This window comes from Bacillus sp. FSL R5-0709 (assembly GCF_038004785.1).
GTDB lineage: Bacteria > Bacillota > Bacilli > Bacillales > Bacillaceae_G > Bacillus_A > Bacillus_A mycoides.
This window is the reverse complement of the sequence record NZ_JBBORT010000001.1, coordinates 2,731,301-2,846,643: the sequence shown is the minus strand read 5'-3', so window position 1 is coordinate 2,846,643 and position 115,343 is coordinate 2,731,301. Positions and strand designations below refer to the sequence as shown.

The window sequence follows — 115,343 nt, the reverse complement described above, 5'->3', positions numbered from 1 at the left end:
GCTACGAGTTAACACCATTTGGTAGAGAAGTGTTAGAGCTAGAGTATAACAGACTGCAGAGATCTGTAAGGAATGGAAACAGTATATTAGGGGAGTGAATGGAAGATGGAGACAAAGAAGATATTCAAACCTTTCGCGGTATGGAGCGTAGAAAAAGAAGAAGCTTTTTTACGGAATATGCACCAACAAGGCTGGGCATTACAAAAATATAATATAATGTATACATTTAAGAAAACTAAGCCGAAAGATGTAGTATATAAAGCGGATTTCAGATTGGATTATAAAGATTCAAAAGAAAAACAAAAAGAATATATTGATATATATGAAATGTGTGGGTGGAAACATGTAACGAGTTTTGCAAAATGGAATTATTTTTGTAAAGAGGTAGAAGAGGAAAATGAGTTACCTGACATATATTCAGAGAAGGACACGAAGGTGCAAAAAATGAAGGAGTTATTACAATTTTTTGCATTTATTTCAATAGCTATGTTACCGTTAATGTTTAACACATTTTTAAATTCAACAGAATCAATAGTGCCAATGTGGGCGAAAGTTATGATGGGGCTTGTTAGTTGTATGTATGTTTATTTCTTTATAAGGATCTCTTGGAAAATTAAGAAATTGAAAAGTGAAATATTATAATAAAGAGTGGATTTTAAAAGAAGATGATTTCGTAGATATTATACGGGAATCATCTTCTTTCATTTCTATGTAATTTTATTTTGTTCACTCTTTTTTACATAATAAAAGACTGTATATTTAAGGCATAGAACTAACAGTTATAAAGATAGTACTAGTAATAATACCTGAAAAAATCATAAATGATGAAGAAACGATTAATAATAATGAACTACTGATTAATACTATTTTATTAGAGTTTTGATGTTTAAAGTGGTAATAAAGTAAAAAGCCGCAAACAGTAGAAACAATCCATATAGCTAGACCGTAAGGAGTTGTTATCTTCTTCCAATCGAAAATCCAAAAGTAAAAAATACCTATGTGACAAGTTAATAGTAGAAATGTAGATGGAATCATTAACTTTTTATTTAAAATCATTTATTTCACCTCTCTTATGTAAATATTACCAGAAGAGTATGGAGTTTAAAATATAATATGGAAGTGAATAAGGTTTTCACTTAAAGAAACTACGAGATGAGTAAGAGATATTTCTAAATCAATTTCCATTTGCATGGGAATTTAATTGGAAAAAGAACCATATAAAATTATGAAGGGAGGAGAGTCATAAAATGCAGAGAATGAACAATTATTTTCGTGCTCGTGCGAGTATGGTATACATGATGACTAATAATGAAGTAATGAATCACATTGTTGCTTTTCATATGGATACGAATGGAATGCTCACCTTTGTGGGTTCTTACCGAACTTACGGAAGAGGTACTGGTATAAAGGAAGTTTCTACAGAAACGGCAAACGATGGTATAGATCCTCTAGCATCACAAGGTTCTCTGACTTTGTCCCGTGATGGTCGTTTCCTATTTGCAGTTAACGCAGGCAGTCATAGTATCAGTAGTTTTATCATAGCAGATAACGGGGTGCCGACTTTCGTGGATGTAAAGCCATCAGGAGGTGCTCAGCCCAATAGCATTGGTGTGTATGATAATCTTCTCTATGTCTCCAATGTAGGTAATGCTGCAAACAATTTTGCATCAAATATTACTGGATTTCACATAGATGATAAGGGAAACCTTACACCTATTCCACGATCCACTCATGCTCTCAGTACCTTTAATGCTCAGCCCGCACAAGTTCTCTTCACCCCGGATGGTAGTAAAATTGTTGTCTCCGAGCTTACATCAAACCATCTCAGTGTCTTCCATGTAAATAAAGATGGTACGGTCACAGGACCAATTGTTAATGATTCTTACGGTAAAGGCCCATTGGGTGCTTACTTTCTATCGTCCGGAATTCTCTTAGTTACAGAAGCAGTTTCAAATGCGTTGTCATCTTATTCATTGAGCAATGATGGTACTCTTCATGTAATCAGCGGCTCTGTACAAAACGGATATAAAACTGCCTGTTGGGTTATAACAACGAAGGATGAACGTTTTGCCTACACTACGAACACTTTAAGTGGCACCATCTCCACCTACCAAATCGCCCCCAATGGAGTACTGTCAGTAGTAAGGCATATTACTAGTACACCGCCGGGGACAGCACCGGGTCTTCCGATGGATGTTGGAGTGAGTAAAGATGGACGACATTTTTACACCCTTAATGGAAATCAGGGCACAGTGTCAGTATTTAATATTCAAAGTGATGGTAGTCTAGTAAGGTTGCAGGTTGTTGCTTCATCAAATTTTCCTTACTTTGGGTCGCAAGGCTTAGCTGTTCTTTGATTCTATTGGACCGCTATATTTGTGTGGAAAAGAAAAATATATGACGGTGTATGAATAGTAGACATGTAGATGAATTAGGAACCTTTGATTAAACAGCAATTGTCCACCTTGCTTACGTAAAACGGAAAAACCCCCTATAGAAAATTGATAGGGGGTAGGGAAATGTTTAAGAGAAAGACTGATTTTGCGCAGGTTTTATAAATTGTTCTGGGTTTTCAACAAGCCCACATACAGCACATTGGACGCGGTAAGTAGGTCCTTGATAAGCCATATGAAAAGCGTTCATCGTTTCATTCGTGTATTCTTCTTCTACATGACCAGTTTGTGGATTTAATTTTACTGGTTTTACTTGTTGCTCGAGAATATTAAAGCGAGTTCGGTTCGTTTTACAACTTGGACAAAGCATTGGTTCCATATGTATACACCTCCATTTGTAGCATTTCTTAAGCGGTATGATTTTATGCAAGTAAAAAAACTTTCTCAACATAAATAGGTATTTATTATATTTAAAATTCAGAAAAAATAAAATATAATGAATGTAAGAACTGGTTATGTCCAAACCAAATCTCCTGTTTTATGCCAATAAGCTGGGGGGCCGAGAAATCGGCCTCATTTTTTTGTGCTCATCTCAATAAGGTACAAGGTTTTTAAAAACATTTGTCGAATTTTTAGAGGTGAAGGTTAAGGGGGAATAATTATGAACTTAAAAATGAAATACATTATTTTATATGTGGAAAAGTTTGAGCAATGTCTTCAGTTTTATAAAGAAATTTTAAGATTACCAATAAGAGCAGAGCACGGTACATATATTGAATTTGAAACAGGAGCAACAATTTTAGCGATGAATACACGAGAGGATGTTAAGGAGTTAACGGGACTACCTCTTACAGAAGGTGTACTACAATCTTCTCATTTTGAGTTAGGGTTTGTTGTAGAAGATGTAAAGGGAACGATTGAGAAATTAAAAGAACAAGGGGTTAAAGTTCTAGTTGAGCCAATCGTAAAACCGTGGGGACAAACAATTGCTTACATTGCCGATCCAGACGGTAATTATATTGAAATTTGTAGTTCATTAGAATAGAAGGAGAAAAAGAGGATGGGGTTTCCAAAATTAGAGACAGAACGTTTACTATTAAGAGAACTTACACTATTAGATGCAGAAGCGATGTTCCATTATTTTTCAAAAGAATCCGTTATTCGTTATTTCGGAATGGACTCTTTCGAAAATATTGAGCAAGCGAAAACGACTATTCAAACGTTTAGAAAGCGTAATGAAGAGGGAAGTGTATTTCGCTGGGGAATAGAGAAGAAAGGCACGGATCAATTAATTGGTACGTGTGGGTTTCATTTAATTAACAATCATCATAAACGAGCTGAAATTGGTTATGAGCTAGATGATACATATTGGGGACAAGGATACGCAACCGAAGCACTGCAAGCAATGCTAGCTTACGGATTTGAAACGTTACACTTTATAAGAATTGCAGCTGTCGTATATATAGAAAATGAAGCTTCCCGTAATTTATTAAAAAAAGCCGGATTTCAAGAAGAAGGATTACTTCGAAAATATATGATTCAAAATGATGTTGCTCATGACACGGTCGTTTATTCATTATTAAAAGAAGATTGGAAAAAGTAATGAGCACAAATGAAATAATGAAAGTTATTAAGGAACATAAAGATGAGCGATTTATACTAGGTATAGACGGACTAAGTCGTTCGGGTAAAACAACTTTGGTTAAAGAGTTGGAAGCAGATATGAAGCAAAGTGGAATCCCGTTTCATATTTTTCATATTGACGATCACATTACCGAGCGTAACAAGCGATATAATACTGGATTTGCAGAATGGTATGAGTACTACAACCTTCAATGGGATATAGAGTGGTTGCAGCGAAACTTTTTTTGGAAGTTACAAAGCGATATACAAGTACAATTGCCTTTCTATCATGATGAAACAGACATATGTGAAATGAAAGAAATACAGCTTCCTTTAGTAGGTGTAATAATTGTTGAAGGTGTTTTTCTGCAGCGAAAAGAATGGAGAAATTTCTTTCATTATATGGTGTATTTGGATTGTTCAAGAGAGACAAGGTTTCTTCGCGAGAGTGAGGAAACGCAGAAGAACCTTCCAAAGTTTCAAAGGAGGTATTGGAAAGCTGAGGAGTATTATTTGGAAGCGGAATTGCCGAGGGATAGGGCGGATTTAGTCGTTACAAAATGAAGCTAAGTATAAAGAAGTGCATGAAAAATTTGATAGTAAGATGAAAACCGCATTATCAGAGGAGAAAATGAAAGATCTTACTCCTGTAATTGAAAAAGCTGGTTTATATATTAAATAAAAAACAGAAATAGTTTCCAAAAAGAAGTACAGCATAATAAGCTATATATCTTTACTCATCGGAATTATGTGTTTTTTATTCGTTTTTATAACTCCGACGAGAATAGCGAATGCGGGAAATATAGTTGGAGATTATGTAACGATTACTCTGACAGGGGTAGGTATTATACTTTCAATAATCACAATGACGAAAAAAACAGAGAAGAAGGGGATTGCTATTATTTCATTAGTACTGTCCTCATCATTTTTTATATTTTGGATTATCGCGATTATCTTATTGTTTACTGGTCAAATAAATTTTGCGCCGTAATGAGCAATAAAAAGAGTCCTTCATACAAGAAGGACTCTTTTTTATTCGGTATCTTCAGGTTGATATTCTAAAATATCCCCAGGTTGGCATTCTAATGCTTTACAAATAGCATCTAAAGTTGTAATTCTAATTGCTTTTGCTTTTCCATTTTTTAATATAGAAAGGTTAGCCATTGTAATTCCAACCTTCTCCGAAAGCTCTGTTACACTCATTTTTCTTTTAGCTAACATTACATCAATATTAATTATTATTGCCATGTTATTCACCTCAGACCGTTAAATCATTTTCTGATTTTATATCTATCGCATCTTTTAAAAGTCTTTGGAGAACGGCAGCAAAGACTGCGATAACCATTGAAGCAAAGATTAGGAGCATGCCAAGTATAATAATACCTGGTGCATCATCTCTTTCCGCCACAAGATAGAAGAGTGGCATACCTACCACATATAAAATACTGATTGTTACTGCACATTGTTTTATCTTCTTTAAAGCTCTAACAGATAATTTCGAGAAAGCGTTACCCTTATCAATGAAGCATACAAGTTTAAAAGCTTGATACAGAGCGAAATAAAAAGGTACCACCGTTGCATACAGATTGATTAAAATAAGATATTTTATATATGCAATATCGGGATACAATTCCGCTGCATAATTCCCTATGTTAGGAACTAAAAATATACACAAAGCAAGAACAGGGATTCCAATCAGAATAATAGCTGTCTTTAAAAAGAGTGTTGATCTTTGTTTCATATAAAGCACCTCATTTATTAATTATCTATTTAATCTAACATGAAATTTATCGTTTAACAATAAATTTTTATTTATTATAATCGTGTTTTTATTGTTAAGTAAATTTGAATTTCAGATGAAAATAAAAAGTACTGCTCTTTATAAAAAAGGTGCCAAACAAATAGACTTCTTGTAATAAAAAAGTATGGTGAATATGGTGATATATACCATTGTTCCTTTGACGAAATATAGTACAGATAATCGTTCCTTCTTTCTGTAAATGATGTTATGTTAAAAGTAACGATTAAGTCGTTCTAATAATAAGAGTTTTTAGAAAAACAATATTTTTCGTAATTTGAAGAGGTGTTAATGAAATGAAATCGTACACGCAATTTGAACGTAGAAAACACATACTAGATGAGTTAGAAAAGTACAACCGAGTTATGGTAAATGATTTAGCGAAGGTACTAAATGTTACAACAGAAACGATACGAAGAGATTTAGATATGTTGCACAAGGAAGGGCAGCTTACGAAAATACATGGTGGTGCAATTAAGAAAAAAGATCAAACACTAGAATTTCATTTTGATAGGCGCCGAGCTGAGAATATTGAAGAAAAACGAAAAATTGCAATGGAAGCAAGTAAACTCGTAGAAGATAATGATATTATCGCAATTGAAATTGGGACAACCACAATGCAAATTTTGGATTACATACACGATAAAAAGAATTTGACGATTTTAACAAACTCGATACCAGCTGTTAATAAAATTATTGAGCTTAAAGAACAATATGATTCCTTTGATTGCAGGTTAATAGTCATTGGAGGAATATTGAATACAAATTCATTAGCATTGTCTGGAGAAATGACGTTAAACTATCTTGACCATTTCACTGTTAATAAGTTATTTGCTTCTTGTGATGGAATTTCTTTAGAAAAAGAACTAACATGTTCGTATATTGAAGATGCACAAATATATAAGCAGTTAAAGAATAATGCAAAACAAGTTGTCATGATGGCTGATGAGTCAAAGTTTAATTTAACAAAGTTCTATAAAAGCGGGAATTTCAGTGACATCGATGCATTATATACAAACGCTAAGCTCGATGAGGCGTGGCACAATGTGTTAACAAGTAATGGGGTAGAAGTAATAACAGTATAGAAAACAAAAAGAAGACTATTTCTTAGTAAGTTGAGAAATAGTCTTCTTTTTGTTTATATGTTGTTTTATTTTGTTTATTTGTTGTTTTTACAATTAGTTAACAAATTAACAACATTGTGTTAATAATATACTCGTACAATATGAATTAGGAGGTGGCAAGAATGCAAATAAAACTATCAAAAGCTGTGTTCTTTTTACTACCAGTTGGAATACCTCTAATATTGTTTTGGATTATTCCGAATTTCATTAGCTTAGGTATTAGTTTTACTGATTGGGATTTTATGACGAATGATTTTAACTTTGTTGGTTTAGAAAACTATTTCAATTTATTTACACAAGATTCTTTTATGCAAGCATTGCTAAATACGTTTTATTTCGGAATTGGAACAGTGATTCCAACGATTGCATTAGGTTTAGGATTCGCATTATTCTTCCGAAAAAAATTTAAAGGTTCTGCATTGTACCAATTAATGATTTTTTCACCTTGGGTAACGCCAACAATAGCTGTATCCATTGTGTGGTCACTTTTATATGAACCTCAATTTGGAGTTATTAATAAAGTTCTAAACTTTTTTGGGATACCAGGTTTGGACTGGCTTCAAAGTAGTCAAACAGCGATGTTAGCAGTCATTATTGTGACAGTTTGGAAATTAGTTGGTTGGACGATGATCTTCTATATTGGCGCATTAGAAAAAGTTCCAGATAGTTTATATGAAGCAGCTAGTATTGATGGAGCAAATTCATGGCAGAAATTTCGATATGTAACACTGCCAATGGTTTCATCAACAACTTTCTTCTTAGTTGTTGTCAATACAATTTCTTCAGTGCAGGCTTACGATCAAATAAAAATTTTAACACAAGGTGGACCTAGTGGTTCGACGCGTACGTTACTTTATTTATTCTTCCAACAAGGGTTTGAACAATTTGATATGGGATCTGCAACAGCAATCGCATTTATCATACTAATCATTACAATACTACTATCTGTTATAAACAAAATAATAGGTGACAAGTGGGTGAACTATTAAGGTGAATAATATGAAAAAAGGTCCATTAATCGTAAAGCATCTCTTTCTAGCGTTATCAAGTATACTATTTATTTTTCCATTCATATGGATGGTGCTTGGTTCGTTTAAAACATCTAGTGAAGTATTACAAGGAGGTTTTTGGCCTAAAGAATTTCACTGGGAAAATTATCAGCAAGTATTAGATATACTTCCATTTAGCACATATTTATTTAATAGTTTCTATACTTCTTTCATCATTACTATATATGTACTTGTTTCGTCAGCGCTTTTTGCTTATATGTTGGCATTTTATAAGTTTAAAGGCAAGAATATTACGTTTAGTGTTGTGATGGCAACCTATATGATCCCTGGAGCTGTATCGTATGTTCCTGTATATGTAATGTTAGGGAAATTTGGTTTGCTTGATTCACATTTTGGATACATGATTTCTATGGCTGTTAGCGTATTCGGTATTTTCTATTTGAAACAAACGTTCCATAAAGTTGGTTTTGAAATAGTAGAAGCAGCCAAAATTGACGGAGCGAGTGATTGGCGAATTCTTTGGAAGATTATTTTTCCAATGACACGATCATCATTTGTAACTCTAGGATTGGTCACATTTATTGGTAACTATAATAATTACATTTGGCCAGCTCTTATTTTGAAAGATAATACACAAAAACTAATTACGAATGGAATTGCTGATTATTTCATTAATAGTTCTTTAGGACGAGATTGGTCACACATTATGGTTGCAAGTACAATCGCAACGGTGCCGCTCTTAATCGTATTTTTAATTCTACAAAAATGGTTCTTATCTGGTGTTACTGATTCAGGAATAAAGGGGTAATTAAATAGTAAAGGAGATATGTGGGATGAAAAAACTATTCATGCTTCTAACAGTTTTAACATTGTTTGTTAGTGCACTTGCGGGTTGTTCAGGTGGAAAAGGAAGTACGGTTAAAGCGAGTAAAGAAGGGGAGAAGGTTGTTGTTCCATTCATTAATGGAGTAGGGGGCTCTCTTGCAGATCGTGTAGATAAGATTGTGGAAGAATACAATAAAAGTCAGGACAAATATGTAGTGAAAACGACAAAAGCGGGTAGCTACGATGAGTCATATCAAAAGCTACAAAGTGGATTTGCAGCGAATAACCAAGAAGCAATTGCATTACTAGGTTCTGATGTCATTCAAGAATATGCTAAAAAACAGTTAATCGTACCTATAGATGAATATGTTAAAAATGATACCAATTTAAAAAAGGAAGATTATGGAAAAAGATTTATAGAGCAAGCAACAATTGACGAGAAGTTATATGGCATTCCGTTTTACGGTACAACGCAAATTTTTTATTACAATAAAAAAGCATTGGCGGAGAATGGCTTTACAAAAGAGGATTTAAAGACGTGGGAAGGTGTAGAAAAGGTAGCAAAAACAGTCGCAAAACGTGGTGAAAACGGAAATGTTTCATATGCTGGCTGGATGCCAATGTGGGGGACGTCAAACTTAATTGATGCAGTTCGCAGTGCTGGCGGTAATGTATTAAGTGAAGATGGTAAAAAAGTATTAATTAACGATGATACTTGGGTTACGGTATGGGAGGAATTCCGCACATGGCTTCATGAAGATAAAATTATGAAAATACATTCAGGTGGTACTGGATGGGAATATTGGGATAAAACAGTAATTGATTTAGTAGAAGGCAGAACATTAGGGTTTACAGGATCATCTGGTGACCAAGGATTTGTTTTCAAATCATTAGGTAAAGGAATGACGGAAGAAGAACGTCTTAACACGTTTGACGCATTGCCACAACCAGCTTGGGGTAATAATAAACCAGCGCCAAAATTAGAAACATATTTATTCACATTAACGAGAAATATTGATCCAGAAGTAGCGAAAGGTGCATATGACTTTATGAAATTTGCGACAAGTACGGAGAAAACGGCTGAATGGTCAATGGCAACAGGCTATATTCCTGTTCGTAACAATGTAACAGAGTACGGTCCATATGCTGAATTTGTTAAAAAACAACCACAAGCATTAGTTCCGTTAGAACAAGCCAACAATAATGGAGTGGGACCATTTGTAGATCCAACGGGCGGAAAAATCAATGACGCTTTAAATGTAGCAAAAGATAAAGTAGAGATTGAAGGGGTTCCAGCAAAGAAAGCATTAGATGAAGCAGCTAAAGTTGCGCAAGAAGAGTTAGATAAAGTTTTGAAAAAGAAGAAGTAAACCTGTTTGTAGTACGAACGTGAGGTGCTTTTGAACGAAGGAAGTGCCTCTAAAATTCACTTGAAAAGGTGTGAGAACTATGATCGAAATAACAAGTACGATAACACTCTCTCCATTCGTAAAAAATAAACACTGTTTCCAAATGGATGAAACTGATATTACAAACTTTACATTAACAATTGATCAAGGGGATAGCCGAAAAATTCCGCTTTTACTAATCTTAAGAGATCCTAACGGTTATGTACGTATACAATATCAAACTCCAATTGTAAATGAAAAACTAGTCGTTTCGAAAGATTCAAAGTTTTGTTCTGCTGGTTGTATTGGAGGAGACATACAGTCAGGTAATTGGGAATTAGAAGTCGTATATATCCCTCATTGTGCAAAGAAAGTAGTGAAATTTACTGGGGAAAAAGTTGACTATACAGTAAATATAGAAGTGAATGATCAGTTGGAGCGAAAGTATAATAGAGAGCATTTTTGTAAGGGCAATGTTTTTATCGATGAAGACCGTTTTAATAAGGTAGTAAATGAAGAACATCGCTGGTACAAAGGGGATTTTCATGAACATACAGATTTAACAGATGGCGAGATAGATGATGAACTTGGAATGGGAGTATGTGAAAAACAAGAATTAGATTTTTTATATGCGACGGAGCACAATATTGTTATGCCATCATATCAAAAAGGAAACACATTAATTATACCATCTATGGAACTTACAACTCCTTATGGTCATTACAACATATTTGGTATAAGAGAATTCATTGATTTTACAGAGTATATAGATGAATCATTTAGCGCTGAAAAAATGAATGCACTATTTTCACTCATGAAAGAAAAAGGCTATTTATTGAGTGTGAATCATCCATTTATGAAGCCTTGGGCGAACCAAGTTAATATTAATTTAGAAAATGTTCATACGATGGAAATTATGTGTGATCCAACTTATAAAAAAAGTAAATCATCTACTTTAGAAGCTTTACGTTGTTTCGATCAAATGTGGTCAAATGGTCTTAAAATCTGGGGAATAGGAGGAAGTGACTCTCATTTACATCCGTCTAAAACATTCCCAGGATCAAAAGACCCATCCATTTACGGTGATCCAGGAACATATGTATTATGTAACGGTTTATCAATTAAAAACTTGAAATTTGCGATCAAAAACGGAAGAATTTATTTCTCTCGATTTAGAAAACTAGCGATAGATATTCAAAACGAAGGTGAAACGATTGCTGTCGGCGATGAGGCTAAAGGAAATATTGTTTATAACGTTCAAACAGATAAACCATGTGAGTGGAGACTACTTATAAATGGAAGAACGATTGAAAAAGAATACGGCAGCGATGCAACTTTTGCATTCTCTTTAAATGAAGGGGCGTACGCTAGAGTTGAGGGATGGGAAGAGGACGAATTAGTAGCGTTTATTAATCCTATTCATAATAAAGTTCAGATTAAAAATATAAAAACATGGAATGAAGTTATAGGGGGAATAAAGGGTGAATAAAGCGATTATTTTTGATAAAGATGGAACATTAATACAGTTAGATTCAGTTTGGTACAAAATTGTGCATCGTGTGTTAGATGATATATTTCAAACGTATCCAAATGAAAAAAGTAAACGAGATGACTACTTAACGATTATTGGTATGAATGATAACGATTTTGAGAGTACGAGTTTACTAGCTTGTCGCACAAATTACTTTATTGCGGCTGCATGGTATTCGTTGCTAGAAAATCAACATGTGAATAAAGAGGGTTTTATTCAAAATGTATGTCTTCTATTCAAAAAGTACTCTACTGCAGATGATCTTGTATTTACAGAAGTGGAAGGTGCAAAGGAAACGTTACGATATTTAAAAGACAATGAATATATTATTGGGGTTGTTACGGCAGACGATGTTGATGCAGCTATTCATTCTCTGAAAATGACTGAGTTATATGATTATGTAGATTTTTTAGGTGCAGATGATGGTGTGAATAGAACAAAACCTGAAAGTGACTTTTATCATATGTTTAAAGAAAAATTTTCACTAACTGAAGAAGATGTGCTTATGGTAGGTGATACATTAACAGACGTTACATTTGCAAGAAATAGTAACATTAAAGTAGTGGGCGTCTTATCGGGTGCGAGCAGGAAGGAAGATTTAGAAGGAAAAGCGGATTATATTTTAAACAGTATGAAGGATATTTCGAAGATTTTATAATTCATGTCATCATAATTTTTAACAATATCTATAAATATAGCTCGAATTCTAGGAGGATATTATGGCTCAACTATCATTCAAAAACATTTACAAAAAATATGATCATGATGTGACAATCGTAAAAGATTTTAACCTAGAAGTAAATGATGGAGAATTTATCGTTTTGGTTGGCCCTTCAGGGTGTGGGAAATCTACAACATTACGTATGATTGCAGGACTTGAGGAGATTTCAGAGGGCGACTTTTATATTGATGGAAAGCGTGTAAATGATGTTACACCGAAAGATAGAGATATTGCAATGGTATTTCAAAACTATGCGCTTTATCCGCATATGAGTGTGTATGAAAACATGGCGTTTGGATTAAAACTACGAAAATATAGTAAAGAAGAAATTGACCAGCGTGTGCAACATGCAGCAAAAATTCTTGGACTTGAGCAGTATTTAAGCCGAAAGCCAAAAGCACTTTCAGGTGGGCAACGTCAGCGTGTTGCCTTAGGCCGAGCGATTGTTCGAAATGCAAAAGTATTTTTAATGGACGAGCCTTTATCAAACTTAGATGCGAAGTTGCGTGTTCAAATGCGTGCTGAGATTACAAAATTACACAAGCAGCTGCAAACGACATCTGTATATGTCACGCATGATCAAATTGAAGCTATGACGATGGCGACGCGCTTAGTTGTACTAAAAGATGGGATTATACAGCAAGTCGGTACACCGAAAGAAGTGTATGATAATCCAGAGAATGTATTTGTCGGTGGATTCATTGGCTCTCCTGGAATGAATTTTTTCAAAGGAGTATTAACAGATAATGCAGTTATGATTGATAAGTGGAAAATTGAAGTGCCAGAAGAGAAGATGAAAGGCTTGCGAAATAAGGGCTATACGAATAAAGAAATCATAATAGGAATACGTCCAGAAGACTTTTATTATGGAAAAGAAATCGAGGATTTACCATATAACACAAAAGTAATGGTATGTATTGATGTAGCAGAATTAATGGGGGCAGAAACATATCTATATTCTAACATTAATGGCCAATCCTTTGTTGCACGTGTGGACACATCTTTAGATGTGCAAAGTCAATCTAATATAGATCTAGGTTTAAACATGGACAAAGTGCATTACTTTGATTCAGAAACTGAGAAACGAATTGTTTTTTAGATAATAATTAATATGATTATACCTTTAGAATTTCTTCAACTACTACAAATAAATGAATAGCAAAAAGCCGATTATCCTTTAGATTACAGGGAATCGGCTTTTTTATATAAAAGATTGCTTAGCGTATATTATCAAGACCTAAATCCAAAAAACACTTAAAATATCACGCTCCTAACATATTGTATATGACTAATATGTTAGGAGCGTTTATTTTGGTAATGAGTTTTGAAACTGAATTTGAATAGTATTTTTCTCAATCTGGATAAAAATAAGGAAAGTACCATAAACGGTCGTTTTGGGTACTTTCCTTAATTCTTTGTAGGTTTAAATTAAAGCTCGATCAAAAACATGTATTAGAAACATATAATTTTTCTTATTTAATTAACAGCGGATAGGTGTCTGCAAATAAATTATATCAATCAGAAGTTGTCTACAAAGAAATATGTGATTCTAAAATTGTTGCGGAACTAGCCGTTGCATACCGAAAGACGAATATAAACCCAGAGTTACAAGAGTTTTTGAAAATAGCGAAAGGCAAGGCGATGAACACATTTACAAAATGACGAGAAAATGACAAAACTGTAAGAATGCACGAATGTATGTAAGAAAGTTCGATGTTTTCCTTTTTCTTTTTTTATTATAGTGAAAAAGAAGAAAGAAGAAAGAAGAAAGAAGAAAGAAGAAGGAGATGTCATACTCATGGTGATGCCTATTTTTATGAAAGTAAAAAAAGCGTGGGAGGGGAAGGAAGATGACGTTTTCTCAGCTCGCGTTTAAAAACGTTAGTCGAAATATACGTACGTATGCCGCTTATTTTTTAAGTGAAAACGTCATGTTAGAGGAAGAAACAGTACATTCACATAGTTAAGAAGTAGTTAAGTCCCATTTAAACCTTTTTTCCCATAATAAAATTATAAGCGTACAAGAAGGTTGGTATTTTTAGATGAGTACAATAATCAAAACTATTCGTGTAATGAAGGTATATGGCAATGAGTTAAACACCTTACTATAAAGGAGGGATTTGAAAATGTCTTTTTCTCAATTCAATATTGATATTTTTCGAGCAATTAATGATTTAGGTAAACAATATTCATTCCTAAACTCAGCCATGGTATTTTTGGCAGAATATATGGTATATATTTTTGGTTTAATTATTATAGCTTATTGGTTTACCGGGTCCAGAAAAAGTAGGATGATGGTTATTCAAGCGATGGTTGCTTTTGTGATTGCTGAGGTGATTGGAAAAATAGCAGGGAAATTTCATTTGAATTATCAACCGTTTGCAGTATTGCCTGATGTTAATAAACTTGTCGACCATGCTGTAGATAATTCATTTCCTAGTGACCATACGATTCTCTTTTTTTCGATTTGTTTTTCGTTTTTGCTTGTTCGTAAAAAGACTGGATGGTTATGGATTATACTTGCATTTTGTGTAGCAATCTCTCGTATTTGGGTAGGGGTTCATTATCCTTTTGATGTTGTAATAGGGGCTTTAATAGGATGTGTTTCAGCGTTATTTTCGTATTGGTTAGTACCGGAATTTTCTTTTATCAAGCAATTGCTTACTCTATATGAAAGAGTAGAGAAACATGTTTTACCATCCAAAAACAAATCAAAGGGATTTTGAGTATACAAGTATAAAAGTTAGCGTAAAAGATACAGATGCTGACGACCTATATATGGAATGTATTCATGTTGCAGCTATTGCTGAACAAATTAAAGAGCAACAACGAATGAAGAAGGATTCTTAATTTTGTGTGTTTGTGGATGTGATAAGCGCCCAGGTTTTAGGCAGTGCCCTGTCACAATCAAGCTGAGAAAAACAAATAATCCAAAACGAGAAAATTCTTAAGTTGATGGATGTGTGATGCTACTCCTATGTTAAGGTTCGAGTCATTTGAAACAGCACCCTCTATATTGAGTGGTGTTAAAGCGACGTATATGATAAAAAAGATGTATCGCTTGTAAAAAAAATGCATCACCTTGAATGAGCTAATACGACAAGAATCCGTTTCGGGCCTAATTAGGGAATGCAGTACAGATCAGTATATAGTATACAAGCATTCCCTTTCTATAAATACGGTATGTTTTTAATATAATTAAAAGAAAATTTTTGTGTTCTTTAATATGATGTCACATAATACCAGTTTTTTTCTATTTTTGTGATTTCTTTATATTCATTATTAAAGTCGTATTTGTTTGGTCTAGTATCATTTGGTGTATAAATAAATCCTGAAAAATTATCTAATATACCACGATAAGTAAAAAAGAAAACAGAAATACCATTTTTATTTTGTTGAATAATTACATCCCCACCGTTTTTGGAAGTGGATGCAAACTGTTTAGGTAAATGAATTTGTCTACTATCATAATGAACATTAGGAGTTAACTCTTTATGTTCTATAAGTGCTATAACTTTTTCACGGTCTTCTTTATAGATAATAAAATCTAAATTTATATAAATCTCATTAAATGGTATACATATCCAAGTAATTATTATGATTAATTGAATAATTAACGGTTTCCAGTTTTTGTATTTGATAAGATGTATGATTGTGAAAATTAATATTAAGAAAAACAATCCATGAACTATTATTGAAAGAAATGGCATAACAAATGGGGTAAGGAATTCAACTAAATACCATTTGAAAAAATGATAAAGTATGAGAGCGAGACCGCTTATTAATGTAATTTTGGTTAAATTCTTATTCAAATTTTGAATCTCCTTTCTATACTAAAAACATATGATTTTAGTATGAATATAAAATATGTTTTTCATAAATTTCCCTTAGTTTCATTTTATTAACTTTGTTTGATTAATATTTTGAATATATCATAGATTTGAAATTAAATAAACGGACATTAAATTTTTACATTTTATATAGAATAAAAGTGAGGGAAGTTTTCAAAATAGACTAGTTTTTTATTTGAAATGTAATTTGATTAGTTTCATGAAATAGATCCAGTTCCGGTAAAATCAATTGCAACAAGTGAACATTACGAAACTAAGAGGAGCATATCAAAGTCGGTGACACTGACTTATGGGACAGTTCACTTCTGATTGTGGAAACGGGGCAGTACAGAAGTGGAAAAATTCTGTGTTTCTTTTTAATTAATATATTTATTGGGAAAAACTTCGAAATTTCCGGCACAAATGCTCCTTCTATCCTATAATAGAAGCTATTCTGGACGTAAGTAATTTGTAAGGAATGAGTAAGAAAAAAGAGATTTTCATAGTATAAAATATTTATTATACCTACGTATAACACCTACTACTAATAATGTGTTATAATACAAATTAGCAACATAAAGGAAAGGAATTAGAAAAAATGACCTTACAAAATACTAAAAATTTAAAAAAACAAGTTGCTCCTTTTGAAAAATCAACGGCAAAAAAAAGTGTTTGGCAAATCATCAATACGGTAGTGCCATTTATTATCTTATGGTACCTTGCTTATAAAAGTTTGTCCGTTTCTTATTGGTTAGCATTAGTTCCAGCTGTGTTAGCCGCGGGATTTATGACACGGGTTTTCATTATTTTTCATGATTGTACCCATCATTCTTTCTTTAAAAGCCGTCGTGTAAATAGAATAGTAGGGACATGTATGGGTGTTTTAACTTTATTCCCGTTTGATCAATGGGGGCATGAGCATTCCGTTCATCACGCTACAAGTGGTAATTTGGATAAGCGAGGTACAGGAGATATTTGGACACTTACAGTGAATGAATATTTGGCAGCGCCATTTAGACTCCGTTTAGCATATCGTTTATATCGCAATCCATTGGTTATGTTTGGGTTAGGTCCGATTTATGTTTTCCTACTTAAAAATAGATTTAACAGAAAAGGTGCTAGAAAGAAGGAACGCATGAATACCTATTTGACGAATGTTTTAATCGTTGCTTTAGTAGGGTTACTTTGCTGGACACTCGGATGGCAATCGTTTCTTTTAGTACATGGTTCCATATTCTTAATAGCAGGTTCAATAGGTATTTGGCTGTTTTACGTACAGCACACATTCGAGGATTCTTATTTTGAAGAAGATAAAGAGTGGGAATATGTGAAAGCGGCAGTGGAAGGAAGTTCTTTTTATAAACTACCTAAAATCTTGCAATTTTTAACTGGTAATATTGGATTTCATCATGTTCACCATTTAAGTCCAAGAGTACCTAATTATAAATTAGAAGAGGCACACAATAATACGCTTCCTTTAAAGAATGTACCAACGATTACTCTTGCTACAAGTTTGCGGTCACTCCGTTTCCGTCTTTGGGATGAGCAAAACAACAATTTTGTTAGCTTTAAAGAAGTTAAAAATTTAGTGAAAAATAATGTTTCTATTCCAGTGAAATCAGAACTATAACTTCATCAAATATGACTGACTCCCCTTAATCATTTTCGATTTAAGGGGAGTTTTTGTTTAACTAGTAGATGCACGATATGGAGAAAACTTAAATGATTTTAATTGTAATGGAGGTGGATTAAGAAATAGTAATTAATATTAGAGGACGATAAAAATATTATGTTAACAATTTGAGGAGATTGATATTACTTTTTTCAATAGATATTATGCTTAGTCTCTGAGTATATTTCATCTGGTGTGTATCATGTCTTACAAGAAACGTATGATTTAAAACTTGATAAAATTTGCAGCAAATACATATGAAAATGATGTTCTCTTAATAATAAAAGGGTATTACGCTATAAAATAAATGATAATAAGAACAGGCCAATTATTTTAGGATAATAAAATACAAAACAGACAAACTCAATTACCCTTGAATTTGTCCGTTCAGTTACTGGTGAAAAAGGAGGAGTATGTAAATGAAATGTGTATATAGTCTAAAACTGTTTAAAGATATGTGAATGTATTTAAAGTGGGTTTCTTTACACTAATTTATTACTTTTTAGTTTGCCTAGATAGTTCAACAGATTTTTGCGTACAACGCTGCATAGCTGAAATGATGGCTGTTCGTAAGCCTTTTTCCTCTAATGTTGCTACAGCTTCTATAGTTGTTCCGCCAGGAGAACAAACCATATCTTTCAATTCACCTGGATGTATGCCTGTTTCTAGTACCATTTTTGCAGAGCCTAACACAGCTTGAGCAGCGAATTTATATGCTTGATTTCTAGGCATACCATCTAATACAGCTGCATCTGCCATCGCTTCTATAATCATATATACGTATGCTGGCGACGAACCACTTACAGATGTTACAACGTCCATTAATTTTTCGCTTACGATCTCTGTTTGACCAAAGCTATTGAAAATGTTTAGCACATCTTCTAAATCTTTTTCTGTCACCATTTCATTAGGGCATAACGCAGACATTCCTTCTCCAACAAGAGCAGGGGTGTTAGGCATTACTCTTACAACCTTTAATTTTTTAGCAAAAGCCTCTTCAGTACTTTTAATGCTTTTCCCGGCAGCGATCGTTACGACGATAACATCGTTTTTGATTATTTCTTTTATTTCGTTAATGATTGATGCGTATAGGTCTGGTTTAATTGATAAAATTAAAATATCAGCATTTTTAGCTACTTCATTGTTGTCAGTAGTTGTAGTTAGCCCATATTTTTCACTAGCATTTTTTAAATTCGTAGTGTTTAAATCTGAACAAATGATTTTATTTGAAGACACTATATTTTTGTTTATCATCCCGCCAATCATAGCCATTCCCATATTTCCGCATCCGATGAATCCAATTTGTTTGTCCATAATAACTCAATCTGGCTCCTTTTATAATAAATTATATCGGTCTGATATTATTATTTTAAAATAATAATGATATCTCCATGCAATATAAAGAAACATTCTAAGAGAATATATTCCTTTTTGCAACACCAAAAGTTGAAAATCAATTATATTCGACATTATGTAAATATATACACTTTAATTTTAGGTTTTATGTTGATGAATATGAGTTAAACTTATATCGATTTGTATTTTCATTCAGTAAGGTAATAATTTCATACAAGTAACTTGCCGCTCTATTATTTTTAAAAATACTTCTTGACACCAAATCAAATTATATCGCATAATATAAAAAATTAAACCGAAAATCGTTGAAGGGAATTAGTACATATGTCTTCTTGCGAAAGAGAGTGGAATTCACCGGCTGAAAGATTCCTCGTATAGAATGTATCGAACCTATCCCTGAGTCTTAAATGAAAGTTTAGGCGTACGCCTGCGTTATAGGCGCCAAGTGGATATCTATGTATATCAATTAAGGTGGTACCGCGGAACAATGACCGTTTCGTCCTTTTTATTTTATTAAGGGCGAAGCGGTCATTTTTATTTTGCTCTTTAATAGGCTAGGTGCAGCACTGATAAGAATAGAAGCCGCTGTAAGCTGTATGAATAGAAGTGAAATTTATAAAAAACTTTGATTTTAGACTTGGGGGATACAAAAGTGAAAAAACAACGAATTGTTGTAAAGATTGGGAGTAGTTCCTTGGCAGATAGTCACGGAGGCATTTCTAAAGAACAACTTTCAGATCACGTTGCCGCATTGGCTCGATTGAAAGAGGAAGGGCATGAAGTTTTACTAATTACATCCGGGGCAGTCGCTGCAGGTTTTTCTGCTCTAGGGTATCCTAGCAGACCTGTGACAATTAAAGGGAAACAGGCTGCTGCGGCTGTCGGGCAAAGTTTATTAATGCAGGCATACACGGAGGAATTCCGTAAATATGGTATCGTTACTGCACAACTTTTACTAACGAGAAGTGATTTTTCTAGAAAAGAACAATACAGTAACGCTTACGCTACTTTAGGAGAGCTACTAAACCGTTCTGCTCTTCCTATAATCAATGAAAATGATTCGATTTCTTTAGAAGAGCTAACGTTCGGTGATAATGATATGCTGTCAGCTTTAGTAAGCGGACTTGTTTCGGCAGATATGCTCATGATTTTTACAGATGTGAACGGTTTATATGACCAAAATCCTCAGAAAAATGCGGATGCGAAAAAATATCATTTCCTTCCTGAGGTAACGGAAGAAATTGCTTCTCTTGCAGGAGATGCTGGTTCAAAACTTGGGACTGGCGGTATGAAATCAAAAATCGATGCTGCAAAGACGGCACTATCTCTTGGAGTGAGTGTATTTATCGGAACGGGATGTGGACAGGAGAAGTTTTTAGATGTTATGAAGGGCAAAGGTGATGGAACATATATCGGGAATGCTCCTCAAAAAGTGATTAAGATGAACAAGCAATGGATCGCCTTGCATTCGCTTGTTAGCGGACAAATTGAAGTAGATGCGGGGGCAGCTTCTGCCATCATTCAGCATGGTAAGAGTCTTCTGCCTGCTGGTGTTACAAATGTGTCAGGGTTTTTCCAAGTGGGTGAAGTCGTGGAAGTAATCACGCAACAAGGGCGCGTAATAGGAAAAGGACAATGCACATATAGCGCAGAGGAACTAAGGAATTTAAAAGGTATGCAAAGCCAAGATATTCAAGCAAGAGGCGAAAGGCATAATTATGAAGTCATCCATAGAGATCACTGGGTTTCATTTTAAGAAAAGAGAGCACTCAAATTTTAATGGGCAGGAAAGATTTAGATACTGGTGTTAAATAGTTCTCAAATAAAAACTGATTAACCTTAAAAAGGAGGAAATAAAAATGAATGAAGTGTTGGCAAAGGGGAAAAAGGCGAAAGAGGTTGCTAGAGAACTTGTGCTTAAATCTACAGATCAAAAAAATGAAGCACTTGCCGTAATTGCTGATCAGCTGATATTAGAAACAGCTTATATTTTAGAGGAAAACAAACGGGATATTGAAGAAGGGAAGACAAAAGGATTTTCTGAGTCACTCCTTGATCGTCTTATGCTGAATGAACAGCGTATCATTGATGTGACTGAAGGTATTAAGCAACTAATTGATTTACGTGATCCTGTTGGAGAGCGTGTTAGTGCATGGGAACGACCAAATGGATTATCTATTCAGGAGATGCGCGTACCACTTGGTGTTGTCGGAATGATTTACGAGGCAAGGCCGAATGTGACAGTGGATGCTGCTACAATTTGCTTGAAAACGGGAAACGCAGTAATACTACGTGGTAGTTCTTCTGCTATTCATTCTAACAAAGCCATCGTTAGCGTTATTCACAGGGCGCTCAAACAAACAAGCTTGCCTTCAGAAAGTGTGCAGCTCATAGAAGATACAACGCGCGATAGTGCAAAGCAGTTGTTTACATTGAATGAGTACTTGGATGTTCTTATCCCAAGAGGTGGCAAACAATTAATTGATACTGTAGTGAGAGAAGCATCTGTTCCAGTACTTGAAACAGGTGCGGGAAATTGTCATATTTTTATTGATGAAACAGCGGATAAACAAATGGCATTTAATATTATTATAAACGCAAAAACGCAGCGTCCATCTGTATGTAATGCAATTGAAACGATTATACTTCATGAGAATTGGGCGCAGCAATTTGGTAGCGAGCTGTTTTCTTCCTTGAAGGAAAGAGGCGTGGAGCTACGTGGTGATAATAAAGCATTGGCAATTGATTCTTCTATTGCATTAGCTTCAGAAGAAGACTGGGAAACAGAGTTTTTATCTCTCACACTGGCAGTTAAAGTGGTTTCCACTACGGAAGAAGCGATTCATCATATAAATACGTATGGATCCATGCATTCCGAAGCGATTATTACAGAGAACGAGGAAAACGTCAGCAAATTTTTCACATCTGTTGATGCCGCCGCACTTTATCATAATGCATCGACTCGTTTTACGGATGGATCTGAATTCGGATTCGGCGCAGAAATTGGCATCAGTACACAAAAGCTACACGTAAGGGGACCAATGGGGCTACCTGCATTGACTTCCACAAAATATGTGATTCGTGGAAATGGACAGATTCGGAGATAAGAATTATAAAAGAACAAGTAATAAGATGAAGACACCCAATTCAGTTTAAGTGTCTTCATCTTATTACAATTATTCATTTACCATACAAAAAGCCCCACAAGCATAGCGCTTAATAAGGAAACAGCCATTCCGCTAACAAGAAGCTTCCAAACATTTTTACCGATTATTGATGATTTTTCCTCGCCAAATAATGAATTGTAAGTTCCATAAATCATACCTACTGTACTAAAGTTTGCAAAAGAAGCTAGAAATGTAGTTGCAACTGCAATTGTATGTGGTTGTAAAGACTTTAAGTTTGATTTTAAATCCATCATTGCAACAAATTCATTCGTTGTTATTTTTATCCCCATTAATTCAGCTACATACATAGCATCTTTGCCTGTTAAACCGAGTAAAAAAGCAAAGGGACTAAAGATAATAGAGAAGATTTTTTGAATTGTTAAACCTGTTACAAAAAAGCTTAAAATACCATTTAAACATGCTGTTAAAGCTACATACCCAATTACCATCGCTAAAATAACAATAACCATATTCATCCCAACTAACATACTGTTTGAAATAGTAGAAAAGAAATCTTTTTTTTCATTTTTTGAAGGTGAATAAATAACATCATCTTCTTTAGTAACTTCTACAGGATTTAAAACATTAGCCAAGATTAATGCGTTAATACAGTTTAAAGGAATAGCGCTGAAAATATATGTTGCTGGAACCATTGATAGATAAGCACCAAGAATGGATCCGCTGACGCTACTCATACTCATAATTCCAAAAGTCAACAAACGATTTTCTTTTAACACAGATAATTGATCACGAACAACTGCAAGTGCTTCCGTATTTCCTAAAAACATCATTTGAATGGAAAAGAAGCTTTCTAACTTTGGTAAACGAGAAATCTTTGAAATGATTGCACCAACTTTATCGATAATCCAAGTTAAGATTCCAAAATACGAAAGAATATCAAAGAAAGTGATAACAAAAATGATAGGAAGTAAGGCGCTAAAGAAGAAATCAACTGTTTGATTTTCCATAGCTGAAGGAAATGCAAATCGAATTCCTTCATTCGCACATGATAGTAGCCAACTGAAAAATGACGCAATTTTATTAATGATAATACTGCCTAATTTCGTGCCTAACATAAACCACGTAATAAAAAGCTCCAATATTATTAGAATAACAATTGGTCTCCATTTTATTTTTCTTTTATTAGGCGAACATAGGAAAACGATTAATATTACAACGAAAATCCCTAACATATTTAATATGAAATGCATGTCAACAACTCCTTGAGGCTTATTATTTGTATATAAAAAAGCCCCTATTCTTCCAAATTTGGATTATGATCAGAAGTTATGAAGAATGTAAATTATGTTTGGGATTAGTCTATTTCAATTTATGTACTAAAAATTAATGTTTTTTCGCTTTATAAAGGATATGTATTAATAATGTAAAGCAACAAAATAAATCTATTGGTAGAACGAAGGACAATTAATAGCTGCATCCATTTTTAAATTGTTTAGGTGAAATACCAGTATATTTTTTAAAGATCTTTGTAAAATGACTTTGGCACGCTGAATATATTCATTTAGAGAAATTCTAACTTCCTTTTTGAAAAGGGAAGATAGATAACTTGGATTTAATGTGACTATTTCTGCTAGATGGGATAGTGATGCTTCTGAAATGATGAACTATATGCCATTATGAGCATTAGTGAACTTTAGCGCAGGTGCTTTTACAGAAGAAATGTTGAATGAAATAATTGGGCTATTGAACGATGCACAAATGAATTAATAAGCGGTGAATGCAAGGAAGTTAGGCGGGAGATAATGGTCCGTAAATGTCTAATTAAAGTTTTACTTTATCCATTGAACATTCTTTGTTGAATTTTAATTAAGCTTAATAAATCATTGCAGGACGTTTCTCCAGCATGCAAAAAAGCAAATGAGAGTTAGAATCTCATTTGCTTTTTTTGTACTTATTCTGCTAAATGTAGAATCATATGCTTGTCTATCATCTTTAATCATTGCTTATAAATATGAACGATGAGATGGCCATGAACCTTGGAGTTTACGAAGTTGTATAATTTGACCTGTATGATAAGCATCATGCAATAGGATATTCAGATATTGTTGCCAAACTGGTAGAGACGGACTTGGTTGATCCAGTTCTGCTTCTTGAAGGGATGTTAATGAAGATCGTAAGGCATCATGTACTTGGAGCGTTCGCTTCACTGTTTGTTGCCAAGCATCATCATCATTAGGTCCACCTTGGACAAACGTGTCATCATTATTTTGTGGAGCAACAAATGTGTCATCTTGATGTAAGCGGGAAAGTAAGCGCTCTTTAAAGATTAGTAAATGGTTTGCATTTTCCCAAATCGTATTACTGGCCGTTCCTTCTGGGTGCCAACATGCTTGTGCAGCAGTAAGATTCTTTAACGCTTCTGATATCGGTGGATACCATTCTTCTTCGTAAAAAACTTGCTTGACCCCATTTTGTAATATTTCTTTTTTACCCATTCGTATAGCCTCCTTAACTATGAGATAGACCAACAATAAGTGTTAGATAAATTAGGTAGAAACGTACCTACTTATCATCTGATTGATGTTTAGAAGGTTCTAAAAGAACAATACGGCGCCGTTGTAGTAATTGCAGAAACAAACTTAGGCTTTCTAAATCATTTTTCTTACTGCAATAAATTCTCCTTTCTCTTCAATAAACCTGTCTCATAGTTGAACAAGAAAATTAACTGTAGCTTAAATTTAAAAATTTGTAGCAATATAAAGTTTCAGAAGATTTTAAAATTCTAAAAAATTAGAAGGTATAATTCGATAAATATAGAATTTAATAATTAGCAAATAAGGAGGGGATAAAATGGAAGTCTTTCACGTGACGAGTAGAAAGAGGGAAACGTACAACGTTCAAATGAAGTATTCGATACTTTTCGAATGCGCACTTGGCATTGCGGCAATTACTCATAAGAGGTTAATCGATACTCTTGAAAAGACTCAAAGTGAATGGGAAAAAATTAGACAATCATTATCGGTAGAGATGAGAGAGCATTTACAGTTCGTAGAAGAAAATAATACATGGAAAGCATTACTTCAGTTATTGTATGAGGGAGATTTTCAGGATCTATCACAGTTTATTGCAAATATCGATTCACTTTCAGAAGAAGATTTAAAGTATATATGTTTACCGTTTTTAGGAGAAGCGTATCAAGCGAAAAGACGTTTAGCTGCAAGCGGAGAAGTATCTGTAATACATGAACTAAAGGAACTGACACATGATCATCAGTTTTTCTCTACGTATATAGAGTTTGTATGTCATGCCGATGTGCGCGAACTAAAAACGCATTTAATCGCCGTTATGACAGGTTGGTATGACAGTGTTGTAAAAAAAGAGGCAGAAGAAATTGTTTCTATACTACAGCGAGATTATGAAGCGAAAAATGAAATGAATAAAAAGATGAAACCGGAAGAGTTTGTCGAGTGGGCTACAGGTGGAGTTACATATATGCCAGAGCCAAGTGTTCATCACGTACTTCTTATCCCGCAAATTACATACAGACCGTGGAACATAGAAGCTGATATTGAAGATACGAAAGTGTTTCATTATCCAGTCGCAAATGAAAGTATACATCCAGAAGATCCGTATGAGCCGAGTTATTTTTTAGTTCATAAACATAAGGCGCTCGGGGACGAGGCAAGGCTTCGTATTGTAAAACTACTATTTGAACAAGAGCGTACGCTGCAAGAAATAACGGAAAGATTACAACTAGGAAAATCGACAGTACATCATCATTTGAAACTTTTACGTTCAGCAAAGTTAGTTGATATTCAAGACGGAAAATATGTGTTGAGAAAGAAAGCAGTGCAGTCTTTAGCGAAAGAATTAGATGCATTTTTGAATAGATAATATACAACGAGAATGTACATAAAGGGAGGAATTTAATAGAAAAGTTGGTGAGCTATAGTGAAGAGTGTATTGAAAAACCGTTCATTCTTTTTTATGTGGATAGGTAGTGCGATTTCGGAATTAGGCGGGGCTTTCGGGACGTTATGTAATTCAATTCTCGTTTATGAATTAACAGGATCAAAAACAGCATTAAGTAGCATGTGGTTACTATATTTTATCCCGTCGCTCATACTACAACTTATAAGCGGTCCATATATTGATAAATGGAGCCGAAAGTGGATTATGATTTTTTCACAATGGATACGAGCGTCCGTATTTTTACTACCTTTGGCGATGCTAGTTACAGGTAATATAGAAGTTTGGCACATTTATGTTGTTCAAATTATAGTTGGACTTATTACACCGCTTTATACACCTGCAAGTCAAGCAATTACACCGAGCATTGTAAGTAAAGAGCACCTTCAAAATGCAAATGGGTATATTGATGGGATGACTCGTCTTATGATGTTTCTTGCGCCAGTATTAGGTGGCATCGTTATTCATTTTATTGGAATGAAGCTAACACTGTTCTTTGTGTGTATTTGTCTATTCATTAGTGGAGGGTTGTTGCTTTTCATTAGAGAAAAGAGGATAAAGCAAGAGCTTAGAAAAACGTGGCTAGAGCAGTTTCTTCATGGATTTACATATTTTTTCACAAGACCAGTTATCGTTTGGCTTGGTATCTTTCTAACATTCGTTCAATTTGGAGTAGGAGTAACGATGGTTACGAATCTTCCTTACATTAAAGATGAACTATCGGCAGGGTATGCTGAATACGGTTATTTTATGGCCGGTTTCCCACTTGGCTATGTAGTTGGATCAATATTAGTCGGAAAAGTAACATATAAAAGCCGGCGAATACTTATGCTTGGAGGATTGTTTATAGGTGGCCTTACATACATTTCTCTAGGGTTCAATCACAGTATTATAATTGCGGTAATTATTGAAGTAATTGCAGGTATTTGTATTTCATTTTTCAATGTTCATAATACGACGATATGCCAACAAACAGTACCAAACAATATGATAGGGCAAGTATTTTCAGTGCGATTATTTTTCATACGATCCGCTATGCCGTTAGGTGTGTTATTAGGAGGCATACTAAGTGAAATATGGGGAGTTAGAGCACTATACTTTATCATAGGTGCGATTATATGCGTCACTTCTTTAATAGGAATATTACTTCCATATTTTAAATTTTTAGATGAGGCAGTTGAAGAGAAAACAGCATAATTCAAAAAATTTAAAACTTTATAATTGAAAATAATTATCATAATCAACTATAATAGAAGAATACTAGTATTCGTATTACAAAGAGGGAGTGGGATATATGTTTATCGAAACTAAAACATTTACAGTAAAAGAAGGTACATCAGATATAGTTGTAGAGCGTTTTACAGGAGAAGGCATTATTGAAAAATTTGAAGGGTTTATCGATTTAAGTGTTCTCGTTAAAAAAGTGAGACGCGGAGATGAAGAAGTAGTAGTTATGATTCGCTGGGAATCAGAACAAGCATGGAAAAACTGGGAAACAAGTGAAGAGCATTTAGCTGGACATAGAGCGGGCCGTGGTAAACCAAAACCAGATCATATCATTAACGTTGAACACGGTGTTTATTATGTGAAATCATCGAAATCGGCTTATCAACAGTCGTAAAATATAATTAGAGGTAGAGGATATTTGTTTATTAATAAACAAATATCCTCTTTTTTGATTTATAGTAAAATATGGATGTTATATATATTTATTTGTTTAGTTATAAATGGAGGTAAACGAAGTGAAAAAAATATTAATAATGGCAGCTTTAGCAACGACATTATTATCAGTATGTAGTGATAATAATGTGAAAGAAGATGTATCTAAGAATGAGGAAGAAAAACGTAAAAGCAGTGCAAAAATAGTAGAGCAGAAAGAGTATATCGTTATTGATAAGAATTATAATGAAATATTTCTAAAAGATGCTAGCTCAAATAAAGAAGAGAGCGTGAAAGTAAGTTTAAGTAATTTAAACCCAATAAAATGGAAGGCGCCTAAAAGAAACGGTAGCTTAGATATAGGTGATCATATCTCTTTGGAAAAAGAAGAGGGTAAATATACACCTACATTAGTAAAAGATCTTGTAGGTGAAATAAAGTATGATGGTTCAATTAAATATAAAATTTTAGAAGCAACTAATAAGTCAGTAAAGTGGTTACCACTAAATAAAGAGAACAATGGAGGGAGTGTTCCACCAGAGATGGTAAAAGTGGTGAATGCTTCGAAAATAAAAGGTGGAGATATTGTAACGATTCAAGATAAAACAAAAAGCAGTAAAGACGCAATTGTATATGAACTGACAATTGTTGAATAAGTATGTAGAAGATTAAAGGTATTAAGAGAAGTAAAATATATTTAGGTAACGAATAAATCTATAAGAATGTGTTTGGAGGTTACAAATGTTAGAAACACAAATATCTATTAAACATGAACGACATAAAAAATTAGTGAAAACAATAGTAGCTGAAATCTTATCTATAGATAAGGTAACTGGATGTATGCTTATTGGCTCTGTCGCAAGAGGTGATGCATATCCTGATTCGGATTTAGACTTATATATTCTTTTAGAAGACGGACAAAAGAAGCGATTTTATTCTGAAACGAGAGAAGATATTTTAGTTGAATATAAGAGTGCAGATTTTAATCTAATACAAGTAAACTTTAAAAACAATCCGATGGAACTATACTCATTTTTAGAAGGGAAATTTTTATTTGATAAAAGCGGTGAGTTGAAAAAGTTAAAGGAAATAGCTAAACATGAATTTGAAAACTACCGTGTTTCTAGTGATAAAGTAAAAGGCGTTTCTCATTGGTTACATAGTTCGCTAATTAAAATTAAGACTGCTCTGAAGGCAAAAGATGAGTTAAAAGCATCATATATAGTTCAAACATCAACTTGGACATTGTTAGAGGGAATATGGGCTATTAATAACAAGCCAGTACCGCCAGCTGGATCTGTTTTGAAATATATTGAAACATTATCTAAAGTACCAACGAATTTTGCAGGCTTTATAAATAAATTGTTTTTAGGTGATACGACAGAGCGCATCTCTTCAGCAATTTTCTTGATTGAGTGGGTTTTACTTAATTTGGAGAATAAATAATATGGCTATAACACTTGTCAATTTATATAGGTAAATCGATACTCCATGTCGAATTGTTCATATGATTGCATTCATTTCGAAAAACGTTCTAAGCTATAGGAAAAAGCATAAGACTATTAAAAAATAGTCTTATACGGAACACTTGAATATCTTTCCTTACATATGTAAGTGTTATTAATATGAGTATATATACCCTCTGCTTAAAAGGAGATGAGTGAATGAAGTTGAATCATTTAAATCTATGTGTTGATGATTTATCAGAAGCTAGACATTTCTTTGAAACATTTTTTGATTTTCAATTTTTGGAGCAAAAGGGAAAGGCACTTGTAGTAATGAGTGATGAGAGTGGATTTATACTTGTGCTAAGTGATCCAAAAGCATTTAAGGGGAATAAGGAAGTTATGTATCCTGAAGCTTTTCATATTGGTTTTTTAGTGGAAACTTCAAGTGAAGTTGATCAATCATATAATCGTTTAGTAGCTGGTGGCATTGAAATAGGCAAGGAACCTTATACGATGAGAGGTAGTAGTTATGGTTTTTATTTTACAGTATTTAATGGCTTATTAATCGAAGTGTCTTGTATTGATTATAGAGACGGTAAGAAAGTTTCAAAATCCAATGACACTCATCAAGAGTAATTGTTTGAAGGTGTATATGTAGCCCCTTATCCAGTTTGGAAAGGGGCTTGATACCATTTTAATCCTCTTTTTTAATGGAACACTAAAGTGAAAAAGAAGCGTCTTTTAGTCAGAAATCCGACTTATGAGACAGTTCCTTTATTTTTGTTTTCATATTTTATTATAACTGAAACAATTATCATTTTTTACAATATAATCAATTAATTTAAATATTTAGAAAAATAGGATGTTTATGTGTTAAAATAAATATAGAAAACCATTTATTAACTATCGGCAGGTTAATAGAAAAAGGGTGTAAATAGTTAATAATGTCACAATTAAAATGCAACTAGATAGTTAGGAGGAATGATTATAATGGATACTACACAACAAAACAGTAATGCATGGGATAAGAAGGTTGAAGAAGGTTCTAGATACACTCAACCTGTAAGTAGTGAGGTTATTGAAAAAAGTAAATCAGGTGAATGGGAAATCACAGTCACCACAGAAAAATCAGTTCCTAGAGATTGGTTTCCAAAGTCATTAGAGGGATTAAAGATACTTTGTTTAGCATCAGGTGGAGGGCAACAAGCACCAGTACTGGCTGCTGCTGGAGCAGATGTAACAGTTACTGATATATCTAAGAAGCAATTGGAACAAGATGAAATGGTAGCGGAACGGGATGGATTAACTTTAAAAACAGTACAAGGAGATATGTCAGATCTTAGTGATTTTGAAGATGAATATTTTGATATTGTCGTAAATCCTGTTTCTAATTTGTTTGTAAAAGATGTTCATCTTGTATGGAATGAGATTTCAAGGGTTTTAAAGAATAAAGGTATTCTTATTTCTGGATTTACAAATCCTTTACTATGGATTTTTGATGACAACCAAGAACAAAAAGGTATTTTGGATGTTAAACATTCAATACCTTCATCAACATTGGATTATTTACCAGAGGATGAAGTTCAAGATTATATTAATTTAAATCAAACAATAGAATACGCACATACTCTAGAAGATCAAATCCAAGGTCAAGTTGAAGCTGGTTTTGTTATAACGGGTTTTTACGAGGATGATTTTGGTGGAACAAGGATATTAGATAAGCATATTAAAACTTTTATTGCTACAAAAGCTATAAAGTTAAAGGTTGATTAAAATTTTTGGCTCGTTAGTCGAAGAAGGAAACTTGAAAACAGTAAAAGTTCAATGTATGTCAAAAAGGATGGCAAGTGCCATCCTTTTCCTTGTGTAGTTTGAGTGTCAAAACAAGTTTTACTCCTCTTAACTGAACCCGTTATAATAAATAGTCCATCTTTTCACATTAATTTTTCACATCATTATATAGTTCCAGCGCCTCTTTCACATTCAATCTATTTTTTACAATGCCATGAATCGCTTGAATCATCGCAGTTGGATGTTCGGATTGCCATATGTTTCGGCCCATGTCTACTCCGATTGCGCCTTCTTGCAGCGCATTGTACGTAATGTTTAATGCGTCTTCGATTGAATCTAGTTTCGGTCCGCCCGCGATTACGACTGGAGCAGGGCATGTGCTTGTGATTTTTTCGAATCCTTCGCAGTAGTACGTTTTAATAATATCAGCTCCCATTTCAACACATACGCGGGAGGCGAGTGCTAGAAAGCGAGCTTCACGTTTTTGTAGTTCTTTCGCAACGGCGGTAATACCGAGTACTGGCAGGCCGTAATCGTGAGCTTCAGAGACTACGTTTGCGAGATTTGAAACAGTTTGTGTTTCATAGTCTGATCCAACAAAGACAGAAACGCCGACGCCAATTGCGTTTTGTTTTACTGCTTCTTTCACAGGTGTAACAATTGTTTCATTCGCTAAATCTTTGCCTACTACAGTTGCCCCGCCTGATACACGCATAACCATCGGTGTGTTGCAGTTTTCAGGAATACAGGAACTTAATACGCCTCGTGTTAAAAAGAGGGAATCAGTATATGGAAGCAAGTTTTTAACTGTTTCTAACGGTTGTTCAAGTCCGTGAATTGGCCCTAAAAAGTAGCCGTGATCTATCGCTAACATAACCGCTCTGCCGTCAGGTAAAATTGTGTTTAATCGATTTTTAAATCCCCAAGTCATTAGGAATCACTCCTTCGTTAATGTTGGATTTTCAGTTTGTACAGTATCTTTATTTGGTAAATGTGGTGACTTTATAAAAACAGCTTTAAAAGGCTTATCAGAATGGTTAATAAGATAATGGGATTCATGAGGTCGAACTTGCAAGACATCCCCTTGTTTGATCGGAACTCTCTCGTTATTCACATAGAAATCTATTTCGCCTTCTAACGCATAGAAGACCTCTTCGCACGTTGTATGATAGTGATTTTGAAACTCTTGCCCAGGCTGAATCACGACTAGGCCAAGATCGATATTTGGACCTTGTATTAAATATTTAGGCCCGTTATCACCGAAGCGATAGGAGAAATCATTTTCATTCGCTTTTAACATACATTTCACTCCTTTATGTAATGTGTTACAGAGCACCGGGTGCAATCCACATATGTGAGGTGAGCCCTTTATCGGCTAAAGCGAGCTGACTGTTATACACAGTTTTCCATGTTTCATAGAATTCCTTATATAGTTCATGATTTTCAGTGACTGGCTCAAATGTTTTTTCCCACTGTACAAACTGTTCGGCAGTCGCTGCCATAGATGAATATATACCAGCACCAACCCCAGCAGCAATTGCAGTTCCTAAAGCTGCCGCTTCTTTTACAACTGGTACTTTCACTGGGATTCCAAGAACGTCTGAAAGAATTTGCGGCCAAAGTTTTCCTTTAGCAGCGCCGCCAGCAAAAATCACTTCAGAAGGAAATTTCCCTGTGAGAGCCTCTATTAATTTCAAGTTGCCGAATGTAACGAAGGCGGCATTTTCTTCTATTGCCCGGAACATTTCTTTTTTACCGCATTTTTCAGCATCTAAACTTAAATTTAAAAAGGATGGTGCAGCATGTCGCCAAGAAATATAATTCATTACATTTGAAAAAGTGGGGATTATGCCATGTGAGCCTACAGGAACTTCTTTCGCTTGTTCTTCTAGTAATTCATAAGCATCTACACCGAGTTTTTCAGCGAGCCGTTTTTCTTCATGGCAAAAGGCATCTCGAAACCACCTCATAACAAGGCCAGGGAAGAAAGCAATTGTTTCGTATTGCCATAGGTTAGGAATGACGTGGCAATTAACACGAATCGCCGCATTTGGATCAGTTTCTGGTTTTGTTATATTTACTTCTTGTTGCCAAAAACTGCCTCCGCATATAAATGTTTGTTCAGGCTTTACAACTCCAGTTCCAAGCGATGCCATTTGTGCATCTCCGCCGCCAGCAACGACCGGTGTTCCTTCATGTAATCCTGTTAACTCAGCACTTCGTTTTGTGATATTCCCGATAACTGTACCAGCTTCATTTACTTTTGGAGAAAAGGCTAGAGTAAGACCGCATTGCTCAGCAACCCAGTTATCCCAAGCTCTATTTTGTAAATCGAATATACCGGACGTACATCCGTTTGAAGGATCAATTTGTAGTACGCCGCACAATTTATATAAAATCCAATCGTTTAACATCGTGAAAGAATGAATGCTCCTGTACACGTCTGGTTCATGTTTTTTAATCCAAAGTAAGCGAGGTAAAGCACCTAATGAAAAAGTTTGACCGGATTTTTTATATAAATCCTTTTCAATTTCGGAACGAATTTGTTTTAGTTCACTAACTTCCGCTGACGCGCGGCCATCAACATTTGCACAAGCCCATATTTCCTGCCCGTTTTTATCGTATAAAACAAAGCCTTCACGCATACTCGTTGCACTAATACCTTTAATAGAAGAGTAGGACGTATTACTTTTTTGAAGAACCTCTTTCGTACATTGTTGAACGAGCTGCCAGTTTTCAGTTACATCAAAATTCATAGAACCAGGGTAACGACTATCTGATTTATGAATCCATTCTTTTTGACTAACAGCAAGTTGATTACCGTTTAAATCAAAAAGAACTGCTCGAATGCTCCCTGTACCAGCGTCGTAAGCTAATAGAGTAGACATTGAGAGTCACCTTCCTTTCTTAATAAGGAGAGGGCAGTTTCTTCATCGGTAATTAATGTATGAATGAACTTTCCTTTTAAGGCGCCGTAAATTGCAGCTATCTTTTCCGTACCGCCAGCTACACCAACGACATGTTTCATATTTTGAAGAACAGAGAGTGGTGTGCCGATAAGACGGTTATGATGGGGAAGTTCTAATTGTTTTCCGTCAGTATTATAAAATTGCCCTAAAATATCTCCAACCCCGTTTTGACTACGTATATATGTCATTTCACGTAGTGTTAATTTTTCTTCTTTCACAATTGTGGCGTCTTGAGATAAGCTGCCAATGCCAACTACTGCTGTATGAGCGAGTGAAGCGACGTGAAGCATATCTTTCACGCTCGGTTCAGATAGAATAATTTGTGTCATTTCGTTTGTAGATGTTAGAAAAGGGGTAGGAATAATATGAAGATCGCCTTGCATGTAGTTTAAATAGCTTTGATTTCTTGGAATATAGTGATTTACGCCTCCTGTAAGAGTAACGATTGAAAGACTCATAGAGCTATCAAAATGAATGTTTTCTAGCATTTTACTTATCGTCTCTCCCCAGCCAATCCCAAGTAAATCTCCTTGTTGCAGATGAGTTTCTAAATATTGTGCGGCAGCTTTTCCGAGTGAAAATGCATAATCCTCAGTTGGCGTTGGAATAACGAAAGCATCTTTTAGATGGAATTTTTTCATAAGATCACGTTCGATGCTTAAACAGTGCAAACCAGTACCTTTTACGTGAAATGTGACGACACCTTCCGTCCGTGCTTTATCTAACAACCGAACGACTTTATTTCTTGAAATGTGAAGAAGTGAAGCAATTTCTTGCTGGGTTAATTGATCTTTATAATAGTACCAAGCTACTTTTGTTAACAAATTGTCTTCAAAGTTCAGCTGTGACATGCTCTTCATCCCTTTCAACAATTGACCACTGCTTAAACATATGTGTTCGTTATTTTGTTTATTCCAGTTGAAGCGATAAATAGTCCAGTGAAAAAAGTGTTCTAGATATGAAAAAAGAAATATACAATGCTACAAAACAAGTAGAACAAAAAATCATTTTCTCAAAAAATGTTCTGCATAAAGGCAGGTGACAACATGTGGAGAACGTGCCCTTATTACAAGTTACAAAGATGAGTAAATCATTTGCAGATCAACTCGTATTAAAAGAAGTGAATTTACAATTAGAGCCTGGAGATGTATACGCTTTAGTCGGAGGGAATGGTGCTGGGAAATCAACGTTAATGAAAATATTAACGGGCTTGTATTCATACGATGCTGGCAAGATGTATGTGAAAGGGAAAGTACAACAGTTTTCAAACACAGCAGAAGCACATCAACATAGCATATATTTAATACCACAAGAGCCACTCATCTTTCCGCATATGACAATTGAAGAGAACATTTGTATCGGAATGAAAGCGAAAAAGAAAGAACTTCGAAATAAAATTAATAAGTTGCTAGAAGGCTTAGGTTGGAACATTCAACTTCATAAGCTAGGGTTATCGTTATCCATTGCCCAGCAACAATTAGTAGAAATATTGAGGGGATTAATAAGGGAAGCTGAGATTCTTATTTTAGATGAGCCAACATCGACATTAACAACTCACGAAATTAAGAGTCTTTTTGTGTTGATAAAAAGCTTAAGAGAAAAAGGAATTGGCATGATATACATTACGCATCGTTTTCCAGAAATCTTTGAAATTGCAAATAAAGTAGCAATTTTGCGTGACGGTATGATTGTAAGTCAAGGGGATGTATCAAGCTATACATATGACATGCTAATGGAGGGGTTATTACCGAAAGATTATAAACTTGAGGAGAAGAAAGAAATCGCGCAAGAAGAAATAGAGCATTCGGAAAAAGTATTAGATGTCATGAATGCGTCTAGTTATGCTTTTCAAAATGTATCATTAACTGTACACGCTGGAGAAATTGTCGGGATTTCAGGTATTGTCGGATCAGGTAGGACTGAATTAGCTGAATCAATATTTGGATTAATGCCTTTGAAATCAGGTTCCGTTTTATTAGAGGGAACATCCATTACGAAGTATTCGGTACATAAGCGAATAAAGGAAGGTATGGTGTATGTACCGGAGGACCGGGCAGGGAATGGTATATTTTCAATTGCGTCTGTTAAGGAAAATATAACATCTGCATCTTTAAACAGTATGAGTAGCTTCTTTTTAAACAACAAAAAAGAAAGCGCTTTATCAGAGTTGTATATAAAACAGTTTCGAATTGTTGTCCCTCATATGAATGAGAAAATGACGTCTTTATCAGGTGGGAACCAACAGAAGGTCGTGCTAGCAAAATATCTTGCATGTAATCCGAAAGTGATTATTCTTGATGAACCGACCCGCGGTATTGATGCGAAAGCAAGACTAGAAGTATACGAAACGATACAAAGTTTGAAGAGAGAGGGACTTGCGATCATATTAATCTCTTCAGATGTAGAAGAAATTGTTCAATTAGCGAATCGGGTATATGTGATGAGAAACGGAGAATTCGTCTCTCATTTAGAGAAGAAGGAAATTTGTATTGATGAAGTTACACGCCTTGCGTACGGAGGAAAGAGAGGTGTAACGGAGTGAAACGTTTATTTAAAATGCATGAGACGTCAATTATTATTTTATTACTTCTTTACATAGCCTTCGTTGGAGTAATGAATCCGAGTTTTGTGCAGTTTAGCTCTTTATCTTTAATTATGAAATCAAGCGTTATTTTAGTTGTTTTGGCAATTGGTCAATCTTTCGTATTGTTTACGAAAAATATAGATGTATCAGTAGGGTCTATTATGGGATTAAGCGCTGCGGTTTGCGGGATGTTGTTAACAGATGGATACAGTGCCTTTATTTCGATATTTGCGGCAATTATATTTGGTGCTCTTATTGGTATGGTAAACGGAATTGGCGTTACGAAATTTCGAGTGCCAGCTATCATTATGACATTAGGAATGCTCGGTATTATTAGAGGTGCAATGTTAATATTTACGGGCGGAAAGTGGATTGAAGATATTCCGAATGAGTATAAACAAATTGCTTCTATTATGATGTTAGGCCTTCCGATAACGGTATGGACCGTTCTTATCATATTACTACTACTATATTTCTTTTTAATGAAAGTTCAAATTGGAAGATATTTTTATGCGGTCGGTGATAATGAAGATGGTGCAAGGCTTATTGGAATACATGTAGATAAAGTGAAAATATACGCGTTTATCATATCAGGCATAAGCGCTGGGCTCGCTGGATGTATATTCGTAATGAATATTGGATTCGTTCCAAATCAAACAGGTACAGGAATAGAATTGCAAGTTATCGCCGCTGCTGTTTTAGGTGGTATTCATTTAAAAGGAGGAACAGGCTCTATATTTGGAGCGGCATTAGGTGCATTCTTCTTAGAAGTGATAAGCAGTTCACTCGTCTTTTTAAAAATACCTGCATTTTGGAATAGTGCTATTTCAGGATTTTTACTTCTACTCATCATCGTATTAGATAGTGTCTTAAAAAAATGGAAGAAACTCCGGCAATTAGAAGAAAGGAGGGTGAATCTATGAAAGGAATACGTAGCTTGTATAGATGGGAAGGGGTTCTTCTCATATTGCTTCTCGTAGAATTCATTCTCTTTAGTTTCATAAATAGTGATTTCTTAAACATTAGTAACCTCCTTTTTAGTATGAACGATTTCCTCATTATTTCAATCGCGGCTATTCCGATGACATTTGTCATTGTAACTGGTGGAATTGATGTTTCAGTAGGATCTATTATGGGGCTTACTTCGATTCTTATCGGAGTACTTTGGATGAATGGTATGCCTATACTGTTGGCTGTTATCATTGCGCTCGTAGTAAGTTGTATAGCGGGCGGATTAAATGGACTTATTATAAAAATGACAGATGTAGAACCTCTTGTTGTTACACTTGGAACGATGTTTTTATATGCGGGAATCGCCCTTGTTATTTCAGGTGGTTCGGGTGCAGCGGGCTATGAAGGAATAAGTGGTTTACCAGATTCGTATGTGCAACTGGCAAATGGTAGTTTTATCGGTATACCTAATCTATTATGGCTCCTTGTCATTTTAACGATAGTATTTACGATATTGTTTCACCGTACAACATATGGTCGCTACGCAAAATTAACTGGCGTAAATGAAAGTACGGCGAAATATTCCGGTATTCGAACGAAGAAAGTGGTGATTATTGCTTACGTACTTTCTGGGGTAGGAGGTGGATTAGGAGGAGCTTTCTTAACAGCTTATTTTGGTTCTGCTCGTGCTGATATTGGAAGTGAAACGATTTTGCCAGTTATTACGGCAGTTGTATTAGGCGGCACACTTATTACGGGCGGAAAAGGGAGTGTTATTGGGACGGTACTAGCAAGTATTTTTATAGGACTCATGCAGTACGGTTTGCAAATGACGGGCTTAACGAATGAACAATCAAATGTAGTAATAGGTATTATCCTTATTATTTCTGTTATTATGAGACATTTCAAATTACAACGATTCACCACGGGGAAAAGAAGGGATTTGCATAAGGGGGAAATGTCATGAAGAGAAAATTGGGGATTGTTATGATTATGTGTATTTGTTTAATCGGTTTAATTGCTTGTTCTAGCCAAACAGCGGATAAGAAAAAAGTAGATGATGTAAAATTTGCGTTCATTCCGAAATTAACGGGAGTTGGCTTCTTCACATCAGGCGGTGAAGGTGCAAAAGAGATGGGAGATAAGTTAGGTGTACAAGTGAAGTACGATGGACCGTCTGAGGCAAGTGTATCCGGGCAAGTAAAATATATAAACAATTTTATTAACCAAAACTATGATGCGATTATGGTTTCATCTACGTCAGTTGATGGTCTCTCGCAATCATTACAACGTGCAAAGAAAAAAGGAATGACAGTATTAACGTGGGATTCTGATGTGAATCCGAAAGACCGTTCGTTTTATATTAGCCAAGGTACACCAGACCAACTTGCAATCTTATTAATTGAAATGACTTCGAAGCAAATTGGAGATAAAGGAAAAGTAGCATTCTTTTATTCAAGCCCGACTGTAACAGATCAAAATCAATGGGTAACGAAGGCAAAAGAGATTATTAAAGAGAAATATCCGAATTGGGAAATTGTAACGACGCAATATGGTGAAAATAATGCGCAAAAATCTTTATCAGTAGGAGAGAGTATTTTAAAAACGTATCCAGATATTAACGCAGTAATATGTCCAGATGCAACAGCACTTCCAGCGATGGCGCAAGCAGCTGAAAATTTGAAAATGGATAAAAAAGTAGTCGTAACTGGTTTTTCGACACCGAACGTTATGCGTGATTATGTAAAACGAGGAACGGTACAACAATTTGGATTATGGGATGTAAAACAACAAGGTGCACTCGCAACGTATGTCGCAAATGAAATTGTTGTAAAAGGGAAAAAATTAAAAGTAGGGGATAGCTTCGAAGTAAAAGGAATCGGCAAAGTGAAAGTAGAACCAAACTCTATTCAAGGGTATGACTATGAGGCAGAAGGAAACGGTATTATCGTACTTCCTGAACGAGTTGTATTTATGAAGGATAATATTGATAAATATAATTTCTAGTTGAGAGTTAACGGAGATTTTTCATTTCTTGTCGAATCGCTGATATAATTTTAGTCACTATATTTCTTCGTCAGACATAATAAAAACGTCCGAATATATCGGACGTTTTTATTATGTCGTTTTTTTAATCTATTCATTAATTGTGAACAGCTTCTTTTTCATTTAACCCAAGTGTGCGCCCTGTTGAAGCGTGAAGCTCTTGGAACAGTCTTGGATTTTCCGTAAGTGACACGCCGTAAGAAGGGACCATTTCTTTTATCTTTGGCTCCCATTCTAGTATACGTTCTGGGAAGCATTTTTCTAATACTTCAAGCATAACGTGAACCGCAGTAGAAGCACCTGGAGAAGCACCAAGTAACGCAGCGATTGATCCGTCATTTGCACTAACAACTTCTGTACCAAATTGAAGTGTTCCTTTACCACCTGCATCAGTATCTTTAATTACCTGCACACGTTGTCCAGCAACGACAGTATCCCAATCTTCACTTTTAGCGTTCGGAATAAACTCACGTAATTCTTCCATACGCTTTTCGTGTGATAACATAACTTGTTGGATTAAGTATTTTGTTAATCCCATTTCTTTTACACCGGCTGCTAACATCGTTAAGACGTTATTCGGTTTTACAGAACCAATTAAATCAAGGTTTGAGCCAGTTTTTAAGAATTTAGGTGAGAAGCCTGCAAATGGTCCAAACAGTAAAGCTTTTTTATTGTCTATATATCTCGTATCAAGGTGAGGTACAGACATTGGTGGAGCACCAACTTTAGCTTTTCCGTATACTTTTGCATGATGCTGCTCTACAACTTTTGGGTTTTTACATACCATAAATAGTCCACTTACTGGGAATCCTCCAATATGTTTTGACTCAGGAATACCAGTCTTTTGAAGTAGAGGTAGACTACCACCACCGCCGCCGATAAAGACGAATTTCGCAGTATGATGTTCAATTTTGCCACTATTCATATCATGTACTTTTACTTCCCACAAACCATTCTTCGTGCGTTTAATATTTTCAACACTATGTTTGTAGTTTAGCTCAACATTTTTAGTTTTTAAGTAATCAAATAACATGCGCGTTAACGCACCGAAGTTAACATCTGTTCCAGAGTCAATCTTCGTTGCAGCCATAGGTTCATTAGAATTACGACCTTCCATAATGAGTGGAAGCCATTTTTTTAATGTGTCAGGTGCATCAGAAAATTCCATTCCTTGGAATAGAGCGTTTTTTGAAAGCGCTTCAAAACGTTTTTTTAGAAACTCTACATTTTTTTCCCCTTGCACCAAACTCATATGAGGTAGTGGCATAATAAAATCTTGTGGATTACGAATTAAGTTTCTTTTTACAAGATAAGCCCAAAATTGTCTTGAAAGTTGAAATTGCTCATTTACTTTTACAGCTTTACCAATATCTATAGACCCGTCAGATTTTTCGGATGTATAGTTAAGCTCACATAGCGCAGAATGTCCTGTACCAGCATTATTCCATTCGTTAGAACTTTCTTCTCCGGCATTAGCGAGTTTTTCAAATACTTTAATTTCCCATTCAGGTGCCAATTCTTTAAGTAATGATCCTAACGTTGCGCTCATAATTCCTGCGCCAATTAAGATAACGTCTGTTTTTTGCTGCATGTTGCTCATGATAATCTCTCCATCCCCTATATTGGCAAAAAAGAGTAGGTGTTTTTTATATCTAAGCCGTAAAAAGAAAACACCGCCTAGGCCCCACCTAGGTACTTACCTTTTTTGTCTCAATTATATAACCATCTCATAGTCTATTATAATAATTAATAGACTAAAATATCTAGTGTTATCTGATAATTTTAAACTATTTAACGTTTTATTTCATAGAATTCTTCTGTCATAAGGGTAAAAAGCATAGTAGTAAAGCGGGAATTGGAGAAGAATTCCAGTTTGATGTTATGTCAAAAAAACTTACTAATACTTTTATTTTTAAGTTTTTATTTTTGGGAATTTGTAAGAATCTGTTTTTATTACATCTAATTTGAAAAAATAGAGCAAATAACAAATTAATGGTAAGATTATTCTGAAAATAAAATAAGGGGGATACCAATGCTTACAAAAGAACAAGTCGCAAACTTATTTCGGAATTTTTCTGTGAATGAATGTAAAGGATCTAGTGACTTATACGAATATTTATCAATAAAAATTTCTGAAGATGAGGAAGTTCTTACGTTAGCTTCCTACGCACAACCTGGTCAACCAGTCCCAAACTTATTATTAGGTGCAGTCCATTATTTATTGTTAAAAGGAAAAGAGCACAGTTTAAAAAACTATTATCAAAGTTTAGTTGAAAATGCTGATATAAATTTTGAAAATGCCTTTTACCAATTTAAAGATTTTTGCCATGTATATCGAGAAGAAATTATCTCTTTATTACAAACGAAACTTGTTCAAACGAATGAAGTAAGACGATGTGCCTATTTATATCCAAGTTTCTGTTACATATTTAATAAAGTGAACAAACCATTGGCGTTAATAGAAATTGGTACAAGTGCGGGATTACAACTATTTTGGGATCAATATCGTTATTCATATGGAACGGAAGAAATGTATGGAAATAGACAATCAAATGTTCATTTACAATCAGAAATAAAAGGGGAGAAGAAGCCCTCCTTTTTAAAACAAAGTCCACCTGTTATGGAAAGAATCGGACTAGATTTACATGTGAATAATTTAAATGATGAAGAAGATTATTTATGGTTACGCGCGCTTATTTGGCCAGAACATAAAGAAAGACTTGAACTATTCGATCAAGCAGCAACGCTTGTAAAAGAAAAATCAGTACAATTAATTGAAGGGGACGGTGTAGCACTTCTTCCAGCCATTGCAAATCAAATAAGGGAAGATGCTGTAATCTGCATTTTCCATACACACGTCGCAAATCAAATACCTGAAAATGTAAAACATAAGCTAGAAAAACAAATTAAAGAAATAGGTGCAAAACGTGATGTATTTCACCTATATAACAACATGTGGGACCGTGACCTTCATATTGATTATTATATTAACGGAAACGAATATTGTGAAACTGTTGGGGAAACGGAAGGGCATGGGAGATGGTTTAGTTGGGGGCTTGGGGATAAGCCGCTTTGTTAATGTAATCCTATATAGGATGGAGACATTTTGTTTTAAAATTATTTTTTTTGATTAATATGACAATAATTTATGATAAGTTGTATATAAGGATAAAATAAAAAGGATGATAAGCATGCAAAAGAGACCAGAGGCAAATGAATATAACCCGTATTATTCAACGTACATAGACTTAATACCAGATGGAGATATCATACATATTCTAGAGCAACAAATGAAGGAAACGAATCTTTTGTTGAAGGATATTTCTGATAGTGAGGGACATTTTAGATATGCTCCTAATAAATGGAGTATAAAAGAAGTAATCGGTCATATTGCGGATACTGAACGTATCATGGCGTATCGATTGCTTTCCATAGCAAGAGGCGAGACAGCAGAACTTCCTGGATATAACGATGATATGTATGTTCTTAGAGCAGCTTTTGATAAGCAATCTATGCAAGATCTTCTTGAGAATTTAACAGTTGTTCGCCAATCTACTATGCATTTGCTTAAAAGTTTAGATAAAGAAGCTTGGTTACAAAGGGGAATTGCGAACAATTCTGAAGTCACGGTTCTTGCATTAGCAAACATTATTGCTGGTCATGAGCTTCATCATCGTCAACTTATAAAAGAACGTTATTTGGGTTCTAATGCATATCCAGCATGTTAAAATATGAAAATAAAAAGAGAATGATTCATAGGGAATTTCTGAATTATTCTCTTTTTATTTTTCTGCGTATCAGTGGAATTATAAATGTTTTTTTACAAGGTCTATTCCTTCTCGTTGATGCTAATCGGGGGCACTATACATGCCCATCAAGTTAAGAGTGGGTATTGGGGTTTGTGTAGCAATGAAACCAAATCACGCAATAAGCATTAGCGAACATTAGAAATAGTAAAAATGCCACTTTTTCCTGTTAAAACGGGGTGATTTTAAATTTCAAATTCTTCTTTTACAACAGTCGCTAGTCCATCAATTGATTTACGTAAATCTGTTTCCCCTTGTGTAAGATATACTTTTTCTATTGTGATTTCTGACGGCTTATTTATTAGTAAATTCATCGGGAGTCCAAGTAGCGATTTCATTCCCAGGTGCAGCAACTACAAGCCAATCATCAAATTGGACCCCAGCTTGCCAGCATTCATAATAGTCATGAAAACCATTTACAAACATGATTTGCCCATTTTCAAATGTAATAATTAAATGCGGAGTTGCCTTACCTAGTTGTATGTCTGTAACTTTTTTTCTTCTCATTTCAAATATTCTCTTATATTCTTCTTCCTCAGTATAATCGTCAAATTCACCCTCATTAGATGGATATTTTTCAGGTGGAGTATGAAATAAACACCATTTCAATTCGATGTTGACATATAATTGCCCGTCATAATCAACGGTGGCTTCAAAATCTGTAAAATGAATTTTTATAGTTGTTGGAGAAATACCAAATTGCAATCCATCAACTTGTGCTCCTATGAAGAGATGTTTTAATACATTTTCAGCATAAAGTTTGTCTTCTTTGTTCATTATACGAATCATCCTTTCTGTAAAATATATAGTATATCTTTATTGTAATAAATAAATTTTTATGTAAAATGAACCTTTTGTGAGAAACGGGCGAATATAGTGTGAAAGCTCATGAGAGGGGAACGTAATTTTGGATGAAGTAGAATTAAAAGAATGGCTGTATAAAATGGAGTCTGGAGACCAAGAAGCCTTTCGAGTTATTTATAAATTAACAAGTAAAGATATTTATAGACAGTAGTATTTTTATTAGGGAATCAAAAGCAAGATGTCAAAATTGATGAATGTACAGCTTGTTAAATAGTTCAATATTTTTGATTTTTCTCTGACTGCATAAGTATGATGTTTGTAGGAGGGGATCATATGAGTATACACAAAAAAATCATAGCGATTTCAGGAAGTATTAGGGAAGGATCATCCAACACAAACATATTAAAAACTTTAGCAGCATTTATTCCAGAAGGTATAGATTACACTATTTATAATGGGATAGAGGAACTACCTCATTTTAATCCGGATGTAGATCGAGTTGGAGCACCGGTTGTTGTTGAAGAATTTCGAAAGACATTAAGTGAAGCACATGCACTTATTATTTGTACACCAGAGTATGCAAAAAGTATTCCAGGAGTTTTGAAGAATGCTTTAGAATGGCTTGTTTCATCAGCGGAACTTTATAAAAAGCCAGTGGCTATTATAACAGCTTCACCATCAATTGCGGGAGGGGATAAAGCCCATGAATCGTTATTACTTACACTAGGTATGCTAGATACAATTGTCGTTCAAAATGGCTCGTTATTAATCCCATCTGTGCGAACTAAATTTAGTGATGATGCAAAAGTAACAGATGAGGATACAAAGAAAGCTCTTATCTCTTTAGTTCAAAGTGTAGTAGACGAGATAAAGAAATAGTGATGTAGTTCGTATTAAGGTGAAAATGGGACTTTTATAATAAAAAAAGATAAAGGCAATGCTACGGTTAGTTCAAATGTAGCATTGCCTTTTTATATAGTTAAATATATGTACTCAAAATCTCCCCAGGCAATCCATCAATCTCGCAAACTTTTTCAGATGTAAAACCAACGTTTAGTAAAATCTTCCGAGAGGGGGTATTGCTCGGATCGATAATTGCTTTTAGTACGCTTACATCTGTCTGCTTCGCTATTTCAATTAATTCTCTTGCAATATAACTACCATATCTTTTTCCCCAGTGCTCTGGCAAAATCATATACCCAATTTCAGCTTCTTTTACATTATCTTCATTCACTGTTACATGTCCAAGGCCGATAAATTCATTTGTTGCACTGTCATAAACTTTATAAGACCCAAACAGTTTATGCTTTTCATTGCGCCTTAACAATTTTTCATAGTCGTTTTGTGCCTCTTCTAGCGGAATAGCACGCTCTGTAATTTGTGCCATCACTCTTTCATTTGATACGAGCTGGAAATATGGACTAAAATCTGTTGCTTCAAATTTTTTGAAATGCAGTTTATGCATAGGGTTCCTCCAAACGAATTTTTATTAGTTCTTCAGAAAAGATAAACGATAGTTAAATAGTGATCTCTATTTGATTGCCTTCCGGATCACTAATTACACTTTTGTAATAGCCATCTCCAGTGAAACGTGGTCCATTTAATAAAGGAGAACCAGCTTCTTTTAACGTTTTTGTTAGTTCATTTACACGTTCTTCACTACCAACAGAGAAAGCCATGTGTGCATAGCCAGTGATATTTAGGTTAGGCTCGTTTTCTATGCCTTTCTTACGCATAATTTCAAGGCGCGCTCCAGATTCGAACGTAATAAAATAAGATTCAAAGTGTTTCGCTTCATTATGATATAAAGAGTTTGCTTTACCGTTAAAGTACTTTGTATAGAAAGTACGCATTAATTCTAAATCATTTACCCAAATTGCTATATGTTCGATTTTCATTCGTTTCACTAACCCATTCTTTATGTAAATTAAAAAATATGTACTCTGTAATAATTAGCGAAATTCAACAACACTAATTAGATGTTCACTTTATTAAATTTGCATGCATATTGCAAGAAATAAGAATGGACGTTAGGAAAAAGCGGATTGTAATGAAAAATTTTTATTAATGGTATTAGATAATTTTTAAGTCATAACATGCATACAATGTCTAATTAAGTGAATTACGTACGTCAAAATTTCAAATAAGGAGGGACATTTGTGGGGCAATTTGAACAAATGGTGATTGTCGGTATTTCCATGTCTTTTATACTGTCTATTATGATATTAGGGTCTACGTATTATAATCCTCGCCTTTGGTTAAATGATTATCCGAAAGATATTCAAAAAGTAGTTTTGCCAAAATCGATAAATGAAAAAAAACAAACGTTTTATTTCGGAATTATTTACAATATTATTCTCTTCGGAACGCCTTTAGTTTCTACATATATACTACATCACCATGGAAAATTATTGTATATTGAGGCCTATTTACATACTTTTGGGATTGTAATGATTTTCAATTTAGTAGATTTATTAATAATCGATTGGCTTATATTTTGCTGGATTACTCCAAGATTTGTTGTTATTCCTAGTACTGAGGAAATGAAAGGATATAAAGACTATAAGTTTCACTTAAGAGGTGCAATAGCTGGAACGCCATTTTTAGCAATTGTAAGTTTATTTTTGGCAGGAATTGCGACAACTATCTAGTGTGAAGTAGAAGGTCATGAAGAGTTTATAGAAGATAAGTAGATTTATAATGTATAGAATTAGAAATGAAAATTTGATAATATTGGAGTAGAAAGTTTTAAAAACAGTATATTAAGTGGTATTAATATACTGTTACAAATGTTTTGATACTCTGTGGAATTCCCTAATTTTATGGAAACATTTGATAGAACTCAAAAAAACGCAATGGAGGCTAATATGAAAAAAATAATTGGCGCAGCAACAGCAACAGTTCTTGGATTGGGGGCTTTTACCACATCTGCTATCGCAGAAACTATCGTAACAGCGGATGTACTTAACGTACGTGAAAAGCCAACTACGGAATCAAAAATTGTCGAAAAAGTAAAAGAAGGACAAAAGTTAAAGGTCATACATACTGAAGAAGGATGGTCAAAAATTGATTTAAATGGTAAAGAATTGTTTGTAAGTTCGGAGTATACAAAAGATATTTATCATGTAACAGCAAACCTATTAAATGTACGTACTGAAGCAAACACAGAATCAGAAATTCTTGGCAGACTGAAACAAGATGATGTAATTGAATCAACACATCAAGTAAAAGATGGATGGCTGCAATTTGAGTATAAAGGAAAAACAGCTTATGCAAATGTTTCTTTCCTATCAAGTACAGCACCAATTGAAAAGAAAGCTGAAGAGAAAACGAAGCGAGTAGCGAAAGTACAAAAAGCAGTTAAAGCAAAGGAAGAAGTAAAAACGCAGAAAGAAGCAAAAGTACAAGAAATAGCAAAAGCGAAAGAAACAATAAAAGAGCAGAAAGAAACGAAAGCAGAAGAAATAGTAAAGCCTAAAGAAGAAGCGAAAGTAACAGAGAGAGTAAAAGTTAAGGAAGAAACGAAAGCAGAAGAAATAGTAAAGCCTAAAGAAGAAGCGAAAGTAACAGAGAGAGTAAAAGTTAAGGAAGAAACGAAAGCAGAAGAAATAGCAAAGACCAAGGAAGAAGCAAAAGTACAAGAAATAGAAAAAGTAAAAGAAGAAGCGAAAGCGCAAGAAATAGCAAAAGCTAAGGAAGAAGCAAAAGTACGAGAAATGGAAAAAGCAAAAGCACAAGAAATAGCAAAGGCTAAGGAAGAAGCAAAAGCACAAGAAATAGAAAAAGTAAAAGAAGAAGCGAAAGCGCAAGAAATAGCAAAAGCTAAGGAAGAAGCAAAAGTACGAGAAATGGAAAAAGCAAAAGAAGAAGCAAAAGCAAAAGAAGAAGCAAAAGCAAAAGAAGAAGCAAAAGCGCAGGAAATAGCAAAGGCTAAGAAAGAAGCGCAAGCACGAGAAATAGAAAAAGCGAAAGAAGAAGCGAAAGCAAAAGAAGCAACAAAGACACAAGAAGTATCTAAAAATAACACACAGTCTGCTAAACGTGAATTAACGGTAGTAGCGACAGCATATACTGCTGATCCAAGTGAAAATGGTACATATGGTGGACGCGTTTTAACTGCGATGGGTCATGATTTAACGGAAAATCCTAATATGAGAATTATTGCAGTAGATCCGAAGGTAATCCCATTAGGATCTAAAGTATGGGTAGAAGGTTATGGAGAAGCTATTGCTGGTGATACTGGTAGTGCTATTAAAGGAAATCGTATTGATGTTTTAATGGGTTCAAAAAGTAAAGCTATGAACTGGGGAAGACAAACTGTTAAAGTAAAAATTTTATAATAATGGTTATCCAAATAGAAGTCAGTTCTCTTTATTGAGACTGGCTTTTATTTTTTACCTTAATGTGATTCATTGAAAAAATTTGAAGGATATGTAAAAGAATAAAACCTTAATTTTGCTGCTGAGTACCGTGAGCAGTAAAAGTAACCCTATTGAATTATATAATCCTTATTTGTATTTCTGACAACCATATTGTTCTTCTATCACTATTAAAATACAATTAGATAAATAGGAGAAAAATATTCATAAAATAGTAATTGTTTTATTTAGTCTTATACTAGGGTTTATAACGTTCCAAATCCCTATAGTGTCAGAATGGATACAGAACTCAGTCTTCTTGTAAATTGTTATTATTTTATTATCGTATTCATACCAAAAAGATAACGGTGATAAGAATGAGAAAAATGATGATTAGCAACAATAAAAAATGTTTTATGTACCGAAAGTTATTAAAAGATTAGTATCGAGGATTACCTTTATAAGCGAGAAGAGGATAGAATATGACAATGGAATTATATGGCGAACATTGGGATGGAATAAAAGGGTATAGAGTAATGGAAGGGAAAGATTCATATAATCATTATTTCGGTGGTCAAGATTGTGAAGTACCATTGTGTAAGTTATGCGGTGAGAAAATGCATCAAATTTTTTGTTTTGATTTGAAAGATGAGAAACTTGCTGAACTTAAAAATGATGAATTGATTGTATTACCATTCATCTCTTGCTTGAATTGTGCGATGGTGTGGGAGCCGCAATATTTTCAATTAAGTAATGGGGGCAAAACGGTACAAATAATAAAACAAGACAATACGGAAGAGTGGATTATGGAAGCTGAGTATAAGCTACCGGTCAATCTTCCAAAAACTAATGTAAAGCTAACGAATATGAAAAATGAAGATATACCTACTGATGAAGATAGTTACTGGGAAGCTTTTGACTTATTCGGTTCGGAATATGTATGTAGATTGGTAGGAGCGCCCCTATACGATGATGCTCCAGAAGATTTAGGATGTCCAACTTGTTCGAAAGAGATGAAATATGTTGCTACAATTACACAAGATCTTGAAGAACGGGAACTTATTTCAGTAGTTGATTTTCTGTTCGGTGAGATGAATATATATTATTACTTATGTAAAGATTGTTCCGTTATGAAAACTGAAATACAAGGAACATAATAAAATAAGACTGACAAAAAGAGTCAGTCTTATTTTTGTATCGTAACATCAGTAATAATTGCATGAAATATATCTCTTTGCGTGAAATCATCTGTAAAAACAGTCTCTCTATTAACCTCAATTGTATCGTGTGGGTTATACCATTTACTCAATAAATCTTTTCCAAATTCAAGTCGTTTTTCTCTAGTATTATGCCGTCTAATCGTTTCTTCAAGTGATAAGTCAAAATAATATGTATAAGCGTTTCCTTCGAAATAATGTATTAATTCTCTTAACATTTCACCGTACCTACGACTGTTTAGTATTCCTTCTAAAATAACAAATTCACATTTTCCTTTTCCGTACTTCGTAATTTCAAATAGTAAATCATGAGATAAGTTACCCATTGTATCGTGAACTTTTAGCATATCTCTGCGCACAACGTCTTGTGAGACTAGAAGTGTTCCTTGCCCGAAATGCTCTTGCAGTTCTTTTGCGATAGTTGTCTTGCCGCTTGCGGAGTTTCCTCGAAGAATAATTAATGTTGATTTCAAAGTCTCATCTCCAAATTGTTTTAGTTTTTTAGGTCCTGCTACAAAAGAACTTCATTATGGGAAACATTCTTTTAGTTAGTTAAATAATAGTTTATGATACTCAGTATAGGTTGAACAGAATAATTTCTTATTGTGGGATTATGCAAATAAAGCTGTTTGAAAAATTTACTATCCGCATATAGAAAAGTTATTATAAGAGTAACTAATAAGGAGGTGACCTATGTTATTCCAAAAGGGAAAATTATTAGTTAGATACGTAATAAAAAACGATGCACCTATCATTTCAAAATGGCTAACAGACCCAGAAGTCCTGCAGTATTACGAAGGACGAGATAATCCGCAATCTGTAGAAAAGGTGCTTGATCATTTTATACATCATCCAAACGGTCATGAAAAAAGATGTTTAATAGAATTTGATGCCGTTCCAATCGGTTACATTCAAATGTATCCAGTTGATTCTGAATGGAAAGCGTTATATGGATATGAAGAATCGCAGAATGTATGGGGAATGGACCAATTTATCGGTGAACCGATCTTTTGGGGAAAAGGAATTGGAACAAAACTTGTTCAAGCAGCAATTACATACATAATGGAGAACTTAGGAGCAGAAGCGATAGCGATGGATCCTAAAGTAAATAATGAACGTGCGATAAGCTGTTATGAAAAATGCGGGTTTAAAAAGGTGAAAGTACTAGAGAAACATGAACTGCATGAAGGGAAATTAGAAGATTGTTGGATGGTAGAATATAAACAATTATAATAAATATGCAGGGGCTTATAAAAATAAAGGGAGCTGTGTGAAATGAAAAAAGCATTAATAGTTATTGATGTGCAAGTGGGTATGTATACAGCAGGAATGCCAGTACATAATGGGGAAAAGTTTTTAGAAACATTACAAAATCTTATTGAGGAATGTCGTTCAAATAGTATTCCGATTATTTATGTACAACATAATGGGCCAAAAAATCACCCGTTAGAAAAAGGTACAGCTGGCTGGCAAGTACATGCGGCGATTGCTCCGCGAGAAGGGGAGCTTGTCGTTGAAAAGACGACGCCAGATTCATTCCATAAGACAAACCTAAACGAACTGTTACAAGAAAAAGGAATTGAGCATGTTATTATTTCAGGAATGCAAACAGAGTACTGTGTTGATACGACAACGCGAAGAGCGTTTAGTGAAGGGTATAAAGTAACATTAGTAAGTGATGCACATAGCACATTTGACACAGATGTATTACGCGCTGAAGATATTGTAAAACATCATAATGTTGTATTTGGATCATTTGCAGATGTTATTACGTTAAAAGATTTAAAAGTAAAAGCGTAATTACAGAAGTTGCTGTCTCTTAATGGGGCAGCTTTTTTATTTGAAGATAGGCTATCAAACTTTGTCGATAAATCGATATTTCTTGTCGAATTGTTGATATAATTTCATTCACCGTATTGATATCACAAAAAAACAAAAAGGAGTACCACATTATCAACAAGGGTACTCCTTCACCAAAACGTTATTTCTTCTTATCTTTATCCAACACATTCTGTTCTTCAGCAAACTCGGTACCATATGCAAACCGGCGATTAATTCGAATGTTATCATTGCTGTGCCTTGTGTGGGAATTAGAAAAGCGATGGACGATTACTTCTGATAATGTAAAGACGATGGCAGAAAGGATACTGCCCCATGCAATTTGCATGTAGTTGTCTAATAAAATATTACCGAAAATCCAAACACTTAAGTACGTAAGTAAGAAATCCGTCATAATGGCAGCGGAATTGCCAATTCGATTTAAAATAATTTTATCAACAAACATATAAGAAATGATTGTGACGAAGAGACTAAAAGAAATGATTTGGACGAGCGTTGCTGGGAAAAATAGAGCTAGTCCGATACTAAAAGCGATGATGCATGATATAAATTTGATAAGTATTACAGTAATATCATTCAATATTTACACCTCCCATTTATACATAGTTTTACAATAAATACAGGAGTTCATACATTGGAACGGTTTAATTTATATAAAACTTTATCATGCTGAAATTTTATCTAAATATTAAAAAAATAATCAAAAAATGTTATAGTGAAATGAGAGCGTATGACATTTTTAGGTAAGGGGGAATCCGGGATGTGGATAACTTCAGAAGTAGAAATTCCAGATGAGTTAATCGATCACCTTGAACAAGGTAAGTTAGTATTATTCGTTGGAGCAGGAGTTTCTATGAAGGGGAAATCAAACTTACCGAATTTCGATGATTTAGTTGATGAAATTTCGAAAGCTTTATATGTCGAAAGGCGTGAGATGACAGAACCCCACGATTATTATCTCGGTAAAATTGCGAAAACGAAAGATGTGCATCAAGTTGCAAGAGACCTCGTTAATATAGAAAAATCAAAACCAAATCCATTACACTATGCGATTCCAAGGCTGTTTCCGTTAGATACGGATGTTCGAATTGTAACGACAAACTTTGATCAACATTTTACGTCTGTAATTACAGAAATGAATAGAGAGCTGAATATTTATTATGCACCTGCTTTACCGACAGGGAGAGCGTTTAAAGGGTTGGCTTACATACATGGGAATGTAGAACAAGAGAAAGAAGCTTTAATTTTAACGGATGGTGATTTTGGAAGGGCTTACCTAACAGAAGGGTGGGCGAGACGATTTTTAGTTGATCTATTCTCAAATTACACTGTTTTATTCGTTGGGTATAGTCATAATGATCCTGTAATGAAATATTTAGCAACAGGCTTACCACCGAGTACAAGGCGTTATGCTTTCGTCGCACAAGGTGATAATACATATCATTGGGAGCATTTAGGGATAAGACCGATTGTGTATCCGAATAAAGCAAATAATCATCAGGCGCTTGTGAAAGCGGTGAAGCGGTGGGCGGAATTAATGGGGGATAATTATATTACGAAAAGAATGCGTATTCGTGATATTGTAACCGTTCCTCCATCAGTAGAGCAGGAGCAATTATCCTATATAAAACAGTCAATAAAAAAAATTGAAACCGTTCGGTACTTCGTTGAATTTGCTCGTGATTATGAATGGGTGGAATGGCTTGAAGCAGAAGGGAAACTAAGAAATTTATTTCTGCTTACAGCAAATTATGATGAAGTAGATGAATTGCTTGCGGAATGGTTAGTGGAGCAATTTCTATTTAGTCATCAAAAAGAACTATTTCAATTGATTTTTAAAAATCATTCTAAAATATCCCCGTTATGGTGGCGAACAATTTGTAGTTACTTAAACGAAACGAAAGAAACGATGGACCCTTTGTTGTTTGCAAGATGGACATTGCTTTTATTAGAAACAGCAGAGAAAGATAGTAGCTCTATTGAAATAATCACATATTTATTGCAAAAATGTTCTTTCCCTGAGCATAAAGAAATTGGCTTGTTGCTATTAACGTTTATTTTAGATGGGAAACTTAAATTGAAGCGTGTAAGAAGATGGGGAAATGATACGCAAGAGTCGATTGAACTCGAGGAATCGAGTCGTATACCGATGCCTATTTTTTCTCATGTGGAGCGAATTTGGAAAGAGAAAATGAGACCACATATCGCTTACTACGCAAATCCGATTATGGTTACGGGGTTAGAAAAGATACAACTATTATCATTAAGACAAAATGCACTGAAAAGAAGAGATAGAGAAATTTCAGAGCAGGAGTTACAGCAAAATGATTTTACATTTTTAATTCAAATTGTAAAAGAGTGTCTTACATATTTATGTGAAAACAATGAGAAAAAAGCAAATCATTATATTACAGAAATGATAGAAACTGATAGTGTACTTCATAAGCGAATTGCAATTGAAGCAATGATTAATAATGTATTCGTTACAGCGGATGACAAACTGAAGTGGTTGTTACATGTAGATGTTCTGTTAGATTTCACATGTAAACATGAAGTGTTTCAACTTTTAAAGAATTATTACGCAGATGCTTTAGAGGAAACGAAAGAAGAAGTAATTCAACATGTATTAGAGTATCTTGCAGAAGAGAGGGCGTTTGATGCTTGTCTTGTATTAGACTTACTATTCACGTGTGATTCGAATAGTAAGTGTACGGCGGAAGGATACGAGCTAATGAAACAGAAACACCCCCATTTTTCTTCAGATCTATACAGTGTTCCAAAGAAAGAGGCAAATGAACAACGTATTACATGCAATGTAACAGCTGATGGATTACTACAGCTGAAAGACGATGAAATAATGGAGCAAGTTCGGCAATTTTCAAGAGACGGTGTTTTTGAACAACGCCATTTTTTAGAGATGTTATCAAAAGCGTGTAAATTGAATGTAGAGTGGAGTATTTCGTTTGCTTATCAACTAGTAGGCGTGCACGAAATTAGTAATGAAGTATGGTTTGTGTGTATAAGAGAGTGGCGAAATAACCGGAATTTGACGAATGAACAAATTCAAAAAATCATTCCGTTATTGCAGAAATTTATTAGAAATACTGCTTTTCATTGGCTAATTAGTAGTTTTCTATATGAAATTAGCAATCGATTAGAAGAGCTAGAAGAAAACAGTATACGGGTTGTAAAGCGCTTTGCTTTTTCAGTATTTCCACATGTTATGAGAGGGGAAACAGATTTTAAAATTGGAAAACAAGAGTTTTACAATGAGTCTATACAGCATCCTGTTGGGAAGATGACAGCTGTATTGCTAAAACTGTTAGCGTACGATCACTTATATGATCGCAATGTATATGAATATTTATTTTTATTTGAAGAACAGGTAAGGGTTACTTCGGAACGAACGAACTTTATGTTAGCTCGTTTAACAGCAGATATTACGTTTTTATACCATATTGAGAAGCAATGGTGTCGGAAAAATGTACTACCTTACTTAGATTTAAAGAAAGAAAGCGAGCTTACGAAATATGCGTGGGCGGGATTATGTTATACGCAAATTAATCTACCTTTGTTTACAGAAATAAGACGATATATTAAGTATGCAGTAGAACATTTAGATGCACTACATCCATATACGAGAGAAGCATTTTTAAAATGGCTTAGCTTTGTATTTATTAAATGCGTATTATATTGGGAGCAAAAAACAGATTGGTTATATCCACTTTTGATGCAAGAAAACGAAGAGAATAAAATTAAATTTATGCAGTATTTATGCTACTACGTAAAAACGTTAAGTGGTAAGGAACAACAAAAATTTTGGACAGCGTGGCTTAGTGTGTTTTTAAGAGAACGTCCGAAAATGGGCGTAATAACAACGAGAGAATATATGATGCTTTTACGTATTGTTTTATGCATGGATGAGGTTTTAGAAAAAGGATTAAATATTATTTCTAGTAAATTTCAAGGTGTGGAAGGACAATCTAATCAAGAAGAAATGAAACAGTTGTTTATAGAGATACTTGAAAAGAAAGAGCGTATGAAAGCGTATAAAGAATTGTATGCAAATGTGTTTTTCACTTTACTGCAGACGTGTCAAGAAGCCGATTTACTTGAAAGTGAGATCATACAAGTAAAAGAACTATTAACCAGGTATGAAGTAGAAAGACATGTATTAAATTTAATAGAAAATGAAATAATTCGCATCGGAATCGTAACGGAGAATTTACAAGAGGAATCATAGGGCGGAAGTGGAATTTTAAAAAAATATATAAAAAGTTATTGACAGTGTTTTGAAAAGCGTTCTATAATACGAATCATACTTATTCAATTTCAAAAACATTTGAATAAACAAAGTGCAATGAAGAGATCACAGTAGTGGTTAGTCTTACTGTAACAGAGAGCTGGTGGTTGGTGTGAACCAGTACAGGGATAATCATGAATTACAGTCTTGGAGCATCTTTTTCGTAGTAAAGATACTATTGTCTTTATGAAGGAAAAGCGGTCAAATGATCGTTAACAGTGAAGAGAGGTAGACAGAAATATAGTCTACAACTAGGGTGGTACCGCGATAAATATCGTCCCTACTGATTTATTCAGTAGGGACTTTTTGTATTTTAGTGGTCCAACTTGAAAATAAAATAGTCATGCATTGAAAGGAAAAGCAGTAGTTGTTGTTTCCCTGTAACAGAGAGCTGGTGGTTGGTGTGAACCAGTACAAAAACAAGAGCGAATTACAGTCCTGGAGCATCTTTTTCGTAGTAAAGATAGTTATTGTCTTTATGAAGGGAAAGACGGTCAGATGATCGTTAACAATGAAGAGAGGTAGGCGAAATAAGTCTACAACTAGGGTGGTACCGCGATAAATATCGTCCCTACTGATTGAATCAGTAGGGCTTTTTTGTACAAAAAAGTGGCTTATTAACTAGTAGTTAGTTAGTGTCTTTATGGTAATTATTAGTTTAAAATAAGAAGAGGTATCGATTCCACTTTAAATTTGTATAATTAACCAGTTCAGAAAATAGAGAATTTTTTATTCTCTTACTATACTTTTAAAACATTAGAGGAGGATTTCCAAATGGCAAATCATGAATTAGATCAATTACGTAAACAGGTAGATGAAATTAACTTACAACTATTACACCTATTAAACAAACGCGGTGAAATCGTTCAAAAGATTGGGGAGCAAAAACAAGTACAAGGTACGAAACGCTTTGATCCAGTACGTGAGCGTGAAGTACTTGATATGCTTGCAGAGCATAACGAAGGACCATTCGAAACGTCAACGATTCAACATATTTTCAAAACGATTTTCAAAGCAAGCTTAGAATTACAAGAAGATGATAACCGTAAAGCATTACTAGTTTCACGTAAAAAGAAAAAAGAAAATACAATTGTTAATGTTAAAGGTGAATTGATTGGAAACGGAACACAAACGTTCATCATGGGACCTTGTGCGGTAGAAAGTTTAGAGCAAGTTCGCCAAGTAGGGCAAGCGATGAAAGATCAAGGACTTAAATTAATGCGCGGCGGTGCTTTCAAACCGAGAACGTCTCCATACGATTTCCAAGGTTTAGGAGTAGAAGGTTTACAAATTTTACGACAAGTAGCAGATGAGTTCGACTTAGCGATTATTAGTGAAATTTTAAATCCGAATGACGTAGAAATGGCGCTAGAATACGTTGATGTAATTCAAGTTGGAGCACGTAACATGCAAAACTTCGATTTACTACGAGCTGTAGGTAAAGTTAATAAGCCAGTATTATTAAAACGTGGATTAGCAGCAACAATTGATGAGTTCATTAATGCAGCGGAATACATTATTGCACAAGGTAATGACCAAATTATTCTTTGTGAGCGCGGTATTCGCACATACGAGAGAGCGACACGTAACACATTAGATATTTCAGCAGTACCGATTTTAAAGAAAGAAACACATTTACCAGTTATCGTTGACGTAACACATTCAACTGGACGTAGAGATTTACTATTACCAACAGCGAAAGCAGCACTTGCAATTGGAGCAGATGCAGTAATGGCTGAAGTTCATCCAGACCCAGCAGTTGCGTTATCAGATTCTGCGCAACAAATGGATATTCCAGAATTCCATAGATTCATGGATGAGTTAAAAGGTTTCAAAAATAAATTATCTTAATTCCATATCATAAATGCACTGAAGAGGAAACAGTAGTGCTTATCTCACTGTTAAAGAGAGCTGATGGCCGGTGTGAATCAGTACAAAGGTAAGCATGAATTACAGCCTTGGAGCATCTTTCCCGCCAACTTTTGGAGAGAAAGACGGTCAAACGATCGTTAAAGAAGAAGAGAGGTAGACGAAAGAAGTCTACAACTAGGGTGGTACCGCGATAAACATCGTCCCTACTGAGCGCTCAGTAGGGACTTTTTTGTACAAAAAAATAGTAAAGGGGCAAGAGAAATGAGATACATTACAGCTGGAGAATCACATGGGCCGCAGTTAACAGTTATTTTAGAAGGTGTACCAGCAGGTTTAACATTAACAGCGGAACATATTAATAAAGAATTATTAAGAAGACAAAAAGGGCATGGGCGCGGAAGACGCATGCAAATTGAAACAGATACAGTTGAAATTGCAAGTGGTGTACGTCACGGAATGACACTTGGTTCACCAATTACGTTAATCGTAAAAAATGATGATTTCAAACATTGGACGAAAGTAATGGGTGCTGAACCAATTTCGGAGCAAGAAAGTAAAGAAATGAAACGTACTATAACGAAACCACGTCCAGGACATGCGGATTTAAACGGGGCAATTAAATACGGCCATCGTGATATAAGAAACGTATTAGAGCGCTCTTCTGCAAGAGAAACGACAGTTCGTGTTGCTGCTGGTGCAGTTGCGAAACAAATTTTGAAAGAACTAGGTGTGGAAATCGCAGGACATGTTCTTGAAATTGGTGGGGTACAAGCGAAGCGTATTTCAAACTTACCAATTGAAGAAATTCAAACGATAACTGAAAATTCACCAGTTCGATGTTTAGATAAAGAAGTAGAACAAGAAATGATGAATGCGATTGATGATGCGAAAAGTAGCGGAGATTCTATAGGCGGTATTGTCGAAGTCATTGCAGAAGGAATGCCAATTGGAGTTGGTAGCTACGTTCATTACGACCGCAAATTAGATGCAAAACTTGCCGGTGCTATTATGAGCGTGAATGCGTTTAAAGGTGCTGAGATCGGAATTGGTTTTGAAGCGGCAAGACAGCCGGGAAGTAAAGTGCACGATGAAATTTTATGGGATGAAGAAAAAGGATACACGAGAAATACGAATAATGCCGGCGGTTTAGAAGGCGGTATGACAACAGGTATGCCAATTGTCGTAAGAGGCGTAATGAAGCCAATTCCTACATTATATAAACCGTTAGCAAGCGTAGATATTGATACGAAAGAAGCGTTCCAAGCGAGTATTGAGAGATCTGATAGCTGTGCAGTACCAGCAGCAGGTGTTGTAGCTGAAGCTGTCGTTGCATGGGAACTTGCCGGTGCACTAGTCGAGCAATTCGGAAAAGATCGCATGGAATTACTAAAACAAAATATTTCGCAACATAACAAATACGCAAAAGAATTTTAATGAAAAGGTGGATTTAACATGCGAGTAAAAGATCAACTATCATCATTACAACCGTATAAACCAGGTAAATCACCAGAGCAAATGAAAGAAGTATACGGGAATCATTCATTTGTTAAGTTAGCATCAAATGAAAATCCATTTGGCTGTTCACCTCGTGTTTTAGGAGAATTACAAAAATCGTGGCAGGAACATGCTTTATATCCTGACGGAGGTGCTGAAGTACTCCGTCAAACAATTGCAGAGAAATTACAAGTGCAAATGGAACAAGTGCTTTGTGGTAGTGGACTTGATGAAGTCATTCAAATTATAAGTCGTGCAGTGCTCTGTAAAGGAGATAATATCGTAACTGCTGGCGCGACATTCCCTCAGTACCGTCATCATGCAATTATTGAAGGCTGTGAAGTGAAAGAAATTGCTTTAAAGAACGGTGTATATGATCTAGATGAAATTTCTTCAGCAGTTGATGAACATACAAAAATCGTATGGATTTGTAATCCGAACAACCCGACAGGCACATATGTGAATGAGCGAAAATTGACTCAATTCATTGAAAGCATTAGTGAAAATACGTTAATTGTCATTGATGAAGCGTACTATGAATACGTAACAGCAAAAGATTTCCCTGAGACATTACCGCTTCTAGAAAAACATAACAACATTCTTGTACTTAGAACGTTTTCTAAAGCGTACGGATTAGCTTCTTTCCGCGTTGGTTATGCGATTGGACAGGAAGAGTTAATCGAGAAATTAAATGTCGTACGTTTGCCATTTAACGTATCTTCATTAGCGCAAAAAGCAGCGACGATTGCTTTTAACGATGAAGCGTTTATTGAAGAAATAGTTCGTGTTAATACAGAAGGATTACAACAATACGAGAGTTTTTGTACAGAAAATGAAATTCCATTTTATCCGTCGCAAACGAACTTTATCTTCTTGCCGGTAGATGATGCTGGGGAAATTTATGAAGCTTGTGCGCATGCAGGGTTTATTATTCGTCCGTTCCCAAATGGTGTTCGTATTACAATCGGAACTAGGGAACAAAATGAAGGAGTGATTTCAGTGTTAAAACAACACTTTGAAAATAAAAAAGGTAAGTCTCGAGATGAGGCAAATGTGTAAAAAGGTAGTATTAATCGGTACTGGATTAATAGGAGGCTCTCTTGCATTAGCGATTAAAAAAGAGCACGATGTAACGATTATCGGTTATGACATATTTAAAGAGCAAGTAGAGCGCGCAAAAGAATTACATGTAGTTGATGAAGTAGCAGTAGATTTACAGCGTGCATGTGAGGAGGCAAATTTAATTGTATTTGCCTCTCCAGTTGAAGAAACGAAAAAGTTGTTACACAAACTTGCATCATTTCATTTACGAGAAGATGTCATTGTTACCGATGTAGGAAGTACGAAAGGGACAATCATGAATGAAGCAGAAGCTTTATTAACAAAGCAAGTTTCATTTATCGGCGGACATCCGATGGCAGGTTCTCACAAAACAGGAGTTGAAAGTGCGAAGGCGCATTTATTTGAAAATGCATTTTACATTTTAACACCGATGAATCATGTATTAGATGAGCGAGTAGAAGAGTTGAAAGAATGGTTAAAAGGAACAGGCTCTCATTTTCTTGTATTAAATACAAAAGAACATGATTATATAACAGGAATAGTTAGTCATTTCCCACATTTAATTGCAGCAGGATTAGTAAAACAAGTTGAGAAACATGCTGGTGATAATCCGCTTATTCATCAACTAGCGGCAGGCGGATTTAAAGATATAACACGTATTGCATCAAGTAGTCCGAAAATGTGGAGTGATATCGTAAAGCAAAATCGAGGGCATTTATTGGAACTATTAGAAGAATGGATTTTAGAAATGGAAGAGCTATATAAGACGGTTTCTAAAGGAGATGCAGGAGAAATACAAAGTTATTTTGCAGATGCGAAAGAATATCGTGACTCTTTACCAGTTCGAAAAAGAGGGGCGATTCCTGCCTATCACGACTTATACGTCGACGTTTTAGATAAAGTAGGGGCATTAGCCCATATCACAAGCATTCTAGCAGAAGAAGAAATTAGTATTACGAACTTGCAAATATTAGAAGCGCGAGAAGGATTGCTCGGAGTTTTACGAATTAGTTTCCAAAGAGAAGAGGATCGAACGCAGGCAAAAATTGCGCTCGGAAAAGAAGAATACCAAACGTATGAAACAATTTAATGAGGAGGGTGACAACGTGAAAGAAAAAACAGTACAAACTGTAAATAACGGATTGAATGGCAAAATTACAATCCCTGGAGATAAATCAATTTCCCATCGCGCTGTCATGTTTGGCGCAATCGCGGAAGGTAAAACAACAATTAAAGGATTTCTTCCTGGTGCGGATTGTTTAAGTACTATTTCTTGTTTTAAAGAAATGGGAGTAGAGATTACACAAAATAGAGACGAAGTTACGGTAATTGGAACAGGATTAGAAGGTTTACAAGAGCCAAAAGCTGTATTAGATGTTGGTAATTCTGGTACAACGATTCGATTAATGTCAGGAATACTTGCAAACACACCATTCTTTTCTTGCGTGCAAGGTGATGCTTCAATTGCGAAGAGACCGATGCAACGTGTAACAAATCCACTAAAGCAAATGGGTGCAAAAATTGATGGCCGAAAAGAAGGAACGTTTACGCCGCTCACAATACGAGGCGGGAATTTAAAGGCGATTGAATATACTTCACCGGTAGCAAGTGCGCAAGTGAAATCAGCTATTTTACTTGCAGGCCTTCGCGCAGAAGGTGTAACAGCTGTTACAGAACCTCATATTTCCCGCGATCATACAGAAAGAATGCTTGAGGCGTTTGGCGTTACAGTAACTCGCGTGGGGAAAACAGTGAAACTAGCAGGAGGACAGAAGTTAACCGCAACAGATGTTCAAGTGCCAGGTGATGTATCATCAGCGGCATTTTTCTTAGTAGCAGGTGCAATTATTCCAAATAGTAAACTACTATTACAAAATGTGGGAATGAATCCGACTCGTACAGGTATTATTGATGTTCTTGAGAAAATGGGCGCTACGTTTACTGTAGAGCAGATTAACGAAGGAGCATCAGAACCTGCTGCAAATATTACAATTGAAACATCGCCGCTGAAAGGAATCGAAATCGGTGGAGATATCATTCCACGACTGATTGATGAAATCCCAATTATCGCTTTAGCGGCAACACAAGCAGATGGAATTACAGTCATTAAAGATGCACACGAGCTAAAAGTGAAAGAAACGAATCGTATCGATACAGTCGTTGCTGAACTAACGAAACTCGGAGCCCGCATTGAAGCAACTGATGACGGAATGATTATTTACGGCAAATCAACTTTAAAAGGTAGTGCAGTACATAGTCACGGAGATCATCGCATTGGCATGATGCTGGCGATCGCCGGCTGTATTGCTGAAGGAGAAACAACGATTGAAGATGCAGAAGCAGTAGGCGTATCATATCCTACATTTTTTGAAGAGCTTCAAACGTTAGCTAAATAAATTGATGAGAAGCAGATGCGTAATGTATCTGCTTTTTTATGTTAGATTGTTTCTAAATCGATATCTTTTGTTGAAACATCCTCGTAATTTCACTTACCGAACTATAATAGTTTGAATTGTGGTATAATTCGAACGAAGGATGGAGGAGAAATATATGAACGTTATACAATTAAAAGAAGATAAGTTTAGAGAAGCATTACGTTTATCAGAATATGCTTTTCAATATAAAGCAAATGAAGAATGGATAGAGCAGAAAATTGCAAGAATGAAGGAAAGCCATCAAATATACGGTATTATGGAAGGAGAAGAGTTAGCTGCAAAGTTGCACTTAATTCCTTTTCATATTTACATAGGAAAAGAAAAGTTTAAAATGGGCGGCGTTGCGGGGGTAGCGACGTATCCGGAACATAGAAGAAGTGGATATGTAAAAGAGTTACTTCAGCATTCACTGCAAACTATGAAAAGAGATGGATATAGTGTATCGATGTTACATCCATTTGCCGTTTCATTTTATCGTAAATACGGCTGGGAACTTTGTGCGAATCGAATCGTATGTCAGATGACAAAGAGCGATTTAATAATTAAAAAACAAGTGAATGGTACAGTGAAACGTTTTAGTAAAGATAATCATCCAGAAGAAGTAGAGAATCTATATGAAACATTTGCAGAACGATTTTCTGGTATGTTAGTTCGCGGACGTAAATGGTGGTTACAAGCGGTGTATCATGATTTAACATTGGCAGTTTACTATGATGAAAATAAAACGGTAGCTGGTTACATTTTATACAAAATAGAGAATTCTAAAATGAAAGTAGAAGAATTTGTCCCATTACATAATGAAGCAAGAATTGGTCTTTGGAACTTCATCTGCCAACATGATTCTATGATTAAAGATCTAGAAATGATACTAAGTGAAAAAGAACCATTGTTATATACATTGCAAGAACCGCGAGTGAAGGCAGAACTGAAACCATATTTTATGGGTAGAATTGTAGATGTGGAGCAGTTCTTAAATCAATATGAGTTTAATTGGAACAGTGCGCAGCAAGAAGTGATCTTACAAATTACAGATTCATTTGCACCTTGGAATAACGTAACTGTGAAACTTGCAAATCATGAAGTAACAATTATAAACGAAGAGACATTGCATAAAGGAATTAGACTAGATATCAATGCGTTATCTACAATAATGTTTGGCTACAAACGTCCGTTAGAGCTAAAAGAACTTGAATTAATTAGCGGAAGCGAAGAGGAAATACGAGTATTTGAGAATTTAGTACCGGTACGAGAAGCATTTATTTATGATTTCTTTTAATTCACATATATGAAATCGAGCTGTCCAAAATAAAATTTTTGGATGGCTTCCTCTTATGTTGTCAGTTTTTGTCGGTAAGTCGATATATCTTAAAAATCGCGGATGTAATTTCATTCACAAGCATGGGCTATAAAAATTCTGTATTACTTTGTCACGCACTTGACTTTTAATCCGTGTAATTTATAATTAAAAACGGAATGAATTTTCATTCCTGAAAATTGAGGTGAGCAAAATGGCTAAAAATAAACAAGAGGATATTTTTGATGCTGCTATAAAACTTTTCGCAGAGCGTGGTTACGATGGTACGACAATTCCGATGATTGCTGAAAAAGCAAATGTTGGCGCTGGTACTATTTATCGCTATTTTGAAAATAAAGAGGCACTCGTTAACTCACTATTTTCAAAGAGCATGTTGCAATTATCTGAAATACTAAAAACTGATTTTCCTGTTGAAGCAAATATTCGTGAACAGTTTAGTCATATTTATAACCGTTTATTTGAATTTGCGAGAAACAATGTGGATGCTTTTCTTTTTACAAATTCTCACTGTGATAGTTATTTTCTTGATGAACAGAGTAACAAAATATTTGACGATTTTATAGGCTTCTTTATGAATATTATAGAAGATGGAATCGCAAAAGGTTTGCTCCGTCCATTGCCTCCAGTTGCTTTAATTATTATTGTATATCAACCGCTAGAAAAATTAACTAAAGTAATGGCAACAGGGCAATTAGAATACTCAAAAGAATTAGTAAAAGAATTGGAAGAAAGCTCTTGGAATGCTATTAGAATCATTTGATTCTATAGCTCTATAAGGATAGGAATGAACATTCATTCCTAAATAGATATATAAAATGAGAACAGGAGATGATATATCCGTACAACTAAAGGAATGAATATTCATTCCTTTAGAGGTAGGTAAATAGATTTAAAAATAATTTAATAGAATAATAGGAATGAACGTTCATTCCGAATGCAACATGAAATTCTAAAAGTAGGAGATGATTCATATGAGCAAATTAAAAAGTTGGAGAAGTTTATCTTTTCTATTATGGGTAGTTATTACTATTACAATGGTCGTAACGATGCCTAATATGGATAAGTTAGTGAAAGAAAAAGGGCAAATTACGATTCCTAATACAGAACAAAGTAGTATTGCTGACAAGATGATAAAAGAGATGGATAAAGAAGGTGTTGAAAAGTACGAAATTATAGCCGTTTTTAATAGTGGTAATAAAGCAGCTTTAACTACTGAGCAAAAAGAGGAAATAACAAAAACAATCAATGCGTTACAAAGTGAAAAAGAGCAATTAGGAATTAAGGAAGTTGTTTCACATTTAGATAATAAAGACTTGGAAAAACAGTTAATTTCTAAAGACAATACGACTATTTTAACGCAAATATCGGTAGATAAAAAGCATGGTGAAATATCAAAAGTTGCAAATGTACTTCATAATAAAATTAAACCGAAAGGAGTTAAAACGTACTTAACAGGAAGTGATTTAATAGCGGGTGATTTTCTTACATCCTCTCAAGAGGGCGTGAAAAAGACAGAAGTTATTTCGATCATTTTCATTCTTGTAGTATTAATCATTGTATTCCGTTCACCAGTTGTTCCGATTATTTCTCTTCTTACAGTTGGTGTTTCGTATTTAATTTCAATGGGGATTATTGCCCATCTTGTTGATCAATTTAATTTTCCGTTTTCAAACTTTACGCAAGTGTTTGTAGTTGTCGTCCTGTTTGGAGTAGGAACAGACTATAACATTTTATTATATACGAGATTTAAAGAAGAATTAAGTAAACAAGAAAATGCATATTTAGCTACGAAAGAAACGTTTAAATCGGCAGGTAAAACCGTTTTATATAGCGGGATAGCAGTACTAATTGGCTTTGCATCTCTTGCTTTAGCAAGTTTTAAATTATATCAATCTACTTCAGCGGTAGCAATTGGTGTCGCAGTACTACTACTCGTATTAACCACTTTAAATCCATTTTTCATGGTGCTTTTAGGAAAAGGAATGTTTTATCCAGTTAAAACATTTAAAGGACATGAGGATAGTCGTTTATGGGGATTCTTTGCGAAAAATTCAGTAGCAAGACCATTTATCGCTTTAATTATCGTATTCGTGATATCGATTCCATTCGTATTAAAATATTCTAACACGCTTAATTACAATGATTTATTTGAAGTGGATAATAAATATGAATCAAAAATGGGGATTAACGTAATAGAAGAGCATTTTCCGCCTGGTTTTTCTTCACCAAGTACGTTAGTCATTCAATCGGATAAAAAGTTAGATGAGGCGAATTCTTTACAAACTTTAGATGAACTTACTGATAAAATCTCGAAAGTTAAAGGAGTCTCAGAAGTATATTCACCGACGCGTCCAACTGGAGATAAGATTAAAGAATTATATATAAATAAACAAGCCGGAGAATTGAATACAGGCTTAGGAGATGCAAATGGTGGCATAAAAGAAATTAATGAAGGATTAACTGATGCGAAAGATAAAATGGGTAGTAATGACTCAAATAGTCTTGCAAATGTTCAAAAGTTAATTGATGGAACAAATGAAGCGAAAAATGGCGTATCAGCATTAGGGACAGCTTTAAATCAATTATCGAATGGAATAAACAATGGAGCACAAGGAGCGAAGCAAATAGAGGATGGGCTAGCATCATTAAACGGAAATATCAATGCCCTGTCAAATGCAACTTCGCAGCTTCATGCTGGTTATGCTCAGTTAGAAAAAGGTTTAAGTTCGTACGATCAATATTTCGGAAGTATTTCTCAAGCGATTGATGGTGCGAAAAAAGGATATGAACAAATTGAAACGTTAATGAACAATTTCATTCAAACAAAACCAGAATTAGCAAATGATCCTAATGTGCAGCAAACATTAGGAATTGCAAAAGAAGCTCAGAAGCAATTGAGTGTTCTTTCAAATGAATTAAATCAATTAGCGACGCAGCACAAAGCAGCGATGAGTTCATTTAAAGAAGCAAATCAATCATTATTAAAAGTAGATAATGGTTTAAAGGAAATGAACAATGGAGTAATGCAACTACAAAAAGGAGCTGCTGAACTGAAAAATGGATTGAACGAAGGAGCTACAGGTTCAAAACAAATTTCGAACAAATCGGCTGACTTACAATCTGGATTAACGAAAATAAACGATGGGCAAGGACAGTTATTAACTGGACTGAAAGATTTACAAGAAAAGATGGGGCAATTGCAATCAGGTTTATCTAAAAGTACAGAGGGGTTAGGAAAAGTAAGTAACGGTCTAGGTGACGCTCAAAAATATTTAGGAGAGTTAAATGAGTCGAAAAGCTCTGAGAAATTTTATATTCCGAAAGAAGTTTTAGAAGGAGAAGATTTCCAAAAAGCATTGAATACGTACATGTCACATAATAGAAAGATTGCTAAAATGACAATTATTTTAGACGTAAACCCGTATTCAAAAGAAGCGATGCCTATCATTCAAGAAATTAATAAAACGATAGATGGTACGTTAAAGGGAACAGAACTAAATGATGCGAAAAAAGCAATTGGCGGGACAACAGCTAGAAACGTTGATTTAAAAGAAGTAACCGGGCAAGATTTCCTACGTACTGCTACGATTATGTTATTAGGGATTTCGCTTGTATTAATCGTGATTACACGCTCATTCTTAAACTCAATCTTTATTATTGGGTCGTTAATTTTAGCGTACTTTGCATCACTTGGTATAAGTGAACAAATTAGTGCACATGTATTAAACGTAGGGTCATTAAGCTGGAATGTTCCATTCTTTAGCTTCATTATGATTGTCGCTTTAGGAGTGGATTATAGCATCTTCGTTATGATGCGATACAATGAGCTAGAAGGGGATTCAGTAACGAAAATTGTAAATGCATCTCGTCACATAGGAGGAGTCGTATTATCAGCGGCACTTATTTTAGGAGGGACATTTGCAGCGTTAATTCCTTCAGGAGTATTGACACTTATACAAGTAGCATCCGTTGTTGGCGTTGCTCTTTTACTATTAGCTTTAATTGTAATGCCGATATTGTTACCTGCTTTAATAGGATTGACGAGTAAATTGAAGAGTTATAAAGAGAAAATAATGAATACGAAATAAGAAAAACCTGTAGGGAATGTTTTCTCTACAGGTTTTTTTGTATATAAAATATGAAATGAAAAAATGATTCAATGTATTACAGAATGAGAAGCGAATAGGGATATTAGAAAGAGGTCGATGATATACAAAAAATAGCTAGGGGAATGGATAAAAACTATTCGATTTCGTTGTAGAAAGCTAATCAACCGTTGCTATTCATCCAGCTTCTACTATATAATAGCTATAGTCTACAATAATTGAGTCGTAATATGCGATTTTTTAAGACAATCGGTGAGAAAACGCTGAAATAAGCGGTATTAGTAGGAGGACACAAATGATTACAGTAAGTAACGTTAGTTTGCGTTTCGCGGATCGCAAATTATTTGAAGATGTTAACATAAAATTCACGCCAGGTAATTGCTACGGTTTAATTGGAGCAAACGGTGCTGGTAAATCAACATTTCTAAAGATTTTATCTGGAGAAATTGACCAATCAACAGGTGACATACATATTACGCCAGGTGAGCGTCTAGCAGTATTAAAACAGAATCACTTCGAATATGAAGAGTTCCCTGCACTAGAAACAGTAATGATGGGTCACACACGTCTTTATAAAGTAATGCAAGAGAAAAATGCAATTTACATGAAAGAAGACTTTAGTGATGAAGATGGCATGCGTGCTGCAGAACTTGAAGGTGAGTTCGCTGAGCTAAACGGTTGGGAAGCTGAGTCAGAAGCTGCAATCCTTCTAAAAGGATTAGGTATTGGTGAAGATATTCATGATAAAAAGATGTCTGAATTAACAGGGGCAGAGAAAGTAAAAGTATTACTTGCTCAAGCTTTATTCGGTCAACCTGACATTCTATTACTAGATGAGCCTACCAACCATTTGGACTTAAAAGCGATTCAATGGTTAGAAAACTTCTTAATGAACTTTGAAAATACAGTTATCGTTGTATCCCATGACCGTCACTTCTTAAATAAAGTATGTACGCACATGGCTGACCTTGATTTCGGTAAAATTCAATTATACGTTGGTAACTATGACTTCTGGTACGAATCAAGCCAATTAGCATTAAAACTAACGCAAGATTCTAACAAGAAAAAAGAAGAAAAAGTAAAAGAGTTACAAAACTTTATTGCACGCTTTAGCTCAAATGCATCTAAAGCGAAACAGGCAACTTCTCGTAAAAAATTGTTAGATAAAATTACATTAGATGATATTAGACCATCATCACGTCGTTATCCGTTCGTTGGTTTCACACCAGAACGTGAAGTAGGAAATGACCTATTAACAGTTGAAGGTATTTCGAAAACGATTGATGGCGAAAAAATATTAGATAATGTGAACTTCACTTTAAATAAAGGTGATAAAGTTGCATTTATCGGACGTAACGATATTGCGATGACAACATTATTTAAAATTCTTATGGGTGAAATGGAGCCAGATAGCGGTTCATTCAAATGGGGTGTAACAACATCTCAAGCTCATTTCCCAAGAGATAACTCTGAGTACTTCGAGAACAGTGATTACACTTTAATTGATTGGTTACGTCAGTTCTCTCCACAAGATGAGTCAGAAAGTTTCTTACGTGGTTTCTTAGGCCGTATGCTATTCTCTGGTGAAGAAGTAAAGAAAAATGTTTCTGTTTTATCTGGAGGAGAAAAAGTTCGTTGTATGTTATCTAAAATGATGTTAAGCGGTGCAAACGTATTAACACTTGATGATCCGACGAACCATTTAGACCTTGAGTCTATTACAGCATTAAACAACGGTTTAATCACATTTAAAGGAACATTACTATTCACTTCTCATGACCATCAGTTCGTACAAACAATTGCAAACCGTATTATCGAAGTAACGCCAAACGGTGTAGTTGATAAGGTAGCAACGTATGATGAGTTCTTAGAAAGTCAAGAACTTCAAAAACAAGTTGATGCAATGTACAAAGGTCAATAATAATTGATTAAAACCCTCGCTTTCTATTATGAGAGCGGGGGTTTTTTTTAGTAAACAAATATTCGTTTTAATATAAAGTGGGGGGAGGATTAAAATGGATAATTATTCAAAAATAACATTAGCGATGGTAAGAAATTTTTGAAGCGTGGATAAACCCTGAAATGATGAAGAAATGGTTTTTTACATTGGAAGGGACGGATAAAGTAACGGGAAATACTCCTGAAGGATGGCTCTGAGCATGATTGGAATGTAATATTCATGGGACTGAAAGAATTGGTTAAAAGAAGAGGGAATAGCTACAAAGGATGATAAACAGTAGTCGAAAAAGTGTAGTTTGAGCAAATTGCCCAAACTACACTTTTTATTTTATGAAATTGGGTAGTTTACATGAATGTACCAAAATTGGAGATAGGTTAGTTTGCAAATGAGGAAATAAAGGATTATAGTTTGTGGAGTCATAATTAGTGGATGAGCCCCTGGGAGAAAACAGGAAATGTTACAAATGTATTTTGTTAAATAGAAACCAAGGTCAAAATGTTTAAAAAGAAATAGTTGAATAAATAAAAGCTACAAATTATAATTACTAATATTCTTCATATAGTTAAACAAATAAAATCTATTTGAAGAAGAGAAATTGAATAGAGAGACAGACTTATATAAAATAAGCCTTGGATGATCAAAAGAGGTGGAGAGATGCAACAATTTTTATTGAAGAGTAAACGAGTATTAAGTAATCATTTTGGATTTTTCGTATTTGCTGTTATTTTACTTTGGTTAAAAACATATGCTGCATATGTGACAGAATTTAATTTAGGGATATCGAACACAATCCAAAAGTTCTTACTGTTTTTCAACCCGTTAAGCTCAGCAGTTCTATTTTTAGGGCTCGCATTATTCGCAAAAGGGAAACGAGCTTACATTTGGTTAATTATTATTAATTTGCTAATGTCTATACTTTTATACGCAAACGTAGTATATTATCGCTTTTTCAGTGACTTTATTACGTTCCCGACATTAACACAATCGAATAACTTTGGAGATTTAGGTGGTAGTATTTTTGCATTGCTACACTTATATGATCCACTATATTTCTTAGATACAATCATTTTAATTGTTTTAGTCGCAACGAAATTTGTAAATCCTAAACCAATCCGTGTTGCGAAGCATAAATTATCTCTAGTATTTGTAGCAGGTATTTTATTATTTAGCGTTAACTTAGGTTTGGCAGAATCTGACCGTCCTGAGTTATTAACTAGAACATTTGACCGCAATTATATCGTGAAATATTTAGGGGCGTACAACTTTACGATTTATGATGGTATTCAAAGTGCGAAAGCATCAACAGAACGAGCATTAGCGGATGGAGATAATATGACAGAAGTTAGAAACTATCTTACATCAACTTATGCAAGTCCAAATCCTGAGTATTTCGGTAAAGGAAAAGGAATGAACGTAATTTATATTCATTTAGAGTCATTCCAAAACTTTTTACTAAACTATAAACTAAATGGTCAAGAGGTTACACCATTCTTAAACTCATTTACAAAAGATGCGAATACGTTATACTTTGATAACTTCTTCCATCAAACAGGACAGGGTAAAACATCTGATGCGGAGTTCATGTTAGAGAACTCAATGTTTGGATTACCACAAGGATCTGTTTTTACAAATAAAGCTCATAACACGTATCAATCAGCACCAGCTATTTTAGGTCAACAAGGATACACATCAGCAGTGTTCCACGGTAACTACAAAACGTTCTGGAACCGTGATGAAATTTATAAATCATTTGGTTTTAATAAATTCTTTGATGCGTCATACTACGATATGAATGAAAAAGATGTAGTAAACTATGGCTTAAAAGATAAACCGTTCTTTAATGAATCAATTCCGTTATTACAAACGTTGAAACAACCGTTCTATACGAAGTTCATTACGTTATCGAACCATTTCCCTTATCCGATTGATAAAGCGGAAGCAACGATTGAACCAGCTAAAACAGGTGATTCATCAGTAGATACGTACTTCCAAACAGCACGCTATTTAGATGAATCTGTAAAAGGATTCATTGATTACTTGAAACAATCTGGTTTATACGATAACTCAATTATCGTTATGTACGGTGATCATTACGGTATTTCAGATAATCATAGTGCAGCAATGTCTCAAATAATGGGTAAAGAAATGAACGCATTTGAAAATGCTCAATTACAACGTGTACCATTAATCATTCGCGTACCAGGAATGGAAGGCGGCGTACAACATCAATACGGCGGAGAAATTGACGTTCTTCCAACGTTATTACACTTACTAGGTACAGATACGAAAAATTATGTCCAATTCGGATCAGATTTATTATCACCAGAGCATAAACAAGTCGTTCCGTTCCGTAACGGTAACTACGTAAGCCCAACAGTTACTGCACTTAACGGCAAATACTATGATACAGCGACTGGGAAACCTGTAGAATTTACAGATGAAATAAAACAAAATGAGCAAATGGTTCAAAAATCACTAAAATACTCCGACCAAGTTGTTAACGGTGACTTATTACGATTCTACACACCAGAAGGATTTACACCGGTAGAACCTTCTAAATATAACTATAACAATCGTGATAAAGATAAAACGAAGGTGAAGACGACTAAAGACGGGGAAACGAAATAAATAATAAAAAATCCTACTCGTATAGAAAACGAGTAGGATTTTTTGTTTTAAGATTTACTTTCGGATTTTTGGAGTGCTACTTTTTTAGGCATAAAACATGCAATAATCAAAGCGACAAAGGATAAGACTAACATAAATACGTACGCATCACTTGAGCTGAAGATAGAAGCTAATTTCGTTACTTGCATAGCTGATATGCTTCCGTTCTCACTAGATAACTGTGAAGTATGTGAAGTGGATTGAATTGTATACACAGTAATAATGACTGCTGTTCCTATAGCACCTGCTAATTGACGTACGGTATTATTCACTGCGGAACCATGTGAACCCAGTTCTCTTGGTAAAGCGTTTAAACCTGCTGTATTTAAAGGCATCGAAATGAAACTTAGTCCAATGCGTAGAATAATGGTACGAACCATTAAATACATATAAGTGGTGGATTCGGTCAAATCAATTACACCCCACATCGATATAATGATACATATTAAACCTATAATAAAGAGTGGTTTTGCCCCATATTTATCAAACATTTTACCCGTGATAGGTGATAAGAATGCATTAATTACAGCTCCAGGTAATAGAAGTAAACCTGATTCAAAAGCAGTAAAACCTCGTCCGTTTTGCAAGTAAATCGGTAAAAGAATTAAATCAGCATACATAATCATCGTAATGAGTATGTTAATGACTGATGTAAGAGTGAAAATTTTATACTTAAATACGGATAAATTTAATAGTGGATCGCTAGACTTTATTTGACGTAAACAGAATAGAGTTGTAACAATTATTCCGATGATAATTGTAGTAATAACAACTGGATGATCCCATCCTTTACTTCCTGCACTACTAAATCCGAATATAATACAACCAAAGCCAATCGTTGATAAAATGACACTTACGATATCTAATTTTGCTTTTGTTGTCTCAGCAACATTCATTAAATATTTTAGCGCGAGAATAATAACGATTAATACAAATGGAGCGAATCCAATAAATAACCATCTCCATGATACATATTCAATAATAAAGCCAGATAATGTTGGAGCGATGGCTGGCGCAAAAATTATGGCGAAACCGATGGTTCCCATAATACTGCCACGCTTTTCACTAGGGTATAAATATAAAATAACTGTCATCATTAGTGGCATAATAATTCCTGCCCCAACTGCTTGAATCATTCTTCCTGTTAACAAAATGCCAAAATTCATGGCACATGCACAAAGAACAGTCCCGATAAACAAAGAGAGCATCGAGCTAATAAACAGCTGCCTTGTTGTAAATCGTTTCATTAAAAATGCAGTAATTGGCACTAGAACGCCATTTATGAGCATAAAGCCTGTTGATAGCCATTGCACGGTTGCAGCTGTAACATCAAATACTTCCATTAAATTACTCATCGCTACATTTAATAGCGTCTGATTTAATGTTGATAAAAAACAACCGGAAATGAGCACAATTAATATAATTTTTTTATTTCTTTCTGATATTTCCTTTTGCATTGGTAAACTCCTTCATTGTCGTCTTGATTTATCGACATTGTGTCGATAAAATTAATGGTAACAAAATAAATTTTCTTTGACCATGAACAGTTTTGTTGAAAATGTTCACTACTCGACATAGAAGGTATGCACTGTCGAGTAAGTAAAGAGAAAATCTATAAAGGAGTTTCAAAATGTCTACACCTAAAAAAGAAGATCCTCGTACAGTTCGTTCAAGAGAAATGTTTAAAAATGCTGTTTTTTCTCTCCTATGTGAGAATCCTAGTATTTCAAGTTTAACGGTTCAGAAAGTCGCAACAAAAGCAGGATTAAACCGAACAACCTTTTACTTACATTATCAAGATATTCAAGATTTACTAGACCAAATCACGAATGAGATTTCAAATGAACTTTCAAATAAAATAGCTGATTTAATACATGCAAAAGATTTATCAGAAAAACAAAAGCTAACACAATTACTTGATTATTTATATATCCATCGAAATTATTTATTTATATTATTTAAAATGAATCAATTTGAGGAGCAACTATTTTTATTTTTAAAAGAGTTAATAGAAACGAGAAGAGAGAATACGAAAAAGGATCTGCCTGATGATTATGTTGCGGTTGATATTAAAACAGCTTCATTGGTAGGTATTATCATGTGGTGGATAAGGAATGGACTTCACTTTAGTTCAGATTATATCGCAAATCAAATTTATTTCATGTACAGAGGGTAATGAGTTAAAAATATTTTATGTATCGATACATTGTATTATTAAGTGCGACACCTAAAGAAAAAAGCCCATATCGCTTCGTATAAAGTAGAAGTTATCACATCACTTACTTCATACAGAAAACTGCCCATGAAGGGTTTCAGGAAGAACTGTCGCACTTAGATTGACAAATTGTCTTTAAAATAAAAAATCGTATTGTATAATTTCATATGCCGCATGTATATAGTAAAATTTTTAAATAAAAGTACAATCATTGCACTGTGCATAAACAAGAATTTGGACTTAATTTTAGAAGAGATACAAGATAAGATATTAATAGAAAGCGATTTCAAACTCTAATTTTGCAAAGTTAGTATCTATACTTGCAATTCTATTTAAGAACAAGTATAGAAAGGGTGTATATCATATATGATATTAGATAATCGAAGTATAAGTATTTTACAGCAAATTATTCAAGCGGATAGCTATGTTTCTGTATCTCAATTAATGGAAGTCATACAAGTTTCAAAGCGAACAATTTATTATGATATGAAGAAAATAGAAGATTGGTTAGTTGCAGAGGATTTAAATTCATATGAATATATTCGCCCTTTAGGCTACTGTTTTGATAATGAAACGAAGCAAAGAGTGATAAAAAAGTTAAATGGATTTACAACAAGCCAATATGAATATTCTCCACATGAACGAAAAATATTGCTGGTTCTTTATATACTAACAATGGAGAAAAGGATTCTATTAGAAGACTTAATAGAACTTGTGCAAGTCAGTCGTAATACTGCTCTTGCTGACTTGAAAAAAATAAAAGCAGAGTTAGTGAAGTTTAAGCTCGCATTAAACTTTAATCGTAAACATGGCTACAATATTATAGGGAATGAACATGGAAAACGAAATATATTAATCTTAAATCTTTCACAAATAATTTCAAAGCATGGATGGGAATATTTAATATCGCATGTGAAATATATTACGAATGATAATAAAAATGTAAAAGGTAATAAAGATCACGAGGAACTTCTTATAATAAAAAATATTTTATCAAATTGTGAAGAGCTTTTAGGGGTCCAGTACACAGATGAGGTACTTGAAAGTTTAAGCGTTTACATGTATTTATTCCGCAATCGTATTGTAAATGGAAAATGTGTTGAGATGGAAGATGCTGAAAAGGATGTACTAAGAGAAACAAAACAATTTGAAGCAGCAAAATATATTGCAAAACAGTTTGAAAGAGTATTTTTCGTGGATTTTCCAATAGATGAAATTTATTATATTACGACTCATTTGTTAGGAGCAAAAGTAAATGCTCAACAAAAAGACTTTGAAAAAAGTGAGATTGATGGAATACATTCAATGGTCGGATATATGATAAAGGATTTTCAACATTATGCTTGTGTTATATTTCAAGATTTTAAAGGACTTGCTTCAGACCTATATCTGCATATGAAACCGGCATATTATCGTGTAAAGTACGGGATTGAAATAGAAAATCCATTACTTTATACAATCCAGCAAAATTATGAAGAAGTATATACTCTTACAAAAAAAGTAATTCATCATTTTGAAGAATATGTTGGAAAAATAGTTTCAGATGATGAAATGGCATATATTACTATGCACTTTGGTGCTTGGATGAGGAAAGAGGGAATCGTTCCCAGCCCAAGAAAAACCGCGCTACTTGTTTGTCCAAATGGTATTGGTACATCACGTATGTTGCAGTACCAATTAGAGCAAGTGTTTTCAAGTGTAGATATTTTAAAAGCCATTTCAAAGCGGGAATATGAATCAAATACATTTGATGTAGATTGTATTATTACTACAACTGAACTGGAGAAGGGGAAAATTCCTATCTTTATGGTAAATCCAATTTTGACCGATTCCGAAAAAGCATCGTTACTACGAAAAGTCAATGTAGCTTTATATGGCGAAAATCAAAATGATTCAGTTGATATGATGATGGGTATTATCCAAAAATACACAGACATTTTAGATGAAAAATCTTTAAAAAATGAATTGAGAGAGTTTATGAGTGGTCCGGTACATATTGATAAGGAGGAGAAATATAAGCCTATGTTAAACGAGCTATTAACTAGAGAATTTATAGAGCTTGAGAATCACGTTGAGACGTGGGAGGAAGCAATTCGTGTTGCGTCGGAACCTTTATTACAAAGTGGACATATTTCTGAAGAATATATTTCTGAAATGATTGCGAATGTAAAGAAGTTAGGCCCATATATTGTAATTGCACCTAAAATCGCTATACCTCATGCTCGTCCAGAAGCAGGTGTCAAAAAATTAGGGATGAGTTTATTACAACTAAAAGAGGGTGTGTTATTTTCAGAAAAACAAGAGCATGCTGTAAATTTAATTATTGTATTAGCAGCTATAGATAACGAGACACATTTGAAGGCATTGGCACAATTAAGTGAGATGTTATCTGAACCAACGAACATAGAAATGTTAATGCATTCAAATTCAAAAGATAAAATGCTAGAAATGATAGCTAAATATTCTAATTAAAGGGGAGATTGAAATGAAAAAAGTATTAGTTGTATGTGGAAATGGATTAGGAAGTAGTTTTATTATAGAAATGAATGTAAAGAAAATATTAACTGAACTTGGTATGCAAGCTGAAGTTTCTCATACGGATTTAGCATCAAGTAAATCAGAACAAGCAGATCTATATTTAGGTGCGAAAGATATCATTTGCAACCTTGAAGATGGTACTCGCACAGTTGCTGGATTAACAAACATTCTAGATTTAAATGAAATTAAAGAAGCATTACAAAAACACCTGATGTAGAAACGGTGAAAGGGGAGTAGTGCTATGTTTGATTTAATAATGAAAGATATTTTGGGACAGCCTGCAATATTAGTTGGATTGTTTGCTATGTGTGGTTTACTATTGCAAAAAAAGAATTTTGCAGATACAGTTTCAGGAACATTAAAAACAATTATGGGCTTCGTCGTTTTAGGAGGCGGAGCCACTATATTAATAGGGGCTTTAGATGTTTTTGGTAAAATATTTGATAAAGCATTTCATATTAAAGGGATTATTCCAAATAACGAAGCTGTTGTTGCGATAGCACAGCAAACTTTAGGAACAGAAACGGCATTAATTATGGTATTTGGGATGATTGCTAATTTACTAATTGCACGATTTACAAGATTTAAATATGTATTTTTAACTGGTCATCATACCTTATTCATGGCATGTTTAATTTCAGCTGTATTTTCAACTACAGGGATGAAAGGCGCTTCACTAGTTATTAGTGGGTCTATTATTTTAGGATTACTTATGGTCATTTTTCCAGCTCTACTTCAACCGTATGTTAGAAAAATTACGGGAATGGATGATATCGCAATTGGCCATTTCGGTTCAGTTGGGTATTTAGCAGCAGGATTTGTTGGTAGTAAATTTGGAAATAAGGAAAAATCTACAGAACAAATTAAAGTACCGAAGTCATTAGGGTTTTTACGTGATACATCAGTTTCTATGTCATTAACAATGGCTGTGTTATTCTTTATTGTTGCACCATTTGCTGGGAAAAACTTTATCGAAACAGAATTAAGTAACGGACAAAATTATCTCGTGTATTCATTCATGCAAGCAATTACATTCGCTGCGGGTGTATATATTATTCTAGCTGGTGTCCGTATGTTGATTGCAGAAATTGTCCCTGCATTTAAAGGGATAGCAGATAAACTTGTACCAAATGCCAAACCAGCATTAGATTGTCCAACAATCTTCCCATTCGCGCCAAATGCGGTTATTATTGGCTTTTTAACAAGTTTTATTGCTGGATTACTATCTATGTTTATTCTTCCGTTTATCGGATTAAGTGTAATAGTGCCAGGATTAATCCCTCATTTCTTCACAGGGGCAACAGCTGCTGTATTTGGAAATGCAACTGGAGGAAGACGAGGAGCAATACTTGGAGCTTTTGTAAATGGATTATTAATCTCATTCCTACCAGCTATATTACTACCTATATTAGGTGGATTAGGATTTGAAAATACAACATTCGGTGATTCCGACTTTGCTGTTGTTGGTATTTTAATTAGTGAAATTGCGAAATTGCTAGGGAATGTTTTCTAAATAATAGAGCATAAAAAGACTTGAATTCTAATTATGAATTCAAGTCTTTTTATTTAAATATTAAATTGTAAGAAAGTGAGGGAATTTGAATAAAAGAAATAGGGATTGGTTTGAAAAAAATGTGTTATGATTGTTTGTAAAATCTTTTGATTTTCCTTGAGGATCAATATTGAAACAGAAAAGTATATTTTCAAAATAGGGTAAAATAAAAGGAGTCTATGCATGAATTTTCAAAATGAAAAAATATCATTACATTTAGAGGTTGTAAATTACCAATATGCAGATGCAAAAGACGAGTGTGATAGAAATTGGTTAAGAGTAAAAGCGAAACTATCAGAAGAAAATAAAGTTTTTGAAACGATGGATCCTTTTTTACAAACATACGATTTACAGTACATGATAAAATGGTTTGAATCTTTACCAAACCCTAAATATAACGAACTAGATTTCATAGAACCAAATTTAGCGTTTGAATTTATGGGGGGAAAAGCAGGGGAGTTTAACATTGTTATTCGCTTATCGCTGGAACTTAACCCCACATGGTGTAAGGAAGAAGAATACGAATTTTCTATCGGTATAACTCAAGAGGATAGGGAGAATATTATTCGTTCTATTGAAGAGCAACAAAGGAAATTCCCAAAACGATAAAAAAAGACTTGATAACCTACAAGAGGGAATCAAGTCTTTTTATTACATACGATTATCATGCCAGAAGTTTAATGGGAAGTGTTCGTTCTCATTATAGGCTTCTAATTCATATCCTCTTTCTTTCAGCCCTTTAATAATACCAGGTACTGCTTTAACTGATTGTGGATGAATATCATGCATTAGAATAACTTCTGTTGGGTTTGTAGCACCATGTAGAACGTTTTCTACGATTTTAGCAGATGCAGCGTCTACTTGCATTTTGTTGTATTTCCAGTCTAATGAATCAATTGTCCAATCCCAAACTTTTAAACCATTTTCAACAACTTTGTTGCGAAGAGCTTCATTTAACCCTGGCATTGAGCCGTAAGATGGACGAGTTAATACTGGAGATTTTCCTAGAACGCCAGCGATTAAGCCTTGGTCTTCTTTCATTTCATCAACGTAATGACCTTCTGTGTAAAGTTTCTTGTAGTTATGAGTCATACTGTGCATCCCAACATAGTGGCCTTCAGCATCTTCACGTTTTACAAGATCAGGGAAAGCTTTTACGTTTGAACCAATTAGGAAGAATGTTGCTTTTGCATTTTCACTCTTTAACATATCTAAAAGCTCAGCTGTGTATTTTCCAGGACCATCGTCAAATGTTAAGTAAGCGACTTTTCTAACTTGCCCGTTATAGTGCTTTGGAGCTTCTTTCGGAGCAAGGGACGTTTGAATTTCACTTACAAGTTGAACAGATTTCGCTTCATCCTCTGTACTTGCTAGAGCGATATGTGTTGATCCGTAAGCAGCTTCGTATGTAAATAATACCCCAGCGCAAATCAACAGAGCCCTTTTCACTAAAGTTGTCATCCGAATTCCATTGTGCATAATTTTCCTACTCTCTATAAAAGTTCTACTCTACTATATTAGCAATTTTAGAGGGGGAAATGCAAAAAAACTTTTTTACAAGCGCAAAAAAGTTTGTTAAAAAGCATGTAAGATTTCACTGTTTTGCAGGTTTGAAAAAATGAAACAAGAATTAAATGAATGGAACTGCATGTAATAATGGTTCATTCACGTTTTTTGTTTTAGAAAGGGAGGAAAAGTATGAAAAAATTAGCTTGTTTACATGCTCATCATTCAAATATTGAATACATTGACCGAGCATTGCAATCTTTTGGAATCGAAATACTCCATTTTGTAGATCCCATCTTATCACGCATATTAAAAAAAGATTGCGATTTTGAAAAAGAACAAGCACGGAGTAATTTAAAAGATATTATAAAGTATATAGCCAAAAGTGATATAGATACACTTTTATTAACTTGTACAGATTATATTACGCTATTAGATGAGAATTTCAAAATAGACATACCTATATTGAAAATTGATGAGCCATTTTTTGAAATGATTTGTCATATTGAAGAGCCACAAACAATACTTTTTACAAATAATCGTACGGTTTCAGGAACGATGGAACGTTTAAAACAATACGCTCGGCAGAATAATAAATCCATGCATGTAAAAGTAGAAGTGATAGAAGGGATATTTGAGTTAATTATGCAAGGTCGTAAAGAAGAGCATGATGTTAAATTAGAAAAGTATTTATATGAAATTATGAAAGATAGAAACGAAATGCTTTCAGTTGCACAATTATCTATGGTAGATGCTGCTACAAGGGTAGAAAATATAATAGGAAGGAACATAATAAATCCGTTGAATGCGCTTGTGGAGTATTGTATACAGAGTGTGAATGAACAACCGTGTGAAAAATAAGGAAGAGGATGTTTTTTATTTTAAAGAACATCAATAAAATTTCACATACCGTATTTTAAAAATAAATATAGGAAAACCAAAAAATAATGTAGAATATATCGTACATACATATGTGAAGGCAACAAAATATATAAAAGAGGTGGATCTATGTTACTTGAAGAAGTAATGCAGCAACTAGAAGAATATGGAACAGAACAAAACCGTAAAATCTTTAAAAATCATGGGGCAAAAGAGCCGTTATTTGGAGTTAGTTTTGCAAATTTAAAATTGTTGAAAAAGAGGATAAAAAAGGATCATGATTTAGCAATCTCATTATGGGAAACGAAAAATATGGATGCAATGACTTTAGCAACGATGATTTTAGATCCGAAGAAACTAACGTCAAAACAACTAAATAGATGGGTTCAGGATGTTGATTACTATTGTTTAATGGACGTTCTTATGACAGCTATATGTACGTCACCAATCGCAATAGAAAGAATGGAAGAGTGGACGAAGTCTGATGATGAATGGATTGGAAGAGCAGGTTGGTCTTTATTAGCAAATATAGCGATTAAAAATAAAACGTTACATGATGAATTTTTCACTCCGTATCTAGAAGAAATTAAAGCAAATATACATAATGAAAAAAATAGAAAAAAAGAAGCGATGAATAGTGCTTTAATCGCGATAGGGATTCGAAATGAAGCTTTAGAGCAACAAGCAATTGAAATTGCACGTGAAATTGGAAAAGTAGAAGTTGATCATGGTGCAACGTCATGCAAAACACCAGACGCAGAACCGTATATAAAAAAAGCGAGAGAAAGAGCTGAAAAAAAGAAAGTGAAATAAGAAAAGGGGAACGGTTATGAAACCAATGGAAGCGGCACAAAGCATAATTACATCACAATTTTCGAATTGTGATGTTGCTTTACTAGGGGGAAGTGTGGCTAGAGGAGAGGCTACGAAAACATCTGACCTTGATATTGTAATATTCGACCAAAGTTTGTCATCTTGTTATAGAGAATCCTTCTATAGTAATGGCTGGCCTGTTGAAGTATTCGTACATAATTTTGAAACGTATAAAACCTTTTTTAAAAGTGATTGTGAGCGCGGGAGACCTTCATTACCTCAATTAGTTTCAGAAGGGATTGTGCTAAAAGGAAAAGATGAAATTGTAGAGACACTTAAAAGAGAAGCGAATGATTTATTAAATAAAGGACCAAAAAAATGGTCAGAAGAAACGATGAAGCAGAAACGCTATTTTATTACGGATACCTTGGATGATTTCATTGGTGCAACAAAGAGAGAAGAAGAATTGTTCATCGCCAATTTATTAGCTGATTTAGTACATGAATATGTTTTAAGGGTAAATGGTCAATGGCTTGGAAATTCAAAATGGTTTATTAGAGTGTTAAGAAGGTATGACGAGCAATATGCAGAACATTTTGTAGCGGCTTTTGATCATTTTTATAAAACAGAGGAGAAAAATGAATTAATTACTTTTGTAGAAAACACGCTAGATCAATACGGAGGAAGAATGTTCGAAGGATTTTCTATAGGGAAATGAAAAGGGGATAGCAAAGTGAATGTACCATTCGTTCAATTAAGAGAACTGACAATAGATGATGTAGAAGATCGATATCAATGGTCATTAGATACAGAAGTAACCAAGCAGTTAGTTGTACCAGATCAATATCCACCGTTCACTCGTGAAGATACGAGAAGGTGGATTGAAGCATGCATAAGTCGAGGGAATGGTTATGAACAACGAGCTATCGTTACAAAGGAAGGTATACACATTGGATGGATAGACCTAAAAAACTTTGATAATACAAATAAAAATGCTGAACTAGGGGTTGCCATTGGAAATAAAGAATATTGGGGTAAAGGATATGGAATGGCAGCACTATACAGTATGTTACAAATTGGCTTTTCTGTATTCGAATTAGAAAAAATATGGCTACGAGTAGACGAAGATAATTTACAAGCTAGAAAGAGTTATGAAAAAGCAGGATTTGTTTGTGAAGGAATAATGAGAAATGATCGGTTACGTAAAGGGAAGTTCATTCATCGCTATCGTTATAGTATGTTAAAAGAAGAATATCAATCTTTATTTAATAGTCTATAAAAATGTTATGTAAACTAAAAGGGGGATGGGGAAAATGATTAGATTACTTACGAAAGAAGATGCGGAAAAATATTGGGACTTACGTTTACAAGCTTTACAAGTAAATCCAGAGGCATTTGTAACAACTTATGAAGAGGCGATTCGCCAGGAAAATCCTATTAAGCGAGTGGAAAGTAATTTAACAGCTACTACTAGTTGTACATTTGGTGCATTTAATGAAGAAAATCATTTAGTTGGAGTTGTCACTTTACTAACAGAAGAGAGAGAGGCGTATAAACATAAAGGTCATATCGTTGCGATGTATGTAGATGCACAAAACAGGCGGAACGGATTGGCACGTGAGTTAATAACAAATGCCATTCAAAGAGCGCGAGATATAAAACTAGAGCAATTGACATTAGGTGTTGTATCTACAAACGAACCAGCAAAAAAATTGTATGAATCAATGGGCTTTAAAACGTATGGAATTGAAAAAAGAGCTATAAAGGTGAATGGTGTGTATAGTGATGATGAAAATATGGTGTTGTTTCTTTAAAGGAAGGATATTATCATGAAAGATCTCCATTTAGAAAAAGATATGAACCCCAACGTGGCAATTTTGTATGCAACGGTTACTGATACATTTAAACGATTGCAAAGGTTAGTCGAAGGTATTGAAAAGAACGAACTATCCTATAAAGGGTCTGAAAATAATGAAAATAACATTGGACAGCTACTTCAGCATTTAGCAGTAGTCGATTTACACTGGGTGTACCGTTTAAAAGGAGAGGGAGTTCCGCCTGCACTTGAAAATAAATATGGACCAATGTTGAATGAAATGGGAAAATTGCCTAGTTTAAGAAAGTACAAATTACAAGAATTAATGCAAGATTATGAAGCTGTGCAACATATGTTTTATGAGGAATGTATGAAACTAACAGAAAATGATTTAACACGAGAAGTTTTTTATGAAAAGGGAGAAAATGCGACTATAAGGTGGGGAATATGGCATATAGCCGATCATAATCGGTACCATCAAGCTCATATTAGTCGATTACGAAAGTTATATAGAAGTAGACCGCATGTATGATTAAATTTTTGAATATTAATTATATTCATTTTGTTATATAGTAGAAAAAGAAACTATATAAGGGGTTTTATAATGAAAGCTATTGCAGTAGGGATATTGGCATCGTTTTTCTTTGCCTTTACCTTTGTGTTAAACCGGTCGATGGACTTAGGGGGCGGGAGTTGGATTTGGAGTGCATCACTACGGTATTACTTTATGGTTCCAATGCTACTACTTATTGTCATGTATAGAGGGAATTTAAAACAACTCTTGCAATATATGAAAAACAATCCGAAAGAGTGGTTGTTATGGAGTATTGTAGGGTTTGGTCTCTTTTATGCACCGCTTAGTTTCGCGGGTGCGTTTGGACCGGGGTGGCTTGTCGCTTCGACTTGGCAAATTACAATAGTTGCAGGGATTTTGTTAACACCATTTTTTGCGGTAGACCCATTACATAAAAAACTTCCAATGAAAGAATTAGTAATGTCAGGCATTATTTTATTCGGTGTTGTTCTTATGCAAGTAGAACACGCTTCTTCTTTAGGGATTCGTGAAACTATTTTATGTGTGGTTCCTGTACTCATTGCTGCGTTTGCATATCCACTTGGAAATAGAAAAATGATGCAAGTATGTAAGGGCGAATTAGATGTCTTCCAACGAGTTCTCGGTATGACATTAGCAAGTTTACCATTTTGGTTTTTACTATCTGGTTATGAAGTATCAACAGGCGGATTACCGTCAAGTAGTCAAGTTTTCCAATGTTTTATTGTAGCAGTTAGTTCAGGGTTAATCGCAACGGTATTATTCTTCTTTGCGACAGATCTTGTAAAAGATGATCCGCAAAAATTAGCAACAGTCGAGGCGACACAGTCTGGTGAAGTTTTATTTGCATTAGTAGGAGAGCTGCTCTGGTTATCGGCTCCAATTCCGTCTTCTTTATCGTGGGTTGGAATGAGTCTTGTAATTGTCGGAATGATACTTCATAGTTATGTAGCTGTAGTTGTGAAAAAAGAAGAGAAAATAACGGCATAAAAAGATTAGCTCTTTTTCAATAAAGAGCTAATCTTTTTTCATGAGAAAGGATGGAGATAGGATGTTACAACGTGTTGAGCATTTAGAAATAGATCCCATTAAAAAAGTATTAAAGCATGCGACCGGTCCGAGTGAAGCAAGCTTATTTAAAGCAGTTTCAATGTATAAAAATGATCAGGCAGTGCTATATAAATATGGGAATAAGGGTTGCATAGGTATAGCGCTAATTCATACAAATAGAGCGAGAATGTGTCACATAGCTGTTGATGAAAAATATCGCAATCAAGGAATTGCACTTCAAATGATTAAAGAAATAATTAGGGAATATGAGTTAACATATATTGAGGCTGAGACAGATACAGAGGCAGTCGGATTTTACAAGAAATGTAACTTTAAGATTGAAAGCTTGGGAGAGAAATATCTGGGGGTAGAGAGGTTTTATTGTTATTTAGAGAATGAATAAAATAAATAGCTCATCATTTGTGATGGGCTATTTCATATTAGTATAAATTAAGATTGCTAGATTGAAAGTTTTTGATTGTGTTTACCTTTCTATATTTATTTTAAATTAATATACAATAATTTAACTGTTTCCGATATGATAAAAACGACAGAGGTATAGTAATTGGAATGATTAAGTTAAAAATTAAGAAAAATATGATAATATATGTATGTATTAGTTTAAAGCAAAATGGGGGAACAATCGTGAAAATGAATGACATAGTGGCGAATACACAATTTCCAAATACAATCGAAACAATTACAAATGATTTAAAAGCATTAGGGATAGAAAAGGGAATAACAGTTATTGTACATTCTTCATTAAGTTCAATCGGTTGGATATCAGGCGGTGCAGTTGCCGTAGTAGAAGCGTTAATGAAAGTTGTTACAGAAGAAGGAACGATAATTATGCCGACGCAATCTTCGGATTTATCCGATCCAAAACATTGGTCAAGACCACCTGTACCAGAAGAATGGTGGCAAATTATTCGGGATAACGTCCCAGCATTTGATCCACGTATAACACCAACAAGGGCAATGGGAGAAGTAGTTGAATGTTTTCGTACATATCCGAATGTATTGCGCAGTAATCATCCACTCAGTAGTTTTGCAGCATGGGGGCAACACGCAGAAGAAATTACAGCGAATCATTCACTTTCCATAAGTTTTGGTGAAGAATCGCCATTACGAAAAATATACGATTTAGATGGATACATATTATTACTTGGTGTTGGTTATGACTCTAATACGTCTATACATTTATCTGAGGTACGTACAGGTGCACGCGAGTTAATAAAGGTAGGAGCACCTATTATAGATGAAGGTGTAAGAGTATGGAAAGAATTCGTTGAAATGGATTACGATTCTGATACGTTTGTAGAAATCGGAGTTGAATATGAGCTTAAAGGAACAGTTACGCGTGGGAAGATAGGGAATGCGACGTGCCGTTTTATGAGGCAGCGTGATGCAGTTGACTTTGGAACAGAGTGGTTTCGTGCGAAAAATCAGTAAGGGATGGTTATTATGCAGGAGAAAAAAGTATTAATTACGAGCGGCGGCTGCCTAGAAAAATGGGATCAAGTACGTGGACATACAAATTTAGCAAAAGGTACGATTGGAAGAATTATTGCGGAAGAGCTAATGACAAAGGGCGCACATGTAATATATTTGCATGGCTATTTCGCTGAGAAGCCAATGGATGTAAATAACCAATTAGAATTGCACCCATTTGAGGGGATTATTGATTTACAAGATAAGATGAAAAGTATTATTACACATGAAAAAGTAGATGCAGTTATTATGGCTGCTGCTGGCTCAGATTGGGTTGTCGAAAAGATTTGTGATCAAGATGGAAATGTTCTTAATATGAACGGAAAGATTTCAAGTGACATCGCTCCAATTATTCATTTTCAAAAAGCGCCAAAAGTATTAAAACAAATAAAGAGTTGGGATCCAGAAACGATACTCGTTGGCTTTAAACTTGAAAGTGACGTAAATGAAGCAGAACTTATTGAAAGAGCAAGTAAAAGAATGGAAGATGCAAAAGCAAGTGTAATGGTAGCAAACTCACCGCATTCTTTATATTCTCGCGGTGCTGTGCATCACGTTATTGGACAAGACGGTAATGTGAAGTTATGTAATGGGAAAGATGAAACTGCAAAAGAAATTGTCAATATGTTAGAGCATTTATGTAATCGTATCACTGCGATGTAAATTTAAGCTTTTAGAAAGAGATGCAGTCGCATAGTATGTAATGGAGTTAATATTAAATTAGTGGGGGAACTTAGCCCTCACTAATTATTAAATTGAGTCAATGGAATAAATAGGCCATTAGCTGCTCGTAAATGTGTAATACATGATATATGCATAATGAACATTTTGTGAGGAGTGGATTGTATGGAACATTTATTAAAGCAAGCTATTAAACTTAGAAATGAAAAGAAATATGCGCAGTCTAGAGAGATACTTATAGGATTAACAAACTTTACGAGGGATGCAGAAGTACTATATCAATGTGCTTGGATACATGATGTAATGGGTCTTGAAACGGAGGCGGTTCCGTATTATGAACAGGCAATTGCGAACGGACTTGATGGTGAATCCCTTTGCGGTGCGTATATCGGTCTTGGCAGTACGTATCGTTGTATAGGGGAATATGATAAAGCGATTACTTTATTAGAAGCAGGGATAAAGAAGTTCCCGGAAAATGACGTGATGAAAGTGTTTTTGTCATTAGCAAAATATAACGTAAACGAACATGAAGAAGCGATGAAATTACTGTTAGAGACAGTTGTGAAAGTAGATGAGATAAAAGAATTTGAACGTGCTATTTCATTTTATAAAGACCATTTAAATGAGGTTTTTGAATAGAGGAGAGAAGGAATGAATCCATCAATTTCAAGAAGGAAAAAAGGCATTTGGATTGGACTCGTATCTTTAATTATGTTATCAAACTATTTATTGTATGCCCTGCCAATAGTGCCAGCTGCCCCGAAAGAAGTAGTCCTCGGTTCATTATTAGATTTTATGTTTGTAATTCCAGTCATCACATATTTCTTTATTATACGGAAAAGATATTCGTTAACGTATATGTTTCCTGTAGTTATAGCTGGATATGTATTCGCAAGATTTATAATTCCTAGTGATTATTTACAAGCTTTTTCATTTGTTTCGTATGTAATAGTTGCTGGAGAAATTGTGTTCGTATGTTTTGAACTGTTTCTTATATATAAAATTATAAGAGTACTTCCTAAAATAATAAAACGATATAAAGAATATAGAAGTGAGTATTCTTCATTTTCTTATGCGATTGATGCAGCGTTTGATGCTACTATGAAAAGAAGTAAGGCTGTAAGTATCATTCTTACTGAGTGTAAATTAATCTATTATGCATTTTTATCGTGGCGTGAAAAAGTACCAGATGGTGAATGCACATATTCCTATCACAAAAAGACCGGCGCTATAGGTGTTTATATTATGATTATTCACGCAACAGTAATTGAAAGTATCGGTTTTCACTATTTACTTCATCAATGGAATCCAGTAATAGCTTGGATTTTACTCATACTAAACGTATATGCGATGATTTATTTTTTAGCTGAAATACAAGCGATGCGTAAAAATCCAATTGTCGTAACAGAAGAACAAGTTATCATTCAAATTGGATTAGGAAAGAAAGTTGTATTGCCATTTACACAAATTGATAATATTGCATTCTACAAGGGGGAACCCCTAACAGCAAAAGAAGAAAAAGAGGTGCTGGATGCAACTGTTATGGAGTTCATAAAAGAACCTGCTACTTTTGAAATAACGCTAAAAGAGCCAGTGAAAGTGCAGTTGTTGTATGGATTTACTAAAACAGTAAGTCGTGTTCACTTAAATGTTGATGAGAAACGAAAATTTTATGATGCGGTTACTGAAAGGTTAAAACATATGAATGGTGGATAGTGAAAAACTCCTTCTAAATAAGAAGGAGTTTTATTGTGTAATTGTAGACCGTACACTTCTTTATCGCTATATAAACGGATATAATTAAGACTAGAAATAGCATAAGGGGAAACAAAAAAATGAATAAATTACGAACACCTAAAAGTGAAATTATAGAAAGAAAAATCCGATATGACTCGACAATAGTAGATCACAATTGCTTAATACTTGAAAAGAAATCGCAAAGTATCGTGTTATTTTATGAGGTTCAGTATTCATTTACGATGAATACAAATGATTCGAGTTTAACAATCCCAAAAGGAAGTTACACCATTGCATACTACTGGGAAAATCGTCCGTACAATTTATACATATGGAGAGATAAGAACGGAATGTATTTAGGCGCTTATTTTAATGTTGTAAAAAATACGCAAATAACAGACGAACTAGTGTCATTTGAAGACTTAATTATTGATATTATGGTAATGCCAAGTGGAGAATGTTTTATTTTAGATGAGGATGAGTTACCTGAGCCCTTAGAGAGTTTTGAAGGTGGCTATGTGGATGAAGCTCTTTATGTATTAAAGGAAATAATTCAAAAGTCGCTTCCTCAAATGATTGTAGAGACAGAAATGGTGCGGCTAAAATAAAGTTTAATCGATTTGAAAAGAGAATACGTGTTTAATGAAAATGAGTAGTCTCAAGTTATATGATCTAACTTTTTTGATAAATCTAAGGTTAGAAGCATATTTCTTGGGATTACTCTTTTTTTGTAGGAATTTTGTTGCTTAGTTTCTAAATTGATTTTTAAATTTATCAAATAAGATTGACTGAATTGAGTTCAGTCGTTTATGATTGAATCAGATTCAGTCGTGGTAAAAAACATAGTAGGAGATGACGTATGAAAAGAATATCAAAAGAACCCGATATAAGACGCCAAGAGTTAATGGATATTGGTTTTGAACTATATATGAAAAATGGTATGGGAGGATTTAGCATAAAAGATGTTGTTAGTCGGGCTGGTGTAGCAACAGGGTTGTTTTACTATTACTTTAAATCTAAAGAAGATTTTGTTGATGAGACTTTAAATAGCTTCATTGTGAAAAATATGGAGTTAATTGAAGAAATACTTATTTCAAATGAACGGTCTGTAATGCAGAAGATGAAAGATTCTCTAGATATATTTTGGACATTTATTGAAAAATTAGCACCCTATAAAAATGTGAGTTCGTTTCAGACGGAACAACATTTTCAACTGGAACAGAAATTATTCACACGAATTCAACCATTAATTCGACAAGTAATTGAAGAAGGAGTGAAAACGGGGATTTTTTATACTGACAACTCCTCATTAGCTTCTGGATTTATTTTATACGGTCTTAGCAGTATTGCTCATTCAGAAGTAAAGTTGAATCTAGATACGAAGCAAGAAATGGTTAATTTAGTATTAACTACACTACGATACGATCAAAAAGAAGGTGAATGTATATGAAGATTATTATCGATGGAAACAATATTTCGCAAGAGCAACTTACAAAATGGAAAAGAGAACGTATTAAAAAAGCATTAAATACATTAGGACATAAAGGGCCTGAAATAAATGATACAGACGTCATGATAAAAAAGCTAACGGAAGTAAAGTTGAAATATTCATATAATGAAATGTATGATAAACTGAAATCAAAACTTAGATTAAGTGGAATAGGTATGCGTATCTGTACTGTTTTATCTGGTGATAGACGAAAATTTTCAAAAACAAGCATCTATTTAGATGGGATTACAGCAGAAGAAGCTATAAATGGAATTGATAGTTTTATGCTTGAACAATCACGTGAAAATAATCAAGTGAATTTATCGGCTTGTCCTGATCACTATGTACTAAGCCCCTTTGGGGAAAATGAATTAGAGGTTATCGAAACTACAGGTAATTCTCCGTTCCCAGTTCAATTTTTCATTGTTTTTGGTGACGAAACGGGATTGAAAACACCTAGAGATAAGTCTTACCAATACCAATCAACAGGTGTTGCACGTATGAAAGATGGTACTATTATTGGTGGAGTTCGGCATCAATTTAAAGATATTGATACTGGGATAGAAGTAAGTCTAGTTGTTGAGTTCCCAGCACTTTGTCCTAATAGTCTTATTAAATCACATCAAATGCATTTAGCATGTGAGTTTTCTTATTGGTTACAGCGGATTAAGGACCATAAAAAATAGTAAGTGAAAAATACCTTTCAAATAAAGAAATATACAATTTTTATGAATATAAATCGAACTGTATTTCAAACAAACAGTAACGATGTTCAAACGAATCATATGTGTCTTTAAATAAAGACTAGTTAACTTATAGGAAATGTTTTTATAATATGTAGTTAATTCTATAACGTATCGCTGATTGGAAAAACCGAATCCATTCATTTATATGAATCAGTTCAAGGAGGGGGAAGAAGTGGCAGAACTGTTATTCCCTTTATTAAAAGACGAGAAGCAACAAGAAAATAAAATCGTTGGTGAAATGATAGCTGATGCATATGCTTTAAAAAAATAGTGAGAAATAAAAAACTCGCAAGTTTTTAAGCTTGCGGGTTTTCATCGTAAACAATTAATAAATATGATAAAATTAAGAGGTAACTTATGGTACGGTTGGTTGTTCAATTATCACTTCTCCAAAGTAGGAGGGGGGTGATAATTCGTGAGTGAAATTGCGTTGCTGCTGCAAGGTGGACTGTTTCTCGTTGCATTGTTAACGTTTATTGTCGTCTTAATTGACAAGCTCAAAAAATAACAACCCACCTATGCCTATAGAAAGTGGGTTGTTGTGTTTGTACGAAACAAATAGGATAAATGAACAATCCAATCTGCTAAGTTACGTGGACTAGTGTGTAGCCGCACACTAGTCTTTTTTATTTATATACAGGTTTTAATTGTTTTATGTGATTGTATTGTTCTTTTCACACTCATTATAACACAGTGTCTTTTCATGAAGAAAGGAGACCGTATGTTCCTATATGGATTAAATAGAACGTGTAGTTTCTTTAAATAGCCCATCCATATACTGTTTTAAACTTTCCACAAAAAATCCTTTTTTGTCTACATTATTTACGCCGACAATTGGTGATGGAAGATTGTATCTTTTTTCTGATAAATGAACAACAACATCAAAAATATCAAATAGGCGAATGAAGCAGAATAGACCGTCTTTATCACTAAGTAAAATAAAGTAATGGTTTTCGCTCGTTGTATTTAATGTATTCCATAAAGAGCTTTTGCTTAAGTCACGAACGATACTCTTTTCCTTTAATTCCATGAAATCGGCATTTAATAGAATGGTAGAAATATCAATCGCATCTGGATCGTCAAAGTAGCCATCAATTGTTTGTACAGCAAAAGTATAAGCCATTTTTAATACACTCATTTTATATTTACGGTTATCTAAAAGCAATTCACGTTGAATAGAACTAGCTACTTTTGTTACGCGCTCTTCTTTCCAAATTTCATTATGTAATGAAATATCGTGCTTTTTACATAGTTTCATAATTAATGCATTGGAATAAAGTATCTCATCACTTACTTCGACTACATCTGTCTCAGCGGCTGCTAGCTCCTCACCATGTTCATTCGTATAGAGAGGGGAATCGATTTGTTTTTTCATTTGCTCAATCTTATATTGACTTAATTTATGTCTAATTAAAGGACGATCAATATTTGTTGTCATATGTTCATGACATGAATCACAAATTGAATTTATGAAATAATATCCACATAATATCTCTGGAATGACATATTGTTCACTAAGTTCTTTCGTATCTTTTCTGCAAATGATGCATTGTGTCATATTTATCACCTTTACCTGCAAATTTGTCTGTAATCTCATTGTAGTGTATTTAATGGGATTTTGGAATATTGTAAAGGAAAATATTATGTGAAATCTAAGTTTAATTTGGTACAATGAAGAGAAGTGCTAGTTTAAAGGAGGACGTTTTTTTGAAATCGAAAGTGCACTTTTGGACATTAGAAGTGCTGATGGTTGTAGGAATTATATTTATTTGCACAAAAATATCGTTTCTATTTCAACCGATTGGTATCTTCATATCAACATTATTTTTCCCAATTTTAATCGCGTTATTTTTATACTTCATATTTAACCCATTGTTAGTCTTTTTGGAGAATAAAAAAGTACCTAGAGGTTTAGCGATTTTACTACTGTATCTTTTTATCATCACATTAACTGGAGTTGCTATTGGAGTAGTTGTTCCAACCATCTCACAACAGTTAATGGATTTAGTAAAAAATATGCCGACTTACATAAAAGAGGGAAAAGTATACATACAAGATCTATCCCATCATAGATTATTTGAATGGCTATCTACACAAAACTACGTTTCCATTGAGACAATTGAGAAAAATGCAATTGAATACTTAAAGGAAATACCAAACACACTTACGTCGAGTGCAACGGCTTTATTTGGTATTATCACGAACGTGGCGTTAGTTATCTTTACAGTACCGTTCATTTTATTTTATATGTTTAAAGATGGACATGCATTTCCAGGAAAAGCTGTTAGTGTATTACCAGAGTCTTACCGTGAAGAAGGACTTCGTATCATAAAGGAAACGAACGAAACATTATCTGCATATATTCAAGGTCAAGCGCTCGTTTGTATGTTTATTGGTGCCTTTACATTTACTGGTTATTTAATCATCGGTTTACCGTATGCTTTCGTTTTAGGAATTATTGCAGCATTTACAAATATAATTCCGAACTTAGGTCCATTTATCGGAGCAGCACCAGCTGTCATTATAGGTCTGTTCGTATCTCCGATGCAAGCTCTGTACGTAATTATTATAGTAACAATCGTACAACAGTTTGAAAGTAACATCATTTCACCGCGTATTATGAGTTCAAAATTAAATATCCATCCGTTGACAATTATCATCCTTATTTTAGGGGTAGGTAATTTCGCAGGAATTATCGGAATGATTTTAGCAGTACCAGCTTATGCGGTAACAAAAACAGTTGTTTCGAACTTAGTGAGATTGTTTAAGACGAAACGAAGTAAACGGAAATAGGATATGTTGAGAAAGATACACCGCTTAATAAAAAGGGGTGTATCTTTTATTTTTTAGTGTATGAAATACTTATTATTGTATATTTTTTACACATCAAATCAGGCGGTGAATTTTTGTTAAATGAACTATGTGGAATCCCTCTGAACTATCCAAATCATTTCTTTACACCGCGTTATTAACATCATAATCGACTCCTTTCATTTCTAATATAAGTTCAAACAATTATAGGTGAGTGTAGTACTTGCTTCTACGATCACGAATTTCATCTATAATCTTTTTATACTGTTCCTCTTGTTTTACTTCATTTGCAGATATAGTTTCTTTTTGAATCGTAATGGTTAAAAAGAAAAGGTGAAACTTCATACATGAATTCCTCCTTTCGAATAGGAATTACAGGTGACTACAATAATGACTTTGTCGTTCTTTTACGTTGTACATAGCCTGCTCAATTTGTCGGTCATGAAGCATATCAGACTCAGACAGTTTGTTTTTTTGAATGGTAATTGTTAAAAATAATACTCTGAATTTCATTGGATATTACCCCTTTATAATTTATTTAGTAAAGACGATTGTAATAAGAGGACTGGCGCGCTTTCACATCATCCATAATGTTTTTTATTTGTTGTTCACGAGAAATTTCATCTTTTGAAAGTTTGTGTTTTTGAATGGTAATCGTTAAAAAGAAAGCCTTAAATTTCATTAGGAAATTACCCCTTTATAATTTATTTAGTAAAGGCGATTGTAATAAGAGGACTGACGCTCTTTTACTTCGTCCATAATAATTTTAATTTGTTGTTCACGTAAGATTTCAGCTTTTGAAGATTTACGTTTTTGAATGGTGATAGTTAAAAAGAAAGCTTTGAATTTCATTAGGATATTGCCCCTTTAAAAAAAATTTTAATACATTTGTGTATAATACGAACTTTTAATGTCCGTTATTTTATCCATAGTTTGTTTTAATTGTTGTTTACGAAAGATTTCAGCTTCAGATAACGTTTTTTTCTGAAGTGCTGTCGTAAAAAAGAAAATATGAAAAGTCATGGACGAATTCCTCCTTTCGAAAAGGAATTACAGGTGATCGCAATAAAGCACTTGGCGCTCCTTAACATCATTCATAGCTTTTGTAATTTGCTCATTATGAAGAATTTCAGCTTTGGAAAGTGTATTTCTTTGAATCGTAATACTTAAAAACAATACGCTAATAGTCATCGAATGTTGCTCCTTTCTTTAAAAAATAATGTATGAGACTAAAAAATCGCACGAAAAAGCCACAGGAAGATATCGTTTTCCTATGGCTGGGCGTGAAAAAGCCACAGGAAAGTATACGACCTCCTGTGGCGAATTTATGAATTAATAGAAATAAAGTACGATTTTCAATTCTCCGTTAGGGTGGTCGAATTCATATTTAATTGTCCGAAAAACACAGGTGCAGTTAACGCTAAAGTTAAAGCATGTAATTGTAATTTCATCATTTCCTTCGACCTCCTTTTAGAATATTTTTCTTACGTTAGTAATTATATACAATTAATGGATAATTGTAAACGTAAAAAGTGAAAATTTTTAATTTTGATTAAAATGCGTATATTTAAAAGGGCTTTTTAAAGGATACATTGTATGGATTGGATAATAAATAGAACGTGGGGGTGTCTAATGAAGTATATGAATAGAATAGCAGGTGTTATGCTAACAATTTTATTAGTTGTTACTGCTTGTTCTAATGGGGAGCAAATAAAAGAAATATCACATATTGAACCTGGGGCTTTTAAAAAATATATGGGGACATACGTTGGAAATAATTCCGATGTGTTTGCGATTGTTACAAACTTACCTGGTGGTGAAACAGTTCAAAGTATAAATTTGAAAAATGAGAAGATCGCGGTGAAATACGGTGAGAAAAAGAACGGTAACTTAACAGAAGATATCATTGAGACGTATTGGTTTGACGAAAAGGATACGATGAAAAAGAACTTTCTCTTTAATGCTATTTATCTTGCAGTTTTAGTACCGAATGCGAAAGGGTATGAGTTTCAGATTGAAAATCAAAGTTTTGCATTAAAAAGAGAAGAACTTTTACCCATACTGTATAAAGAATTTAATGATTTGCCAAAGGATGATCTTATATGGAATAAGGGAATCGTAATGAATTTCTTTTACGGTAATCAAGAAAAAATAGAAAAGCTAGTTAATAATAAAGATTTTCGAAAGCAATTTTTTAATGAACATCCTGTGCGGAAATCTAAGTGATATGGAGGAAGATGTGGTTATTTTATGATTGAAAATACGGACATTTTTTTAAGGGAGTCATTCAGTATTGAATGATTCTTTTTTTGATGAAAATTATGGAAAAAAATATAACGTTGTGCTATGGTTAATTACATAAGTAATGAACCTATGAACCTAAGGTGGTGAAATCGTGAAACCTACTCTAGAACAAAATAAGTTAATATACATACAAATTGCAGAAACAATTGAATCTGATATTTTAAAAGACATATTACTTGAAGAAGAACAAGTTCCGTCGACAAATCAATTTGCGAAGATGTTACAAATTAATCCGGCTACAGCTGCAAAAGGAGTAAATCTACTAGTAGATGAGGGGATTTTATATAAAAAGAGAGGGATCGGGATGTTTGTTACAAAGGGAGCAAAAGAAGTCGTACTAAAAAAAAGACAAAATACTTTTATGACCGAGTATTTACCTAAAGTGTGGGAAGAAGCAAAAGTACTAGAAATATCAAAAGACGAATTGATGGACATGATACACAAAATTACGAAGGAGGGGAAAGAGGGATGATTGCACTTGAAACGAAAAACTTGTCTAAAAAATATAAAAAGAAATTAGCTGTTAACGAAGTAACTATTTCATTGGAAGAGCATAAAATATATGGTTTGCTTGGAAGAAACGGAGCGGGGAAAACAACTTTATTAAACATACTCGCAGGTCAGATTATTTCAAGTAGTGGAAGCGTATCTGTATTTGGTGAAAATGTATTTGAAAATAGTAAAGCGATGCGAAATATTTGTTTCGTAAAGGTGAAAGAAAACATTAATTTAAGTAGTAAGGTAAAAGATGTTTTTTATTTGTGTAACATGTTTTATGAAAATTGGGATCAAGAATATGCTGAGGAACTTATTAAAAAATTTCAATTGAATGCAAAAGAAAAATATTATGATTTATCCCATGGTATGCAAACAATTGTTGGTATTATTAAAGGTTTAGCTAGTAGAGCACCAATTACTATTTTTGATGAGCCGACTACCGGTTTAGATGCAGCACATCGAGAGTTGTTTTACGAATTATTATTGGAAGATTATAGTGAATATCCACGAACAATCATCTTATCAACACATTTAGTTGAGGAAGTGTCCCATGTTATAGAAAATGTAATCATATTAAAAGAAGGATCATTAGCTGTTCAATCCTCTGTGGAAGATTTTTTAGAAAAAGGACACATAATATCAGGACATAAAGATAAAGTGACAAATTTTTTAATGGGGAAAAATGTTGTAAAACAAGAGTTGTATGGGAATAAAGAGATTTCTGCGATATGGGGAGATCTTTCTGCTAGAGATTATGAGCTAATAGAAACTGAAGGGTTAGAAATAGACAGAGTAACACTGCAAAAACTATTTATTTATCTAACAGATAATGAGGTGAAATGAAAATGCTTTTAAAACAATTAAAGTTACATATGAAATTTCATTATAAGGCTATTCTTATCTTTTGGTGTGTGGCATTACTTATAAAATGGACAACAACTGCAACTGATATAAAGGGACTAAAGGTAGCATTTTTACATGATATCTTCAATAATTCATCTATTGCAATTGCAATATTTATTGTGGCAAGTGTTTTTCTTGTTCAAGATGACATATTTCGTACAGTTGTCTCATTTGGCGTTACTAGATTACAATTCTTTATTGGTTCAGTATGTTTTATCATATTACAATCAGTAATTTTTTCATTTCTACAAGTTTTGCTTTTACAAGGTACATTTTATGAAACGAAACATATAAATTTAGGAGCACATACAATCGAACAATTCTTTGCACAGTTCGTGTTCTATCTATTATTAGCTAGCTTATTTCAATTAACAACTATTTTTCAGAAAAGATTTAATTGGATAGGCTTTGCTTTTAGTGTGATTTTTTTCTTGGGGTTGACGAGTACAATTTATGGTAAGGTAGGTTTGAAAGAATTGGTATTTATTGATAGTAAATCGTTACTTGATATACCCAATTTTATATCAATTTCGATAGTACTTATTTTAATATACTTTATAATTAGCGCTCTATTTATTCGTAAAGTTTCTTTTGAGGATACGATTTAAGCACAAATACTTTAAGAGAGAAGGAAGACTGTATGGGAGATACTTCTTCACTAATAACCGTCTTTTTATGCGTGGCACTGCTAATTTTTTGGCGACGATATCGTTCTATGTATAAGCCGATAAAGGGAACGGGAAAACGTATTTTGTGGCCATTACTATTTTTAACACCGGGTATTTTATTGTTTTTTGGTCCAGTACATCCAGCTATATTACAAGTGACTATAGCAGCATCCATTGGGGTGATTTTCGCAATCCCACTTATATTTCTAACAAACTATGAGCGAAGAGAAGACGGAAACATTTATACGAAAAAAAGTGCTGCCTTTTTAATTACTTTTATCGGAATTGTTATTTTAAGATATAGTTCAAGACAATATATCGTTGGCTTAGATCCGCAAATAATTGGTTTATTATTTTACGTCGTTGCGGTGTCTTATATTATTCCGTGGAGAATTGCTTGTTATATAAAATTCAGGAAAGTTTGGCGCGGGAATAGTAATCATGTGATATAAAAATAAAAACTTCTCATTTGAGAAGTTTTTATTTTTATGGGCTATTTGCTTGTAATACAAGTTTCGAAACATCTTTAACAGAACCTATTTCAAATGCCCTCATACGAGCATTTACTGCACGTTTAAATTGCTCTGTTTGAGGTGTCGCTCCTGTAACAGTTGGGAGAAAACATAGCACAGAGTTAGCAACTGAAATAGCGAAGGATATTCCTAGTTTTCATGAGAAGTTAAATTGTGTAATTGATAGAATTAGTGTGGAACGAATTGGTGAGAATGGAGAATCAATTATTGAATTTGAAGTACCATTGCAAAAAAGCTGACAAAAGTCAGCTTTTTTATTTCGAACTATGAAGTAAAGCACCAATTGCACCACTATAACCGCAGTCTTGTAAAAAGACTGGTATTTTGTTTTGATATTCTGTATAGCTACTAATAATATTTTGAAGATGTACGTTATTACATAGAGTAGAACCGATGTAAATGATATGGTCAATATTTTTTGCTTCGGCGAATTGAAGACTTAATGCTGTGACGACTTCACCGACAAGTCCTTGAACGGTAGCTAGTATATCTGAACTACTATAATTTGAGTCTGTAATGGTCGCTTTTCCGAAATTGCTAGCAGTTAAGTTATTATCAAGAGGGGAGAGAATCCCGCCATAAATATCTCCAACTGTAATATCTAGACTGTTTCTTGAACCAATTTTCGTAAGCGGAATCACGTCTTCAAAATGATCTATATTTGTTAATAGTTTTGAAAGACCCATAATAGTACCACCGCCAACTCCAGTTCCACCAGCGCGAACATATTGCTTGTCGTGAACATAGTGAATGGAAGTACCTGTACCGATATTTGTTAATACAAAGCTGTTTATAGCACGTTTTTCTTCTTTTAGTATGTATCGTACTCCTGCTAAAGTAGCTTCAAACTCGTTTAATTCTACTATTTTATATGAACTTGAAAGGAGTTGTTCTAACTGTGTAGCTTTACCACCTGTAATGCATAATTGTGTAATTGAATTATTATTATGAAGCCATTCTTTAATTCTTTCATGTTCATATGAATAAAATTTTTCAAAAACTAATTTGTTCATTTCGTTAAAGTAAGCAATTTTTGTTAATGTTCCCCCAGCATCAATACCAACAACATTCCGCATTTCCCTACCCCTTACTATGTAATCTGTTTAATCAGCTTGATATATTAATAGCTTTTCAATGGTAACGATTGATTGACCGTTTACAGAGGCAATTCCTTTCCCAAGAACAAAACCTCGTCTGTTACGTGTTAATTCATAATGTAAGTCAAGTTTATCACCGGGATACGCATTTTCATGAAATTCCACCCCATCTAAAGAGGAGAGGAAACCAAGTCCTTCAGATTCACCTGTACTTACAAAAGCACTAAGTTGAGCCAGTGCTTCTACAATTAGCATATGAGGCATATAGTTTTGATTTTCATTAATAAACCACTCGTTATTTGTGATCAGTTTGTATCCTGTAGCTGATTGAGATTCTTTAACGTTTGTAATTTTATCAATCATTAAAAATGGATAGCGATGGGGAAGAGTATCTTTAATATTCATATCGTACCTCCAGGAATAATAATACCCCTGCTAAAGTTAAGCAGGGGAGTTATTATTAATTCTTAACTAATTCTTCTATTTTTTCAATAGAGAAAATACCGCTATTTTTAATGTTTTCAACTGCTTCTTGTAATACTACTTTATCTTGAACAAGTGCAATACGTACAAAACCTTCGCCATGAGGACCAAATGCATGGCCTGGTGTGACAACGACATTTGCACGATCCATAAGTGCATAAGCGAACTCTAGCGAAGTCCATCCTTTCGGAATTTCAGCCCAAACGAACATACTTCCAGCTGGTTTATTGACATTCCAACCGAATTTGCGGAATCCGTCCACTAAAGTATCTCTACGTTCTTGGTAAATTCCACGGTTTTTTTCACAAAATGCAGCGCCGTGTCGTAATGCAGCGGATGCAGCTTTTTGAATTGGTAAAAACACACCGTAATCAGTATTAGACTTAAATTGCGTAAGCGCGCTGACAATTTCTTCGTTACCAATCATATAACCAATACGGCTACCAGCTAAACTATAACTTTTAGATAAAGAATTAATTTCAACGCCAACTTCTTTTGCACCAGGTACAGATAAGAAGCTAATTGGCTTTTGACCATCAAAATAAAATTCAGCATAAGCAAAATCATGGACAACGATAATATTATGTTTTTTCGCGAATGCGATTACATCTTTAAAGAAATCTTCATGTGCCATTGCTGGAACTGGATTTCCTGGGAAGTTCAAAATCATCATCTTTGCTTTATTGGCGATTTCTTCAGGGATAACTTCTAAGTTAGGTAAGAAATCATTTTCTTTTTTTAATGGCATGTAGTAAGATGTTGCACCGGCCATTTGAATTCCTGTTTCATAAGCTGTATATCCTGGATCAGGAACTAGTATTATATCTCCCGGATTTGCAAAAACCATAGGTAAATGAACGAGTCCGTCTTGTGAACCCATTAATAATAAAACTTCTTTTTCAGCATTTAATATAACGTTATGAGTGTTGTTGTAATATTCAGTTACAGCTTCGTGAAATTCTTGAATACCAGATAATGTATATCCGTAACTTTCTTTTGCACTTGCTGTATGTACCATTTCTTCTCTCACAAAATCAGCAGGAGGCATATCAGGATTTCCGATACTTAAATCGATCATTTTATGACCTGCTGCAATTTTCTCTTTTTTATAGGCCCCTAATTCACTAAATATAGAAGATTGGAATGCTTTCATTCTAGTTGCTAAAGTGTAAGTCATCAAAACCCCTCCTAAAAACAGTGTTTTCTTTCTGTATTTTTAATTATTCTGAAAACACATGTTTACATTTTATCATTTTTTTATGAAAATTAAAACGATTGACAAATTTAGAGGGAGGATAATAAGGGGAAATATAAAAATAACGTAGAAAATATTTTCTACGTTATAAATGAAGATTAATTGTTTGTTTTTTTATATGTACATGTGTTTTCAGTTGTAAAAAAGTATACATTTAATTCATTATCGACAACTTTTAAAGATTGATCCGATGTAAACGAGTTACCATAATCAATACGATACACGTTAGAATTTTTAACAAACGATCCTTTAAATAAATCCTCTTTTTTATTTGTTGTTTGCATTTCCACTAAATTGTGAACAACCTTTTCTTTCTTTTCTTCTTTCACAACTGTTTCAAATTTATAATATACAGGGCATTCACCTTTTTTATTATCAATGACTTCCCAAGAGCCGTATATATCATTATTGCTACATCCACTAAGTAGAACGATTAATATAGGGAAAATAAATAGAAACTTTTTCATTGTGTACTCCTTTCTTATTCGTTTTTATAAACGTGCGAATACGGTAGGAATATTGTAAAAAATAAAGTTTAAATTTTCATAAAGAATTTTTAAATTTCACATAAAAATTTGGAGAAAGGTGAGATTTTTAAAATGAAAAGGCATGAATCTAGTGTAATGCTAGATTCATGCCTAGTACTCTATCTTATGTTATGTTTTTTGAGGATAAATGAAGCGGAAAGAAGAATGACAATTCCATTTACAATATATACATTTAAAATAACGAAGACTAGGTTAGCTACTCCCAAACCACCTTTATCGAATATAGATGTGAGTGCTGTAGTAGTCAAAAAGATAATGGGAGTTAACAATAAAAATAGGAAACCTGCAACAATCCTTCTTTTAAAGTTATTTTGAGATAAGGAAATGGCTAAAAAATTAAGGACGCCAAACATGACCAATGAAAAAAGAAGGATAATTAATAATTGGATGCCATAAGACATTTCCACAGCTCCTTTTTGAAAAATCTATAATTTATTTTATTCGAAAGTAGTAGGGGATACTCCTTTAAATATTTGAACTACATAAAGAAAATAGATTTTAATCCTTAAAATTCTAAAAGAATGGACCCAGTAAAATACGGGATCCATTCTTAAGAAGTATTAGTTTTATATATTCGCAGATTGTGACGTTTGTTTTTTAAATTGTTTCTGCTTAGATAAGGAAATAAAAATAATCAACAACGAAATAACTCCGAAGATGAGAACCATATATTGTAACCCAATCGTATCTAAGAAGAAGCCAGTTCCAAGTAAGACAATTTGGAACATAACTCTTTCAAACATATTACGGAATGAGAAGAGACGTCCGTGATAGCTTTTTTCGACTTTCGTTTGGAAAATTGTCGACATAATAGGGAAGAAGCAGCCTACACTAAATCCAAACAAACCAAATGAGGCAAGTGCCATCCATTTAATATCGCTAAAGAACAACGAAAGGTGTGCAAAAGCGGTACAAATTGCGAAGAAGTATAGTAACTTTTCAGGTTTGAAATGATCAGATAAACGTTTAATAACGAAGGCACCTAACATAAATGCTACACCTTCAATTGTATATATGAATCCTTTAATCGTTGGGTCATGTTGCATTTCGCTAATGTTAATAACCATTAAATTGAATCCAGCTATAAATAATAGAGGGATAATACTTAATATAAGTGCTGTAAAAGCAATAGGAATTCCTTTTAAAATACGAAATACTTCCATAAAACTATTATCTTTAGCTGATTGTTTACTTGATGTAGCGGATTTTTTATCTTCAAATTGTAGGAAGAAAGTTGAGAGGAATAATAAAGCGTATGCTGCCATTGAGAAGGCATACATATACTGTAAACTCATTACAACTAAAAGAATGCCACCTAGTGAAGTACCTGCAATACGAGCGATTGTACCGATATTCATATGTACACCGTTCATTTGTAATAGCTCATGTTCATTAACGATGAGTGGAATTACAGATTGTAATGCAGGGAAATAAAATGCCGCGGAAATTTGAAGTGCAATCATAAATGCAATCATGAAAGCGATACTTTCATATTGAATAGCGAAAAACATGAAAATAACACTAATAACACGACCAAATCCAGCGTAAAGAAGAACTTTCTTTTTTTCATATTGATCAATGACACGCCCAGCCATTGGACCGACTAGAACACCAGCTAACAGTCCGATAAATAATATAACGGATTTCATAAAATCAGAAGGGACGTATTTTTGCATAAATTCAAGATTACCAAGAATACCAAGCCATAACCCTAGACCAGCAATAAACTCCCCAATTAACACAATCCAAACATTTTTATTACGCCACATAATGTAAAACCTCTCTGTCTTTTAAAATGAAAAACTCGTATATAAAACCTCCTTATTTTATGTATTATTTTTAACGAACTTTTTTAGAGTCAGAGTCTATATTACGTGTTTCATTAATGGATTTCAATCTTTTTGATTTGTAAAAAAAGGATGAATTAAGTGATACAATGGGTAACTAAAAATACAAAAAATTCACAAGTAAATTCAAAGGGAAGGTAAGTGTGGGGAAAATAAAAAAAGTAAGAACGCAGATAATGCGTCTTACTTTTCTCAAAAAACCAAAATAGATTAAATTAGCAACACTTATGATCTTGTCCAATAGCTAAGCCGCTAAAAGACAGAGGACCAACAATGTCTGCACTTGCACCACTAGTAAGGTTTTCTACAGTTAATGAATACTCGTGAGTCCCGCAGCTAACATTTTGATCTATAGCTTGAAATGTTTGCGCGTAAAATTGCTCAGAATCTGTAGATTCAATCCCTACTTGAGCGTTGAAGATTTCTGTATTGTCACGGAAAATTCGGAATAAAACTTGTGAAATCTCAGTTATACCTTTAACCCCAACTGTAGCAATTAATTCTACTCGATTATTACGTGAATCTCTTCTTGAAATTTTTAATTTAATACTTGCTAGAATTGCTTTTTCTGGGGAATGGGGAATTACAAAAGTTGTTTCACCTGTTTTATTTAAAGGTTGAGTAGCTTGATAATCAATGATATGAGTCATATTCGTCACCTCCTCATATACTAAAATATGAAGGTAACGATGAATTAGCTTGGACATATACTATAAGATTTTAAGAGAATTGAGGAGTAATGTTGAATAAAGGGAGATAATATAAAAGCATCAAGAAAAAATCCCAATTATGAGAGTCATTTTTTGATGCTTTTCATACTTTAGGCGGAATATTCTTCTTTACGTACTTCGAAGAATTCATTCCGGCGTAAGTAATTAAAAATTTTTTCCGAAACCTCTTCTTCATGAGACACTAAGAATCGTTGATCAAAAGCATAGAAAGATTGACCTTTAATTAATTTTACGTAGTATATTTTACACGCCTCCTTTAAATTAGGATTCTTAAATACTTTATATTATGATGACCTATCTGGTTGTTAATAATACTTAAAGTTTCAAAGGGGAGAAGTATAAATTCAAAAAACATTGAAATAGCTTACAAATCTGTAATGTTTTTGTCACCTTTGCCGATAGTTAAAATTAACCAGTATCTTCTATACTACAAATAGGTTCCATAAAACAAGGGGGTAGAAAGATGGAGGAAGTAATTGGAGAAGTTGTAGCAGGGATTTGTGAATTTGTAGTTGAAGTTACGGTGGATGTTTTAGGAGATTTAGTTTCCGGAAATGATGAAGAGAAAGAAACATTATAAAATTTGTAAAAAGTTTAAAGATAAACAATGTGTAAAAGTTGATTTCTAAAGGGAAGTCAGCTTTTATATTTTTTACATTATATTAATAATATCTAAATATTAATCTGTTATGATATTGATGAAATCAATAAAGGAGCTGACCGATATGAATATGCAGAATTCTAGATGTGATGTACCTGATTCTAATACGATTGTAGCGAATATAAATGAAAAAGAATATCACTTTATTGTTCGTATACATCCACTTGCAGGAAAAATGATAGCGCTATTTGAAAATGGGAAAGAATATGGCTTGCTTGATAAGGAAATCGCTAGTAGGGATAAATTTATTAGGTCAGAGCTTACTAAGTTGAAGCATTTCAACATAGATATTCTTTATGATAGTCCTGGGTGGATATGGATTGGCATGGACCAATATGGATTGCATGCAAGAGAGGCTACTAATAGCGAAGTAGAAGTTATTGTGAAGTTACAGGGGGATTAGACGTGTAAGAAGATCCTCAAATTTAAGAGATACTTTGTGGGGTTGTGGGATAATTCCCCATAACCTTTTTTGTTTTGTGCTTAAAAATAAAAGAGTTAAATTTTTTTGATAGAAGGTCTCTAGTACAAGAGACGAGACTAAACTAAACTAAAAGAGGATTTGAAATTATATAAAGAGAACTTATAAATTAAATATAATACTTTATAGAAAGAAGATGATAAAAGTGAGTAAAGAAGAACTTGTGAAACAACAATTTGGTAGTAATGCAGAGAAGTATGTGAAAAGTAAAATTCATGCAAAAGGACTGGATTTACAATATGTAGTTCAGCAAGTTGAAACTCGTCATAATACTCGTCTTCTTGATATTGCTACTGGTGGTGGACATGTTGCTAATTTGTTAGCCCCAATGTTCAAAGAGGTAGTCGCTCTTGATTTAACAGAAAAAATGTTAGAAAAAGCAAAAGGTTTTATAGAAGGGAACGGACATGAAAATGTATCATTTGTAGCAGGACATGCAGAAAGGTTACCATTTACTGATGATTCCTTTGATACAATTACATGCCGAATTGCAGCACATCACTTTGTTGATCCTTTGCAATTTATTTTTGAAGTAAATCGAACGTTAGAAGATAATGGATTATTTATATTAATTGATAACGTTTCACCAGAAAATAATGAGTTTGATACATTTTATAACTTTATCGAAAAGAAGAGAGATCCAAGCCATGAACGAGCTTTGAAAAAAACAGAATGGATTACTTTATTAGAAAAACATGGTTTGCAAATGCAGTCATGTCATACTTTTGACAAGAAGTTCGATTTTGATTGGTGGTGCGATATGATGGATGTTCCTATGCAAAAACGTGTAAAGTTAACAGAGTGTATGATGAAAACATCAAATGAAATGCAAGAATTTTTCAAAATTCAATTTGGAAACAATAAAATAGAATCGTTTTATACTGAAATGGCACTGTTCGTATGTAAAAAAAGTTCAACATTAAAAAGATAAATTTCTTGCAGTCTTTCTGATGTACGATATACTTAGTACAGAGAAAATGAGAATTGAGGAATAGTAATAATGATTCGTGTACGTATTGAGGGAACTGAGGAAGAGATGCTTGAATTTTTAGAGAAAATGCCTGACATTCCTGGGTTTGAAAAAACACATATGAGAGAACCGAGAAAAGGGAATAATCCGAAATATGATTCAAGCAAAAGTGTACTAGCATATTTATCTTATAAAAAGATTGAAGTCGCCAATAAATAGGCGGCTTTTTTAATTATCTCTGTTTCACCGCCTTGTCTTTTTCGCATAATAATAATAGTAGATTATGCTGGAGAGGGGTGAGGAAAGTTAATAAAAAAATAATCTTTTTCGGAGATTTTGGTATTGATGATGCAGTAACGTTAATTTATGCGAATAAAACATGCAAATTAGATATTATCGGTATCGTTGCAGAGTATGGAAATGTATCAAGAGAAATTGTTACGGAAAATGTTTATTTTTTAGAAAGATACTATGCTACAAAAGTGAAGATTATTGAAGGTGCCAGTAGACCAATGACAGCTGAAGAACCTTTGTTTTTCCCTGAAATTCATGGGGATCACGGTTTAGGTCCAATTATTCCACCGAAAATGAGAATTTGTGACAGAGAAAATTTTTGTGAATTGATTAAATTAATTGAGCCTTGTCCAGAAGATATTATTATAGTGGCGACGGGACGATTAACAACACTTGCAACATTATTTTTATTGTACCCCAATTTAATGAATCGAGTATGTTCTTATTATATAATGGGCGGTGTTTTTCTATTTCCGGGAAACGTTACACCTGTATCAGAAGCTAATTTTTACGGCGATCCAATTGCCGCGAATATCGTTATGAAATATGCGCAGAATGCTACAATATATCCGTTAAATGTAACGCAGCGTGCTCTTATTACCCCTGAAATGGTCGATATTATTGATAAAGAAGGAACAGGGCAGGCGAAACTCATAAAGCCAATGATCGATTTTTATTACGAGAACTTTTACAAAAAAGAATATCCAGGTATTGCTGGGAGTCCGATTCACGATTTACTTCCGTTCATTTCATTTATAAATGATGATATTTTTGAATATAAAAAATCAGCAGTTTGGATTAGTACGACGAATGATGTAACGAGAGGTCAAAGTGTTGCAGATTTTAGAAAAATAGCTGAGCCAACGACGTTTGATAATCGTCCTATACAAAAAATTGCCGTTGAATTTAATTATCAAGCGTTTAAAGACGAATTTATGAGAACAATATTGAAGCCAGATTGTCCTTAAAAGGGTGAGCAGATTTGAATGATTTTCATAAGACGAATAACTTACGAAAAATGTAACATAACTAATGGTAAGCAATTGTTTCTGATTATAATTTTTATTGGTCAATTATAAAGGAGGAAATGATATGATTTGGTCTTTAATCGTTGGTGGTATATTAGGATGGTTTGCAAGTTTAATTACTGGGAAGGATGTACCTGGTGGTGTAATCGGTAATATTATTGCAGGTATTGTCGGTTCTTGGCTTGGTACAGCGTTACTTGGTAAATTCGGACCTGTTATAGGCGGATATGCGATTGTTCCGGCTTTAATAGGCGCCATTGTTTTGATTTTCATCGTAAGCTTTATATTCCGTGCAATGCGGAAATGAATACAGGGGACTGTCTACATTTGTAAGCAGTCCCTTTGTATTATGTTGTCTAATCTGTTATGCTACTGTTATACAATCAGGAGGTGTCAGCATTGAAATCATTTACAGTAAATTTTCATCAAGAGGATAATGCAAAGGCAACAACAGTACATAAATTAAGTGAAGAGGATTTCGAGAAAGCAACAGAAAAAGGTACTCGTCATCTATTTGATTTAGATACAAACGTTGGTTTCTTCGTATTCTTTGATGCTGAAGATACAGAAGGAAACGAGCAATACTTAATGTTACAATATGAAGGAGATCATGAAGAACCAAGTGCTTGCTACGGATTTGATTTGAAATTGTTCTATCAATTTTTAGCACTATACTTAAATGATCTTGAATTCCAAGGTGAGACAAATGAAGAAGAGGAAGAAAATGGTCCAATTCATCATTTAGCGCACTTACTTTACCATATCGTTGAAGACGGTAAATCTATCGAAGTGTAAAAATACATATTTGAAGCTGTCCTTTAATAGGGCAGCTTTTTTAATTATATAAATAGTTAATCTTAATGGATTTCTGATCATGACAAATGATTTGAATAAGATTCAGAAGGAACAAAACATTAAACCAGCAGAGAATGAGTATTCACTTTCTGCTGGTTTTTTGCATTTAAAGGAGATTTTGTAGCAGTTTAATTCAAGTTACAAAAAGGATATAGCGAGTATGGAGAGAAGGTGTATACAAGGAGATGAATAAGATGATTAACAATACAATTCCAAGCTTTTTGAAGCTTTTGGAAAGCGATGATATAGGATTACATGACTTGAACAAATATTATGATATGCACCCAGAGGCATTCGAAGAGTATTTTAAGTTTCACTGTCCTAAGACAGAAGAACGTCTCTCTAGTGCGATTGAAAAGTATCCTGCAAAACTAGAAGACATTCGTATTATTTCAGAAATTTTACCATCAATTATTCAAGAAGTTAGTAAGGACTATCGCATTCAATTTGGTAGTAATATAGATGTAACTTTTCATATATTTGTAGGTGGATTTGGTTCTAATGCATTTGTGGAAAGGGAGATTATTGGGGATATATTTTTTGCGGCTGAGAAATTATCTCCTGTAAGGGAGCACCTCCGTGTTATCGTTGCTCATGAAATCGGACATATATATCATAATGTAGCATTACAAGAGAATGGAATGATGCCCCGGTAAGTTTATATCGTGAAGGGGTCGCGACCTATTTATCACAACTAATAGTTAAAGGTTTAAGTGAGTCCGTTTACTATTCATATAGTAGTAATGGTGATTCATCGTTACAATATTATAAAGAAATTGAAGAGAACATTAAGAAACGTTTTTTACAGGATTATGTTGAAGGATGGACAGTTGAAAAAGAGAAAGAATGGTTCCGTCTATAAGGAGGGACTTATTTCGGATACAACCGACTCGGTTATTTTTTAGGAAAATCATATATAGAGTATATGGTCCGTACTTTCGGAGAAACGGAAGCACTTACTTTTTGGGGGAAAAATAATTTGAGGAGTAGTGTTATGGAATGGTTACAAAAGTGAATATATTGAAGAGGGAGGTTGAAAATGATGAAAGTATATATGAAAGTACTTATATTTTTCCTAACTTTAACGTGTGTAGCGGCTTTAACCGCATGTACTAACGCTGAGGAAAAGAAGCAAACTAATTCAACATCAGAAAATAGTACGGAAAAAAAGAGCGATACGTCAGAAAAGAGTAAAAAGAATGAAGAGACTGCTCCCAAAAAAGAGAATGAACCTGTGGAAAAACCAAAAGGTCAAGAATCGGTAAAACCTTCAACGGAGTCTAATACGAAAAATACAGTGCTTAATCAAAAATCAATTAACCATGTAAAAGATTTATTTGAGCAAGCGAAAGAAGGTAAAGTACCTAACGTACCATATGCAGCTCATACAGGAGATATTGAAGAAATAGAGAAGGCATGGGGAAAGGCAGATAAGACTGAGCAAGCAGGAAACGGGATGTATGCAACTTTTACAAGTAAAAATGTAGCATTTGGCTTTAATAAAGGATCACAAGTCTTTGACGTACGCTCTTACCATTCAGAGCTCAAATCGATTACGTTACAAGAAATCGAAAAGGCTTTAGGAAAACCAGCGTCTGTTAAAGAAAATGGTAATGATAAAATTTATGTTTATAAAGTAAATGACCAGTTTGAATTGAAATTCGTAATTCCAAAATCGACTGGTAAAGTACATCATATTTCTGTGTTCTCACCGGAGGATAGTATTAATAAAATGGCAGGTTAAATGAAGAGCTGTTCCTATAGGGACAGCTCTTTTGTTTTGTTTCTTTCTAACGATTGAACAAAAAAAGCTTGAATGATACCACCGATTATTAATAAGAAGGCACAAATATAAAATAGAGTACTACCGCTTAATTTACTTAATAACAATGCACCTACAAAAGGCCCACAAGTTCTTGAAATATCCCAATGTATACCGTATATAGAAAAATATAATCCGCGTCTATGACTTGGAGCGATTTGTGAAACGAATCGTAGTAAGTGATTCAAAGCTATACTTTGCCCAATTACTAAAAAGAGCAATGTGAAGAATAATGACCATATTGTTGTGGAATAACCGTAGCCAATCGCAGCTAACGTATAGCAAGTATAGGAAATAACAATGATTTTAGGCATAGAAAACTGTTCAGACCATTTCACAAGGGAAATTTGGAGAATCACTTCCATGACAGCTTTACAAGTTGAGATAAACACGAGTACAAATAGAAAATTTGGAAATACACTTTCGGCGAATATACGATAATTTGATTCGGTTTGGGCGTAGAAAAAACTAATCGGTAGCGTAGAAACCATAAGTCCAAACACAGCGTAATGCTTTGAAATAAATTGTTTTGGCGAATATACTTCTTTAGTTTTATTAACATTTTTCATGAGTGGAGCTGTTTCAGGAAGCTGCGTCCAAACGAGAATAGCATATAGCGTAAGGGCTACACCTTGCAAAATAAATAAATACTCAGGGTGACTAGTATAGAAAAAGGCGCCGATTAATGGGCCAATTACAGAGCCGATTGCTCCCGTAGTATGCAGAACAGCAAATATTTCTGCCTGTTGTTCTTCCTTCGTTAAGTCAGCGATTTGTGCTCGCTGTGCCGGAATATATAAAGAGCGTCCAATACCATTTACTACATACAATAAGGCGAAAAAGGCGACCGATTCAGCAAAAACGAAGCCGCTTACGGCAAAAGCTTGTAAAAGTAATCCGAGTAACATTATTTTCTTTCGGCCGTATTTATCTGTTACACCCCCAGCGATTAATGTAAACACAATATCAGCGAGAGGCTGTAATCCGAAAAGAAGCATTGTAACGATGACATTACCATTTAACGCTTTATTAACGTGAACAATAAAAATGATAGCTAACATCGCTTCAGTCGTTCGGACTAACAATTCACCGAACAATCGAATGAGAATAGGCTTATTATAGCGTTTTAAAAGATACTTCATTTTTATTTCCTCCTTTCTATATTGAAATGATAAGATGGAAGCCAGAAATGAAAAAGGGTAGAATGAAAGAGGAAGATTTTTCATCTTTTAGGGGGCGTTTTATGATTATTTTGGAACAATATATGCACCTGTGGCTCCAGTATGGAAATGGGAGAGCAGAGGGAGAACAATTAGAAATAACAATACAAAATATATCTGAAACTTTATTTTGTACAGAGCGAAATAGTAAATTAATCATAAAAAAATTAGAAGAATTTAATTGGATTATGTGGTTTCCAGGCCGAGGGAGAGGAAATCGTTCAAAGTTGTTATTTCAAAAACATCCACTTTCTTTAATTTTAGAAAGAGGAAAAGAAATAACGAAACAAGGGGACGTAAAAAGTGGAAGTGCATTTATTGAAAGATATAGCTCGTATTTTCCATCACTTCAAACGCAATTTCAAACGTGGATTGATTCGATATTCGGTTATCAAGTCGAAAGGACATCTAAAGGGAGAAGAGATGTGCTACGTTTGCAAGTCCAAATGAATCTAGATATTGCATTAGATCCTGTATACGCTACGATGCGTTCGGAATGTCATATGGTAAAACATATATACGACACGTTAGTGTATATAGACGGAAATACAAACAGTGTAGAGCCAAGACTTGCGTTTTATTGGGAATATGATGACCAGAAATATATATGGACCTTCTACTTACGAAAAGGTGTTCAGTTTCATAACAGGAAAGAATTTACTGCTTATGACGTTGTACATACATTTAAACGATTCTTGAAAGCGAAAAATAATCCGCATGCGTGGATGTTACAGCACGTTGAAAGTTTACATATTCTTGATGACTACATTGTGCAGATTCGTTTATCTACAGATAATAAGCTGTTTTTACATGCTTTAAGTACAGAACAGTGTTCTATTGTAAATGAAGATGGAGATGGAAGGTTAATCGGTACTGGACCGTTTCGATTATGTGAAAAGAATGAGGATGTATTCGTATTAGAAGCAAATGATTTATATTTTCGCGAGCGACCATTTCTCGATCGAATTGAATTATGGAATGTAGAGCACAGCGTAAATACGTGCGATATTTTAGCGAAAGCACACTATAACAATATAGAAAAGCATCATAAAGAACTAACTAGACTTGAGTCGAATGTAACATACATTACATTAAATACCGCAAAAGAAGGACCTATGCAAAACACGATGTTTCGGAAAGCTCTATATAAAATCATTCATAGCAATGCGCTTATCGAGGAATTGCAAGGAGCGCGCGGAGAAATAGCAGAAGAATTGGTTCTAACAAAGGGTGGCACTATACATATAAATGAGGACATATATACGCTTATTAAAGAGAGCTCTTACCGTAATGAAACACTGCGACTATATACATTTACAGAACAAGATCATGTTGAAGACTCATATTGGATACAAAAAGAGTGTGCGAAGTATGGCGTCACTATTGAAGTCATTTTTCTTGAAACAAAAGAGTTATTGCAAGCAAGTACGATACAAAAGGCTGATATAATACATGATAGTGCGACAATTAGTGAGCGTATTGAAGAAAGTTTACTATATATGTTTCTTACAAAAAACAGCTTTATTCATCAACATAGCAATATAAAATTTAACGAAGTATTGCAGTCTTATTTTATAGAGAATCAATTAGAGAAACGGATGACACTGTTACACAATATTGAAGACACATTGTTACGCCAAATTCATATTATTCCTTTATATCGTAACAAACAGCAAGTAAGTTCACACGAAAAAGTGCAAAATATAATGATTAATCCACAAGGTTGGATCGATTTTTATCAAATATGGTTTAAGCCTTGATATATAAAGGTTTTTATGCATTTTAGTAAGGTGTGTAAGAACCTTTTTTGTATGAAAATGAAGTTTGTTTTGCACATTTTTACGCTACATGTTATAAAAGTTCATTTACAGCGTAACAGTGTTATGTTACATTGTTGTTAGGAAGGAGTGATATACAGTTGATTACAGATTTAATTTCAAAAAAAGATTTATTAGAGTTAACTGGTATTTCATACGGACAGTTATATAGGTGGAAGAGAAAAAATTTAATACCGGAAGATTGGTTTGTACGGAAGTCAACGTTCACAGGTCAGGAAACATTTTTTCCAAAAGAAAAGATATTAGAGCGTATTGATAAAATTCAAACGATGAAAGAGGATCTATCGCTTGATGAATTGGCAAATATGTTTTCACCAAGCGTAACAGAGATTCTTTTAGCAAAGGAAGATCTCATTCGTAAAGAAATTACATCAGA

Annotated in this window: 124 protein-coding genes, 7 pseudogenes and 4 other annotated features (2 of these 135 running past the window's edge); of the genes and pseudogenes, 92 read left to right on the top strand and 39 right to left on the bottom strand. The window is 34.1% G+C overall.

What is annotated here, in order from left to right; all coding sequences use genetic code 11:
• Both MKX37_RS14595 and MKX37_RS14590 read left to right on the top strand, forming a co-directional pair.
• Positions 1-98, top strand: partial view of a PadR family transcriptional regulator gene (locus tag MKX37_RS14595; protein WP_000991891.1) — the final stretch only. It extends 220 nt beyond the left edge of the window; only the last 98 of its 318 coding nucleotides appear in the window; its start codon lies off the left edge, out of view; it ends in the stop codon at positions 96-98.
• Positions 99-105: 7 nt separating this feature from the next.
• Positions 106-642, top strand: a complete 537-nt coding sequence (locus MKX37_RS14590; RefSeq protein ID WP_033730727.1) for a DUF2812 domain-containing protein — start codon at positions 106-108, stop codon at positions 640-642.
• Between the two features lie 117 nt (positions 643-759).
• Here MKX37_RS14590 and MKX37_RS14585 read toward each other — a convergent pair whose 3' ends face one another.
• Positions 760-1,056: a hypothetical protein gene (locus MKX37_RS14585; protein ID WP_078422431.1), complete on the bottom strand. Its 297-nt coding sequence runs from the start codon at positions 1,054-1,056 to the stop codon at positions 760-762.
• Positions 1,057-1,247: 191 nt separating this feature from the next.
• Here MKX37_RS14585 and MKX37_RS14580 point away from each other — a divergent pair, with 191 nt between their 5' ends.
• Entirely contained in the window at positions 1,248-2,357 is a 1,110-nt protein-coding gene (locus MKX37_RS14580; RefSeq protein ID WP_002013536.1) for a lactonase family protein, read from the top strand.
• Between the two features lie 166 nt (positions 2,358-2,523).
• Here MKX37_RS14580 and MKX37_RS14575 read toward each other — a convergent pair whose 3' ends face one another.
• The gene (locus MKX37_RS14575) at positions 2,524-2,772 is read right to left on the bottom strand and encodes a hypothetical protein (protein WP_002013535.1); all 249 of its coding nucleotides are present in this window, start codon (positions 2,770-2,772) and stop codon (positions 2,524-2,526) included.
• 282 nt (positions 2,773-3,054) lie between these two features.
• On the opposite strand from MKX37_RS14575, the gene MKX37_RS14570 reads away from it, so the two are divergent.
• From MKX37_RS14570 to MKX37_RS14555, 5 genes and pseudogenes are all read left to right on the top strand, one after another.
• A complete protein-coding gene (locus MKX37_RS14570) occupies positions 3,055-3,438 on the top strand; it encodes a VOC family protein (RefSeq protein ID WP_002013534.1) in 384 nt (127 codons plus the stop codon).
• 15 nt (positions 3,439-3,453) lie between these two features.
• Entirely contained in the window at positions 3,454-3,996 is a 543-nt protein-coding gene (locus MKX37_RS14565) for a GNAT family N-acetyltransferase (RefSeq protein ID WP_003190206.1), read from the top strand.
• Positions 3,996-4,580 (top strand): kinase, encoded by a 585-nt coding sequence (locus MKX37_RS14560; RefSeq protein WP_078422430.1) that lies wholly within the window; start codon positions 3,996-3,998, stop codon positions 4,578-4,580. The genes MKX37_RS14565 and MKX37_RS14560 overlap by 1 nt, the downstream gene beginning before the upstream one ends.
• Positions 4,567-4,695: pseudogene (locus MKX37_RS27455) on the top strand (DUF3887 domain-containing protein); the annotation flags it as partial. The gene MKX37_RS14560 and the pseudogene MKX37_RS27455, both read left to right, overlap by 14 nt.
• Positions 4,696-4,707: 12 nt before the next feature.
• Complete coding sequence (locus MKX37_RS14555; RefSeq protein ID WP_078422429.1) at positions 4,708-5,007, top strand: hypothetical protein; 300 nt, start codon at positions 4,708-4,710, stop codon at positions 5,005-5,007.
• A gap of 41 nt (positions 5,008-5,048) precedes the next feature.
• On the opposite strand, the gene MKX37_RS14550 is transcribed toward MKX37_RS14555, so the two are convergent.
• Entirely contained in the window at positions 5,049-5,264 is a 216-nt protein-coding gene (locus tag MKX37_RS14550) for a helix-turn-helix domain-containing protein (protein WP_000974615.1), read from the bottom strand.
• A gap of 10 nt (positions 5,265-5,274) precedes the next feature.
• Positions 5,275-5,757 carry a DUF2975 domain-containing protein gene (locus MKX37_RS14545; RefSeq protein ID WP_078422428.1) on the bottom strand — a complete coding sequence of 161 codons (483 nt, stop codon included), beginning with the start codon at positions 5,755-5,757 and terminating at the stop codon, positions 5,275-5,277.
• Between the two features lie 353 nt (positions 5,758-6,110).
• Here MKX37_RS14545 and MKX37_RS14540 point away from each other — a divergent pair, with 353 nt between their 5' ends.
• The 10 genes from MKX37_RS14540 to MKX37_RS14495 all read left to right on the top strand — a co-directional run bounded on the left by MKX37_RS14540 (position 6,111) and on the right by MKX37_RS14495 (position 15,263).
• Positions 6,111-6,899, top strand: coding sequence for a DeoR/GlpR family DNA-binding transcription regulator (locus tag MKX37_RS14540; protein ID WP_002127921.1), 789 nt, complete (start codon positions 6,111-6,113; stop codon positions 6,897-6,899).
• Between the two features lie 161 nt (positions 6,900-7,060).
• Positions 7,061-7,927 carry a carbohydrate ABC transporter permease gene (locus MKX37_RS14535; protein WP_002165547.1) on the top strand — a complete coding sequence of 289 codons (867 nt, stop codon included), beginning with the start codon at positions 7,061-7,063 and terminating at the stop codon, positions 7,925-7,927.
• Positions 7,928-7,937: 10 nt separating this feature from the next.
• Complete coding sequence (locus MKX37_RS14530; protein ID WP_002110514.1) at positions 7,938-8,756, top strand: carbohydrate ABC transporter permease; 819 nt, start codon at positions 7,938-7,940, stop codon at positions 8,754-8,756.
• Between the two features lie 25 nt (positions 8,757-8,781).
• Complete coding sequence (locus tag MKX37_RS14525; protein ID WP_078422427.1) at positions 8,782-10,143, top strand: extracellular solute-binding protein; 1,362 nt, start codon at positions 8,782-8,784, stop codon at positions 10,141-10,143.
• 79 nt (positions 10,144-10,222) lie between these two features.
• Entirely contained in the window at positions 10,223-11,650 is a 1,428-nt protein-coding gene (locus tag MKX37_RS14520) for a CehA/McbA family metallohydrolase (protein WP_002165549.1), read from the top strand.
• Positions 11,643-12,350 (top strand): HAD family hydrolase, encoded by a 708-nt coding sequence (locus MKX37_RS14515; RefSeq protein WP_002110510.1) that lies wholly within the window; start codon positions 11,643-11,645, stop codon positions 12,348-12,350. Before MKX37_RS14520 ends, MKX37_RS14515 begins: the two co-directional genes overlap by 8 nt.
• A 61-nt stretch (positions 12,351-12,411) precedes the next feature.
• The gene (locus tag MKX37_RS14510; protein ID WP_002165550.1) at positions 12,412-13,512 is read left to right on the top strand and encodes an ABC transporter ATP-binding protein; all 1,101 of its coding nucleotides are present in this window, start codon (positions 12,412-12,414) and stop codon (positions 13,510-13,512) included.
• Between the two features lie 395 nt (positions 13,513-13,907).
• Positions 13,908-14,075, top strand: coding sequence for a hypothetical protein (locus MKX37_RS14505; RefSeq protein WP_033708081.1), 168 nt, complete (start codon positions 13,908-13,910; stop codon positions 14,073-14,075).
• Between the two features lie 464 nt (positions 14,076-14,539).
• Positions 14,540-15,139, top strand: a complete 600-nt coding sequence (locus tag MKX37_RS14500; RefSeq protein ID WP_002127913.1) for an undecaprenyl-diphosphatase — start codon at positions 14,540-14,542, stop codon at positions 15,137-15,139.
• Positions 15,102-15,263, top strand: coding sequence for a hypothetical protein (locus MKX37_RS14495; RefSeq protein WP_002127911.1), 162 nt, complete (start codon positions 15,102-15,104; stop codon positions 15,261-15,263). Before MKX37_RS14500 ends, MKX37_RS14495 begins: the two co-directional genes overlap by 38 nt.
• A 371-nt stretch (positions 15,264-15,634) precedes the next feature.
• Here the strand turns inward: MKX37_RS14495 and MKX37_RS14490 are convergent, their stop codons facing one another.
• The gene (locus tag MKX37_RS14490; protein ID WP_002065987.1) at positions 15,635-16,225 is read right to left on the bottom strand and encodes a hypothetical protein; all 591 of its coding nucleotides are present in this window, start codon (positions 16,223-16,225) and stop codon (positions 15,635-15,637) included.
• A 616-nt stretch (positions 16,226-16,841) separates the two neighbouring features.
• Here MKX37_RS14490 and MKX37_RS14485 point away from each other — a divergent pair.
• Entirely contained in the window at positions 16,842-17,873 is a 1,032-nt protein-coding gene (locus tag MKX37_RS14485; protein ID WP_002013512.1) for a fatty acid desaturase, read from the top strand.
• 537 nt (positions 17,874-18,410) lie between these two features.
• On the opposite strand, the gene proC is transcribed toward MKX37_RS14485, so the two are convergent.
• A complete protein-coding gene (gene proC / locus MKX37_RS14480; RefSeq protein ID WP_078422447.1) occupies positions 18,411-19,229 on the bottom strand; it encodes a pyrroline-5-carboxylate reductase in 819 nt (272 codons plus the stop codon).
• A gap of 338 nt (positions 19,230-19,567) precedes the next feature.
• Positions 19,568-19,778 (top strand) — a binding site (T-box leader).
• Between the two features lie 145 nt (positions 19,779-19,923).
• Between proC and proB the strand changes: the two genes are divergently transcribed.
• Positions 19,924-21,027, top strand: a complete 1,104-nt coding sequence (gene proB, locus MKX37_RS14475; RefSeq protein ID WP_002185559.1) for a glutamate 5-kinase — start codon at positions 19,924-19,926, stop codon at positions 21,025-21,027.
• A 103-nt stretch (positions 21,028-21,130) separates the two neighbouring features.
• Positions 21,131-22,378 (top strand): glutamate-5-semialdehyde dehydrogenase, encoded by a 1,248-nt coding sequence (locus MKX37_RS14470; protein ID WP_078422446.1) that lies wholly within the window; start codon positions 21,131-21,133, stop codon positions 22,376-22,378.
• A gap of 77 nt (positions 22,379-22,455) precedes the next feature.
• Here the strand turns inward: MKX37_RS14470 and MKX37_RS14465 are convergent, their stop codons facing one another.
• The 3 genes and pseudogenes from MKX37_RS14465 to MKX37_RS14455 all read right to left on the bottom strand — a co-directional run bounded on the left by MKX37_RS14465 (position 22,456) and on the right by MKX37_RS14455 (position 24,894).
• A complete protein-coding gene (locus MKX37_RS14465; RefSeq protein WP_078422445.1) occupies positions 22,456-23,649 on the bottom strand; it encodes a nucleoside transporter C-terminal domain-containing protein in 1,194 nt (397 codons plus the stop codon).
• 214 nt (positions 23,650-23,863) lie between these two features.
• Positions 23,864-24,060, bottom strand: a pseudogene (locus MKX37_RS14460) (helix-turn-helix domain-containing protein); the annotation flags it as partial.
• A 342-nt stretch (positions 24,061-24,402) separates the two neighbouring features.
• Positions 24,403-24,894, bottom strand: a complete 492-nt coding sequence (locus MKX37_RS14455; protein ID WP_016127176.1) for a DinB family protein — start codon at positions 24,892-24,894, stop codon at positions 24,403-24,405.
• Between the two features lie 355 nt (positions 24,895-25,249).
• Between MKX37_RS14455 and MKX37_RS14450 the strand changes: the two genes are divergently transcribed.
• The 7 genes from MKX37_RS14450 to MKX37_RS14420 all read left to right on the top strand — a co-directional run bounded on the left by MKX37_RS14450 (position 25,250) and on the right by MKX37_RS14420 (position 31,248).
• Entirely contained in the window at positions 25,250-26,293 is a 1,044-nt protein-coding gene (locus tag MKX37_RS14450; RefSeq protein ID WP_078422444.1) for an ArsR/SmtB family transcription factor, read from the top strand.
• Positions 26,294-26,350: 57 nt separating this feature from the next.
• Positions 26,351-27,565 (top strand): MFS transporter, encoded by a 1,215-nt coding sequence (locus MKX37_RS14445; protein WP_002168141.1) that lies wholly within the window; start codon positions 26,351-26,353, stop codon positions 27,563-27,565.
• A gap of 97 nt (positions 27,566-27,662) precedes the next feature.
• Positions 27,663-27,989, top strand: a complete 327-nt coding sequence (hmoA, locus tag MKX37_RS14440; RefSeq protein WP_002168142.1) for a heme-degrading monooxygenase HmoA — start codon at positions 27,663-27,665, stop codon at positions 27,987-27,989.
• Positions 27,990-28,095: 106 nt separating this feature from the next.
• Positions 28,096-28,683: a hypothetical protein gene (locus tag MKX37_RS14435; RefSeq protein WP_078422443.1), complete on the top strand. Its 588-nt coding sequence runs from the start codon at positions 28,096-28,098 to the stop codon at positions 28,681-28,683.
• An 85-nt stretch (positions 28,684-28,768) separates the two neighbouring features.
• Positions 28,769-29,473 (top strand): nucleotidyltransferase domain-containing protein, encoded by a 705-nt coding sequence (locus MKX37_RS14430; RefSeq protein ID WP_002127903.1) that lies wholly within the window; start codon positions 28,769-28,771, stop codon positions 29,471-29,473.
• Between the two features lie 218 nt (positions 29,474-29,691).
• The gene (locus MKX37_RS14425; protein ID WP_002127901.1) at positions 29,692-30,111 is read left to right on the top strand and encodes a VOC family protein; all 420 of its coding nucleotides are present in this window, start codon (positions 29,692-29,694) and stop codon (positions 30,109-30,111) included.
• Positions 30,112-30,465: 354 nt separating this feature from the next.
• Positions 30,466-31,248 (top strand): class I SAM-dependent methyltransferase, encoded by a 783-nt coding sequence (locus MKX37_RS14420; RefSeq protein WP_002127899.1) that lies wholly within the window; start codon positions 30,466-30,468, stop codon positions 31,246-31,248.
• Between the two features lie 166 nt (positions 31,249-31,414).
• Here the strand turns inward: MKX37_RS14420 and lsrF are convergent, their stop codons facing one another.
• The 4 genes from lsrF to MKX37_RS14400 are packed head-to-tail and all read right to left on the bottom strand — an operon-like array spanning position 31,415 to position 35,086.
• Entirely contained in the window at positions 31,415-32,197 is a 783-nt protein-coding gene (gene lsrF, locus MKX37_RS14415; RefSeq protein ID WP_002032842.1) for a 3-hydroxy-5-phosphonooxypentane-2,4-dione thiolase, read from the bottom strand.
• Between the two features lie 6 nt (positions 32,198-32,203).
• Entirely contained in the window at positions 32,204-32,566 is a 363-nt protein-coding gene (locus MKX37_RS14410; protein WP_000909986.1) for a cupin domain-containing protein, read from the bottom strand.
• A 25-nt stretch (positions 32,567-32,591) separates the two neighbouring features.
• Positions 32,592-34,154, bottom strand: coding sequence for an autoinducer-2 kinase (lsrK, locus tag MKX37_RS14405; protein WP_078422442.1), 1,563 nt, complete (start codon positions 34,152-34,154; stop codon positions 32,592-32,594).
• Positions 34,139-35,086 carry a sugar-binding transcriptional regulator gene (locus MKX37_RS14400; RefSeq protein ID WP_078422441.1) on the bottom strand — a complete coding sequence of 316 codons (948 nt, stop codon included), beginning with the start codon at positions 35,084-35,086 and terminating at the stop codon, positions 34,139-34,141. Before MKX37_RS14400 ends, lsrK begins: the two co-directional genes overlap by 16 nt.
• Before the next feature lie 197 nt (positions 35,087-35,283).
• Here MKX37_RS14400 and MKX37_RS14395 point away from each other — a divergent pair, with 197 nt between their 5' ends.
• From MKX37_RS14395 to lsrB, 4 genes are read left to right on the top strand one after another with little or no spacing between them, the layout of a single operon-like run.
• Positions 35,284-36,777 carry a sugar ABC transporter ATP-binding protein gene (locus tag MKX37_RS14395; protein ID WP_002168147.1) on the top strand — a complete coding sequence of 498 codons (1,494 nt, stop codon included), beginning with the start codon at positions 35,284-35,286 and terminating at the stop codon, positions 36,775-36,777.
• Positions 36,774-37,742 (top strand): ABC transporter permease subunit, encoded by a 969-nt coding sequence (locus MKX37_RS14390; RefSeq protein WP_002168148.1) that lies wholly within the window; start codon positions 36,774-36,776, stop codon positions 37,740-37,742. Before MKX37_RS14395 ends, MKX37_RS14390 begins: the two co-directional genes overlap by 4 nt.
• The gene (locus tag MKX37_RS14385; protein ID WP_002168149.1) at positions 37,739-38,737 is read left to right on the top strand and encodes an ABC transporter permease; all 999 of its coding nucleotides are present in this window, start codon (positions 37,739-37,741) and stop codon (positions 38,735-38,737) included. Before MKX37_RS14390 ends, MKX37_RS14385 begins: the two co-directional genes overlap by 4 nt.
• Positions 38,734-39,777 (top strand): autoinducer 2 ABC transporter substrate-binding protein LsrB, encoded by a 1,044-nt coding sequence (lsrB, locus tag MKX37_RS14380; protein WP_078422440.1) that lies wholly within the window; start codon positions 38,734-38,736, stop codon positions 39,775-39,777. Before MKX37_RS14385 ends, lsrB begins: the two co-directional genes overlap by 4 nt.
• A 136-nt stretch (positions 39,778-39,913) precedes the next feature.
• Here lsrB and MKX37_RS14375 read toward each other — a convergent pair whose 3' ends face one another.
• The gene (locus tag MKX37_RS14375) at positions 39,914-41,416 is read right to left on the bottom strand and encodes a malate:quinone oxidoreductase (protein WP_002127892.1); all 1,503 of its coding nucleotides are present in this window, start codon (positions 41,414-41,416) and stop codon (positions 39,914-39,916) included.
• A 432-nt stretch (positions 41,417-41,848) separates the two neighbouring features.
• On the opposite strand from MKX37_RS14375, the gene MKX37_RS14370 reads away from it, so the two are divergent.
• Together MKX37_RS14370 and MKX37_RS14365 are read left to right on the top strand one after the other, a co-directional pair.
• On the top strand, positions 41,849-42,895 hold the full coding sequence (locus MKX37_RS14370) for a DUF2332 domain-containing protein (RefSeq protein ID WP_078422545.1): 1,047 nt from the start codon (positions 41,849-41,851) through the stop codon (positions 42,893-42,895).
• Positions 42,896-43,007: 112 nt separating this feature from the next.
• Positions 43,008-43,544 (top strand): DinB family protein, encoded by a 537-nt coding sequence (locus tag MKX37_RS14365; protein ID WP_016127168.1) that lies wholly within the window; start codon positions 43,008-43,010, stop codon positions 43,542-43,544.
• A 263-nt stretch (positions 43,545-43,807) separates the two neighbouring features.
• Here MKX37_RS14365 and tnpB read toward each other — a convergent pair whose 3' ends face one another.
• Entirely contained in the window at positions 43,808-43,936 is a 129-nt protein-coding gene (gene tnpB / locus MKX37_RS14360) for an IS66 family insertion sequence element accessory protein TnpB (RefSeq protein ID WP_002185576.1), read from the bottom strand.
• Positions 43,917-44,399, bottom strand: coding sequence for a hypothetical protein (locus MKX37_RS14355; RefSeq protein ID WP_078422546.1), 483 nt, complete (start codon positions 44,397-44,399; stop codon positions 43,917-43,919). The genes tnpB and MKX37_RS14355 overlap by 20 nt, the downstream gene beginning before the upstream one ends.
• Before the next feature lie 130 nt (positions 44,400-44,529).
• Here MKX37_RS14355 and MKX37_RS14350 point away from each other — a divergent pair.
• Positions 44,530-44,669: pseudogene (locus MKX37_RS14350) on the top strand (sigma-70 family RNA polymerase sigma factor); the annotation flags it as partial.
• A 90-nt stretch (positions 44,670-44,759) separates the two neighbouring features.
• Complete coding sequence (locus tag MKX37_RS14345; RefSeq protein WP_002189990.1) at positions 44,760-45,305, top strand: NADPH-dependent FMN reductase; 546 nt, start codon at positions 44,760-44,762, stop codon at positions 45,303-45,305.
• Positions 45,306-45,405: 100 nt separating this feature from the next.
• Here MKX37_RS14345 and MKX37_RS14340 read toward each other — a convergent pair whose 3' ends face one another.
• Entirely contained in the window at positions 45,406-45,891 is a 486-nt protein-coding gene (locus MKX37_RS14340; protein ID WP_002127881.1) for a GNAT family N-acetyltransferase, read from the bottom strand.
• 52 nt (positions 45,892-45,943) lie between these two features.
• Entirely contained in the window at positions 45,944-46,324 is a 381-nt protein-coding gene (locus MKX37_RS14335; RefSeq protein WP_078422547.1) for a VOC family protein, read from the bottom strand.
• 261 nt (positions 46,325-46,585) lie between these two features.
• On the opposite strand from MKX37_RS14335, the gene MKX37_RS14330 reads away from it, so the two are divergent.
• From MKX37_RS14330 to MKX37_RS14320, 3 genes are all read left to right on the top strand, one after another.
• Complete coding sequence (locus MKX37_RS14330; RefSeq protein ID WP_002168155.1) at positions 46,586-47,077, top strand: hypothetical protein; 492 nt, start codon at positions 46,586-46,588, stop codon at positions 47,075-47,077.
• Between the two features lie 216 nt (positions 47,078-47,293).
• Positions 47,294-48,766 carry a cell wall-binding protein EntB gene (gene entB, locus MKX37_RS14325; RefSeq protein ID WP_254865756.1) on the top strand — a complete coding sequence of 491 codons (1,473 nt, stop codon included), beginning with the start codon at positions 47,294-47,296 and terminating at the stop codon, positions 48,764-48,766.
• A 500-nt stretch (positions 48,767-49,266) separates the two neighbouring features.
• A complete protein-coding gene (locus MKX37_RS14320) occupies positions 49,267-49,941 on the top strand; it encodes a hypothetical protein (RefSeq protein WP_016127163.1) in 675 nt (224 codons plus the stop codon).
• A gap of 29 nt (positions 49,942-49,970) precedes the next feature.
• On the opposite strand, the gene MKX37_RS14315 is transcribed toward MKX37_RS14320, so the two are convergent.
• The gene (locus MKX37_RS14315; protein WP_003189952.1) at positions 49,971-50,474 is read right to left on the bottom strand and encodes a kinase; all 504 of its coding nucleotides are present in this window, start codon (positions 50,472-50,474) and stop codon (positions 49,971-49,973) included.
• 220 nt (positions 50,475-50,694) lie between these two features.
• Here MKX37_RS14315 and MKX37_RS14310 point away from each other — a divergent pair, with 220 nt between their 5' ends.
• Positions 50,695-51,234, top strand: a complete 540-nt coding sequence (locus tag MKX37_RS14310; protein WP_003189954.1) for a GNAT family N-acetyltransferase — start codon at positions 50,695-50,697, stop codon at positions 51,232-51,234.
• Positions 51,235-51,276: 42 nt separating this feature from the next.
• Entirely contained in the window at positions 51,277-51,801 is a 525-nt protein-coding gene (locus tag MKX37_RS14305; protein WP_016127161.1) for a cysteine hydrolase family protein, read from the top strand.
• 181 nt (positions 51,802-51,982) lie between these two features.
• Here MKX37_RS14305 and MKX37_RS14300 read toward each other — a convergent pair whose 3' ends face one another.
• Positions 51,983-52,420 (bottom strand): YndM family protein, encoded by a 438-nt coding sequence (locus MKX37_RS14300; RefSeq protein WP_002127868.1) that lies wholly within the window; start codon positions 52,418-52,420, stop codon positions 51,983-51,985.
• 150 nt (positions 52,421-52,570) lie between these two features.
• On the opposite strand from MKX37_RS14300, the gene MKX37_RS14295 reads away from it, so the two are divergent.
• From MKX37_RS14295 to MKX37_RS14245, 12 genes and pseudogenes are all read left to right on the top strand, one after another.
• Positions 52,571-56,083, top strand: a complete 3,513-nt coding sequence (locus tag MKX37_RS14295; RefSeq protein WP_078422379.1) for a DUF4020 domain-containing protein — start codon at positions 52,571-52,573, stop codon at positions 56,081-56,083.
• Between the two features lie 108 nt (positions 56,084-56,191).
• Positions 56,192-56,428, top strand: a binding site (T-box leader).
• A 54-nt stretch (positions 56,429-56,482) separates the two neighbouring features.
• Positions 56,483-56,719 (top strand) — a binding site (T-box leader).
• Positions 56,720-56,917: 198 nt separating this feature from the next.
• Positions 56,918-57,994 (top strand): bifunctional 3-deoxy-7-phosphoheptulonate synthase/chorismate mutase, encoded by a 1,077-nt coding sequence (locus MKX37_RS14290; RefSeq protein WP_002013433.1) that lies wholly within the window; start codon positions 56,918-56,920, stop codon positions 57,992-57,994.
• Between the two features lie 9 nt (positions 57,995-58,003).
• Positions 58,004-58,223, top strand: a binding site (T-box leader).
• Between the two features lie 53 nt (positions 58,224-58,276).
• Positions 58,277-59,449, top strand: coding sequence for a chorismate synthase (gene aroC / locus MKX37_RS14285; protein WP_002013434.1), 1,173 nt, complete (start codon positions 58,277-58,279; stop codon positions 59,447-59,449).
• Positions 59,450-59,467: 18 nt separating this feature from the next.
• The gene (hisC, locus tag MKX37_RS14280; RefSeq protein WP_002066031.1) at positions 59,468-60,568 is read left to right on the top strand and encodes a histidinol-phosphate transaminase; all 1,101 of its coding nucleotides are present in this window, start codon (positions 59,468-59,470) and stop codon (positions 60,566-60,568) included.
• Complete coding sequence (tyrA, locus tag MKX37_RS14275; protein WP_002168163.1) at positions 60,561-61,661, top strand: prephenate dehydrogenase; 1,101 nt, start codon at positions 60,561-60,563, stop codon at positions 61,659-61,661. The genes hisC and tyrA overlap by 8 nt, the downstream gene beginning before the upstream one ends.
• 16 nt (positions 61,662-61,677) lie before the next feature.
• Positions 61,678-62,967 (top strand): 3-phosphoshikimate 1-carboxyvinyltransferase, encoded by a 1,290-nt coding sequence (gene aroA, locus MKX37_RS14270; RefSeq protein ID WP_002168164.1) that lies wholly within the window; start codon positions 61,678-61,680, stop codon positions 62,965-62,967.
• Positions 62,968-63,121: 154 nt separating this feature from the next.
• Positions 63,122-64,282, top strand: a complete 1,161-nt coding sequence (locus MKX37_RS14265; protein WP_002200142.1) for a GNAT family N-acetyltransferase — start codon at positions 63,122-63,124, stop codon at positions 64,280-64,282.
• A 232-nt stretch (positions 64,283-64,514) separates the two neighbouring features.
• A complete protein-coding gene (locus MKX37_RS14260) occupies positions 64,515-65,081 on the top strand; it encodes a TetR/AcrR family transcriptional regulator (protein WP_002110452.1) in 567 nt (188 codons plus the stop codon).
• A gap of 211 nt (positions 65,082-65,292) precedes the next feature.
• Positions 65,293-68,409, top strand: a complete 3,117-nt coding sequence (locus MKX37_RS14255; RefSeq protein ID WP_078422380.1) for an MMPL family transporter — start codon at positions 65,293-65,295, stop codon at positions 68,407-68,409.
• Between the two features lie 313 nt (positions 68,410-68,722).
• On the top strand, positions 68,723-70,348 hold the full coding sequence (locus MKX37_RS14250; RefSeq protein WP_002032778.1) for an ABC-F family ATP-binding cassette domain-containing protein: 1,626 nt from the start codon (positions 68,723-68,725) through the stop codon (positions 70,346-70,348).
• Positions 70,349-70,509: 161 nt separating this feature from the next.
• A pseudogene (locus MKX37_RS27450) lies at positions 70,510-70,572 on the top strand (ATPase); the annotation flags it as partial.
• Between the two features lie 469 nt (positions 70,573-71,041).
• Entirely contained in the window at positions 71,042-73,015 is a 1,974-nt protein-coding gene (locus MKX37_RS14245) for an LTA synthase family protein (RefSeq protein ID WP_078422381.1), read from the top strand.
• Between the two features lie 47 nt (positions 73,016-73,062).
• On the opposite strand, the gene MKX37_RS14240 is transcribed toward MKX37_RS14245, so the two are convergent.
• Positions 73,063-74,511 (bottom strand): DHA2 family efflux MFS transporter permease subunit, encoded by a 1,449-nt coding sequence (locus tag MKX37_RS14240; RefSeq protein WP_078422382.1) that lies wholly within the window; start codon positions 74,509-74,511, stop codon positions 73,063-73,065.
• A gap of 173 nt (positions 74,512-74,684) precedes the next feature.
• Here MKX37_RS14240 and MKX37_RS14235 point away from each other — a divergent pair, with 173 nt between their 5' ends.
• From MKX37_RS14235 to MKX37_RS14215, 5 genes are all read left to right on the top strand, one after another.
• On the top strand, positions 74,685-75,230 hold the full coding sequence (locus MKX37_RS14235; RefSeq protein ID WP_002127851.1) for a TetR/AcrR family transcriptional regulator: 546 nt from the start codon (positions 74,685-74,687) through the stop codon (positions 75,228-75,230).
• 405 nt (positions 75,231-75,635) lie between these two features.
• On the top strand, positions 75,636-77,741 hold the full coding sequence (locus MKX37_RS14230; protein WP_002127850.1) for a BglG family transcription antiterminator: 2,106 nt from the start codon (positions 75,636-75,638) through the stop codon (positions 77,739-77,741).
• Positions 77,742-77,754: 13 nt separating this feature from the next.
• Positions 77,755-78,024, top strand: a complete 270-nt coding sequence (locus tag MKX37_RS14225; protein ID WP_000757313.1) for a PTS sugar transporter subunit IIB — start codon at positions 77,755-77,757, stop codon at positions 78,022-78,024.
• Between the two features lie 24 nt (positions 78,025-78,048).
• Complete coding sequence (locus MKX37_RS14220) at positions 78,049-79,320, top strand: PTS ascorbate transporter subunit IIC (RefSeq protein WP_000459912.1); 1,272 nt, start codon at positions 78,049-78,051, stop codon at positions 79,318-79,320.
• Between the two features lie 222 nt (positions 79,321-79,542).
• Positions 79,543-79,968 (top strand): WapI family immunity protein, encoded by a 426-nt coding sequence (locus MKX37_RS14215; protein ID WP_002127848.1) that lies wholly within the window; start codon positions 79,543-79,545, stop codon positions 79,966-79,968.
• A gap of 42 nt (positions 79,969-80,010) precedes the next feature.
• On the opposite strand, the gene MKX37_RS14210 is transcribed toward MKX37_RS14215, so the two are convergent.
• Complete coding sequence (locus tag MKX37_RS14210; protein WP_002127847.1) at positions 80,011-80,838, bottom strand: peptidoglycan-N-acetylglucosamine deacetylase; 828 nt, start codon at positions 80,836-80,838, stop codon at positions 80,011-80,013.
• 219 nt (positions 80,839-81,057) lie between these two features.
• Between MKX37_RS14210 and MKX37_RS14205 the strand changes: the two genes are divergently transcribed.
• The 17 genes and pseudogenes from MKX37_RS14205 to MKX37_RS14125 all read left to right on the top strand — a co-directional run bounded on the left by MKX37_RS14205 (position 81,058) and on the right by MKX37_RS14125 (position 92,628).
• The gene (locus MKX37_RS14205) at positions 81,058-81,726 is read left to right on the top strand and encodes a hypothetical protein (RefSeq protein ID WP_016127153.1); all 669 of its coding nucleotides are present in this window, start codon (positions 81,058-81,060) and stop codon (positions 81,724-81,726) included.
• Positions 81,727-81,873: 147 nt separating this feature from the next.
• Positions 81,874-82,557: a DNA alkylation repair protein gene (locus tag MKX37_RS14200; protein ID WP_002127844.1), complete on the top strand. Its 684-nt coding sequence runs from the start codon at positions 81,874-81,876 to the stop codon at positions 82,555-82,557.
• A gap of 16 nt (positions 82,558-82,573) precedes the next feature.
• Positions 82,574-83,275 carry a nucleotidyltransferase domain-containing protein gene (locus MKX37_RS14195; RefSeq protein WP_002168170.1) on the top strand — a complete coding sequence of 234 codons (702 nt, stop codon included), beginning with the start codon at positions 82,574-82,576 and terminating at the stop codon, positions 83,273-83,275.
• A gap of 15 nt (positions 83,276-83,290) precedes the next feature.
• Positions 83,291-83,836 (top strand): GNAT family N-acetyltransferase, encoded by a 546-nt coding sequence (locus MKX37_RS14190; RefSeq protein WP_078422383.1) that lies wholly within the window; start codon positions 83,291-83,293, stop codon positions 83,834-83,836.
• Between the two features lie 34 nt (positions 83,837-83,870).
• Positions 83,871-84,371, top strand: coding sequence for a GNAT family N-acetyltransferase (locus MKX37_RS14185; RefSeq protein ID WP_002032747.1), 501 nt, complete (start codon positions 83,871-83,873; stop codon positions 84,369-84,371).
• A 15-nt stretch (positions 84,372-84,386) separates the two neighbouring features.
• Positions 84,387-84,905, top strand: coding sequence for a DinB family protein (locus tag MKX37_RS14180; RefSeq protein WP_002127841.1), 519 nt, complete (start codon positions 84,387-84,389; stop codon positions 84,903-84,905).
• 72 nt (positions 84,906-84,977) lie between these two features.
• On the top strand, positions 84,978-85,916 hold the full coding sequence (locus MKX37_RS14175) for a DMT family transporter (RefSeq protein WP_002013410.1): 939 nt from the start codon (positions 84,978-84,980) through the stop codon (positions 85,914-85,916).
• Positions 85,917-85,977: 61 nt separating this feature from the next.
• A complete protein-coding gene (locus MKX37_RS14170) occupies positions 85,978-86,379 on the top strand; it encodes a GNAT family N-acetyltransferase (RefSeq protein ID WP_002127840.1) in 402 nt (133 codons plus the stop codon).
• Between the two features lie 248 nt (positions 86,380-86,627).
• Positions 86,628-87,428 carry an aminoglycoside N(3)-acetyltransferase gene (locus tag MKX37_RS14165; protein ID WP_139367931.1) on the top strand — a complete coding sequence of 267 codons (801 nt, stop codon included), beginning with the start codon at positions 86,628-86,630 and terminating at the stop codon, positions 87,426-87,428.
• A 12-nt stretch (positions 87,429-87,440) separates the two neighbouring features.
• Positions 87,441-88,130: a phosphopantothenoylcysteine decarboxylase domain-containing protein gene (locus MKX37_RS14160; RefSeq protein ID WP_002127835.1), complete on the top strand. Its 690-nt coding sequence runs from the start codon at positions 87,441-87,443 to the stop codon at positions 88,128-88,130.
• A gap of 183 nt (positions 88,131-88,313) precedes the next feature.
• A complete protein-coding gene (locus MKX37_RS14155) occupies positions 88,314-88,787 on the top strand; it encodes a tetratricopeptide repeat protein (protein WP_002013416.1) in 474 nt (157 codons plus the stop codon).
• A gap of 12 nt (positions 88,788-88,799) precedes the next feature.
• Complete coding sequence (locus MKX37_RS14150; RefSeq protein ID WP_002127834.1) at positions 88,800-89,864, top strand: hypothetical protein; 1,065 nt, start codon at positions 88,800-88,802, stop codon at positions 89,862-89,864.
• Positions 89,865-89,983: 119 nt separating this feature from the next.
• On the top strand, positions 89,984-90,493 hold the full coding sequence (locus MKX37_RS14145; RefSeq protein WP_001038143.1) for a DUF402 domain-containing protein: 510 nt from the start codon (positions 89,984-89,986) through the stop codon (positions 90,491-90,493).
• Positions 90,494-90,744: 251 nt separating this feature from the next.
• Complete coding sequence (locus MKX37_RS14140; protein ID WP_002127831.1) at positions 90,745-91,335, top strand: TetR/AcrR family transcriptional regulator; 591 nt, start codon at positions 90,745-90,747, stop codon at positions 91,333-91,335.
• Positions 91,332-92,060, top strand: a complete 729-nt coding sequence (locus MKX37_RS14135; RefSeq protein ID WP_002127829.1) for a hypothetical protein — start codon at positions 91,332-91,334, stop codon at positions 92,058-92,060. Before MKX37_RS14140 ends, MKX37_RS14135 begins: the two co-directional genes overlap by 4 nt.
• Before the next feature lie 217 nt (positions 92,061-92,277).
• Positions 92,278-92,391: pseudogene (locus tag MKX37_RS14130) on the top strand (alkanesulfonate monooxygenase); the annotation flags it as partial.
• Between the two features lie 144 nt (positions 92,392-92,535).
• Positions 92,536-92,628 (top strand): putative holin-like toxin, encoded by a 93-nt coding sequence (locus tag MKX37_RS14125; RefSeq protein ID WP_001289319.1) that lies wholly within the window; start codon positions 92,536-92,538, stop codon positions 92,626-92,628.
• 228 nt (positions 92,629-92,856) lie between these two features.
• Here the strand turns inward: MKX37_RS14125 and MKX37_RS14120 are convergent, their stop codons facing one another.
• On the bottom strand, positions 92,857-93,678 hold the full coding sequence (locus tag MKX37_RS14120; RefSeq protein ID WP_000189680.1) for an HNH endonuclease: 822 nt from the start codon (positions 93,676-93,678) through the stop codon (positions 92,857-92,859).
• A gap of 149 nt (positions 93,679-93,827) precedes the next feature.
• Between MKX37_RS14120 and MKX37_RS14115 the strand changes: the two genes are divergently transcribed.
• Complete coding sequence (locus MKX37_RS14115; RefSeq protein ID WP_000837889.1) at positions 93,828-94,913, top strand: AI-2E family transporter; 1,086 nt, start codon at positions 93,828-93,830, stop codon at positions 94,911-94,913.
• Between the two features lie 222 nt (positions 94,914-95,135).
• Here the strand turns inward: MKX37_RS14115 and MKX37_RS14110 are convergent, their stop codons facing one another.
• Genes MKX37_RS14110 through MKX37_RS14085 form a run of 6 tightly spaced genes read right to left on the bottom strand, consistent with a single transcriptional unit; the run spans position 95,136 to position 96,122 of the window.
• On the bottom strand, positions 95,136-95,276 hold the full coding sequence (locus tag MKX37_RS14110) for a YrzI family small protein (RefSeq protein ID WP_002065956.1): 141 nt from the start codon (positions 95,274-95,276) through the stop codon (positions 95,136-95,138).
• A gap of 27 nt (positions 95,277-95,303) precedes the next feature.
• Complete coding sequence (locus MKX37_RS14105; protein ID WP_000672237.1) at positions 95,304-95,444, bottom strand: YrzI family small protein; 141 nt, start codon at positions 95,442-95,444, stop codon at positions 95,304-95,306.
• A gap of 25 nt (positions 95,445-95,469) precedes the next feature.
• On the bottom strand, positions 95,470-95,613 hold the full coding sequence (locus tag MKX37_RS14100; protein ID WP_002127828.1) for a YrzI family small protein: 144 nt from the start codon (positions 95,611-95,613) through the stop codon (positions 95,470-95,472).
• 26 nt (positions 95,614-95,639) lie between these two features.
• Positions 95,640-95,783, bottom strand: a complete 144-nt coding sequence (locus MKX37_RS14095; protein ID WP_000668987.1) for a YrzI family small protein — start codon at positions 95,781-95,783, stop codon at positions 95,640-95,642.
• A gap of 27 nt (positions 95,784-95,810) precedes the next feature.
• Entirely contained in the window at positions 95,811-95,954 is a 144-nt protein-coding gene (locus tag MKX37_RS14090) for a YrzI family small protein (protein WP_000142704.1), read from the bottom strand.
• 27 nt (positions 95,955-95,981) lie between these two features.
• Positions 95,982-96,122, bottom strand: a complete 141-nt coding sequence (locus MKX37_RS14085; protein ID WP_000156202.1) for a YrzI family small protein — start codon at positions 96,120-96,122, stop codon at positions 95,982-95,984.
• A 441-nt stretch (positions 96,123-96,563) separates the two neighbouring features.
• On the opposite strand from MKX37_RS14085, the gene MKX37_RS14080 reads away from it, so the two are divergent.
• The 5 genes from MKX37_RS14080 (at position 96,564) to MKX37_RS14060 (ending at position 99,756) form a co-directional block, all read left to right on the top strand.
• Positions 96,564-97,157: a DUF4825 domain-containing protein gene (locus MKX37_RS14080; protein WP_002127826.1), complete on the top strand. Its 594-nt coding sequence runs from the start codon at positions 96,564-96,566 to the stop codon at positions 97,155-97,157.
• 169 nt (positions 97,158-97,326) lie between these two features.
• Positions 97,327-97,707 carry a GntR family transcriptional regulator gene (locus tag MKX37_RS14075; protein WP_000805182.1) on the top strand — a complete coding sequence of 127 codons (381 nt, stop codon included), beginning with the start codon at positions 97,327-97,329 and terminating at the stop codon, positions 97,705-97,707.
• Positions 97,704-98,576: an ATP-binding cassette domain-containing protein gene (locus MKX37_RS14070; protein ID WP_002127824.1), complete on the top strand. Its 873-nt coding sequence runs from the start codon at positions 97,704-97,706 to the stop codon at positions 98,574-98,576. Before MKX37_RS14075 ends, MKX37_RS14070 begins: the two co-directional genes overlap by 4 nt.
• Positions 98,573-99,244 carry a DUF4052 family protein gene (locus MKX37_RS14065; RefSeq protein ID WP_000783094.1) on the top strand — a complete coding sequence of 224 codons (672 nt, stop codon included), beginning with the start codon at positions 98,573-98,575 and terminating at the stop codon, positions 99,242-99,244. Before MKX37_RS14070 ends, MKX37_RS14065 begins: the two co-directional genes overlap by 4 nt.
• Before the next feature lie 32 nt (positions 99,245-99,276).
• Entirely contained in the window at positions 99,277-99,756 is a 480-nt protein-coding gene (locus MKX37_RS14060) for a CcdC family protein (RefSeq protein WP_033729220.1), read from the top strand.
• Positions 99,757-99,790: 34 nt separating this feature from the next.
• Here MKX37_RS14060 and MKX37_RS14055 read toward each other — a convergent pair whose 3' ends face one another.
• Positions 99,791-99,934, bottom strand: a complete 144-nt coding sequence (locus MKX37_RS14055; protein WP_157354806.1) for a hypothetical protein — start codon at positions 99,932-99,934, stop codon at positions 99,791-99,793.
• Here MKX37_RS14055 and MKX37_RS14050 point away from each other — a divergent pair.
• Positions 99,909-100,076 (top strand): annotated as a pseudogene (locus MKX37_RS14050) (2'-5' RNA ligase family protein); the annotation flags it as partial. The gene MKX37_RS14055 and the pseudogene MKX37_RS14050 sit on opposite strands and share 26 nt — an antisense overlap.
• A gap of 15 nt (positions 100,077-100,091) precedes the next feature.
• On the opposite strand, the gene coaW reads toward MKX37_RS14050, so the two are convergent.
• The 8 genes from coaW to MKX37_RS14010 all read right to left on the bottom strand — a co-directional run bounded on the left by coaW (position 100,092) and on the right by MKX37_RS14010 (position 106,040).
• Positions 100,092-100,913 carry a type II pantothenate kinase gene (gene coaW / locus MKX37_RS14045; protein WP_003189700.1) on the bottom strand — a complete coding sequence of 274 codons (822 nt, stop codon included), beginning with the start codon at positions 100,911-100,913 and terminating at the stop codon, positions 100,092-100,094.
• A gap of 27 nt (positions 100,914-100,940) precedes the next feature.
• The gene (locus MKX37_RS14040; RefSeq protein WP_002127819.1) at positions 100,941-101,339 is read right to left on the bottom strand and encodes a 3-hydroxyacyl-ACP dehydratase FabZ family protein; all 399 of its coding nucleotides are present in this window, start codon (positions 101,337-101,339) and stop codon (positions 100,941-100,943) included.
• 55 nt (positions 101,340-101,394) lie between these two features.
• On the bottom strand, positions 101,395-102,594 hold the full coding sequence (locus MKX37_RS14035; RefSeq protein ID WP_002127818.1) for an LL-diaminopimelate aminotransferase: 1,200 nt from the start codon (positions 102,592-102,594) through the stop codon (positions 101,395-101,397).
• Positions 102,595-102,770: 176 nt separating this feature from the next.
• Positions 102,771-103,139, bottom strand: a complete 369-nt coding sequence (locus MKX37_RS14030; RefSeq protein WP_002127817.1) for a hypothetical protein — start codon at positions 103,137-103,139, stop codon at positions 102,771-102,773.
• Positions 103,140-103,318: 179 nt separating this feature from the next.
• Positions 103,319-103,621 (bottom strand): hypothetical protein, encoded by a 303-nt coding sequence (locus MKX37_RS14025; RefSeq protein ID WP_000120186.1) that lies wholly within the window; start codon positions 103,619-103,621, stop codon positions 103,319-103,321.
• A 165-nt stretch (positions 103,622-103,786) separates the two neighbouring features.
• A complete protein-coding gene (locus tag MKX37_RS14020; RefSeq protein ID WP_002032512.1) occupies positions 103,787-104,989 on the bottom strand; it encodes an MFS transporter in 1,203 nt (400 codons plus the stop codon).
• Between the two features lie 293 nt (positions 104,990-105,282).
• Positions 105,283-105,717 (bottom strand): exosporium protein ExsC, encoded by a 435-nt coding sequence (gene exsC, locus MKX37_RS14015; RefSeq protein WP_002165595.1) that lies wholly within the window; start codon positions 105,715-105,717, stop codon positions 105,283-105,285.
• A gap of 170 nt (positions 105,718-105,887) precedes the next feature.
• On the bottom strand, positions 105,888-106,040 hold the full coding sequence (locus MKX37_RS14010; protein WP_078179002.1) for a YqbF domain-containing protein: 153 nt from the start codon (positions 106,038-106,040) through the stop codon (positions 105,888-105,890).
• Positions 106,041-106,523: 483 nt separating this feature from the next.
• Between MKX37_RS14010 and MKX37_RS14005 the strand changes: the two genes are divergently transcribed.
• The 8 genes and pseudogenes from MKX37_RS14005 to MKX37_RS13970 all read left to right on the top strand — a co-directional run bounded on the left by MKX37_RS14005 (position 106,524) and on the right by MKX37_RS13970 (position 111,831).
• Positions 106,524-106,862: a hypothetical protein gene (locus MKX37_RS14005; protein ID WP_078422438.1), complete on the top strand. Its 339-nt coding sequence runs from the start codon at positions 106,524-106,526 to the stop codon at positions 106,860-106,862.
• A 223-nt stretch (positions 106,863-107,085) separates the two neighbouring features.
• Positions 107,086-107,871 carry a class I SAM-dependent methyltransferase gene (locus tag MKX37_RS14000; RefSeq protein WP_078422437.1) on the top strand — a complete coding sequence of 262 codons (786 nt, stop codon included), beginning with the start codon at positions 107,086-107,088 and terminating at the stop codon, positions 107,869-107,871.
• A gap of 69 nt (positions 107,872-107,940) precedes the next feature.
• Positions 107,941-108,129: a DUF3970 family protein gene (locus tag MKX37_RS13995; protein WP_002013371.1), complete on the top strand. Its 189-nt coding sequence runs from the start codon at positions 107,941-107,943 to the stop codon at positions 108,127-108,129.
• Between the two features lie 77 nt (positions 108,130-108,206).
• Positions 108,207-109,172: a nucleoside hydrolase gene (locus MKX37_RS13990; RefSeq protein ID WP_002127811.1), complete on the top strand. Its 966-nt coding sequence runs from the start codon at positions 108,207-108,209 to the stop codon at positions 109,170-109,172.
• A gap of 124 nt (positions 109,173-109,296) precedes the next feature.
• Positions 109,297-109,539 carry a GlsB/YeaQ/YmgE family stress response membrane protein gene (locus tag MKX37_RS13985; protein WP_002013368.1) on the top strand — a complete coding sequence of 81 codons (243 nt, stop codon included), beginning with the start codon at positions 109,297-109,299 and terminating at the stop codon, positions 109,537-109,539.
• A gap of 92 nt (positions 109,540-109,631) precedes the next feature.
• Positions 109,632-110,027 carry a hypothetical protein gene (locus tag MKX37_RS13980; protein ID WP_002084959.1) on the top strand — a complete coding sequence of 132 codons (396 nt, stop codon included), beginning with the start codon at positions 109,632-109,634 and terminating at the stop codon, positions 110,025-110,027.
• Positions 110,028-110,281: 254 nt separating this feature from the next.
• Positions 110,282-111,102 (top strand): annotated as a pseudogene (locus tag MKX37_RS13975) (aminopeptidase).
• A gap of 24 nt (positions 111,103-111,126) precedes the next feature.
• On the top strand, positions 111,127-111,831 hold the full coding sequence (locus tag MKX37_RS13970; protein ID WP_003189720.1) for a YjgB family protein: 705 nt from the start codon (positions 111,127-111,129) through the stop codon (positions 111,829-111,831).
• A gap of 14 nt (positions 111,832-111,845) precedes the next feature.
• On the opposite strand, the gene MKX37_RS13965 is transcribed toward MKX37_RS13970, so the two are convergent.
• The gene (locus MKX37_RS13965) at positions 111,846-113,051 is read right to left on the bottom strand and encodes an MDR family MFS transporter (protein WP_002127807.1); all 1,206 of its coding nucleotides are present in this window, start codon (positions 113,049-113,051) and stop codon (positions 111,846-111,848) included.
• Between the two features lie 62 nt (positions 113,052-113,113).
• Here MKX37_RS13965 and MKX37_RS13960 point away from each other — a divergent pair, with 62 nt between their 5' ends.
• Entirely contained in the window at positions 113,114-114,889 is a 1,776-nt protein-coding gene (locus tag MKX37_RS13960; protein ID WP_078422439.1) for an SgrR family transcriptional regulator, read from the top strand.
• Between the two features lie 158 nt (positions 114,890-115,047).
• Positions 115,048-115,343: the 5' portion of a YhbD family protein gene (locus MKX37_RS13955; protein ID WP_002189908.1), read on the top strand. It continues 328 nt past the right edge of the window; the window shows 296 of its 624 coding nt (coding positions 1-296); its start codon is at positions 115,048-115,050; its stop codon lies off the right edge, out of view.

Bases quoted from the DNA above. Each gene is read 5' to 3' on its own strand.
- coaW (WP_003189700.1), bottom strand. From the start codon at position 100,913: ATGCGGAATGTTGTTGGTATTGATGCTGGGGGAACATTAACAAAAATT.
- MKX37_RS14485 (WP_002013512.1), top strand. From the start codon at position 16,842: ATGACCTTACAAAATACTAAAAATTTAAAAAAACAAGTTGCTCCTTTT.
- MKX37_RS14220 (WP_000459912.1), top strand. From the start codon at position 78,049: ATGTTTGATTTAATAATGAAAGATATTTTGGGACAGCCTGCAATATTA.
- MKX37_RS14465 (WP_078422445.1), bottom strand. From the start codon at position 23,649: ATGCATTTCATATTAAATATGTTAGGGATTTTCGTTGTAATATTAATC.
- MKX37_RS14500 (WP_002127913.1), top strand. From the start codon at position 14,540: ATGTCTTTTTCTCAATTCAATATTGATATTTTTCGAGCAATTAATGAT.
- MKX37_RS14205 (WP_016127153.1), top strand. From the start codon at position 81,058: ATGAAAAAATTAGCTTGTTTACATGCTCATCATTCAAATATTGAATAC.
- MKX37_RS14090 (WP_000142704.1), bottom strand. From the start codon at position 95,954: ATGACTTTTCATATTTTCTTTTTTACGACAGCACTTCAGAAAAAAACG.
- MKX37_RS14210 (WP_002127847.1), bottom strand. From the start codon at position 80,838: ATGCACAATGGAATTCGGATGACAACTTTAGTGAAAAGGGCTCTGTTG.
- MKX37_RS14470 (WP_078422446.1), top strand. From the start codon at position 21,131: ATGAATGAAGTGTTGGCAAAGGGGAAAAAGGCGAAAGAGGTTGCTAGA.
- MKX37_RS14450 (WP_078422444.1), top strand. From the start codon at position 25,250: ATGGAAGTCTTTCACGTGACGAGTAGAAAGAGGGAAACGTACAACGTT.
- tnpB (WP_002185576.1), bottom strand. From the start codon at position 43,936: ATGAATTTACTAATAAATAAGCCGTCAGAAATCACAATAGAAAAAGTA.
- MKX37_RS14175 (WP_002013410.1), top strand. From the start codon at position 84,978: ATGAAAGCTATTGCAGTAGGGATATTGGCATCGTTTTTCTTTGCCTTT.
- MKX37_RS14425 (WP_002127901.1), top strand. From the start codon at position 29,692: ATGAAGTTGAATCATTTAAATCTATGTGTTGATGATTTATCAGAAGCT.
- MKX37_RS14070 (WP_002127824.1), top strand. From the start codon at position 97,704: ATGATTGCACTTGAAACGAAAAACTTGTCTAAAAAATATAAAAAGAAA.
- entB (WP_254865756.1), top strand. From the start codon at position 47,294: ATGAAAAAAATAATTGGCGCAGCAACAGCAACAGTTCTTGGATTGGGG.
- MKX37_RS14060 (WP_033729220.1), top strand. From the start codon at position 99,277: ATGGGAGATACTTCTTCACTAATAACCGTCTTTTTATGCGTGGCACTG.
- MKX37_RS14200 (WP_002127844.1), top strand. From the start codon at position 81,874: ATGTTACTTGAAGAAGTAATGCAGCAACTAGAAGAATATGGAACAGAA.
- MKX37_RS14230 (WP_002127850.1), top strand. From the start codon at position 75,636: ATGATATTAGATAATCGAAGTATAAGTATTTTACAGCAAATTATTCAA.
- MKX37_RS14575 (WP_002013535.1), bottom strand. From the start codon at position 2,772: ATGGAACCAATGCTTTGTCCAAGTTGTAAAACGAACCGAACTCGCTTT.
- MKX37_RS14565 (WP_003190206.1), top strand. From the start codon at position 3,454: ATGGGGTTTCCAAAATTAGAGACAGAACGTTTACTATTAAGAGAACTT.
- MKX37_RS14255 (WP_078422380.1), top strand. From the start codon at position 65,293: ATGAGCAAATTAAAAAGTTGGAGAAGTTTATCTTTTCTATTATGGGTA.
- MKX37_RS13960 (WP_078422439.1), top strand. From the start codon at position 113,114: ATGAAAGAGGAAGATTTTTCATCTTTTAGGGGGCGTTTTATGATTATT.
- MKX37_RS14030 (WP_002127817.1), bottom strand. From the start codon at position 103,139: ATGAAAAAGTTTCTATTTATTTTCCCTATATTAATCGTTCTACTTAGT.
- MKX37_RS14320 (WP_016127163.1), top strand. From the start codon at position 49,267: ATGACAATGGAATTATATGGCGAACATTGGGATGGAATAAAAGGGTAT.
- MKX37_RS14370 (WP_078422545.1), top strand. From the start codon at position 41,849: ATGCTTACAAAAGAACAAGTCGCAAACTTATTTCGGAATTTTTCTGTG.
- MKX37_RS14295 (WP_078422379.1), top strand. From the start codon at position 52,571: ATGACATTTTTAGGTAAGGGGGAATCCGGGATGTGGATAACTTCAGAA.
- MKX37_RS14235 (WP_002127851.1), top strand. From the start codon at position 74,685: ATGTCTACACCTAAAAAAGAAGATCCTCGTACAGTTCGTTCAAGAGAA.
- MKX37_RS14225 (WP_000757313.1), top strand. From the start codon at position 77,755: ATGAAAAAAGTATTAGTTGTATGTGGAAATGGATTAGGAAGTAGTTTT.
- MKX37_RS14520 (WP_002165549.1), top strand. From the start codon at position 10,223: ATGATCGAAATAACAAGTACGATAACACTCTCTCCATTCGTAAAAAAT.
- MKX37_RS14530 (WP_002110514.1), top strand. From the start codon at position 7,938: ATGAAAAAAGGTCCATTAATCGTAAAGCATCTCTTTCTAGCGTTATCA.
- MKX37_RS14185 (WP_002032747.1), top strand. From the start codon at position 83,871: ATGATTAGATTACTTACGAAAGAAGATGCGGAAAAATATTGGGACTTA.
- MKX37_RS13995 (WP_002013371.1), top strand. From the start codon at position 107,941: ATGATTCGTGTACGTATTGAGGGAACTGAGGAAGAGATGCTTGAATTT.
- MKX37_RS14335 (WP_078422547.1), bottom strand. From the start codon at position 46,324: ATGAAAATCGAACATATAGCAATTTGGGTAAATGATTTAGAATTAATG.
- MKX37_RS14305 (WP_016127161.1), top strand. From the start codon at position 51,277: ATGAAAAAAGCATTAATAGTTATTGATGTGCAAGTGGGTATGTATACA.
- lsrF (WP_002032842.1), bottom strand. From the start codon at position 32,197: ATGACTTGGGGATTTAAAAATCGATTAAACACAATTTTACCTGACGGC.
- MKX37_RS14025 (WP_000120186.1), bottom strand. From the start codon at position 103,621: ATGTCTTATGGCATCCAATTATTAATTATCCTTCTTTTTTCATTGGTC.
- MKX37_RS14250 (WP_002032778.1), top strand. From the start codon at position 68,723: ATGATTACAGTAAGTAACGTTAGTTTGCGTTTCGCGGATCGCAAATTA.
- MKX37_RS14545 (WP_078422428.1), bottom strand. From the start codon at position 5,757: ATGAAACAAAGATCAACACTCTTTTTAAAGACAGCTATTATTCTGATT.
- MKX37_RS14290 (WP_002013433.1), top strand. From the start codon at position 56,918: ATGGCAAATCATGAATTAGATCAATTACGTAAACAGGTAGATGAAATT.
- MKX37_RS14065 (WP_000783094.1), top strand. From the start codon at position 98,573: ATGAAAATGCTTTTAAAACAATTAAAGTTACATATGAAATTTCATTAT.
- MKX37_RS14215 (WP_002127848.1), top strand. From the start codon at position 79,543: ATGAATTTTCAAAATGAAAAAATATCATTACATTTAGAGGTTGTAAAT.
- MKX37_RS14535 (WP_002165547.1), top strand. From the start codon at position 7,061: ATGCAAATAAAACTATCAAAAGCTGTGTTCTTTTTACTACCAGTTGGA.
- proC (WP_078422447.1), bottom strand. From the start codon at position 19,229: ATGGACAAACAAATTGGATTCATCGGATGCGGAAATATGGGAATGGCT.
- MKX37_RS14540 (WP_002127921.1), top strand. From the start codon at position 6,111: ATGAAATCGTACACGCAATTTGAACGTAGAAAACACATACTAGATGAG.
- MKX37_RS14040 (WP_002127819.1), bottom strand. From the start codon at position 101,339: ATGAATATTAAAGATACTCTTCCCCATCGCTATCCATTTTTAATGATT.
- MKX37_RS14035 (WP_002127818.1), bottom strand. From the start codon at position 102,594: ATGACTTACACTTTAGCAACTAGAATGAAAGCATTCCAATCTTCTATA.
- MKX37_RS13970 (WP_003189720.1), top strand. From the start codon at position 111,127: ATGATGAAAGTATATATGAAAGTACTTATATTTTTCCTAACTTTAACG.
- aroC (WP_002013434.1), top strand. From the start codon at position 58,277: ATGAGATACATTACAGCTGGAGAATCACATGGGCCGCAGTTAACAGTT.
- MKX37_RS14550 (WP_000974615.1), bottom strand. From the start codon at position 5,264: ATGGCAATAATAATTAATATTGATGTAATGTTAGCTAAAAGAAAAATG.
- MKX37_RS14570 (WP_002013534.1), top strand. From the start codon at position 3,055: ATGAACTTAAAAATGAAATACATTATTTTATATGTGGAAAAGTTTGAG.
- MKX37_RS13965 (WP_002127807.1), bottom strand. From the start codon at position 113,051: ATGAAGTATCTTTTAAAACGCTATAATAAGCCTATTCTCATTCGATTG.
- MKX37_RS14400 (WP_078422441.1), bottom strand. From the start codon at position 35,086: ATGTCACAGCTGAACTTTGAAGACAATTTGTTAACAAAAGTAGCTTGG.
- MKX37_RS14080 (WP_002127826.1), top strand. From the start codon at position 96,564: ATGAAGTATATGAATAGAATAGCAGGTGTTATGCTAACAATTTTATTA.
- MKX37_RS14495 (WP_002127911.1), top strand. From the start codon at position 15,102: ATGTTTTACCATCCAAAAACAAATCAAAGGGATTTTGAGTATACAAGT.
- MKX37_RS14195 (WP_002168170.1), top strand. From the start codon at position 82,574: ATGAAACCAATGGAAGCGGCACAAAGCATAATTACATCACAATTTTCG.
- MKX37_RS14430 (WP_002127903.1), top strand. From the start codon at position 28,769: ATGTTAGAAACACAAATATCTATTAAACATGAACGACATAAAAAATTA.
- tyrA (WP_002168163.1), top strand. From the start codon at position 60,561: ATGTGTAAAAAGGTAGTATTAATCGGTACTGGATTAATAGGAGGCTCT.
- hisC (WP_002066031.1), top strand. From the start codon at position 59,468: ATGCGAGTAAAAGATCAACTATCATCATTACAACCGTATAAACCAGGT.
- MKX37_RS14365 (WP_016127168.1), top strand. From the start codon at position 43,008: ATGCAAAAGAGACCAGAGGCAAATGAATATAACCCGTATTATTCAACG.
- MKX37_RS14095 (WP_000668987.1), bottom strand. From the start codon at position 95,783: ATGAAATTCAAAGCTTTCTTTTTAACTATCACCATTCAAAAACGTAAA.
- lsrB (WP_078422440.1), top strand. From the start codon at position 38,734: ATGAAGAGAAAATTGGGGATTGTTATGATTATGTGTATTTGTTTAATC.
- MKX37_RS14085 (WP_000156202.1), bottom strand. From the start codon at position 96,122: ATGACTATTAGCGTATTGTTTTTAAGTATTACGATTCAAAGAAATACA.
- MKX37_RS14265 (WP_002200142.1), top strand. From the start codon at position 63,122: ATGAACGTTATACAATTAAAAGAAGATAAGTTTAGAGAAGCATTACGT.
- MKX37_RS14110 (WP_002065956.1), bottom strand. From the start codon at position 95,276: ATGAAGTTTCACCTTTTCTTTTTAACCATTACGATTCAAAAAGAAACT.
- MKX37_RS14410 (WP_000909986.1), bottom strand. From the start codon at position 32,566: ATGTTAAAAGCGAATGAAAATGATTTCTCCTATCGCTTCGGTGATAAC.
- MKX37_RS14155 (WP_002013416.1), top strand. From the start codon at position 88,314: ATGGAACATTTATTAAAGCAAGCTATTAAACTTAGAAATGAAAAGAAA.
- MKX37_RS14560 (WP_078422430.1), top strand. From the start codon at position 3,996: ATGAGCACAAATGAAATAATGAAAGTTATTAAGGAACATAAAGATGAG.
- MKX37_RS14150 (WP_002127834.1), top strand. From the start codon at position 88,800: ATGAATCCATCAATTTCAAGAAGGAAAAAAGGCATTTGGATTGGACTC.
- MKX37_RS14455 (WP_016127176.1), bottom strand. From the start codon at position 24,894: ATGGGTAAAAAAGAAATATTACAAAATGGGGTCAAGCAAGTTTTTTAC.
- MKX37_RS14180 (WP_002127841.1), top strand. From the start codon at position 84,387: ATGAAAGATCTCCATTTAGAAAAAGATATGAACCCCAACGTGGCAATT.
- MKX37_RS14345 (WP_002189990.1), top strand. From the start codon at position 44,760: ATGAGTATACACAAAAAAATCATAGCGATTTCAGGAAGTATTAGGGAA.
- MKX37_RS14260 (WP_002110452.1), top strand. From the start codon at position 64,515: ATGGCTAAAAATAAACAAGAGGATATTTTTGATGCTGCTATAAAACTT.
- MKX37_RS14160 (WP_002127835.1), top strand. From the start codon at position 87,441: ATGCAGGAGAAAAAAGTATTAATTACGAGCGGCGGCTGCCTAGAAAAA.
- MKX37_RS14020 (WP_002032512.1), bottom strand. From the start codon at position 104,989: ATGTGGCGTAATAAAAATGTTTGGATTGTGTTAATTGGGGAGTTTATT.
- MKX37_RS14435 (WP_078422443.1), top strand. From the start codon at position 28,096: ATGGAGGTAAACGAAGTGAAAAAAATATTAATAATGGCAGCTTTAGCA.
- MKX37_RS14310 (WP_003189954.1), top strand. From the start codon at position 50,695: ATGTTATTCCAAAAGGGAAAATTATTAGTTAGATACGTAATAAAAAAC.
- MKX37_RS14100 (WP_002127828.1), bottom strand. From the start codon at position 95,613: ATGAAATTTAAGGCTTTCTTTTTAACGATTACCATTCAAAAACACAAA.
- MKX37_RS14585 (WP_078422431.1), bottom strand. From the start codon at position 1,056: ATGATTTTAAATAAAAAGTTAATGATTCCATCTACATTTCTACTATTA.
- MKX37_RS14005 (WP_078422438.1), top strand. From the start codon at position 106,524: ATGAATATGCAGAATTCTAGATGTGATGTACCTGATTCTAATACGATT.
- MKX37_RS14240 (WP_078422382.1), bottom strand. From the start codon at position 74,511: ATGCAAAAGGAAATATCAGAAAGAAATAAAAAAATTATATTAATTGTG.
- MKX37_RS14245 (WP_078422381.1), top strand. From the start codon at position 71,042: ATGCAACAATTTTTATTGAAGAGTAAACGAGTATTAAGTAATCATTTT.
- MKX37_RS14145 (WP_001038143.1), top strand. From the start codon at position 89,984: ATGAATAAATTACGAACACCTAAAAGTGAAATTATAGAAAGAAAAATC.
- MKX37_RS14510 (WP_002165550.1), top strand. From the start codon at position 12,412: ATGGCTCAACTATCATTCAAAAACATTTACAAAAAATATGATCATGAT.
- MKX37_RS14170 (WP_002127840.1), top strand. From the start codon at position 85,978: ATGTTACAACGTGTTGAGCATTTAGAAATAGATCCCATTAAAAAAGTA.
- MKX37_RS14105 (WP_000672237.1), bottom strand. From the start codon at position 95,444: ATGAAATTCAGAGTATTATTTTTAACAATTACCATTCAAAAAAACAAA.
- MKX37_RS14525 (WP_078422427.1), top strand. From the start codon at position 8,782: ATGAAAAAACTATTCATGCTTCTAACAGTTTTAACATTGTTTGTTAGT.
- MKX37_RS14385 (WP_002168149.1), top strand. From the start codon at position 37,739: ATGAAAGGAATACGTAGCTTGTATAGATGGGAAGGGGTTCTTCTCATA.
- lsrK (WP_078422442.1), bottom strand. From the start codon at position 34,154: ATGTCTACTCTATTAGCTTACGACGCTGGTACAGGGAGCATTCGAGCA.
- MKX37_RS14375 (WP_002127892.1), bottom strand. From the start codon at position 41,416: ATGAGCAACATGCAGCAAAAAACAGACGTTATCTTAATTGGCGCAGGA.
- MKX37_RS14140 (WP_002127831.1), top strand. From the start codon at position 90,745: ATGAAAAGAATATCAAAAGAACCCGATATAAGACGCCAAGAGTTAATG.
- MKX37_RS14355 (WP_078422546.1), bottom strand. From the start codon at position 44,399: ATGAACAAAGAAGACAAACTTTATGCTGAAAATGTATTAAAACATCTC.
- hmoA (WP_002168142.1), top strand. From the start codon at position 27,663: ATGTTTATCGAAACTAAAACATTTACAGTAAAAGAAGGTACATCAGAT.
- MKX37_RS14580 (WP_002013536.1), top strand. From the start codon at position 1,248: ATGCAGAGAATGAACAATTATTTTCGTGCTCGTGCGAGTATGGTATAC.
- MKX37_RS14165 (WP_139367931.1), top strand. From the start codon at position 86,628: ATGAATGACATAGTGGCGAATACACAATTTCCAAATACAATCGAAACA.
- MKX37_RS14135 (WP_002127829.1), top strand. From the start codon at position 91,332: ATGAAGATTATTATCGATGGAAACAATATTTCGCAAGAGCAACTTACA.
- MKX37_RS14340 (WP_002127881.1), bottom strand. From the start codon at position 45,891: ATGCATAAACTGCATTTCAAAAAATTTGAAGCAACAGATTTTAGTCCA.
- MKX37_RS13985 (WP_002013368.1), top strand. From the start codon at position 109,297: ATGATTTGGTCTTTAATCGTTGGTGGTATATTAGGATGGTTTGCAAGT.
- MKX37_RS14420 (WP_002127899.1), top strand. From the start codon at position 30,466: ATGGATACTACACAACAAAACAGTAATGCATGGGATAAGAAGGTTGAA.
- MKX37_RS14590 (WP_033730727.1), top strand. From the start codon at position 106: ATGGAGACAAAGAAGATATTCAAACCTTTCGCGGTATGGAGCGTAGAA.
- MKX37_RS14120 (WP_000189680.1), bottom strand. From the start codon at position 93,678: ATGACACAATGCATCATTTGCAGAAAAGATACGAAAGAACTTAGTGAA.
- exsC (WP_002165595.1), bottom strand. From the start codon at position 105,717: ATGACTCATATCATTGATTATCAAGCTACTCAACCTTTAAATAAAACA.